Source organism: Sphingomonas sp. SP4, from assembly GCF_058313375.1.
The window spans coordinates 554290-663479 of the sequence record NZ_JBZFLE010000002.1 but is presented as its reverse complement, the minus strand read 5'-3'; the positions used below and the strand labels follow the sequence as shown (position 1 = coordinate 663479).

127 protein-coding genes, 2 tRNA genes and 1 riboswitch (2 of these 130 only partly in view) are annotated in these 109190 nt (G+C 61.3%); of the genes, 70 read left to right on the top strand and 59 right to left on the bottom strand.

The genetic code is table 11. The annotated features are described in order from the left end of the window. The 7 genes in view from AC4GYV_RS12650 to AC4GYV_RS12620 are tightly spaced (at most 41 nt apart) and all read right to left on the bottom strand, a layout consistent with a single transcriptional unit that may run on beyond the window. A protein-coding gene (locus AC4GYV_RS12650; RefSeq protein WP_491101056.1) for a Gfo/Idh/MocA family protein crosses the window boundary here: on the bottom strand, positions 1-254 show its start. Its footprint begins 754 nt before the window's first position; the window shows 254 of its 1008 coding nt (coding positions 1-254); its start codon is at positions 252-254; its stop codon lies beyond the left edge, outside the window. Further along, entirely contained in the window at positions 251-613 is a 363-nt protein-coding gene (locus AC4GYV_RS12645; RefSeq protein WP_491101055.1) for a DUF423 domain-containing protein, read from the bottom strand. Before AC4GYV_RS12645 ends, AC4GYV_RS12650 begins: the two co-directional genes overlap by 4 nt. Then, entirely contained in the window at positions 610-1830 is a 1221-nt protein-coding gene (locus AC4GYV_RS12640; protein WP_491101605.1) for an MgtC/SapB family protein, read from the bottom strand. Before AC4GYV_RS12640 ends, AC4GYV_RS12645 begins: the two co-directional genes overlap by 4 nt. A 41-nt stretch (positions 1831-1871) precedes the next feature. Further along, positions 1872-2711, bottom strand: coding sequence for an S-formylglutathione hydrolase (fghA, locus tag AC4GYV_RS12635; protein ID WP_491101604.1), 840 nt, complete (start codon positions 2709-2711; stop codon positions 1872-1874). Between the two features lie 2 nt (positions 2712-2713). Further along, the gene (locus AC4GYV_RS12630) at positions 2714-3100 is read right to left on the bottom strand and encodes a VOC family protein (protein ID WP_491101054.1); all 387 of its coding nucleotides are present in this window, start codon (positions 3098-3100) and stop codon (positions 2714-2716) included. A gap of 10 nt (positions 3101-3110) precedes the next feature. After that, positions 3111-4223 (bottom strand): S-(hydroxymethyl)glutathione dehydrogenase/class III alcohol dehydrogenase, encoded by a 1113-nt coding sequence (locus AC4GYV_RS12625; protein WP_491101053.1) that lies wholly within the window; start codon positions 4221-4223, stop codon positions 3111-3113. Positions 4224-4252: 29 nt separating this feature from the next. Beyond that, positions 4253-4933, bottom strand: a complete 681-nt coding sequence (locus AC4GYV_RS12620) for a glutamine amidotransferase-related protein (protein ID WP_491101052.1) — start codon at positions 4931-4933, stop codon at positions 4253-4255. 46 nt (positions 4934-4979) lie between these two features. Here AC4GYV_RS12620 and AC4GYV_RS12615 point away from each other — a divergent pair, with 46 nt between their 5' ends. The 8 genes from AC4GYV_RS12615 to AC4GYV_RS12580 are packed head-to-tail and all read left to right on the top strand — an operon-like array spanning position 4980 to position 14087. Then, entirely contained in the window at positions 4980-5744 is a 765-nt protein-coding gene (locus AC4GYV_RS12615) for an SDR family NAD(P)-dependent oxidoreductase (protein WP_491101051.1), read from the top strand. Then, on the top strand, positions 5741-6550 hold the full coding sequence (locus AC4GYV_RS12610) for an enoyl-CoA hydratase family protein (protein WP_491101050.1): 810 nt from the start codon (positions 5741-5743) through the stop codon (positions 6548-6550). Before AC4GYV_RS12615 ends, AC4GYV_RS12610 begins: the two co-directional genes overlap by 4 nt. Further along, entirely contained in the window at positions 6550-7695 is a 1146-nt protein-coding gene (locus AC4GYV_RS12605) for an acyl-CoA dehydrogenase family protein (RefSeq protein WP_491101049.1), read from the top strand. Before AC4GYV_RS12610 ends, AC4GYV_RS12605 begins: the two co-directional genes overlap by 1 nt. 2 nt (positions 7696-7697) lie before the next feature. Further along, the gene (locus AC4GYV_RS12600; RefSeq protein WP_491101048.1) at positions 7698-8090 is read left to right on the top strand and encodes a RidA family protein; all 393 of its coding nucleotides are present in this window, start codon (positions 7698-7700) and stop codon (positions 8088-8090) included. After that, on the top strand, positions 8090-9682 hold the full coding sequence (locus tag AC4GYV_RS12595; RefSeq protein WP_491101047.1) for an AMP-binding protein: 1593 nt from the start codon (positions 8090-8092) through the stop codon (positions 9680-9682). The genes AC4GYV_RS12600 and AC4GYV_RS12595 overlap by 1 nt, the downstream gene beginning before the upstream one ends. A gap of 42 nt (positions 9683-9724) precedes the next feature. Continuing rightward, positions 9725-11863, top strand: coding sequence for a methylmalonyl-CoA mutase (scpA, locus tag AC4GYV_RS12590; RefSeq protein ID WP_491101046.1), 2139 nt, complete (start codon positions 9725-9727; stop codon positions 11861-11863). Further along, positions 11860-12075: a hypothetical protein gene (locus AC4GYV_RS12585; RefSeq protein ID WP_491101045.1), complete on the top strand. Its 216-nt coding sequence runs from the start codon at positions 11860-11862 to the stop codon at positions 12073-12075. The genes scpA and AC4GYV_RS12585 overlap by 4 nt, the downstream gene beginning before the upstream one ends. Next, complete coding sequence (locus AC4GYV_RS12580) at positions 12075-14087, top strand: acetyl-CoA carboxylase biotin carboxylase subunit (protein WP_491101044.1); 2013 nt, start codon at positions 12075-12077, stop codon at positions 14085-14087. The genes AC4GYV_RS12585 and AC4GYV_RS12580 overlap by 1 nt, the downstream gene beginning before the upstream one ends. Here the strand turns inward: AC4GYV_RS12580 and AC4GYV_RS12575 are convergent, their stop codons facing one another. Beyond that, positions 14088-14555 carry an Lrp/AsnC family transcriptional regulator gene (locus AC4GYV_RS12575; RefSeq protein ID WP_491101043.1) on the bottom strand — a complete coding sequence of 156 codons (468 nt, stop codon included), beginning with the start codon at positions 14553-14555 and terminating at the stop codon, positions 14088-14090. It abuts the gene before it with no gap. Positions 14556-14848: 293 nt separating this feature from the next. On the opposite strand from AC4GYV_RS12575, the gene AC4GYV_RS12570 reads away from it, so the two are divergent. Then, a complete protein-coding gene (locus tag AC4GYV_RS12570) occupies positions 14849-15106 on the top strand; it encodes a hypothetical protein (protein WP_491101042.1) in 258 nt (85 codons plus the stop codon). A gap of 76 nt (positions 15107-15182) precedes the next feature. On the opposite strand, the gene AC4GYV_RS12565 is transcribed toward AC4GYV_RS12570, so the two are convergent. Then, a complete protein-coding gene (locus tag AC4GYV_RS12565; protein ID WP_491101041.1) occupies positions 15183-15962 on the bottom strand; it encodes a CsgG/HfaB family protein in 780 nt (259 codons plus the stop codon). A gap of 123 nt (positions 15963-16085) precedes the next feature. On the opposite strand from AC4GYV_RS12565, the gene lepA reads away from it, so the two are divergent. After that, a complete protein-coding gene (gene lepA / locus AC4GYV_RS12560; RefSeq protein WP_491101040.1) occupies positions 16086-17903 on the top strand; it encodes a translation elongation factor 4 in 1818 nt (605 codons plus the stop codon). 144 nt (positions 17904-18047) lie between these two features. Continuing rightward, on the top strand, positions 18048-19604 hold the full coding sequence (locus AC4GYV_RS12555) for a hypothetical protein (RefSeq protein WP_491101039.1): 1557 nt from the start codon (positions 18048-18050) through the stop codon (positions 19602-19604). 44 nt (positions 19605-19648) lie between these two features. Here the strand turns inward: AC4GYV_RS12555 and AC4GYV_RS12550 are convergent, their stop codons facing one another. Further along, the gene (locus AC4GYV_RS12550) at positions 19649-19813 is read right to left on the bottom strand and encodes a Flp family type IVb pilin (RefSeq protein WP_491101038.1); all 165 of its coding nucleotides are present in this window, start codon (positions 19811-19813) and stop codon (positions 19649-19651) included. Positions 19814-20061: 248 nt separating this feature from the next. Here AC4GYV_RS12550 and AC4GYV_RS12545 point away from each other — a divergent pair, with 248 nt between their 5' ends. The 6 genes from AC4GYV_RS12545 to AC4GYV_RS12520 all read left to right on the top strand — a co-directional run bounded on the left by AC4GYV_RS12545 (position 20062) and on the right by AC4GYV_RS12520 (position 23811). Then, on the top strand, positions 20062-20619 hold the full coding sequence (locus AC4GYV_RS12545) for a glycoside hydrolase family 108 protein (RefSeq protein WP_491101037.1): 558 nt from the start codon (positions 20062-20064) through the stop codon (positions 20617-20619). Beyond that, on the top strand, positions 20612-20929 hold the full coding sequence (locus tag AC4GYV_RS12540) for a hypothetical protein (protein WP_491101036.1): 318 nt from the start codon (positions 20612-20614) through the stop codon (positions 20927-20929). Before AC4GYV_RS12545 ends, AC4GYV_RS12540 begins: the two co-directional genes overlap by 8 nt. After that, positions 20926-21486, top strand: coding sequence for a hypothetical protein (locus AC4GYV_RS12535; RefSeq protein ID WP_491101035.1), 561 nt, complete (start codon positions 20926-20928; stop codon positions 21484-21486). The genes AC4GYV_RS12540 and AC4GYV_RS12535 overlap by 4 nt, the downstream gene beginning before the upstream one ends. A 15-nt stretch (positions 21487-21501) precedes the next feature. After that, positions 21502-22086, top strand: coding sequence for a TMEM175 family protein (locus tag AC4GYV_RS12530; RefSeq protein ID WP_491101034.1), 585 nt, complete (start codon positions 21502-21504; stop codon positions 22084-22086). A gap of 71 nt (positions 22087-22157) precedes the next feature. Beyond that, positions 22158-22694: an ATP-dependent protease subunit HslV gene (gene hslV, locus AC4GYV_RS12525; RefSeq protein ID WP_491101033.1), complete on the top strand. Its 537-nt coding sequence runs from the start codon at positions 22158-22160 to the stop codon at positions 22692-22694. 25 nt (positions 22695-22719) lie between these two features. After that, positions 22720-23811, top strand: coding sequence for an FAD-dependent oxidoreductase (locus AC4GYV_RS12520; RefSeq protein WP_491101032.1), 1092 nt, complete (start codon positions 22720-22722; stop codon positions 23809-23811). Position 23812: 1 nt separating this feature from the next. Here the strand turns inward: AC4GYV_RS12520 and AC4GYV_RS12515 are convergent, their stop codons facing one another. Then, on the bottom strand, positions 23813-24160 hold the full coding sequence (locus tag AC4GYV_RS12515; protein WP_491101031.1) for a VOC family protein: 348 nt from the start codon (positions 24158-24160) through the stop codon (positions 23813-23815). A gap of 136 nt (positions 24161-24296) precedes the next feature. On the opposite strand from AC4GYV_RS12515, the gene hslU reads away from it, so the two are divergent. Both hslU and AC4GYV_RS12505 read left to right on the top strand, forming a co-directional pair. Next, the gene (gene hslU, locus AC4GYV_RS12510; protein ID WP_491101603.1) at positions 24297-25589 is read left to right on the top strand and encodes an ATP-dependent protease ATPase subunit HslU; all 1293 of its coding nucleotides are present in this window, start codon (positions 24297-24299) and stop codon (positions 25587-25589) included. Positions 25590-25690: 101 nt separating this feature from the next. Continuing rightward, entirely contained in the window at positions 25691-26233 is a 543-nt protein-coding gene (locus tag AC4GYV_RS12505) for a hypothetical protein (RefSeq protein ID WP_491101030.1), read from the top strand. 3 nt (positions 26234-26236) lie between these two features. Here AC4GYV_RS12505 and AC4GYV_RS12500 read toward each other — a convergent pair whose 3' ends face one another. Then, positions 26237-26932: a TIGR02117 family protein gene (locus AC4GYV_RS12500; protein ID WP_491101029.1), complete on the bottom strand. Its 696-nt coding sequence runs from the start codon at positions 26930-26932 to the stop codon at positions 26237-26239. Positions 26933-26991: 59 nt separating this feature from the next. Between AC4GYV_RS12500 and AC4GYV_RS12495 the strand changes: the two genes are divergently transcribed. The 9 genes from AC4GYV_RS12495 (at position 26992) to ligA (ending at position 35852) form a co-directional block, all read left to right on the top strand. Next, positions 26992-27068 (top strand) — tRNA-Pro (locus AC4GYV_RS12495). 59 nt (positions 27069-27127) lie between these two features. Further along, positions 27128-27466: a preprotein translocase subunit YajC gene (yajC, locus tag AC4GYV_RS12490; RefSeq protein WP_491101028.1), complete on the top strand. Its 339-nt coding sequence runs from the start codon at positions 27128-27130 to the stop codon at positions 27464-27466. Continuing rightward, the gene (gene secD, locus AC4GYV_RS12485) at positions 27466-29058 is read left to right on the top strand and encodes a protein translocase subunit SecD (protein ID WP_491101027.1); all 1593 of its coding nucleotides are present in this window, start codon (positions 27466-27468) and stop codon (positions 29056-29058) included. The genes yajC and secD overlap by 1 nt, the downstream gene beginning before the upstream one ends. 10 nt (positions 29059-29068) lie before the next feature. After that, positions 29069-30022, top strand: coding sequence for a protein translocase subunit SecF (gene secF, locus AC4GYV_RS12480; RefSeq protein WP_491101026.1), 954 nt, complete (start codon positions 29069-29071; stop codon positions 30020-30022). 91 nt (positions 30023-30113) lie between these two features. Then, complete coding sequence (locus AC4GYV_RS12475; protein WP_491101025.1) at positions 30114-30920, top strand: outer membrane protein assembly factor BamD; 807 nt, start codon at positions 30114-30116, stop codon at positions 30918-30920. A 22-nt stretch (positions 30921-30942) separates the two neighbouring features. Further along, positions 30943-32595 (top strand): DNA repair protein RecN, encoded by a 1653-nt coding sequence (recN, locus tag AC4GYV_RS12470; RefSeq protein WP_491101024.1) that lies wholly within the window; start codon positions 30943-30945, stop codon positions 32593-32595. Next, on the top strand, positions 32592-33104 hold the full coding sequence (locus AC4GYV_RS12465; protein ID WP_491101023.1) for a DUF1697 domain-containing protein: 513 nt from the start codon (positions 32592-32594) through the stop codon (positions 33102-33104). The genes recN and AC4GYV_RS12465 overlap by 4 nt, the downstream gene beginning before the upstream one ends. After that, positions 33101-33814 carry a dienelactone hydrolase family protein gene (locus tag AC4GYV_RS12460; protein ID WP_491101022.1) on the top strand — a complete coding sequence of 238 codons (714 nt, stop codon included), beginning with the start codon at positions 33101-33103 and terminating at the stop codon, positions 33812-33814. Before AC4GYV_RS12465 ends, AC4GYV_RS12460 begins: the two co-directional genes overlap by 4 nt. Next, positions 33807-35852, top strand: a complete 2046-nt coding sequence (gene ligA, locus AC4GYV_RS12455) for an NAD-dependent DNA ligase LigA (RefSeq protein WP_491101021.1) — start codon at positions 33807-33809, stop codon at positions 35850-35852. Before AC4GYV_RS12460 ends, ligA begins: the two co-directional genes overlap by 8 nt. On the opposite strand, the gene AC4GYV_RS12450 is transcribed toward ligA, so the two are convergent. The 5 genes from AC4GYV_RS12450 to purT are packed head-to-tail and all read right to left on the bottom strand — an operon-like array spanning position 35849 to position 39957. Continuing rightward, positions 35849-36727, bottom strand: coding sequence for a 50S ribosomal protein L11 methyltransferase (locus AC4GYV_RS12450; protein WP_491101020.1), 879 nt, complete (start codon positions 36725-36727; stop codon positions 35849-35851). The two genes, ligA and AC4GYV_RS12450, sit on opposite strands and share 4 nt — an antisense overlap. Beyond that, positions 36724-37584, bottom strand: a complete 861-nt coding sequence (bla, locus tag AC4GYV_RS12445) for a subclass B3 metallo-beta-lactamase (protein WP_491101019.1) — start codon at positions 37582-37584, stop codon at positions 36724-36726. Before bla ends, AC4GYV_RS12450 begins: the two co-directional genes overlap by 4 nt. Continuing rightward, positions 37574-38275 (bottom strand): SDR family NAD(P)-dependent oxidoreductase, encoded by a 702-nt coding sequence (locus tag AC4GYV_RS12440; protein WP_491101018.1) that lies wholly within the window; start codon positions 38273-38275, stop codon positions 37574-37576. The genes bla and AC4GYV_RS12440 overlap by 11 nt, the downstream gene beginning before the upstream one ends. Before the next feature lie 28 nt (positions 38276-38303). Then, complete coding sequence (locus AC4GYV_RS12435; RefSeq protein WP_491101017.1) at positions 38304-38774, bottom strand: hypothetical protein; 471 nt, start codon at positions 38772-38774, stop codon at positions 38304-38306. A gap of 16 nt (positions 38775-38790) precedes the next feature. Further along, entirely contained in the window at positions 38791-39957 is a 1167-nt protein-coding gene (gene purT, locus AC4GYV_RS12430; RefSeq protein WP_491101016.1) for a formate-dependent phosphoribosylglycinamide formyltransferase, read from the bottom strand. Between the two features lie 63 nt (positions 39958-40020). Here purT and AC4GYV_RS12425 point away from each other — a divergent pair, with 63 nt between their 5' ends. Continuing rightward, entirely contained in the window at positions 40021-40914 is an 894-nt protein-coding gene (locus tag AC4GYV_RS12425; protein ID WP_491101015.1) for a peptidylprolyl isomerase, read from the top strand. 3 nt (positions 40915-40917) lie between these two features. Here the strand turns inward: AC4GYV_RS12425 and AC4GYV_RS12420 are convergent, their stop codons facing one another. The 3 genes from AC4GYV_RS12420 to AC4GYV_RS12410 all read right to left on the bottom strand — a co-directional run bounded on the left by AC4GYV_RS12420 (position 40918) and on the right by AC4GYV_RS12410 (position 41891). Beyond that, on the bottom strand, positions 40918-41160 hold the full coding sequence (locus tag AC4GYV_RS12420) for a hypothetical protein (protein ID WP_491101014.1): 243 nt from the start codon (positions 41158-41160) through the stop codon (positions 40918-40920). A gap of 118 nt (positions 41161-41278) precedes the next feature. After that, the gene (locus AC4GYV_RS12415) at positions 41279-41602 is read right to left on the bottom strand and encodes a PilZ domain-containing protein (protein WP_491101013.1); all 324 of its coding nucleotides are present in this window, start codon (positions 41600-41602) and stop codon (positions 41279-41281) included. A 13-nt stretch (positions 41603-41615) separates the two neighbouring features. Continuing rightward, entirely contained in the window at positions 41616-41891 is a 276-nt protein-coding gene (locus AC4GYV_RS12410) for a PilZ domain-containing protein (protein ID WP_491101012.1), read from the bottom strand. 217 nt (positions 41892-42108) lie between these two features. Here AC4GYV_RS12410 and AC4GYV_RS12405 point away from each other — a divergent pair, with 217 nt between their 5' ends. Further along, positions 42109-43542, top strand: a complete 1434-nt coding sequence (locus AC4GYV_RS12405; protein ID WP_491101011.1) for a L,D-transpeptidase family protein — start codon at positions 42109-42111, stop codon at positions 43540-43542. A 2-nt stretch (positions 43543-43544) separates the two neighbouring features. Here the strand turns inward: AC4GYV_RS12405 and AC4GYV_RS12400 are convergent, their stop codons facing one another. Beyond that, complete coding sequence (locus AC4GYV_RS12400; protein ID WP_491101010.1) at positions 43545-44063, bottom strand: PilZ domain-containing protein; 519 nt, start codon at positions 44061-44063, stop codon at positions 43545-43547. Positions 44064-44277: 214 nt separating this feature from the next. On the opposite strand from AC4GYV_RS12400, the gene AC4GYV_RS12395 reads away from it, so the two are divergent. After that, on the top strand, positions 44278-44553 hold the full coding sequence (locus tag AC4GYV_RS12395; protein ID WP_491101009.1) for a hypothetical protein: 276 nt from the start codon (positions 44278-44280) through the stop codon (positions 44551-44553). A gap of 228 nt (positions 44554-44781) precedes the next feature. After that, positions 44782-44843, top strand: a riboswitch (Fluoride riboswitch). 200 nt (positions 44844-45043) lie between these two features. Continuing rightward, on the top strand, positions 45044-45367 hold the full coding sequence (locus tag AC4GYV_RS12390; protein WP_491101008.1) for a hypothetical protein: 324 nt from the start codon (positions 45044-45046) through the stop codon (positions 45365-45367). Between the two features lie 8 nt (positions 45368-45375). Here the strand turns inward: AC4GYV_RS12390 and AC4GYV_RS12385 are convergent, their stop codons facing one another. Continuing rightward, positions 45376-46062 (bottom strand): murein L,D-transpeptidase catalytic domain family protein, encoded by a 687-nt coding sequence (locus AC4GYV_RS12385; protein WP_491101007.1) that lies wholly within the window; start codon positions 46060-46062, stop codon positions 45376-45378. A gap of 528 nt (positions 46063-46590) precedes the next feature. On the opposite strand from AC4GYV_RS12385, the gene rpsU reads away from it, so the two are divergent. Next, a complete protein-coding gene (gene rpsU, locus AC4GYV_RS12380) occupies positions 46591-46797 on the top strand; it encodes a 30S ribosomal protein S21 (RefSeq protein ID WP_192588663.1) in 207 nt (68 codons plus the stop codon). Positions 46798-46814: 17 nt separating this feature from the next. Further along, the gene (locus tag AC4GYV_RS12375) at positions 46815-47315 is read left to right on the top strand and encodes an FKBP-type peptidyl-prolyl cis-trans isomerase (protein ID WP_491101006.1); all 501 of its coding nucleotides are present in this window, start codon (positions 46815-46817) and stop codon (positions 47313-47315) included. Between the two features lies 1 nt (position 47316). Here AC4GYV_RS12375 and AC4GYV_RS12370 read toward each other — a convergent pair whose 3' ends face one another. From AC4GYV_RS12370 to pyrE, 5 genes are read right to left on the bottom strand one after another with little or no spacing between them, the layout of a single operon-like run. Beyond that, the gene (locus AC4GYV_RS12370; RefSeq protein ID WP_491101005.1) at positions 47317-48408 is read right to left on the bottom strand and encodes an AI-2E family transporter; all 1092 of its coding nucleotides are present in this window, start codon (positions 48406-48408) and stop codon (positions 47317-47319) included. Continuing rightward, positions 48408-49277: a signal peptidase I gene (lepB, locus tag AC4GYV_RS12365; RefSeq protein WP_491101602.1), complete on the bottom strand. Its 870-nt coding sequence runs from the start codon at positions 49275-49277 to the stop codon at positions 48408-48410. Before lepB ends, AC4GYV_RS12370 begins: the two co-directional genes overlap by 1 nt. A gap of 27 nt (positions 49278-49304) precedes the next feature. Then, positions 49305-49712, bottom strand: coding sequence for a holo-ACP synthase (gene acpS, locus AC4GYV_RS12360; protein WP_491101004.1), 408 nt, complete (start codon positions 49710-49712; stop codon positions 49305-49307). Next, on the bottom strand, positions 49709-50437 hold the full coding sequence (locus AC4GYV_RS12355) for a pyridoxine 5'-phosphate synthase (RefSeq protein WP_491101003.1): 729 nt from the start codon (positions 50435-50437) through the stop codon (positions 49709-49711). Before AC4GYV_RS12355 ends, acpS begins: the two co-directional genes overlap by 4 nt. After that, positions 50434-51018: an orotate phosphoribosyltransferase gene (pyrE, locus tag AC4GYV_RS12350; protein WP_491101601.1), complete on the bottom strand. Its 585-nt coding sequence runs from the start codon at positions 51016-51018 to the stop codon at positions 50434-50436. The genes AC4GYV_RS12355 and pyrE overlap by 4 nt, the downstream gene beginning before the upstream one ends. Positions 51019-51161: 143 nt before the next feature. On the opposite strand from pyrE, the gene coxB reads away from it, so the two are divergent. The 4 genes from coxB (at position 51162) to AC4GYV_RS12330 (ending at position 54535) form a co-directional block, all read left to right on the top strand. Further along, complete coding sequence (gene coxB / locus AC4GYV_RS12345; RefSeq protein ID WP_491101600.1) at positions 51162-52295, top strand: cytochrome c oxidase subunit II; 1134 nt, start codon at positions 51162-51164, stop codon at positions 52293-52295. A gap of 21 nt (positions 52296-52316) precedes the next feature. Then, positions 52317-53990, top strand: a complete 1674-nt coding sequence (ctaD, locus tag AC4GYV_RS12340; RefSeq protein ID WP_491101002.1) for a cytochrome c oxidase subunit I — start codon at positions 52317-52319, stop codon at positions 53988-53990. 256 nt (positions 53991-54246) lie between these two features. After that, positions 54247-54384, top strand: a complete 138-nt coding sequence (locus AC4GYV_RS12335) for a hypothetical protein (RefSeq protein ID WP_491101001.1) — start codon at positions 54247-54249, stop codon at positions 54382-54384. Beyond that, the gene (locus AC4GYV_RS12330) at positions 54377-54535 is read left to right on the top strand and encodes a hypothetical protein (protein WP_491101000.1); all 159 of its coding nucleotides are present in this window, start codon (positions 54377-54379) and stop codon (positions 54533-54535) included. The genes AC4GYV_RS12335 and AC4GYV_RS12330 overlap by 8 nt, the downstream gene beginning before the upstream one ends. A 97-nt stretch (positions 54536-54632) precedes the next feature. Here AC4GYV_RS12330 and AC4GYV_RS12325 read toward each other — a convergent pair whose 3' ends face one another. After that, positions 54633-55271, bottom strand: coding sequence for a peptidylprolyl isomerase (locus AC4GYV_RS12325; RefSeq protein ID WP_491100999.1), 639 nt, complete (start codon positions 55269-55271; stop codon positions 54633-54635). Between the two features lie 81 nt (positions 55272-55352). On the opposite strand from AC4GYV_RS12325, the gene AC4GYV_RS12320 reads away from it, so the two are divergent. The 8 genes from AC4GYV_RS12320 to AC4GYV_RS12285 are packed head-to-tail and all read left to right on the top strand — an operon-like array spanning position 55353 to position 60865. Continuing rightward, positions 55353-56264 (top strand): heme o synthase, encoded by a 912-nt coding sequence (locus AC4GYV_RS12320; RefSeq protein WP_491100998.1) that lies wholly within the window; start codon positions 55353-55355, stop codon positions 56262-56264. Beyond that, entirely contained in the window at positions 56261-56413 is a 153-nt protein-coding gene (locus AC4GYV_RS12315; RefSeq protein WP_491100997.1) for a cytochrome c oxidase system small membrane protein, read from the top strand. The genes AC4GYV_RS12320 and AC4GYV_RS12315 overlap by 4 nt, the downstream gene beginning before the upstream one ends. Beyond that, on the top strand, positions 56410-56955 hold the full coding sequence (locus AC4GYV_RS12310; RefSeq protein WP_491100996.1) for a cytochrome c oxidase assembly protein: 546 nt from the start codon (positions 56410-56412) through the stop codon (positions 56953-56955). The genes AC4GYV_RS12315 and AC4GYV_RS12310 overlap by 4 nt, the downstream gene beginning before the upstream one ends. A gap of 38 nt (positions 56956-56993) precedes the next feature. Continuing rightward, positions 56994-57812: a cytochrome c oxidase subunit 3 gene (locus AC4GYV_RS12305; RefSeq protein WP_491100995.1), complete on the top strand. Its 819-nt coding sequence runs from the start codon at positions 56994-56996 to the stop codon at positions 57810-57812. Beyond that, positions 57809-58186: a DUF983 domain-containing protein gene (locus AC4GYV_RS12300; RefSeq protein WP_491100994.1), complete on the top strand. Its 378-nt coding sequence runs from the start codon at positions 57809-57811 to the stop codon at positions 58184-58186. Before AC4GYV_RS12305 ends, AC4GYV_RS12300 begins: the two co-directional genes overlap by 4 nt. Next, positions 58183-58782, top strand: a complete 600-nt coding sequence (locus tag AC4GYV_RS12295) for an SURF1 family protein (RefSeq protein ID WP_491100993.1) — start codon at positions 58183-58185, stop codon at positions 58780-58782. The genes AC4GYV_RS12300 and AC4GYV_RS12295 overlap by 4 nt, the downstream gene beginning before the upstream one ends. Next, a complete protein-coding gene (locus AC4GYV_RS12290; RefSeq protein ID WP_491100992.1) occupies positions 58779-60005 on the top strand; it encodes a M16 family metallopeptidase in 1227 nt (408 codons plus the stop codon). Before AC4GYV_RS12295 ends, AC4GYV_RS12290 begins: the two co-directional genes overlap by 4 nt. Next, positions 60002-60865 carry a class I SAM-dependent methyltransferase gene (locus AC4GYV_RS12285; RefSeq protein WP_491100991.1) on the top strand — a complete coding sequence of 288 codons (864 nt, stop codon included), beginning with the start codon at positions 60002-60004 and terminating at the stop codon, positions 60863-60865. Before AC4GYV_RS12290 ends, AC4GYV_RS12285 begins: the two co-directional genes overlap by 4 nt. On the opposite strand, the gene AC4GYV_RS12280 is transcribed toward AC4GYV_RS12285, so the two are convergent. Genes AC4GYV_RS12280 through AC4GYV_RS12270 form a run of 3 tightly spaced genes read right to left on the bottom strand, consistent with a single transcriptional unit; the run spans position 60855 to position 62436 of the window. Then, positions 60855-61493 (bottom strand): heme exporter protein CcmB, encoded by a 639-nt coding sequence (locus AC4GYV_RS12280; protein WP_491100990.1) that lies wholly within the window; start codon positions 61491-61493, stop codon positions 60855-60857. The genes AC4GYV_RS12285 and AC4GYV_RS12280 overlap by 11 nt on opposite strands. Further along, positions 61490-62041 (bottom strand): heme ABC exporter ATP-binding protein CcmA, encoded by a 552-nt coding sequence (ccmA, locus tag AC4GYV_RS12275; protein ID WP_491100989.1) that lies wholly within the window; start codon positions 62039-62041, stop codon positions 61490-61492. The genes AC4GYV_RS12280 and ccmA overlap by 4 nt, the downstream gene beginning before the upstream one ends. Beyond that, the gene (locus tag AC4GYV_RS12270; RefSeq protein ID WP_491100988.1) at positions 62038-62436 is read right to left on the bottom strand and encodes a metallopeptidase family protein; all 399 of its coding nucleotides are present in this window, start codon (positions 62434-62436) and stop codon (positions 62038-62040) included. The genes ccmA and AC4GYV_RS12270 overlap by 4 nt, the downstream gene beginning before the upstream one ends. Before the next feature lie 90 nt (positions 62437-62526). Between AC4GYV_RS12270 and AC4GYV_RS12265 the strand changes: the two genes are divergently transcribed. Continuing rightward, a tRNA-Ser gene (locus tag AC4GYV_RS12265) sits at positions 62527-62617 on the top strand. 18 nt (positions 62618-62635) lie between these two features. Here the strand turns inward: AC4GYV_RS12265 and AC4GYV_RS12260 are convergent. Both AC4GYV_RS12260 and AC4GYV_RS12255 read right to left on the bottom strand, forming a co-directional pair. After that, positions 62636-63865, bottom strand: a complete 1230-nt coding sequence (locus AC4GYV_RS12260; RefSeq protein WP_491100987.1) for an acetate/propionate family kinase — start codon at positions 63863-63865, stop codon at positions 62636-62638. 10 nt (positions 63866-63875) lie between these two features. Further along, positions 63876-64847: a phosphate acetyltransferase gene (locus AC4GYV_RS12255; RefSeq protein ID WP_491100986.1), complete on the bottom strand. Its 972-nt coding sequence runs from the start codon at positions 64845-64847 to the stop codon at positions 63876-63878. 330 nt (positions 64848-65177) lie between these two features. On the opposite strand from AC4GYV_RS12255, the gene AC4GYV_RS12250 reads away from it, so the two are divergent. From AC4GYV_RS12250 to AC4GYV_RS12225, 6 genes are all read left to right on the top strand, one after another. Then, the gene (locus AC4GYV_RS12250; RefSeq protein ID WP_491100985.1) at positions 65178-66767 is read left to right on the top strand and encodes an L-serine ammonia-lyase; all 1590 of its coding nucleotides are present in this window, start codon (positions 65178-65180) and stop codon (positions 66765-66767) included. A 13-nt stretch (positions 66768-66780) separates the two neighbouring features. Next, positions 66781-68073: an MFS transporter gene (locus AC4GYV_RS12245; protein ID WP_491100984.1), complete on the top strand. Its 1293-nt coding sequence runs from the start codon at positions 66781-66783 to the stop codon at positions 68071-68073. Positions 68074-68091: 18 nt separating this feature from the next. Beyond that, positions 68092-70353, top strand: coding sequence for a formate C-acetyltransferase (gene pflB, locus AC4GYV_RS12240; protein WP_491100983.1), 2262 nt, complete (start codon positions 68092-68094; stop codon positions 70351-70353). Between the two features lies 1 nt (position 70354). Beyond that, positions 70355-71215 (top strand): pyruvate formate-lyase-activating protein, encoded by an 861-nt coding sequence (gene pflA / locus AC4GYV_RS12235; protein WP_491100982.1) that lies wholly within the window; start codon positions 70355-70357, stop codon positions 71213-71215. Positions 71216-71310: 95 nt separating this feature from the next. Then, on the top strand, positions 71311-72747 hold the full coding sequence (locus AC4GYV_RS12230) for a DcaP family trimeric outer membrane transporter (RefSeq protein WP_491100981.1): 1437 nt from the start codon (positions 71311-71313) through the stop codon (positions 72745-72747). 64 nt (positions 72748-72811) lie between these two features. Then, positions 72812-73714: a hypothetical protein gene (locus AC4GYV_RS12225; RefSeq protein WP_491100980.1), complete on the top strand. Its 903-nt coding sequence runs from the start codon at positions 72812-72814 to the stop codon at positions 73712-73714. Here AC4GYV_RS12225 and AC4GYV_RS12220 read toward each other — a convergent pair. Then, positions 73653-74705, bottom strand: coding sequence for an ELM1/GtrOC1 family putative glycosyltransferase (locus tag AC4GYV_RS12220; protein ID WP_491100979.1), 1053 nt, complete (start codon positions 74703-74705; stop codon positions 73653-73655). The two genes, AC4GYV_RS12225 and AC4GYV_RS12220, sit on opposite strands and share 62 nt — an antisense overlap. Positions 74706-74808: 103 nt before the next feature. Between AC4GYV_RS12220 and asnB the strand changes: the two genes are divergently transcribed. Together asnB and AC4GYV_RS12210 are read left to right on the top strand one after the other, a co-directional pair. Further along, positions 74809-76737 carry an asparagine synthase (glutamine-hydrolyzing) gene (gene asnB / locus AC4GYV_RS12215; protein WP_491100978.1) on the top strand — a complete coding sequence of 643 codons (1929 nt, stop codon included), beginning with the start codon at positions 74809-74811 and terminating at the stop codon, positions 76735-76737. 2 nt (positions 76738-76739) lie between these two features. Beyond that, positions 76740-77633 (top strand): glycosyltransferase family 2 protein, encoded by an 894-nt coding sequence (locus AC4GYV_RS12210; protein ID WP_491100977.1) that lies wholly within the window; start codon positions 76740-76742, stop codon positions 77631-77633. Here AC4GYV_RS12210 and AC4GYV_RS12205 read toward each other — a convergent pair. Continuing rightward, the gene (locus AC4GYV_RS12205) at positions 77618-78451 is read right to left on the bottom strand and encodes a sulfotransferase domain-containing protein (RefSeq protein ID WP_491100976.1); all 834 of its coding nucleotides are present in this window, start codon (positions 78449-78451) and stop codon (positions 77618-77620) included. The two genes, AC4GYV_RS12210 and AC4GYV_RS12205, sit on opposite strands and share 16 nt — an antisense overlap. Positions 78452-78613: 162 nt before the next feature. Here AC4GYV_RS12205 and AC4GYV_RS12200 point away from each other — a divergent pair, with 162 nt between their 5' ends. Both AC4GYV_RS12200 and msrB read left to right on the top strand, forming a co-directional pair. Continuing rightward, positions 78614-79660, top strand: a complete 1047-nt coding sequence (locus AC4GYV_RS12200) for a glycosyltransferase (RefSeq protein ID WP_491100975.1) — start codon at positions 78614-78616, stop codon at positions 79658-79660. Further along, positions 79644-80153, top strand: coding sequence for a peptide-methionine (R)-S-oxide reductase MsrB (gene msrB, locus AC4GYV_RS12195; protein WP_491100974.1), 510 nt, complete (start codon positions 79644-79646; stop codon positions 80151-80153). Before AC4GYV_RS12200 ends, msrB begins: the two co-directional genes overlap by 17 nt. An 8-nt stretch (positions 80154-80161) precedes the next feature. On the opposite strand, the gene AC4GYV_RS12190 is transcribed toward msrB, so the two are convergent. Further along, entirely contained in the window at positions 80162-80485 is a 324-nt protein-coding gene (locus tag AC4GYV_RS12190) for a hypothetical protein (protein WP_491100973.1), read from the bottom strand. A gap of 126 nt (positions 80486-80611) precedes the next feature. Here AC4GYV_RS12190 and AC4GYV_RS12185 point away from each other — a divergent pair, with 126 nt between their 5' ends. Next, positions 80612-81499 (top strand): aldose 1-epimerase, encoded by an 888-nt coding sequence (locus AC4GYV_RS12185; RefSeq protein WP_491100972.1) that lies wholly within the window; start codon positions 80612-80614, stop codon positions 81497-81499. A 150-nt stretch (positions 81500-81649) separates the two neighbouring features. On the opposite strand, the gene AC4GYV_RS12180 is transcribed toward AC4GYV_RS12185, so the two are convergent. Beyond that, entirely contained in the window at positions 81650-82519 is an 870-nt protein-coding gene (locus AC4GYV_RS12180; RefSeq protein ID WP_491100971.1) for an FkbM family methyltransferase, read from the bottom strand. 525 nt (positions 82520-83044) lie between these two features. Here AC4GYV_RS12180 and AC4GYV_RS12175 point away from each other — a divergent pair. Next, a complete protein-coding gene (locus AC4GYV_RS12175) occupies positions 83045-84682 on the top strand; it encodes a hypothetical protein (protein ID WP_491100970.1) in 1638 nt (545 codons plus the stop codon). Here AC4GYV_RS12175 and AC4GYV_RS12170 read toward each other — a convergent pair. From AC4GYV_RS12170 to AC4GYV_RS12160, 3 genes are all read right to left on the bottom strand, one after another. After that, complete coding sequence (locus AC4GYV_RS12170; RefSeq protein WP_491100969.1) at positions 84618-85598, bottom strand: EpsG family protein; 981 nt, start codon at positions 85596-85598, stop codon at positions 84618-84620. The genes AC4GYV_RS12175 and AC4GYV_RS12170 overlap by 65 nt on opposite strands. Before the next feature lie 840 nt (positions 85599-86438). Next, positions 86439-87398, bottom strand: a complete 960-nt coding sequence (locus AC4GYV_RS12165; RefSeq protein WP_491100968.1) for an acyltransferase family protein — start codon at positions 87396-87398, stop codon at positions 86439-86441. A gap of 196 nt (positions 87399-87594) precedes the next feature. Next, the gene (locus tag AC4GYV_RS12160; protein WP_491100967.1) at positions 87595-87909 is read right to left on the bottom strand and encodes an excalibur calcium-binding domain-containing protein; all 315 of its coding nucleotides are present in this window, start codon (positions 87907-87909) and stop codon (positions 87595-87597) included. A gap of 382 nt (positions 87910-88291) precedes the next feature. On the opposite strand from AC4GYV_RS12160, the gene AC4GYV_RS12155 reads away from it, so the two are divergent. Continuing rightward, on the top strand, positions 88292-88696 hold the full coding sequence (locus tag AC4GYV_RS12155; RefSeq protein WP_491100966.1) for a hypothetical protein: 405 nt from the start codon (positions 88292-88294) through the stop codon (positions 88694-88696). Between the two features lie 38 nt (positions 88697-88734). On the opposite strand, the gene AC4GYV_RS12150 is transcribed toward AC4GYV_RS12155, so the two are convergent. From AC4GYV_RS12150 to AC4GYV_RS12135, 4 genes are all read right to left on the bottom strand, one after another. Then, on the bottom strand, positions 88735-89106 hold the full coding sequence (locus tag AC4GYV_RS12150; protein WP_491100965.1) for a Rap1a/Tai family immunity protein: 372 nt from the start codon (positions 89104-89106) through the stop codon (positions 88735-88737). A 90-nt stretch (positions 89107-89196) separates the two neighbouring features. Further along, positions 89197-89406, bottom strand: coding sequence for a DUF6980 family protein (locus AC4GYV_RS12145; protein WP_491100964.1), 210 nt, complete (start codon positions 89404-89406; stop codon positions 89197-89199). Positions 89407-89476: 70 nt separating this feature from the next. Beyond that, the gene (locus AC4GYV_RS12140) at positions 89477-90307 is read right to left on the bottom strand and encodes a PEPxxWA-CTERM sorting domain-containing protein (RefSeq protein ID WP_491100963.1); all 831 of its coding nucleotides are present in this window, start codon (positions 90305-90307) and stop codon (positions 89477-89479) included. A gap of 21 nt (positions 90308-90328) precedes the next feature. After that, the gene (locus tag AC4GYV_RS12135; RefSeq protein ID WP_491100962.1) at positions 90329-91267 is read right to left on the bottom strand and encodes a PEP-CTERM sorting domain-containing protein; all 939 of its coding nucleotides are present in this window, start codon (positions 91265-91267) and stop codon (positions 90329-90331) included. A 166-nt stretch (positions 91268-91433) separates the two neighbouring features. Here AC4GYV_RS12135 and AC4GYV_RS12130 point away from each other — a divergent pair, with 166 nt between their 5' ends. Further along, a complete protein-coding gene (locus tag AC4GYV_RS12130; protein ID WP_491100961.1) occupies positions 91434-91799 on the top strand; it encodes a Rap1a/Tai family immunity protein in 366 nt (121 codons plus the stop codon). A gap of 57 nt (positions 91800-91856) precedes the next feature. On the opposite strand, the gene AC4GYV_RS12125 is transcribed toward AC4GYV_RS12130, so the two are convergent. Further along, positions 91857-92168, bottom strand: coding sequence for an excalibur calcium-binding domain-containing protein (locus tag AC4GYV_RS12125; RefSeq protein ID WP_491100960.1), 312 nt, complete (start codon positions 92166-92168; stop codon positions 91857-91859). A 114-nt stretch (positions 92169-92282) separates the two neighbouring features. Continuing rightward, positions 92283-92609, bottom strand: a complete 327-nt coding sequence (locus tag AC4GYV_RS12120) for a hypothetical protein (RefSeq protein ID WP_491100959.1) — start codon at positions 92607-92609, stop codon at positions 92283-92285. Between the two features lie 336 nt (positions 92610-92945). Between AC4GYV_RS12120 and AC4GYV_RS12115 the strand changes: the two genes are divergently transcribed. The 3 genes from AC4GYV_RS12115 (at position 92946) to AC4GYV_RS12105 (ending at position 95580) form a co-directional block, all read left to right on the top strand. Beyond that, positions 92946-94328 (top strand): trypsin-like peptidase domain-containing protein, encoded by a 1383-nt coding sequence (locus AC4GYV_RS12115; RefSeq protein ID WP_491100958.1) that lies wholly within the window; start codon positions 92946-92948, stop codon positions 94326-94328. Then, on the top strand, positions 94318-94746 hold the full coding sequence (locus tag AC4GYV_RS12110) for a surface-adhesin E family protein (RefSeq protein WP_491100957.1): 429 nt from the start codon (positions 94318-94320) through the stop codon (positions 94744-94746). Before AC4GYV_RS12115 ends, AC4GYV_RS12110 begins: the two co-directional genes overlap by 11 nt. Before the next feature lie 69 nt (positions 94747-94815). Continuing rightward, complete coding sequence (locus AC4GYV_RS12105; RefSeq protein WP_491100956.1) at positions 94816-95580, top strand: hypothetical protein; 765 nt, start codon at positions 94816-94818, stop codon at positions 95578-95580. Here the strand turns inward: AC4GYV_RS12105 and AC4GYV_RS12100 are convergent, their stop codons facing one another. Further along, positions 95581-95838, bottom strand: coding sequence for a hypothetical protein (locus AC4GYV_RS12100; RefSeq protein ID WP_491100955.1), 258 nt, complete (start codon positions 95836-95838; stop codon positions 95581-95583). Then, positions 95832-96416, bottom strand: a complete 585-nt coding sequence (locus AC4GYV_RS12095) for a tyrosine-type recombinase/integrase (protein ID WP_491100954.1) — start codon at positions 96414-96416, stop codon at positions 95832-95834. The genes AC4GYV_RS12100 and AC4GYV_RS12095 overlap by 7 nt, the downstream gene beginning before the upstream one ends. Before the next feature lie 167 nt (positions 96417-96583). On the opposite strand from AC4GYV_RS12095, the gene AC4GYV_RS12090 reads away from it, so the two are divergent. Beyond that, positions 96584-97102 (top strand): hypothetical protein, encoded by a 519-nt coding sequence (locus tag AC4GYV_RS12090; RefSeq protein ID WP_491100953.1) that lies wholly within the window; start codon positions 96584-96586, stop codon positions 97100-97102. Positions 97103-97477: 375 nt separating this feature from the next. Here the strand turns inward: AC4GYV_RS12090 and AC4GYV_RS12085 are convergent, their stop codons facing one another. Further along, positions 97478-98548, bottom strand: coding sequence for a hypothetical protein (locus AC4GYV_RS12085; protein WP_491100952.1), 1071 nt, complete (start codon positions 98546-98548; stop codon positions 97478-97480). Positions 98549-98711: 163 nt separating this feature from the next. Next, positions 98712-99263 carry a thermonuclease family protein gene (locus AC4GYV_RS12080; protein WP_491100951.1) on the bottom strand — a complete coding sequence of 184 codons (552 nt, stop codon included), beginning with the start codon at positions 99261-99263 and terminating at the stop codon, positions 98712-98714. 240 nt (positions 99264-99503) lie between these two features. On the opposite strand from AC4GYV_RS12080, the gene AC4GYV_RS12075 reads away from it, so the two are divergent. Next, positions 99504-99725, top strand: a complete 222-nt coding sequence (locus tag AC4GYV_RS12075) for a hypothetical protein (protein WP_491100950.1) — start codon at positions 99504-99506, stop codon at positions 99723-99725. Positions 99726-100685: 960 nt separating this feature from the next. On the opposite strand, the gene AC4GYV_RS12070 is transcribed toward AC4GYV_RS12075, so the two are convergent. The 5 genes from AC4GYV_RS12070 to AC4GYV_RS12050 all read right to left on the bottom strand — a co-directional run bounded on the left by AC4GYV_RS12070 (position 100686) and on the right by AC4GYV_RS12050 (position 104751). Continuing rightward, entirely contained in the window at positions 100686-101318 is a 633-nt protein-coding gene (locus tag AC4GYV_RS12070) for a hypothetical protein (RefSeq protein ID WP_491100949.1), read from the bottom strand. A 116-nt stretch (positions 101319-101434) separates the two neighbouring features. Then, positions 101435-101644, bottom strand: coding sequence for a cold-shock protein (locus AC4GYV_RS12065; protein WP_491100948.1), 210 nt, complete (start codon positions 101642-101644; stop codon positions 101435-101437). Positions 101645-102117: 473 nt separating this feature from the next. Beyond that, positions 102118-102663 carry a hypothetical protein gene (locus tag AC4GYV_RS12060; protein ID WP_491100947.1) on the bottom strand — a complete coding sequence of 182 codons (546 nt, stop codon included), beginning with the start codon at positions 102661-102663 and terminating at the stop codon, positions 102118-102120. A 1287-nt stretch (positions 102664-103950) separates the two neighbouring features. Next, positions 103951-104151, bottom strand: coding sequence for a KOW motif-containing protein (locus AC4GYV_RS12055; protein WP_491100946.1), 201 nt, complete (start codon positions 104149-104151; stop codon positions 103951-103953). A gap of 174 nt (positions 104152-104325) precedes the next feature. Beyond that, a complete protein-coding gene (locus tag AC4GYV_RS12050; protein ID WP_491100945.1) occupies positions 104326-104751 on the bottom strand; it encodes a UrcA family protein in 426 nt (141 codons plus the stop codon). A gap of 293 nt (positions 104752-105044) precedes the next feature. Between AC4GYV_RS12050 and AC4GYV_RS12045 the strand changes: the two genes are divergently transcribed. Further along, on the top strand, positions 105045-105296 hold the full coding sequence (locus AC4GYV_RS12045) for a hypothetical protein (protein ID WP_491100944.1): 252 nt from the start codon (positions 105045-105047) through the stop codon (positions 105294-105296). Between the two features lie 74 nt (positions 105297-105370). Here AC4GYV_RS12045 and AC4GYV_RS12040 read toward each other — a convergent pair whose 3' ends face one another. The 3 genes from AC4GYV_RS12040 to AC4GYV_RS12030 form a co-directional block, all read right to left on the bottom strand. Next, positions 105371-105628, bottom strand: coding sequence for a hypothetical protein (locus AC4GYV_RS12040; protein WP_491100943.1), 258 nt, complete (start codon positions 105626-105628; stop codon positions 105371-105373). Between the two features lie 222 nt (positions 105629-105850). Beyond that, on the bottom strand, positions 105851-106549 hold the full coding sequence (locus tag AC4GYV_RS12035; protein ID WP_491100942.1) for a PEPxxWA-CTERM sorting domain-containing protein: 699 nt from the start codon (positions 106547-106549) through the stop codon (positions 105851-105853). A gap of 263 nt (positions 106550-106812) precedes the next feature. After that, a complete protein-coding gene (locus tag AC4GYV_RS12030; protein ID WP_491100941.1) occupies positions 106813-107136 on the bottom strand; it encodes a YMGG-like glycine zipper-containing protein in 324 nt (107 codons plus the stop codon). 593 nt (positions 107137-107729) lie between these two features. On the opposite strand from AC4GYV_RS12030, the gene AC4GYV_RS12025 reads away from it, so the two are divergent. The 3 genes from AC4GYV_RS12025 (at position 107730) to AC4GYV_RS12015 (ending at position 108442) form a co-directional block, all read left to right on the top strand. Then, on the top strand, positions 107730-107921 hold the full coding sequence (locus AC4GYV_RS12025; protein WP_491100571.1) for a hypothetical protein: 192 nt from the start codon (positions 107730-107732) through the stop codon (positions 107919-107921). 111 nt (positions 107922-108032) lie between these two features. Continuing rightward, positions 108033-108206 (top strand): hypothetical protein, encoded by a 174-nt coding sequence (locus tag AC4GYV_RS12020; RefSeq protein ID WP_491100940.1) that lies wholly within the window; start codon positions 108033-108035, stop codon positions 108204-108206. An 89-nt stretch (positions 108207-108295) separates the two neighbouring features. Then, a complete protein-coding gene (locus AC4GYV_RS12015; protein WP_491100569.1) occupies positions 108296-108442 on the top strand; it encodes a hypothetical protein in 147 nt (48 codons plus the stop codon). A 420-nt stretch (positions 108443-108862) separates the two neighbouring features. Here the strand turns inward: AC4GYV_RS12015 and AC4GYV_RS12010 are convergent, their stop codons facing one another. After that, on the bottom strand, positions 108863-109190 hold the 3' end of the coding sequence (locus AC4GYV_RS12010) for a tyrosine-type recombinase/integrase (RefSeq protein WP_491100939.1). Its footprint extends 977 nt past the window's final position; the window shows 328 of its 1305 coding nt (coding positions 978-1305); its start codon lies beyond the right edge, outside the window; the stop codon is at positions 108863-108865.

Genomic DNA, 109190 nt, shown 5'->3' with positions numbered 1-109190 from the left:
CCGTGCTGTGACGCCTTGATCGCCCATTCAGCGTGAAAGGGATGCGGCGTGGCGATGTAGATCGCATCGACATCCGGATCCGAAAGCAGCCCTTCGTAGCTTCCGTGAATCCGCGCGCCCGGGAAGGTCGCGGCAAGCTCACGACGTGGATCGCGCGTACCGAGCGCGATGACCTGACCAGTGCTCGACTGCTGCGCGGCCGCGAAGAACTTCCGAGCAATTCCGCCCGGGCCAAGGATGCCCCAGCGGATCATTCTAGGTTAGCTGCCCGCCAGCAGACGAGCATCCATCCGGCGATCATGAACAATCCGCCCACCGGAGTGACGGCGCCCAACCACCGCGGCGCGCCAAGCGCCATTGCGTAAAGCGTCACGCTGAAGATCGCGGCGCCCGCAATCATCAGCCAGGCCGGCAGCCGCGCCCAAGGCCTATCCGATACTCCAAGCGCGAGTACCGCCAGCCCGTGCCACATCTGATATTCGACGCCGGTATGCCACCAGCCAAGCGCTTCAGGTCCGATGTGCGTGCGAAGGGCATGCACACCGAACGCTCCGAAAATGACGGCCAGCCCTGCCAGCAGGGCCCCTGCCGCGACGAGATCGCGGTTCTTCACGCGTGCAGCCTCAGTAAAGCGAGGAGGATCATGAGGGCGAGAACGACCACACTCGCGGTCATCGCCACGACAGCCGAATATCCCCGACGCCCCGCATAGGCCAAGGTGATGCCGATCTTGACGGCCATATTGACGATGATGGTCCCGGCGATCGCGATTGCGGCCAGCAAAGGTGAGATCGCCGCGGCCGACAACCCGCCCAAGGTGATGATCGCCGTATCCACATCCGTCGATCCGACGATCAGCAGCAGCACCGCGATGCCTTGCTCGCCGAACCGTCCGGCCGCCCATTTGGCAGCGACGGCAGCGAACGCCACGAAGACCACGAACCCCAGCGCCGGCAGGATGGCGATGGGATTGCCCGGCGGCGCGGGCGCGTCGCACTTGGGCGCCTTGCGATAGAGCCAGAATCCCGCGCCCCATGCGACGACGATCGCCGGCGCAAGGATGATCGCGAAGGGCACCAGCACCCGCGTTGCGAGGATGCCGATCAGCAGGAGCACGCGCAGGTACATGACCGCCGTCGCGAGGGCGATCCCGGCCGGCTCTGCGCCGCCCTGCTGCTCGCTTCCGAGCCGTTGCGCCAGCGACTGCGTGACTGCCGTAGAGCTGTAGGCGCCGCCGATCAGCGCCGTCGCGATGGTCCCGTGACGCGCGCCGAAGATGCGGTTCGCGACGTAACCGAGAAAGGAGAAGCCGGTGACGAGAACCACCACCAGCCACAGTTTCTGCGGGTTCCACGCGCCGAAGGGCCCGTATTGACCGCTCGGCAGGAACGGCAGGACGGCGCCGGCTATGACCGCATATCGTGCGAGGGCTTTGACGTCGTCTTCATCGAGCTTGTCGAGGAACCCGTGCAGCTCTGCCTTCAACGCCAGGATCAACGTGACGATCGTCGCGCCAGCTATTCCGAAGCCAGGCTCGCCGAACCCCGCGATGAAGCCGAGCCCAACCGTCGCAAGTGCGGCGATGGGAGTGGTTGCGTCGGGCTTCTTCGTCAGCTCGGGCCGATGCGCATAGCCAATCGCAAGGACGGCGACCGCGCCTGCAACCATCGCGCCGGCTGCGAACGGCTGACCAACTCGGCCGGCAAGACCTGCCAGGCCGGAAACCAGACCGACCAGGGTGAACGTTCGAACGCCCGCAATGCGAGTGCCCGACCGAAGCTCGCGAAGGTCGAACCCGCGTTCGATGCCGATCAGCAATCCGCAGGCCAGCGCCGTTCCGACGCAGACAGCCTCCCAATACCACTCGCCGATCAGCGCAGGCGCTCCGCATGCCAGCGCAGATGGTCGGCCATGAAGGTCGAGATGAAGTAATAGCTGTGGTCGTAGCCGGGTTGCAGCCGCAGCGTCAGCGCAATCCCTGCATCCGCGCACGCACGCTCGAGCAAGTCCGGCCGCAATTCCTTCTCGAGGAATGGGTCCGCATCGCCGACGTCGACCAGCAGCTCGGGGATCCGCGCGCCATCTTCGATCAGTGCAACCGCGTCATGCTTACGCCACGCACCGCGATCCTCGCCAAGATAACCTGCGAGCGCTTTTTGGCCCCAAGGCACCTGGCTCGGCGCGACGATCGGCGCAAATGCGGACACGCTTCGAAACGCATCGGGATTGTTCAGGGCGACTGTCAGCGCGCCGTGCCCGCCCATGGAATGGCCGGTGATTGCCTGTCGGTAGCCGTCAACCGGGAACTCACCCGCGATCAGCGCAGGCAGCTCCTCCGTGACATAGGTCCACATGCGATAGTTCCTGGCCCAAGGGTCCTGCGTCGCATCGACGTAGAAGCCTGCGCCAAGACCGAAGTCGTAAGCCGCAGCAGGATCGTCCGGAACGCCTTCGCCGCGCGGACTCGTGTCCGGTGCCACGAAGATCACGCCAAGCTCCGCACACGCGGCGCGATATTCGCCCTTCTCCGTCACGTTAGCGTGCGTGCAGGTGAGCCCGGACAGGTACCAGACGACCGGGAGCCTGCCGCCCTGTTCGGCCTGCGGCGGCAGATAGATCGAGAAGGTCATGTCGGTGCCGGTCGCACTCGATCCATGCTTCACGACGAGCTGACGCCCGCCGTGAGCCTTGTTCTCGCTGACGATCTCCAGCGTCACGCGTCCGCCGGGATCCGGTAATAGCCGCACAGCTTGTTGCCATCCGGGTCGCGCAAATAAGCGAGGTACATCTTGCCGAAGCCCGCATCGCGGATTCCGGGCGGGTCTTCGATCGACGTTCCGCCGTTGGCGACGCCGGCTGCATGCCAAGCATCGACCGCTTCAGGACTCGGCGCCTTGAAGCCAATGGTCGAGCCGTTGCCGTGGCTGCAGGCATTGCCGTCGAGAGGCGCACCGATGCCCAAAGCACCCTCGCGCGTCATCCACCAATCGGACTTGCCCATGTCCGTACCGGGCCTGATCCCAAGAGCGCCCAGCGTCGCATTGTAGAACTGCCGCGATTTCTCGCGGTCGCTGCATCCCAGCATCACATGGCTGAACATCCGGTCCTCCCTAGTAAACGACGACGCTGCGGATGCTCTCGCCCACATGCATCAGGTCGAAACCCTTGTTGATCTCGTCGAGCGTCAGGACGTGCGTGATCATCGGGTCGATCGCGATCTTCCCGTCCATGTACCAGTCGACGATCTTGGGAACGTCCGTCCGGCCCTTGGCCCCACCAAACGCCGTGCCGCGCCAGTTGCGCCCGGTGACGAGCTGGAACGGGCGCGTAGCGATTTCCTTGCCGGCCTCTGCAACGCCGATGATGATGCTGGTGCCCCAGCCGCGATGGCAGGCCTCGAGCGCTGTGCGCATCACTTCCGTGTTGCCCGTCGCGTCGAACGTATAGTCCGCACCGCCGTCGGTGATCTCGACGATCTTCGCGACGATGTCCTCGCGGCTCATGCCCTTCGTGTTGAGGAAGTCGGTCATGCCGAACTTGCGGCCCCATTCCTCGCGGTCGGGGTTGATGTCGACGCCGACGATCTTGTTCGCGCCGACCAGCTTCGCGCCCTGGATGACGTTGAGGCCGATGCCGCCAAGACCGAAAACGACGACGTTGGCGCCAGGTTCGACCTTCGCGGTCTTGACCACCGCGCCGACGCCCGTGGTCACGCCGCACCCTATGTAGCAGCTGGTCTTGAACGGCGCGTCCTCGCGGATCTTCGCGACCGCGATCTCCGGCAGCACCGTGAAGTTCGAGAAGGTCGAGCAGCCCATGTAATGGAAGATCTGCTGACCCTTGTAGCTGAACCGGCTCGTGCCGTCGGGCATCAGGCCCTTGCCCTGCGTTGCGCGGATCGCGGTGCAGAGGTTCGTCTTGCCGCTGAGGCACGACTTACACTGGCGACATTCCGGCGTGTACAAAGGGATCACGTGGTCGCCGACCTTCACGCTGGTCACGCCCGGCCCGACCTCGCGCACCACTCCAGCGCCTTCGTGACCCAAAATCGAGGGGAAAATGCCTTCGCTGTCAAACCCATCAAGCGTGTAGGCGTCGGTGTGGCAGATGCCGGTCGCCATGATCTCGACCAGCACTTCGCCCTGCTTCGGCCCTTCCAGGTCCACCTCGACGATCTCGAGCGGCTTCTTGGCTTCGAACGCGACGGCGGCGCGGGTCTTCATGCTTCAGTCTCCAATCTGATTTGCGGCGCCTATGCCTGTAGAAAGCATCTGATCCAACCGGCAACGCGCGCATTGTCGTTGGGAGCGTCGAGCGTTGCGATCGCCGCATCCGGGTTGGGCACGACATCGTAACGCTTCTCGATCAGCGCTTGGGCGAAGGCCGGCGAGAATTCCGGGTGGAACTGGAATGAGATCGCCTGACGGTCGGTCCAGTTGAGCGCGGCATAGGGGGTGAACGCGGACTTGGCGACGACCTCCGTATTCGGCGGCTGAACAACGACCTGATCCTGATGCGATGCTGGAACAGCGATCTCCTGCGCATCATCCATCCAGGGCGCTCGCCGGATAACGTCGTAGTGGTGCAGCCCCGCGCCCCAGCCCTTGTCGGATTTTTCGACCCGGCCGCCGAGCGCCTCTGCCATCAGCTGATGGCCGAAACAGACTCCGACCATCCGGCTGTTCTTCGCTTCGCGGACGAAGCTGCACAGCGGATCGATCCAAGGCAGCAACTCGTACACGCCGGCGGGTGAGCCGGTGATGAGATAAGCTGGGAAGTCATCCGCGTCCGCCGGAAGATCGCCGCCTTGAACGTCGAAGCTTTCGATCGCGAATCCCGGGCCGAGCATCCGCCCGAACATCGTCGGATAATCGCCATGTTCTGCGGCGAGTTTGCCGGGGGGACGCCCCGTCTCAAGGATCGCGAGCTTCATGCGCGGACGCCTTGCCACTCCGAAGCGCTTCGGCCAAGACGCAGCAATGGAAAGCGCCCTCCAAGGACGCCACGCGCTGATCACCGGTGGGGGCACCGGCATTGGTGCCGCCGCCGCCGAGCATCTCAATGCCGCCGGCGCCAGGCTCTCGTTACTCGGCCGCCGTCTCGAACCCCTGAAAGCCGTGGCCGAAAGCGTCGGCGGAACGGCGATTCAGTGCGATGTGACCGACTCAGACCGCATTCGCGCCGCCTTCGATGAAGCTCGCGCCGCCAACGGCCCGGTCGAGCTGCTGATCGTCAATGCCGGGATTGCGGAGAGCGCGCCTTTCCACAAGATGACGCGCGAAAGCTGGGATCGGATCATCGGCGTCAACCTGACGGCGGCGTTCGAATGTTCACGCGCTGCGATCGGCGACCTGCTCGACAGCCAGAACGGCCGCCTCGTCTTCATCGCGTCCGTCGCCTCGCTGCGCGGCGTTCCGTACGCAGCCCACTACGCGGCATCGAAGCACGGCCTCCTCGGCCTGATGCGCAGCCTCGCTGCGGAATATGCAAAGACCAATCTCACCGTGAACGCGATCTGCCCCGGCTATGTCGACACGCCGATGACCGATCAGTCGGTCGCGCGCGTGTCGGAGATCACTGGGCGCAGCCAGGAGCAGTCCCGCTCTGCGATCACCGACATGAACGCTAGCGGCCGGCTGGTAGACCCACAGGCGATCGGCAGTCTCGTCGCCACGATCTGCCTGCCGCTCAGCCGCGACATCAACGGCGCGGCGATTACGATCGACGGAGGGACCAGCGCGTGACCTGGGACGCCGCGAACTTCCAGCCGAAGCATTTCCTGTGGGAGTTCCAAGACGGTGTCGCGACCATCACGCTCAACCGGCCCGAGAAAAAGAATCCGCTGACGTTCGATAGCTACGACGAGCTTCGCGACACCTTCTACGACCTGCGCCAGAAGCGCGCCGTGAAAGTCGTCGTATTGCGTGGCGCTGGCGGCAATTTCTGCTCGGGCGGCGACGTGCATGAGATCATCGGTCCGCTGACCAAGATGGACCATGCCGGCCTGCTGAAGTTCACGCGGATGACTGGTGATCTGGTGCGCGCCATCCGGGCATGCCCGCAGCCTGTCCTCGCCGCAGTCCAAGGGGTCTGCGCCGGAGCAGGCGCGATCATAGCCATGGCGAGCGACATGCGCTTCGCCCAGCCCGGCGCGAAGACGGCCTTCCTGTTCACGCGCGTGGGCTTGTCCGGAGCCGACATGGGCGCATGCGCAATCTTGCCGCGCCTGATCGGTCATGGCCGGGCCGCCGAGCTGCTCTTCACCGGCCGCACGATGACGACGGACGAGGGCCTGCTTTGGGGCTTCTACAATCGCGTGGTCGAAGACGTGCTGGCCGAGACCTACGCGCTTGCGGACGAACTGGCGAAGGGCCCGAGCATCGCTCACTGCATCACCAAGAAGCAGCTCGACGCCGAGTGGAACGTGACCATCAACGAGGCGCTGGAAATGGAAGCGCAGGCGCAGGCGCGCTGCATGGATACCAACGACTTCCGCCGTGCCTACGAAGCCTTTGCCAACAAGCAGAAGCCGGTTTTCCAGGGCAATTGATGGCCGATCGCAGCTTCCTCTCCTGGCCCTTCTTCGAGCCGCGGCATCGGGAGCTGGCGGACAGTCTGCGGAACTGGTGCGAAGCGCAGCTCGACGAGCACGGCAATGATCTCGACATCTACTGCCGCCACTTAGTCGAGGAACTTGGCAGCGCCGGTTTCCTTAAGCTCTGCGTCTCGGACGCAGACAGCAGGCCCGACGTGCGCAGCCTCGCGATCGGGCGCGAGACGCTGGCTTATCATTCCGGCCTGGCCGATTTCGCATTCGCCATGCAGGGGCTCGGCTCTGGCGCGATCTCGCTGTTCGGCACGGTCGAGCAAAAGCTTCAATGGTTGCCGAAGGTCGCAAGTGGCGAGGCAATCGCAGCCTTCGCCATGACCGAACCGGAATGCGGTTCGGACGCGGCCAACATGGCGACCTCCGCCCTCCTCGACGGCAACGAATGGGTGCTGGTCGGCGAGAAGACCTACATCTCGAACGGTGGCGTCGCGGATTTCTATGTGACCTTCGCACGCACCGGCGAGGGAGAAGGTGCGCGCGGCCTCTCGGCTTTCATCGTTCCCGCCGACTCAGGCGGCTTGAGCATTGCCGAACGGATCGAAGTCATCGCGCCGCACCCGCTTGCTCGGCTGCGGTACGAAAATGTCCGCATCCCCGCCGACGCGATCATCGGCGAACCCGGCGAAGGTTTTCGCATCGGCATGGAGACGCTGAATCTTTTCCGCGTGACGGTCGGCGCCGCGGCCCTTGGGTTCGCTCGACGGGCACTCGACGAGGGACTCAACTGGGCGAAGGAGCGCCGGCTCGGCTCGGCCACGCTCGCCGAAAATGCAGTGACCCAGGCCAAGCTCGGCGACATGGCACTTGCGATCGATGCATCGGCACTCCTGATCTATCGCGCCGCCTGGCAGCAGGACGAGGGTGGGACCGACAACCGCCGCGCCGCGGCCATGGCCAAGCTCCACGCGACCGAAAGCGCGCAGAAAGTCATCGACGCGGCGGTGCAGATGCACGGCGGCGCAGGCGTTACGCGCGGGGTGAAGGTCGAAGAGCTCTACCGCGACATCCGCGCGCTCCGCATCTATGAAGGTGCGAGCGAAGTGCAGCGACAAATCATCGCGCGAGACCTGCTCAAAGGGGGATGAGCATGAAGATACTTCAACCGCCGGCATGGCCTCGGCCAAGGGGCTATTCGAACGGCATCAGCGCACGCGGGCGCATGATCTTCACCGCCGGCGTGATCGGCTGGGACGAGAAAGAGACCTTCCCGGAATACACGCTGCACGGCCAGTTCGCGCGCGCGCTGATGAATACGCTGGAAATCCTCGCTCAAGACGGCGCTGGTCCCGAGCATATCGTCCGAATGACCTGCTACGTCATCGACCGCCACGAATATATGGTCTCGCGGGACGAGATCGGCGCGGCGTGGCGCCAGATCATGGGCCCGAATTATCCGGCGATGGCGCTGGTCGAGGTGAAGGGCCTCGTCGAAAGCGCCGCCAAGGTCGAAATTGAAACGACGGCGGTCGTCCCGGACTGATGCGCGACACGTTCGTTGAAGACCGATTGCCATCGCCCGATGAGCTTCCGGAATTCCGCTTCGACCTGCCCGAGCTGCAATATCCGGAGCGGCTGAACGCTGCCGCCGAGCTGTTGAAAGGCGGCGTCCCGGACGCGCTGGCAATCGTCAACGATCACGGCCGCTGGACCTATCGCGATCTGGACGATTTCAGCGGGCGCATCGCGCGCCTCCTGGTCGATGAGCACGCCCTCATCGCGGGCAATCGCGTGCTGCTGCGCGGTCCGAACAGCTACACGATGTTCGCGGCATGGCTCGGTGTGCTGAAGGCCGGCGGCGTCGTGGTCGCCACCATGCCGCTGCTTCGCCCAGGCGAGATCGCGACCGTGATCGACCGCGCCCAAATCAGCCACGCGATCGTCGACAGCCGCTTCATCGGCGACTTCCGCGAGGCGGTCGAGCAGACGCACAGCATCAAGCACATCATCAAATACGACGGCGACTATGGACGAGGCGAATTGGAGACGCGCACCGCGTCCCTGGAACCGCTGCAAGCTGCCGACACAGATCGCGACGACCCCTGTATTATCGCTTTCACCAGTGGCACGACCGGCGTGCCGAAGGGCTGCGTCCAGTTCCATCGGGACGTGCTCGCGCCCTGCGACACGTTCGCCAAGCATCTGGTCGATCCGAAGCCTGGCGACGTCTTCCTGACCAGCGCGCCCATGGCCTTTACCTTCGGCCTCGGCATCACCCCGATGTTCCCGCTCCGCTTCGGCGCGGCTGCAGCGACGATGGAACAGGCCAGCCCCCCCGCTTTGCTCGATGCCATCGCGAAGTTTGGCGTCACCCACCTCGGCACCGCGCCGACAGCGTATAAGGCGATGTTGTCGCAGCCGAAGCTCGACGAGGCGCTCAAGACCTTGCGCTACTGCATCTCGGCGGGCGAGCATCTTCCGGAAGCCACCTGGCGCGTGTGGAAGGATCGCACCGGCATCGCGATCACCGATGGCATCGGCTCGACCGAGATGATGCATATATTCGTCTCCGCCGCGGGAGACGACGTGCGTCCCGGCTCAACGGGAAGAGCCGTGCCCGGCTACACGGCCACAATCCTGGACGCCGAGGGCAACGAAATTGACGAAGGTGTCGGCCGGCTCGCCATCAAGGGTCCGACGGGCTGCCGCTACCTCGATGACCCTCGCCAGCGCGACTATGTGCAGAACGGCTGGAACGTCACCGGTGACACCTACCGCCGCGATGCTGACGGCTACTTCTGGTACCTCGCCCGCAGCGACGACATGATCGTCAGCTCCGGCTATAACATCGGCGCTCCGGAAGTGGAGAATGCGCTGCTGTCGCATCCCGCGGTCGCGGAGTGTGCCGTGATCGGCGCGCCCTGCCCGGAGCGCGGACAAAAGGTGAAGGCCTTTATAGTGCTGGCGCCTGGTGCGACCCCTTCAGACGATTTGGTCTCCGAGCTGCAGACCCACGTGAAACAGGCGATCGCGCCGTATAAATATCCACGCGAGATCGAGTTCGTCGAAGCCGTGCCGAAAACCGCGACGGGCAAGCTTCGTCGGAGCGAGTTGCGGCAAGCACGAACAGAATAAGCGAAGCTGGAGATTGCGCGCGGGCGGCGCTAGTGCGCTCGCGTGACTGACAAAGTGTCGAAATCTGACTGGGCAACGCTCGCCGCGAAAGAATCGCGGGGCAAGGACCTGACGCGCGAGACCGTCGAGGGCATTCGCCTCGACAACGTTTACGGGCCGGACGAAGCGGCAGGCATCGACAGCGGCTACCCTGGCGTCGCGCCGTTCACGCGCGGGCCCTACGCGACGATGTATGCCGGCCGCCCTTGGACCATTCGCCAGTACGCAGGCTTCTCGACCGCCGAGGAATCCAACGCTTTCTACCGTCGCAACCTCGCCGCCGGTCAGAAGGGGCTTAGCGTCGCCTTCGACCTCGCTACCCACCGCGGCTACGACAGCGACAATCCCCGCGTCGCCGGCGACGTCGGCATGGCCGGTGTCGCGATCGACACGGTCGAGGACATGAAGCTGCTGTTCGACGGCATCCCGCTGGGCGAGATGTCCGTCAGCATGACCATGAACGGGGCGGTGCTTCCGGTCATGGCCTTCTTCATCGTCGCGGGCGAGGAGCAGGGCGTCCCGCACGACAAGCTCACCGGCACGATCCAGAACGACATCCTGAAAGAGTTCGCGGTCCGCAACACGTACATCTACCCACCCGAACCCTCGATGCGGATCGTGTCGGACATCATCGCTTACTGCGCGGCCGAGATGCCGAAGTTCAACTCGATCTCGATCTCCGGCTATCACATGCACGAAGCGGGGGCCACGGCGGTGCAGGAGCTCGCCTACACGCTCGCCGACGGCATGGAATATGTGCGCTGCGCGAAGGCCGACGGGCTCGACATCGACGATTTCGCGCCCCGCCTGTCCTTCTTCTTCGGCATCGGCATGAACCTGTTCATGGAGATCGCGAAGCTCCGTGCGGCGCGCACGCTCTGGCATCGGATCATGACCGATCTGGGTGCGAAGAACGACCGGTCGAAGGTGCTGCGCACCCACTGCCAGACGTCGGGTGTCAGCCTCACCGAGCAGGATCCGTACAACAACATCATCCGCACCACGATCGAGGCGCTGGCGGCGGTGCTCGGCGGCACGCAGTCGCTGCACACCAACAGCTTCGACGAGGCCATCGCGCTGCCGACCGATTTCAGCGCGCGCATCGCCCGCAACACGCAGCTGATCCTCGCGGAAGAGAGCGGCGTGACGGCCGTAGCAGACCCGCTCGGCGGGAGCTTCTACGTCGAGAAATTGACCCGCGAGCTGGAGGAGAAAGCCTGGGCGCTGATCGAGGAAGTCGAGGCGCATGGCGGCATGACCAAGGCGGTTGCCGAGGGCCTGCCCAAGCATCGCATCGAGGAGGCCGCGGCGGCGCGCGCGGCGAAGGTCGATACGGGCGAGACGACCATCGTCGGCGTCAACCGCTATCGCCTCGAGAATGAGCCCGAGGTTGAGATCCTTGAAGTCGATAATGCGAAGGTGCGTGCTTCGCAGATCGCGAAGATCGAGAAGGTTCGGGCTGGCCGCGACGAGGCCAAGGTGCGCGCCGCGCTGGATGCATTGGAGCAGGGCGCACGTGGCGACGAAAACCTTTTGCGCCTTAGTGTAGAAGCGGCGCGGGTTCGCTGCACGCTCGGCGAAATTTCAGATGCCCTCGAACGGGCGTTCGGTCGCTACGGCACCAAGCCCGAACCGGTGCGGGGCATCTACGGCAAGGCGCGGGCGGACGGTCGCTGGAAGGCTGCCGAGGAAGGCACCCGCTCGGTCGCCGACCGTCTCGGGCGCAAGCCGCGCATCATGGTCGCAAAGATGGGCCAGGACGGGCATGATCGAGGCGCGAACCTGGTGTCCTCGGCCTTCACCGACCTCGGCTTCGAAGTCGTTCCCGGCCCCTTGTTCCAGACGCCGCGTGAGACCGCGCAGATGGCGATCGAGAATGACGTCGACGTGGTCGGCGCAAGCTCGCTCGCCGCGGGCCATCGGACACTCATTCCGGAGATGATCGAGGCGTTGAAGGACATGGGCCGCGCCGACATCAAAGTGGTCGCGGGCGGGGTCATCCCGCCGCAGGATTATGCGATGCTTCGGGCCGCGGGCGTTCAGGCGATCTTCGGACCCGGTACGAACCTCGCAGACGCGGCAGACGAAGTGCTGCGCCTGCTCGGCCACAACCGCCCGCCGCTCGACGAGGCGGCGGAGTGAACGAGCGGATTGGGAAGCTAGCTTTCGGTATCGCGAGCTTCGCGTGGCTGTCGCTGACCCTGATCGCGTGGATCGGCTCGATGATGGGCGATTGTGCCGAAGGAAATAGCTTCTGCTTCAGTGTGCACGAACATGCACAATGGATTCTTCTGGGGGGGTTAAGCGTGCAAGGCGTCGCGACTGCTATTTACGCGTGGGTTTGGCTCCGCTGATGTTCAAGAAAATCCTGATCGCCAATCGCGGTGAGATTGCGTGCCGGGTGATCCGCACGGCGCAGCGCATGGGTATCAAGACCGTCGCGGTCTATTCCGATGCAGACGCTCGCGCACCGCACGTGAAGATGGCGGACGAGTCCGTGCGCCTCGGGCCGCCGCCCGCGTCCGAATCCTACCTGAAAGCCGATCTGATCATTGCGGCCTGCAAGGAGACCGGCGCCGAGGCTGTGCACCCCGGCTACGGCTTCCTTTCGGAACGCGAGAGCTTTGCCAAGGCGCTCAAGGACGCCGGCATCGCCTTCATCGGCCCGCCGCCGAACGCCATCGCCGCGATGGGCGACAAGATCGAGTCCAAGAAGCTCGCCAAGGAGGCGGGCGTCAACGTCGTCCCCGGCTATCTCGGCGACATCGCGACCACGGACGATGCCGTCAAGATCGCAGGCGACATCGGCTATCCGGTGATGATGAAGGCCTCCGCGGGCGGCGGCGGCAAAGGGATGCGCCTCGCCTGGTCCGAGAAGGACGTGCGCGAGGGCTTCGAGAGCGTGAAGCGGGAGGGCCTGAACAGCTTCGGCGACGATCGCGTCTTCATCGAGAAATTCATCGAGCAGCCGCGCCACATCGAGATCCAGGTGCTGGGCGACCAGCACGGCAACATTCTTTACCTGGGCGAGCGCGAATGCTCGATCCAGCGCCGCCACCAGAAGGTCGTCGAGGAAGCGCCCTCGCCCTTCGTCACGCCCGAGATGCGCAAGGCGATGGGCGAGCAGGCCGTCGCGCTTGCACAGGCGGTCGGCTACTACTCGGCGGGCACGGTCGAGCTGATCGTCTCCGGCGCCGACACCACCGGCAAGAGCTTCTACTTCCTCGAGATGAACACCCGGCTGCAGGTCGAGCATCCGGTGACCGAGGAAGTGACCGGCCTCGACCTCGTCGAGCAGATGATCCGCGTCGCGGCTGGTGAGAAGCTGGCGTTCACGCAGGACGACGTGAAGCTCAACGGCTGGGCAGTAGAAACGCGCGTCTATGCCGAGGACCCGTACCGCAGCTTCCTACCGTCGACAGGCCGCCTGATCCGTTACTGGCCATCCGTGCAGAAGCGCGACGACGACCTCGTCGTCCGCGTCGATGACGGCGTGGCCGACGGCGGCGAGGTCAGCATGTTCTACGACCCGATGATCGCCAAGCTGATCACCCATGCGCCGACCCGGCTCGAAGCCATCGACGCGCAGGTCGCGGCGCTCGACCAGTTTGTGATCGACGGCATCAACGACAATGTCGATTTCCTGTCCGCGCTGATGCAGCACCCGCGCTTCCGCGAGGGCAACATCACGACCAACTTTATCGCCGAGGAATATCCCGAAGGCTTCGAAGGTGCTCCGGCGGACGAGCAGTTGATCGAGGATCTGACGGCCATTGCTGGGATGGTCGCCGTCATCACTGACGAGCGTGCGGTCGAGATCAGCGACCAGCTAGGCGGAAAGCCGCACTTCCCGTGCGAGCGCATCGTCAAGATCGACGGCGGCGTGAGCCACCGCGTTCGCATCAAACCCTACAAGGGCGGCACCATCGCGGTGACGGACGACGGCGATCTCGTCGATATCGTTGGGCGCTGGGTGCCCGGGCAGCGGCTGCTGACGGTGGTCATCGACGGACGGCTGCGCATTGTCCAGGTCCGCCGCGTCGGCCGAAATTGGGAGCTCCAGACGCGGGGCGCGAGCCACAAGGTTCAGGTCCTTTCGCCGCACGTCGCAGACCTCTCCAAGTTCATGATCGAGAAGCCCGCGCCCGACCTCTCGCGGCTTCTCCTCGCGCCAATGCCCGGACTGCTCACCAAGCTGGACGTCGCCGTCGGCGACAAGGTCGAGCCCGGCCAACCAGTCGCAGTGATGGAAGCAATGAAGATGGAAAACATCCTCCGCGCCCCAAAGGCGGCCACGGTCAAGGCGACGCCGGCCAAGGCGGGCGACAGCCTCGCGGTCGATCAGGTCATCGTGGAGTTTGAGTAGCTACTCGACTGTCACCGGATAGGCGGTGGTCTGCTTCACTCGCTCCATCGCAAAATGTGATGAGACATTCTTGAGGGGCACGGCTTCGATCAGATCTCGATAGAAGTGATCGAAGGCCGCCATGTCCTGGACCGCGACGCGAAGCAGGTAATCGATGTCACCTGCCATGCGGTGAACTTCGAGAACCTCCGGTCTCGCAACCACGGCTCGGGTGAACTGATCGAGCCATTCAGGGGAATGATCGCGAGCTTCGACAGCCATGAACACGGTGAGCCCGAAGCCCACCGCTTCGGGCTTAACCAGCGCGACCGTCGCTTCGATGATGCCATCGGTGCGCAGCCGCTGGATGCGGCGCCAACACGGAGTTTGAGAGAGTCCAACGCGCGAGGCGACTTCAGCTACGGCGAGCGAAGCATCCTCCTGGAGGATGGCCAGGATTTTCCGATCGACACGATCCAGCTTTTTCATCGCCGCAAATTAGAAGAAACTTGCATGATCGCCAAGAGCGAGGGCAAGGACTGCGCTTTCTTCCGACCCCCTCTTGCGCAGGAAGCAAGCAAATGGGACTTCAGCACCGTGTTCGGCGGAATTGCTTGGGTACCGATTTGGAATTTTCTTCTAAGTTGGCAAGCCAGTTAAGCCGGGCGCATTCAACTCCCTAAGAACGGACGCGGCTCCGGCAGCGATGCCGGGGCCGCGGATCGGTCGGGAAGGGCGCCGCAGAGTGCCTGGGGGCAGTCACTATTCGGAGGAAAGCAAAAATGAAATCGATCAGGATTCTCGCTGTCGCGGCCGGGCTCGCGACGCTTGCCGCGTGCGGCGGCAACAAGGCGGCCGACAATGTCGACGCCAATGCATCTCTCGAAACTGAGAACCTCGACGCAGGGCTGAACACGACGGACGTGAACGCGGCCGACGTCAACGCGGCGACGGATCTCAATGCTGCAACGGACGTGAACGCCTCCAACGCTGTTGATGCAAACGCGGCCGCTAACGTGGCAGCCAACAACAGCCTTTAATCGCCTCCGCACGGGCGATGGGCGGGCACCGGAAAGGGCGCCCGCCCTCTAGCTAGCTATTACCTGTTGCAAATATTCAGCGACGGTGCGCAGGCGCCGGTGCAGCAGCCGGAATGGGCGATACGCCGCCGAGCTGCGTGACCATCTTCTTGTAAGCGTCGAGGTAGGCGAGAACGATGATCTGGCCGATCTCCGTATTCTGATAGCCGTAGCCGCCGGCCGCCCCGAAGCCGCCCCACCAGCCGCCGCCTCCGCCGAGGCCCCAGCTTAGGTCGCTCTTGCGGAAGTAGCCTTGAGTCATCGCTTCTTCCTCGGTCGTCCGGGCGTTGACCAGCGACAGAGTCACGTTCGCTTCGCCCTTCTTGACGTTAATCCCGCCAGCGATCGCGCCGACCGTGCTGCCCCAGCCGCCGAAGTGGCCGAGGATGCCGCCGATTGCGGCGCCTGCGCCGCCGCCGCCAGAATTGCGGTTGGCGGTCACGACATCAGGCTGGAGGAAGTAGTCCGCCGCCTTCACCTGGCCGCCACCCATGTTCGATCCGCGCTGCAGCTCGCCGTTCTCGGCCAGCGCCCGCTCCATTGCTCGGCTCTGCATCGCGCTTCCGCGATTGACCAGGCTGAAGCAGCCCGACTGCTGGACAAACACCTTGATGATCGCCTCGGGGCTGCCGAGGTTATATTGCTTCCACCATTCATTGTCCGAAGGGACGATGGCCAACGTGCCGATGCGGTGAGTGCACACCGGAATCTCGGCCTGGCCGCGCTGCTGGTCCTTGTAGCCGGAGCTCTGGTCGGCAAGCGCCGGAGTGGGAACGAGCGCCAGCGCTGCGCCGGCGAGGAACGCGTACTTGGTCATGTCAATGCCCCCATTGATTAAGCGACCGACGCTTAGCAAAAATTGAATCGAGGCGGAAGTTAAACAGGTCAGTTTTTGCGCATTGCTGACAGCCGCACGCCACCCTGCTAGCGCGCCCCGCAAATGCAGAAAATTGAGCGGATACGGAATTTCTCGATCATTGCGCACATTGATCACGGGAAAAGCACGCTGGCGGACCGGCTGATCCAGAAGACGGGCGGCCTGACGGAGCGCGAGATGTCGGCGCAGGTGCTCGACAATATGGACATCGAGCGCGAGCGCGGGATCACCATCAAGGCGCAGACGGTGCGGCTCGAATGGAAGGGCTATGAGCTCAACCTGATGGACACGCCCGGGCACGTCGACTTCGCCTACGAAGTCAGCCGCAGCCTGGCCGCGTGCGAAGGCGCGCTCCTGGTGGTCGACGCAGCCCAAGGCGTCGAAGCCCAGACGCTGGCGAACGTTTATCAGAGCATCGAGCACGACCACGAGATCGTGCCGGTGATCAACAAGATCGACCTGCCCGCGGCGGACCCGGAGGGGGTGCGGCAGGAGATTGAGGAGATCATCGGGCTCGACGCCTCCGAGGCGGTCCTCGCCAGCGCGAAGACCGGGATCGGGATCGAGGAGATCCTGGACGCGATCGTGGCGAAGATCCCGCCGCCCAAGGGCGACCCTGACGCGCCGCTGAAGGCGATGCTCGTCGACAGCTGGTACGACCCGTACCTCGGCGTCGTCATCCTGGTGCGGGTGATGGAGGGCGTCCTCAAGAAGGGCCAGCAGGTCAAGTTCATGGCCGCCGGCACCACGCACCTGGTCGACCGCGTCGGCTGCTTCCGCCCGAAGATCGAGCAGCTCAGCGAGCTCGGCCCGGGCGAGATCGGCTTCATCACCGCGCAGATCAAGGAAGTGGCGGAAACGCGCGTCGGCGACACGATCACCGATGCCAAAAGGCCGGCCGCACAGGCTCTTCCCGGTTTCAAGGAAGTCCAGCCGGTCGTCTTCTGCGGCCTGTTCCCGGTCGACGCCAACGACTTCGAGAAGCTCCGCGACAGCCTCTACAAGCTGCGGCTCAACGATGCCTCGTTTTCGTTCGAGATGGAGAGCAGCGCCGCCTTGGGCTTCGGCTTCCGCTGCGGATTCCTCGGCTTGCTGCACCTCGAGATCATCCAGGAGCGGCTGACCCGTGAATACGACCTGGAGCTCATCACCACCGCGCCGAGCGTCGTCTACCAGATCCATCTGTCGCATTCGAAGAACGAGGCCGCGAAGACGATCGAGCTGCATAACCCGGCCGACATGCCCGACCCCAACCGGATCGAGATGATCGAGGAGCCGTGGATCGATGCGACCATCTACGTCCCTGACGAATATCTCGGATCCATCCTGAAGCTGTGCCAGGACCGCCGCGGCATCCAGAAGGACCTGACCTATGTCGGGACCGGCAGCCACGCCCGCGCGATGCTCCGCTATGAGCTTCCGCTCAACGAAGTGGTGTTCGACTTCTACGACCGCCTGAAATCGATCAGCCGCGGCTATGCGTCCTTCGACTATCACCAGATCGGCCATCGCGAGGGCGACCTCGTCAAGATGAGCATCCTGGTCAACGGCGAGCCGGTCGACGCCTTAAGCATGATCGTCCACCGCGCCAACGCCGAAGCCCGCGGCCGCGGCATGTGCGAGCGCCTGAAGGACCTGATCCCGAGGCACATGTTCAAGATCCCGATCCAGGCCGCGATCGGCGGCAAGGTCATCGCGCGCGAGACGATCGCAGCCCTGCGCAAGGACGTGACCGCCAAATGCTACGGCGGCGACGCGACGCGTAAGCGCAAGCTGCTGGAGAAGCAGAAAGAGGGCAAGAAGCGCATGCGGGAATATGGCTCCGTGAGCATTCCGCAGGAGGCGTTTATTGCTGCGTTGCGTATGGGGGATGACGCGTAAGGCGTTGTCCGCAGGGGCCGTGGGTGAATTGCTATAACTCACAGATTAATGTAGATTATTCTTGCTCGGTGAGTCTTAGGCAAATCGAGTTTCACCTAAGACTGTTCAAAATCTGACTGCACGTGTTCTTCACGGAGGCAGGCGATGAATGTTGACCTTGGTGATGCAGACGCCGCGCTTGGCATCGCGCTAGACGTCGTTTCCGATTTTCTGGGCGAACTGATGCGCATTGGCGCCCTGTCAAATCGGCGGGAATTCGACCGTGACATCGGCGGACAGCTGTTTCACGTCACGATCTTGCTCGACCCGCCTAAGTTCGAGATGGTGACGACCGGCCCCGATGCGCCTCGTACGCGCTTGCATCTGCTTGGCACGATAGAGGCTCGTCCAGCCGCAGACCCCAATGCGACACCTTTGACCGTGCCGCTGGACGCTTTTGCTAAATTGGCCGTCGTGCTGGTGCCAGCCCAGCCCGTTGCAGAAGTGGGCTTCCGTTACGACGGGGTGGATGGAACTCCAACTGCGCCCGTCACCGCTGCAGATGTCGACGATTTCATGACGAGCCCCGAGATTCAGAACTTCCTGATGAGCACTCAACTGCCGCTTGCCGAGCCCTTGGTTGATGGGCTGAACCAATCGCGCTTTCAAGGTGATGCCAACCCACCGGCGCTTTCGGATTGGTCGGTTCAGCTGGTCTTGACCCCTGCGGCGTCTGACAGTGTCGATGCCTTCGCCATCGTCGCAGGGCCGCCGGGCTCCTCTGCGCAACCGGTGGTCACTGAGAGCTTCGTAGCCAAACTAACTGGTCTGGCGATCGCTTACGACAGGCAGTTTCTCGACATGGTGCTGAAACGCGGTGCGGACGCCAAGGTCGCATCAGGCGAGAAGATCGATGGCGCGGAGATCACATCACTCGAGATGCACATGGCCGACAGCGGCATCGATATCACGGGGCATGTCGTGCGAGCGATCGACACACCGCTCATCGATATCGCTCCCGACGTAGACATCGACTTCAACGGAATTGCGATCCCGCGCCTGGTTCGCGGCACGACTGGCATGTGGATGGACACGTCAGGCATCAATGTGGACGTCGATGACTCGGACGAGATTTTCTACGGCGCCCTGCAATGGATCCTGACCATCGGCGCCGCTGCACTTCTGTTCACGGGCGTCGGGTTTCTTGCCGCCATTGGTGTTGGCCTGTGGGTGACGCTTGTCCCATTCGTCTGGAACAAGGCGGCCCAGCTGGACAATGCACCGGGTATATTGCGCGATAATCTGTCGGCGTCGCTTGGCATGGCCCTGGGCCAGCTTTCCGAAGCATTAGGCCAAGATACGAACGTCGGTCAGCTCACTGTAGACGGCACGCCGGATTCGGTGATCGTCGTGGACGGAAACATGGTCTTCTTCGCACAGGTCATCATCGTTCCCATGATGATGATGCGCCTTCGGTCCGCAGAATATTCACACCGGCTTCGGCGGTTCGTGATCTTCGAACTTGAAGACCGCCGGAAATTCCGCGCCCAGGAACTCGCACGGCTCATCAAGGCAGGAAAGATATCCGTTTCCGGCTTCCACCAGGTAGCCGGGAAATACATCCGGTCCGACCATGACAATAGCGCGGCAAACAACCTGCTGCAGTCGTTCAAGAGCAACGAAACGCGCGAATTCGTCGTGAGGAATATGCCTGCACACTGAGCGGCGCTTCCAAATGAAACCGTCGCCCAGATAGGACGCTCCGTTCACCCATGCATGCTCGTGCTGATCGTCGTGAAAATGTCGACCAGGTTCAGCCCCAGCGTCTGGAACGCAATGATGCACGCCATGGCAATGAGGGCGGCGATGAGGCCGTACTCGATAGCCGTCGCGCCGCGTTCGTCGGAAATGATCTTGAGAATACGCACCATTCGCCTGCTTGTCGGAGGATTCGGCGAGGTGGGCGGTAGGCGGTTGGGGTTGATTGGGGGTTAAGCTGTGATCGGCGGTTGGATTTTTGTAGAGACTTAGGTTTCCACTTCCACGGGAGTCGCAGTGGCCAGTGAAACGGACGCCTCTATCTATGAAGGGGAGGCGTGGGCTAAATTTCCGGTTCGCGAACCTTTCCTACAGATAACCTATCTGGTTATCGAGCAACGACTCGGGATGGAGGTTGCTGATGAATGAGGTAGAGAGTTTGATCGACGCTTTGATCGATCGTGAGGGTGGCTATGTGAACCACCCGGCCGACAAAGGCGGGCCGACGTGCTTCGGAATCACCGAGGCGGTTGCCCGGGCCCACGGCTATGCGGGGCCGATGCGCCAGTTGCCGCGCGCGGAGGCGGTCGCAATCTACAAGCGGCTCTACTGGTACCGGCCTGCTTTCGATCGCGTGGGCACCCGGAGCGCCGCGGTCGCCGCCGAGCTGTTCGACGCGGGCGTGAACATGGGGCCTGCCGTCGCGGCGACCTTCCTGCAGCGAGCGCTCACCGCCCTGAACCGCGGCGGGAGGGACTATCCCGATCTCGTGCCGGATGGCCGTGTCGGTACTCAGACGCTCGCCGCGCTGGACGCGTTCCTGAAGGTTCGTGGCGGATGTGGCGAGACGGTCCTGCTCCGCGCGCTAGAGGCGCTTCAGGGTGAGCGCTACCTGCGCCTCGCCGAACGCCGACCAGCCAATGAGGCATTCCTCTACGGCTGGCTCGCGAACCGCATTGGTGAGGCAAGCAATGCTTGAGCGGTCGCTGATGGAACTCCCGCCACCCGCGACCTTCGCCGAGGGTCAGCGCTACGTCTATGGGCTGCTCGCGTCCGCCGCGGGGATTTTCTGCGGCGCATGCGCCGTCGCCATGATTGCACTGCTCATGTGGGGCCGCTGGTCCGCCGGCGAAGAGCATACGATCGTCACGATCTTTGGCTGGTCGCTTGGGGGATTCATTGTCGCGATGATGGCGGTGATCGTCGGCCTGCTCGCCGGGGGGCCGGTGGGCCGTTTCAAAGTCTCCGCCAGCCGCGATGGCGCCTCGCTAGAAGCGGATGCAGCGTGAGTTTCCTCCGCTTCCTCAACGCGCAGGGGATCGCAGGAATCGCCGTGTCGCTGTGCCTGTCGATTCTGCTTGGCTTCCAGAAGGTCGAGACCGGCCGCTGGAAGAAGCAGAGCATCGAGTTCGAGCAGCGTTACCGGGCCGCGCAGGCAAACAGCACCGCCACCGTCGCGAACTATCGTGCGGCCGCGGAGGCGGCGCGTGCGACCGACCTCGCGAACGTCCAGCGAGCCGCTGCCGAGCAGCAGGCCATCAATCAAAGGAGTGAGAATGCGCTTGAATCTCGTCTTGCCGACGCTCGCAATCGCGCTGAGCAGCTGCGCGTCCAGGCAGCAGCCACCGCAGCCAATTCCGGCGGTCGCGCAGGAGCGTCAGTGTCCCGGCTACCCAATGCCGCCAGCGGGACTGCTCAAGCCGCCGGCGAAGACGGATTTCCTGCCGCCGATGCCCTCACCGCAACCGAACAAGCCATCCAGCTCGACGAGCTGATCAAATGGGTGAAGGCGCAGGCCAAGGTTGACAACAACGGTTCAGCAGTAGCCAGTCCTGCAGGCGACTAGACCCCGGGGGAATGGATGAGTCCGAGCCGTCTCAATGCGCTGACCGACGGGGTCGTCGCCATCGTGATGACGATCATGGTTCTGGAGCTGAAGTTTCCGGCCCAGCCAACGCTTCAGGCGGTGCTGGAAGTGCTTCCGCTCCTCGCGGCTTACCTGCTCGCTTTCGTCAACGTCGCCATCTTCTGGAACAACCATCACCACATGATGCAGTCCGCACGAAGAGTGACCGGCAGCGTGTTGTGGGCCAATCACGCATTGCTGTTTTGCCTGACGTTGTTTCCGTTGATGATCCGCTGGATCGACGAAGCGGGCATCACGCCCTGGCCGGTAGCATCCTTCGGGGTGGTGCTCGTCGGCTCAGCCATTTCGTATCAAATACTCGAGCGGATGCTCATTCGCGCTGAAGGCGATGCCTCGGAAGTCAAACGCGCCGTCGGCGTGGGCGCCAAGGAGCTGATCAGCTTCGCTCTCTATGTCGCGTCGATCCCACTCGCGTTCGTGTCACCGTACATATCGATCACCATCTTCGTCGGTGTTTCGATCCTCTGGTTCGTCCCTGATCGCAGGTTCATTCCAAAGCCCGAGGGCGGCGAAGCGTGACGCGCTCACGCTGCCATCGCTGCTTGCAAGGCTGATCCCTGCCTCCCACCTCCTCTTCAAAGGAGACAGTTTTGGAAAGCTGGCACGGAACAACCATCATTGGAGTGAAGAAGGGCGAGAAGACCGTGATCGCGGGCGACGGACAAGTCAGCCTCGGCAATACGGTGATCAAGCCCAATGCGAAGAAGGTGCGTAGAATCGGCGACGGCAAGGTGATCGGCGGGTTTGCCGGGGCGACCGCCGATGCGTTCACCCTGTTCGAGCGGCTTGAGCGCAAGCTCGAGCAATATAATGGCCAACTGCTGCGGTCGGCGGTCGAGCTCGCCAAGGATTGGCGGACGGATAAATATCTCCGCAATCTCGAGGCGCTGATGATCGTCGCGGATGCGGAGCAACTGTTGATCCTCACCGGCAACGGCGACGTGCTGGAGCCGGAGGGCGGGATCGCGGCTATCGGCTCTGGCGGGAATTATGCATTATCGGCGGCCAAGGCGCTGGTCGATTATGAGCAGGATCCCGAGAAGCTGGCGCGCAAGGCGATGCAGATTGCCTCAGAGGTCTGCGTCTTCACCAACGACCAGGTGACCGTCGAGACGATTGAAGCCTGACGACAACCGCGGCTAGGTTCGGCGGGTGCTACTCGACCGCCGAACCTTTGCCGCCGGATCTGCCGCACTGCTGTCCGGCTGCGCGACGGTTGGCGGACGTCCGAAGACGCTCGGGACCTGCACGCCTCTGGTGCCGGTACAGGTCGACGCCAGCCGCGTGATCCGGACGATTGCGGGACTGCGGCCATACCGCCGCTCGGGCTTCGTGGTCCGGGCCGAACAGCTCGGCACGAAGCGCCTGGTGCACAATTACGGTCACGGCGGCAGCGGCATCACGATGAGCTGGGGTACTTCCAAGCTCGCCATCGATCTCGGTCTGCAGGGGCATAGTGGACCCGTCGCCGTCATCGGCTCGGGCGTGGTTGGCCTGTCGACGGCGCGGCTCGTGCAGGAAGCGGGCTTCCCGGTGACGATCTACGCCGCGGCGTTGCCGCCCGATACGACGTCGAACGTTGCCGGCGGCCAGTTCCATCCCTTCGGCTTATTTCGCGAAGACGCGGTCACGCCTGAGTTCAAGGCCCAGTTCGCACGTGCGCTCGAATACAGCTGGCGGCGCTACCAGATCATGGTCGGTGACGATTACGGCATCCGTTGGCTGCCGACCTACGTCGAGGCCAATGCGCCAGAAGCGCAAACGATCGCCAACTTCCCGCCGATCAATCGCGTGCTCACACTTGCCGAGCACCCGTTCCCGCTCGACAACGTCGTCCTGTACGACACCATGTACATCGAGACCGGCCGCTATCTCCGCCAGATGATACGCGACGTGCAGATCGCGGCCGGCAAGATCGAGGTTCGGAAGTTCGCCACGCCCGCGGACATTGCGGCTCTGCCGGAGGCGCTCGTGTTCAACTGCACGGGCCTCGGCTCGCGCGACCTTTTCAGCGATCAGGAGCTTCAGCCCATTCGGGGCCAGCTAGCGATCCTGGAGCCTCAACCAGCTGTACGGTATGCGATCACCGGCGGACCCGGTTACATGTTCCCTCGAGCTGACGGCATCCTGCTTGGCGGCACTTTCGAAAGGGACGTTTGGGATACGACGCCTCAGCCTGCGACGATCCAGCGCATCGTCAATGCACACAAGCGTTTCTTCGAAAGCTTCCGCTGCACCGGGTAGTTCAGATCTGCGCGACCCAGATGACGTAGCCATCGGGGTCGACGATCCGAAACTCGCCGCCCGGATTGTAGAAAGGCCTGGTGACCGGTCCGACGTCCAGCCCCGCAGCGGCAAGTTCGGTTCGGGTCGCTTCGATGTCGTCGCAATAAGCGTAGAAAAGCACGCCTTGTTGATCGGCGATAATAGGCTTTTCTGCTTTGCCGAGCATCAGCTCACCGCGCTCCGAGCTGAGCCAGCACCAGCTCGGCACCTCGGCGCCCTCCGGAGCGAAGCTATTCGAAAGCGTGAAGCCGAGCATCTCGTAGAATGCGATCGAGGCTCGCATGTCCTGCACGAAAAGATGCGGCATGAACGATCGGATTTGACCTGGCATCACTTGCCTTCAGATGAGCGGCTTGAACCGGCAGTCGCGGCGTCCAACATAGCCTTGCGAAATGAACTATCACACATCCATTCCCCAGAGCGGCGGGGACTCACCTGAAATGTTGAAGGACAGGCTCACTCCAAAGGCGATCGTCGCCGCGCTGAACGAGCATATCGTCGGTCAGGACGACGCGAAGCGTGCCGTTGCGGTGGCGCTCCGCAATCGCTGGCGGCGGCAACAGCTGGCGCCTGAGCTGCGCGATGAGGTCACGCCGAAGAACATCCTGATGATCGGTCCCACGGGTTGCGGAAAGACCGAGATCAGCCGCCGACTCGCGAAGCTCGCGGACGCTCCTTTCGTGAAGGTCGAAGCGACCAAATTCACGGAAGTGGGCTATGTCGGCCGCGACGTGGAGCAGATTGCTCGCGACCTCGTCGAGGAAGCGGTGCGGCTGGAGCGCGACCGGCGCCGCGCGAAGGTGCGCACGGCTGCCGAGGAAGCCGCGATGGACCGCTTGCTCGATGCGCTCACTGGCAAGGGTTCGAGCGAGGCGACGCGCCAGAGCTTCAAGCAGCGCTTCTCCGACGGCAGCCTGGACCAGGCCGAAGTCGAGATCGAAGTCGATGACGCTCAGGCGATGCCGTTCGAGATCCCGGGAATGGGCGCCCAGGTGTTCGACCTCAAGTCGATCATGGGCAAGATGGGTCAGGGCAACCGCAAGCGGCGCAAGCTCAAAGTGCCCGAGGCCTTTGCCCGCCTGACGGAAGAGGAAGCGGACAAGCGCGTCGATCCCGACGACATCAACCGCGTTGCGCTTGCCGATGCCGAAGCCAATGGCATCGTGTTTCTCGACGAGATCGACAAGATCGCGGTCAGCGACGTGCGCGGCGGATCAGTCAGTCGTGAAGGCGTGCAGCGTGATCTGCTGCCGTTGATCGAAGGCACGACGGTGGCGACCAAATATGGACCGCTGAAGACGGACCACATCCTGTTCATCGCGTCCGGCGCTTTTCACATTGCCAAGCCCGCCGACTTGCTGCCGGAGCTGCAGGGCCGACTGCCGATCCGGGTCGAACTGAAGGCGCTCACGCAGGAAGACTTCGTCCGGATCCTGTCCGCCACGCGCGCCAGCCTGACGGAACAATATCAGGCGCTGCTCGGTACCGAAGGCGTCAGCATCGAGTTTGCGGACGACGGCATTGGAGCGCTCGCACGCATCGCGGCCGAGGTGAACGAATCGGTCGAGAATATCGGCGCCCGGCGGCTTCAGACGGTGATGGAGAAATTGCTCGAGGATGTGAGCTTCGATGCGGAGGATCGCCGCGGCGAGACTCTGATCGTCAACGCGGCATTCGTCGAACAGCAATTGAGCGGAATCGCCAAGAACGCCGATCTCAGTAGGTACGTTCTCTAACAGCAGTACGCCCCATCCGGACTCCCGAACGACTGGGCGTTTCGGATGCATCTCGATTTGCCCGGCTTCGTTATCTCCCCGCTACAAGCGGGAGATACTCTATGCGACTGATTTTGAACGGATTTATGGCCACAGCTGCGATTGCGATCTCGGCTGCGGCGGTTGCCCAGACTACCACGACCACGAACTCGCCGGCGCGTCCGACTGCACCGGTGCAGCCAAATACGGCGGGGACGACCCAGACGAATCCGGGTGACGCAAGCCAGACGGCGCCCGGTCAAATGGGGACCACGCCTGGCCAGATGCAGACCACGCCGGGCGCGGCTAGCCAGACCACGCCTGCGGTGACCGGTACCACCCCCTCGGGCCAGACGACTGGGACTGCCGCGACGACCGGAACGACATCGGCTCAGCTGGAGGCGCCAGAGGAATCAGACTTCAAGAATGGCGCCACGGTCTACGACCAGAGTGGCGCCGTAGTGGGCCGTATCCAGTCATATAGTTCGAGCGGTGTGGTGGTGAGCACCGGCAAGGCTCGTGCCGAAATTCCGATGGCCAGCTTTGGAAAGGGCAGCAAGGGCCTCGTCATCGGCATGACCAAGTCCGAGTTCGAAGCCCAGGCCGGAGCCGCCAAGAAGAAGTAACGCCTAGGCGTCGACCTTGCGATAGCGCCAGACCAGCCCCTGGACGAATGGCGGCCAGAGGCTGGTCCGGACGCCCGCCAACCTGAGCCATTGCGCCACCCACGTGTTGCACGTGCGAAAGGCGCTTTCCTTTCCCTGGGCCCGATAGAAAGCGTCGCAGCACCCATAGCCGCGATGCGCGATGCGCTTCGGGCGTCCTTCCGCATTCAGCACAAAGTCGGCTCGGATCGCCGACCACAAGCGGCGATATTCCTCCGGCCTCAGCCGAATCTGGCGCACCGCATAGCTGGGGTCCGGCACGTATTCGACGTGCATCACACGCTTGCCGCCGGTAAGCGCCGACCAGATCGTGCGCGGCGTGATATCCCACCACGTGGGGGTTTCGAGATAGACGCGCTGCTCGCCCGAGCCGAAGGCTATCCACTGCGCATTGACGGGAACTGCGGCAAAGTCGGTCTTGGGCACGAATGGCGCCCAATCGAGACCGAGCGTCCGTACCGGCATGATGATGTCGGCGTGAATGCCGTTCTCGGCGATATAGACGGTCGTGCCTTCGGTCGGCTCGGTCCACGCTCGATTGACCGGGATCAGCGACCCGACCAGCGCAGCAAGAAGGTACAGCGCAGGGACGGCCAGAATCGACGCAGCGATCCGGCCAACCCACTTGCCAGCTTTGCCTTTTCTTCGCCGACGCGCCACTCGCCCTCCCGCCGCACCTTGCCCAAACTGCAGCGCCTGCCTAGATGCGCCAGCGAGGTCGGGGCGTAGCGCAGCCTGGTAGCGCATCACACTGGGGGTGTGGAGGTCGCTGGTTCGAATCCAGTCGCCCCGACCATCTTGCCGTAGAGGGACGGCAAGGAATTTCACCAAATCACGGAAAGTCGTCAGTCCTAGATGTCCAACGAACCGATGTTGATGATGATGCAGACGGCCCCTGCGGCCGACGGCACCGCGAGCATCCTGATGGGCGTCGCCCCCTGGCTGCTGATTTTCGTCATTTTCTACATCCTGATGATTCGCCCGCAGCAGCGCCGCGTGAAGGAGCATCAGGCGGCCATCGCTGCTGTGAAGAAGGGCGATGAAATCGTGACCGCCGGCGGCATTCGCGGCAAGGTGACCAAGGTCAGCGACGATGAGGCCGAAGTCGAGATCGCGCAGGGTGTGAAGGTCCGCGTGATCAAGTCGACGATCAGCCAAGTGCTGACCCCGAATACGAAGCCGGCGAACGACTGATGCTCGAATTTCCGCGTTGGAAGGTCTGGCTGATCGGGATCGTCATCGCGATCGGCGTCCTGCTGTCCATCCCGAGCCTGATCGCAGGCACGCAGCTCGCGGGCAGCTGGCCGAAGTGGCTCCCGCAGTACCGCATTAGCCTCGGCCTCGACCTTGCGGGCGGAAGCCACCTGCTGCTGGAAGCCGACGCGCGCGACGCCCTGAAGCAGCGGTTGCAGGCCAAGGAAGATGAGGTGGCGACCGAGCTTCGCCGAGATCCAAGCATCGACATCGGAGACATTTCGACGGCCGGAGGACGGCTGTCCTTCATGGTGCGCAATCCGGCGCAGGTAGATGCGGCTGTCGAGCGGCTTCGCAGGCTTTCGCAGCCGCTGGGACTGACCGGTAACCGCGATTGGGACGTCTCGGTCGTCAATTCGACCACGGTGCAGCTCACCCCGACGGCTGACGGCACTGCGCGGGCGCTCAAAGACGCGATGGGCGTTGCGCGCGATGTCGTGCGGCGCCGCATCGATCCGGGCGGCACTAAGGAAATCACCGTCATTACAGAAGGCGGGAACCGAATCCTCGTGCAGGTTCCCGGTGTCGAAGACCCGGAGGCACTGAAGAAGCTCATCGGCCAGACGGCGCGTCTTGAGTTCAAGCTGGTCGACCAGTCCGCAAGTCCGGCTGATGTTCAGGCGGGTCGCGCGCCCCCAGGCAGTCAGGTGCTGCCGATGGCGGACGGGTCTGGATACATCGCGGTCAAGCGGCGCGTGATGGTCTCGGGCGATCAGCTCACCGATGCCCAGCAAGGCTTCGATCAGGACGGCCGGCCGGACATCAACATCAAGTTCAACACTGCCGGTGCGCGCCGTTTCGCGCGCGCGACGCAGGAAAATGTCGGCAAGCCGTTTGCGATCATTCTCGACGACAAGGTGCTGTCGGCGCCGAACATCAACGAACCGATCCTGGGCGGCAGCGCCCAGATTACGGGTAGTTTCACGGTTCAGAGCGCACACGACCTCGCAGTCTCGCTCGCGTCCGGCAAGCTGCCCGTGAAGCTGAACGTGATCGAAGAGCGCACCGTCGGTCCCGACCTCGGCAAGGATTCGATCCACAAGGGGGTCATCGCCAGCGCCATCGCCATGGTCGGCATCATGATCTTCATGCTCGTCACCTATGGGCGGTTCGGCGTCTATGCGAACATCGCGCTGATCGTGAACGCCTTCCTGATCCTCGGGATCATGGCTGTGTTCAACGCGACTCTCACTCTTCCGGGCATCGCCGGCTTCATCCTGACGATCGGCGCCGCCGTGGACGCGAACGTCCTGATCAACGAACGCATCCGCGAGGAGATGAGACGTGGGCGAAGGCTGATCGATGCCGTTGAAACGGGCTATCACGAAGCCTTCCGGGCCATTTTCGACGCCAACGTCACGCACGTCGTCTCGGCCGCGATCATGGCCTATTTCGGCTCGGGTCCGGTCCGCGGCTTCGCGGTCGTCCTGCTGATCGGCGTCGTCACGTCCGTGTTCACCGCCGTCTACTTCACCCGCATGCTGGTTGCGCTCTGGATTCGCCGCGCCCGCCCGCGGACGCTGCACATCTGAGGCTCATATCATGAAGCTGCTCAAGCTCGTTCCCGATCACACCAACATCGACTTCATGCGGTGGCGCAACGTCGCCGTGATCCTGTCGACGCTGGCAACGATCGCCTGCCTCGCCTTCACCGCCTATCGCGGCCTTAATCTCGGCGTCGATTTCGTCGGCGGTCAGCTGGTCCGCGTCACCTTCGCCCAGCCGATCGAAGTGGAGAAGCTGCGTGGAGAGGTCCTCGGCCTTCATCTCGGTGAAGCGAGCATCCAGGAATTCGGGGGCCCGAAGACCTACCAGATCCGTCTTCCCAAGCCTGAAGGCGGCGATGCAGCCGCCAATGTCGCGGCGACGAAGGTCAAGGATCTGATCACGCGCGATTACCCCGGTGCGCGGATCGATTCGGTCGATACCGTGTCGGGCAAGGTCAGCGGCGAGCTGGCGAAGGACAGCGCCAAGGCGATCATCTTCGCGATGGTCGGCATCGCGCTCTACATCTGGTTCCGGTTCGAATGGCAGTTCGGCGTCGGCGCCTTGCTGACGCTGGCCCACGACATTGCCATGACGCTGGGCTTCTTCGCCTTCACCCGGCTGCAGGTCGACTTGAACGTCGTCGCGGCCTTCCTGACGATCGTTGGCTATTCGTTGAACGACACCGTCGTCATCTACGACCGCATCCGCGAGAATCTGAAAAAGTATCGCAAGATGGCGATCATCCCGCTGCTGAACCTGTCGCTCAACGAGACGCTGGCGCGTACCGTTGTCACATCGCTGACCGTCCTGATCGCGATGGGCGTGATGATGCTGGTCGGTCCGGAAGTGATCTTCGGGCTCTCGCTGGCGATCTTCCTCGGCGTCGTGATTGGCACTTATTCGTCGATCTACGTGTCGACGCCGGTGCTGGTCTGGCTCGGGGTTCAGCCCGACAGCTTCCTCAAGTCGGACGACAAGGAAGACGCGACCGAGGCTCAGCCGGCCTGATCCGTTCAGCCACGGCCAAGGTTTGCTGCCCCAAGCTCAAGCGTTCCATCGCGCCTTGGCCTCCCTTTGAGGCCACGCTAATGAGGTCCCCATGCTGAAGATTTCCCGTTCCGCGTTGCTTCTGGTCGCTTGTGCCGCCGCTGTTCCTCTGGCGGGCTGCGCCCATGGCAAAGGCGGCAAGGGTGATACCCAGTATGTCGCTCGCGATGTCAGCACGCTCTACACCACCGCCAAAGGCATGATGGACGACGGCGACTATGAGCAGGCCGCCAAGATGTTCGACGAAGTCGAGCGCCAGCACCCCTACTCGGTCTGGGCCCGCCGCGCGCAGCTCATGAGCGCCTTCAACTATTATATCGCCGGCAAGTATACGGATGCGATCAACTCGGCCCGCCGGTTCGTGACGATCCACCCAGGCAATGCCGAGGCGCCGTACGCGCAGTATCTCATCGCGATGAGCTATTATCAGCAGATCCCGGACGTGAACCGCGATCAGTCGACGACCGCGTCCGCTCAGGAAGCGTTCGGCGAGCTGATCCGCCGTTACCCGGACACCCGCTACGCCGCTGATGCGCGGCTGAAGCTCGACCTCATCACCGACCACCTTGCAGGCAAGGAAATGGAAGTCGGCCGTTTCTATCAGCGGTCGGGCCAATGGCTTGCTTCGACGTACCGTTTCCGCGAGGTCGTCGATAAGTATCAGACGTCCAGCCACACGCCGGAAGCGCTGGAGCGGCTGGTCGAATCCTATCTAGCGCTCGGCGTTCCCGAAGAAGCGCACAAGTCCGCCGCCGTGCTCGGTCGCAATTATCCGGAGAGCTACTGGTACAAGCAGTCGCTGAAGCTGCTCGACGAAGAGCAGCGGCACACGCAGCCCCGGACGGCCTCGCGGAAGTGAGCGAACAGCGGGCGGTCCTCACATGCTGAGGCAGCTCGCGATCCACAATGTCGTGCTCGTCGAGCGGCTCGAGCTGGAGTTCGAGCCGGGCCTTGGCGTGCTCACCGGCGAGACGGGCGCAGGTAAATCGATATTGCTCGACGCGCTTGGTCTCGCGCTTGGAGCGCGGGCGGACACTGGCCTTGTCCGGTCCGGACAGGAGAGTGCGTCGGTTTCGGCGGAGCTGGAGCTTGAGCCGGCGCATCCGGCGCATCAGCTTCTCCGCGAGCAAGGGATTGAGCCGGAGCCGGGCGAGGCCCTGATTATCCGCCGTACGCTGAAGAGCGATGGCGGCAGCCGTGCGTTCGTGGCGGGGGGTTCGGTTCCCGCTGGCTTGCTTCGGGATGTCGGTTCCCTGGCCGTCGAGATCCACGGGCAGCACGATGAGCGCGGTCTGCTTAATCCGAAGGGCCACCGCACGCTGCTCGATGCCTTTGGCGGCCTCGATACGCGAACCATTGCGGCGGCATGGGCCGAGGTCACGCGGATCGAAGCTGAGCTCGGCCAGGCGCGCGCCGAGGCGGCGGCGGCCGAACGCGACCGCGAATATCTCGAACATGCGAGCGGCGAGATTGAGAGCCTGGCGCCGGCGGAGGGTGAGGAAACCAGGCTCGCCGAAGAGCGCGCGGCGATGCAGGCCGGCGTGAAGGCCGGTGAATCGCTCATCGGCCTCGACGAGTTGCTCGGGGGTTCCGACGGAGCACTCGCACAGCTGCGCCAGGCAGCGCGGCGGATCGAACGTGGCGCGGCGGATCACCCGTTGCTGGGCGAAGCGCTTGCATCGCTTGACCGGGCCGTGATCGAGACAAGCGAAGCAGAGGAGCGCATCGCGCGCGCGGCCAATGAGCTGGCGTTCGATCCTGCCCGCCTCGAGCAGACGGAAGCTCGGTTGTTCGACATTCGCGCTCTCGCTCGGAAGCACCGGGTCGAGCCTGATGCGCTTGCCGCGTTAGGTGCGCAAATGCGTGAGCAGCTTGCGGCAATCGAAGCTGGCGGAGAGCATATTGCCGAACTTGATCGCCAGCTGGTCGCCGCGCGTGAAGCTTACGCCGCCGCAGCGGACGAACTCAGTCGCCGGCGTCATGAAGCCGCCGCGAAGCTCGACGCCGCCGTGGCTTCCGAGCTCGTTCCGCTGAAGCTCGATGCGGCGCGGTTCCGGACCAGCATCGGCCCGGCCGAACCCGGGCCCGGTGGAACTGACCGCGTCGAGTTCGAAGTCTCGACCAATCCCGGAGCGCCCTTCGGCGCCCTCACGCGAATTGCTTCGGGCGGAGAGATGTCACGCTTCATCCTCGCCTTGAAGGTCGCCCTTGCAGAGGCGGGGACGGCGGCAACGATGATCTTCGACGAGATCGACCGAGGTGTCGGCGGCGCCGTCGCGAGCGCGATCGGTGAACGGCTGGCGCGACTGGCAGAAACGTCGCAGGTGCTGGTCGTGACCCACTCGCCGCAGGTCGCTGCGCGCGCCTCCCACCATTACCGCATCGAGAAGAGCCACGGGTCCGACGGCACCCGCACCAGCGTCCGCAAGCTCAGCACCGAGGAACGCCGTGAGGAAATTGCGCGGATGTTGTCGGGTGCGTCGGTGACCGAAGAGGCGCGAGCGCAGGCGTCGCGGCTTCTGGACGCGGCATGACCGCTTATGTCGCTTTGCTGCGCGGCGTGAATCTTGGAAAGCGCCAGCTGAAGATGGAGGATTTGCGGCGGGTCGCCACCGAACTCGGGCTGGAGGGAGCAAAGACTTACATCGCCAGCGGCAATTTGCTCTTCCGGAGCGGCAAGAGCGAGGCGGCGCTGAAGAAGGAACTGGAGGCGGCGCTCGCTGACCACATGGGCGCCAAGGTCGGCGTGATGCTTCGTACCGGCGCGGAACTGGCAGACGTCGCAAACTCCAGCCCTTTCAACGCCGAGCCGCAGAATTATGTCGTGGCCATCTTTCTCGATGAGAAGCCGCCCGAGGATGCGCCGGATGGCGCGAAGAATGTCGAGGGCGAACGGATGGCGCTTGGGATGCGCGAGATCTACGTGCATTACCCGCGCGGCCAAGGGCAGTCGCGGCTGGCCATTCCGGCCGCTGCAACCGGCACCGCGCGCAACATGAACACGGTTCGAAAGCTGGCTGAGCTGGCAAGGGAGTTGGCATGAGTAAGGATCGGGCAGTCCCCCATGAATTCGAGGGCGAGCAGCTGGAAAGCGTCTTCGTCGGCCGCCGCGACGGGCAGGCACGTCCGACTGTCATTCTCATCCCCACGGTAATGGGCGTTTCCGACCTGGAGATCGGCTTCGGCCGCCAGCTAGTGGAGCTTGGCTACAATGCCTTCGTCGCCGACCTGTTCGGCAAGGAGTTCCGCGGTGCTCCGCGCGACACGATGTTCGGCGAGATGAACCGTCTCAAGAGTGACCGCGACGCGCTCCGCCGCCGGATGCTGCATGTGCTCGACATCGTGCAGGCACTCGACGAGGTCGAGGAGAACAACATCGTCGTTGCCGGCTATTGCTTCGGCGGTTTGTGCGCGCTCGATCTTGCGCGGAGCGGCGTCGATATTGCTGCGGCGGTCTCCTTCCACGGCTTGTTCGATCCGCCGGGGCTGCCTGCAGAGAAGATCAAGGCGAAGGTCGTGGCGTTCCACGGCTGGGATGATCCCATGGTGCCGCCGGAAAAGGTTGTCGAATTGGGGCAGGAGCTGACCGAGGCCGGATCAGACTGGCAAATCCACGCTTACGGCCATGTAGGCCATGGCTTCACCAACCCGCACGCGAGCACGCTGCAGATCGAAGGCGTCGCTTACAATCAGCTGGCCGCCGAGCGGTCCTGGACGAGCTTCATCAACCTGCTTGAGGAACTGTTTGGCTGAGACACTAAACAAGCTCGAGAAGCGCAAGCTGTTCGAGGAGCTTGAGCGACTTCGCAATGAAGTCGTTCACCACCGCTATTTGTACGACGTCAGAAGCAAGCCAGAAATCACCGATGCTGAATACGATGAGCTGAAGCGTCGGGTCGATCAACTAGAAGAGAAGCTGAATGCTGCGGAAGAGCTGTTCAACGTTTCCAATCTTGTAGGCTCGAGGCCGAGCGGCGCGTTTCGCAAAGTTTCACATCGCGTGCCGATGTTGAGCCTTGATAACGCGTTTTCCGACGAAGAAGTCGCACGATTTTATGATCGCGTGAGGAGCTTCCTTAATGTCAAAGGCGACATAGATCTCATAGTCGAGCCAAAGATCGACGGGCTTTCGCTTGGCGTGACGTACGTGAACGGGGAGCTTTCACAGGCCGTCACACGTGGTGACGGCCGGGTCGGCGAAGACGTCACTCGGAACGTTGCCTATGTGCACGGCGTCCCGCGCCAATTACGAGCCAACCGTCCACCTGAAGTCTTTGAAGTCCGAGGAGAGGTTTACTTAGGCAAGGATGAGTTCCTTCTATTGAACGAGCGAATGGTCAGGCAAAAAAAGAAGCCATACGCCAACCCTAGAAACGCCGCTTCAGGTTCCCTTCGGCAGAAAGACGCGTCAGTCACTCGAGATCGGAATCTCCGCTTTTTCGCCTATGGCGTTGGTTATGTCTCGGAACCGCTTACGAATAGCCAGTCAGAGAACCTGCAACTCATGCAAGGTTGGGGCGTAGAAACAAACTCTGACGTCCGTCTTGCAAAAAGCCTCATCGAAGCACTTGCGGCATACCACTATTTGGAGACTCGGCGCTCATCTCTTCCTTATGATATCGATGGGGCGGTCTATAAGGTCGATCGTCTCGATTTTCAAAAGCGTCTCGGCCAGATCGCGCGAGCGCCACGCTGGGCGATCGCTCATAAATTTGCAGCAGAACAAGCACAAACGACCCTCCTCGGCATCGACATCCAAGTCGGCCGCACGGGCAAGCTGACACCAGTCGGGAGGCTCGAACCTGTAAGCGTAGGCGGAGTCACTGTATCAAACGTGACGCTTCACAACCGCGACGAAATCGAACGTCTGGGCCTGCGCATCGGCGACCGCGTCCGCATCCAGCGCGCCGGCGACGTGATCCCGCAGGTGGTCGAGAACCTCACTCGAGACGAGCCGCGGCCTGCCTACACCTTCCCCACCCGCTGCCCGATGTGCGATTCCGAAGCCGTCGCCGAAGAAGGCGAGGTCGACGTCCGCTGCACCGGCGGGCTGATCTGCCCCGCTCAGCGCTTCGAGCGGCTGCGCCATTTCGTCTCCCGCGGTGCGCTCGACATCGAAGGGCTGGGCGAGAAGTCGATCGCCGAGTTCATCGACCTCGGCTGGCTCCACTCGCCCGCCGACATCTTCCGCCTGCGCGATCACCGGCAGGACCTGCTCGGCCGCGAAGGCTGGAAGGAGAAATCGGTCGACAATCTCCTCGCCGCGATCGAAACGAAGCGCGAGCCGGACGGACCGCGTTTCCTCTTCGGCCTCGGCATTCGCCACGTTGGAATCGTTACGGCCAGAGACCTGCTCAAATGCTTCGGCACGGTCGAAGAGCTGCGGCGTGCGGCCCTCTCGGAAGGCGGAGAGGCGGAGCTGTCGTCGGTTCAGGGCGTCGGTCTCGTCGTCGCGGAGGCGCTGGTCGACTTCTTCCATGAGGCGCATAACCGTGAGGCGCTCGACGATCTGCTATCGGAGGTCACTCCAAAGCCTTACGTCAGCGACGCCAAGCAGACCGAATGGAGCGGCAAGACCATCGTCTTCACCGGCAGCCTCGAAACCATGAGCCGCGATGAAGCCAAGGCGCAGGCGGAACGGCTCGGCGCGCGCGCCGCGGGATCGGTTAGTGCGAAGACTGACCTCGTGGTTGCAGGTCCTGGGGCGGGGTCGAAGCTGAAGAAGGCGGGAGAGCTCGGCGTTCGCGTGATCGACGAAGCCGAGTGGGCCGAGATTGTAGCGGCCGCTTAAGACCGAAGGACGAGCACAGGCCATTCCCCTCGGCCAGTACCCACGAGCTTCAGTCCCAGAGTCCCGTAGGCTTGAGCCACGCCTTCCGCCTGGCTGTCGAGCAGCCCCGCCAGCACAACCGTTCCGCCAGGCGCCAGCGCTTTTGCAAAATCGGGTGCCAGCTCGATCAATGGGCCGGCGAGAATATTGGCGATGATCAGGTCGAAGGGCGCTCGCGCGGCGAGAAGAGGCGAGTCCATTCCGTCCGCAACGCCGAGCAGGAGTTCGCCCGCGCCGTGGCCGAGCTTCACCTGATTGATCGCCGCATTGTCGCAGGCAACGTCGACGGCGATGGGGTCGATGTCCGTCGCGATGCATTTCGCATTTGGCCACAGAGCTAAAGCGGCGAAGGCGAGGAGGCCGGTGCCGGTGCCGATGTCGGCTACATTATTGAACGTCGCGCCGTCGCGTTGAAGGTTATCAAGCGCTTCGAGACATCCGGCCGTGGTCGCGTGCTGGCCAGTGCCGAAAGCGAGGCTCGCATCGATCTCGAACGGAATCGTTCCCGGCGGCGCTGACCGGTACATCGGCGTGTGGACGTAGAAGCGGCCGGCCCGGATCGGCTGGAGGCCGGCCTGGCTCATTGTCACCCAGTCCGCCTCGCCGAGCTGTTCCAGCCTCGGTTCGCCGCCGCCCAGGCTGGCAAGGAGTTGCAAGTCTTCGGTGCCCGGCTGGTGATCGAAATAGGCGTGGATCAGCCATTCATCGGGCTTCGATTCGTCCGGCTCATCCGCGACGAGGACGGGCGGATTCTCCGTACCTGGAAATAGGTCGGCGCCTTCCGCCATGGCTTCGCCTTGCGCCCGTGAGCAGGGAATGGTGACGCGCCAGCTCATTTCCCGCCCTGCTCCTCGGCCAAACGTGCGTCGAGGTTGCGACGCCCCTCGGCAGCATAGTTTGCGCATTGGCCCGCTGAGATCAGCGGTTCCTTGCCCTCGAGCCGCTCGATGAAACGGCTGGCGCTCGGGTGGGGGGTGATCAGCAGGTCGCAGCGAAGCTTTGCGATGCGATCGAGGCTCTTGCGGAACGAAGCGACATATTTCGGGTGGTCCGAGAAGCGGTAGGACGGCGCCGACACCGCGGTGACGCTGTCGCCATAGACGACGGTCACGCAGCGCTTCCCCTCGCACGACCGCCACGACCAGCTGGTGCTTCCCGGCGCGTGGCCCGGCGTCGCCCAGGCCCAGAGGCGGAAAGGGGATTGCAGGATTTCCCAGCCGTTCGTCAGGATGATACCCACGTTGGCAGGCGGCGGAGGTTTGATCAGTCCCCGCTGCGGGTCTTCATCGGCGACCGCGCCGGTTTGGAGTTGCACATAGGCGCCAGGCATCGCCATCACGGTCGCGCCTGTGAGCCGCTGCAGCTCGGCGACGCCGCCGACATGATCGAGATGTTCGTGGCTGGTGCCGATCAGCTTCACGTCCTTCAGTCGGACGCCGAGCCTCTGGAGATTTGCAGCGATCGAAGGTGCTGCTTCAACCGTGGCGGCGTCGAGGAGGACATGGCCCTTGGGAGAAGTAATAAGCAGCACCGTGATCCCGCACGTGCCGACGTCATAGACGTTGCCAAAAACGTGAAGCGGAGGTGCCGGATCGCTCCAGCCATCCTTTCCCGCGCAGGCCGCCTTCCAGTCGACGATCGTGGCCGGTCCGGTCGCGGCGAAAGTCGCCGCGACCATTGCGCTAGCGAACATAGCTGGCGCCGTTAACGTCGATTACGCTGCCGGTTGCTGAGGCTGGTGCATCGATCGCCAGCCAGCGGATCACCTCGGCGACCTCGTCTGTGCTGGCGACGCGGCCCAGCGGGATATCGGCGACGATCTGCGCCCCGCCACGGCCCTGCAGATATTCCTCGGTCATCTCCGAAACGGTAAAGCCCGGCGTGACTGCGAAGGCGAGGATGCCCTGTGAGGCGTAGCCGCGTGCGATGGTCTTGGTCATGCCAATCATCGCCGCCTTGGACGCGGCATAGTGCCAATGTTGCGGTGAGTCCCCACGATAGGCAGCGCGGCTGGCAATGTTGACGATCCGCCCCGAACCGTTCTCGCGGAAGTGGCTGACGGCGAGCCGGCACAGGTCCGCCGAAGCCTGGAGGTTGATCGTCATCGTCCGTTCCCACGCGGCGTGCCAATCCTCGTCGGACACATAATCGCCGACGCTTTCGTAAATACCCGCATTGTTGACGAGGACGTCGATCTTGCCGCCGAGGCGGCCGAGCGCCGCCTCCCAAATACGTCTCGGAGCCGTCGCTTCCGCCAGGTCGCCGGCGATCAGTTCGTCGCTACCGCGGGTGGAGTGGCCTGCGACATTGTGCCCCGCGGACTTCAGCAAGGCGTACGCAGCGCCGCCGATGCCGCGGCTTGCTCCGGTGATCAGTATGTTCATGACCGGGCGAACTAGTGCAGCTTGCCGCTTATGGCGAGGGCTTCTCCTCCGCCCATGTCTGAGTGGCTTTCGGGTCCTGCGTCCCCGCCGTCTTGATGTCGGTGAATGATCCCTGCGGGCGCTTCGTAATCTTGCAGTCCGGGAGCCCCGAGCCCGGGATGTCCTTGCAGTCGCGGACTTGCGCGCTGCCGTCCGGGCCGATGAAGATCGCCCAGTCGCGTGCCGGTCCCTTTTCGTACTCGCAATGGGCCGTCCACATATCGAGGTTCTTCCACTGCCCCACGAAACCGCCGTCGGCGACGCGCTTGCAGGTGTAGCCGGCGTCATAGATCGCGCGCTTCAGGGCGATGCCGAGGTTAAGCGCGGTCAGCTCATGCATCTGGTTCTGTTCCGAGCCGCGGACCTGGATCGGCCTGTTGGGTTGCTGTTGCGCCTGATTATTGTCGCAGGCTGTAAGGCCGAGGCCGATGAGAAGAGCGATGGAAAGCTTCCGGGGCATGGTTCCTCCTTCGCGTTCAATAACGGATTTTGACCTTCGCGGCTGCAGCCTTGGCGCGGTCGACTGCATCTTCCGCATTTTCGTTGCGCGCGAGCGCGATCCCCATGCGGCGGTTTTTGAGCGACTTCGGCTTGGCGAAGATGCGGAGATCGACGGGGCGGCGCGGCGATCCAACGGCAAGTGCCTCGGCTATCCCCTCGTAGGAAATGTCGTCGCTCTCCTGCGAAGCGAGGATCACGGCAGACGCTGATGGGCCGATCAGTTCGATCGACGGGATCGGCAGGCCGAGGATGGCGCGGAGGTGAAGCTCGAACTGGTTCGGGACCTGGCTGATCAACGTGACCATGCCGGTGTCGTGCGGCCGCGGGCTCAGCTCGGAGAAGATCGCCTGGTCGCCGCGCACGAAGAACTCGACGCCAAAAATGCCGTGTCCACCGAGAGCCTCAACGACTTTTCGGGCCTGGAAGCGTGCTGACTGCAGTGCTTCCTGCGGAATGCCTGCCGGCTGCCAGCTTTCGCGATAATCGCCAGCTTCCTGCCGGTGCCCGATCGGAGCGCAAAACAGCACGCCGTCCTTCGTCGCGATGGTCAACAGCGTAATCTCGCTGTCGAACTTGATGAATTCCTCGACGATCACGCGCGGACGGTCGCCGCGCATATTCTCGACGGCGTAGTCCCAGGCCTTGCCGACGTCCTCGCGCTCCTTGGCCGTGCTTTGGCCTTTGCCGGAGCTCGACATCACTGGCTTCACTACGCAGGGTAGGCCAACTTCGTTTGCGGCTGCGATGGCTTCGTCGCGGCTTTCGGCGAATTTGTACTTGGAGGTGACCAGCCCCAGCTCGCGCGACGCGAAGTCGCGAATGCCGTCGCGGTTCATGGTGAGCTGCACGGCTCTCGCGGACGGCGCTATGCGCCAGCCTTCCTGCTCGAGCTGGCCGAGCGCCACAGTATCGATCGCCTCGATCTCAGGCACGATGACGTCGGGCTTGTGCTTTTCGACGGCGGCTCGGATTTTGTCGCCGTCGAGCATCGGAAAGACCTCAAACGCATCGGAGACCTGCATGGCAGGCGCGTTCTCGTAACGGTCGCAGGCGATCACGCGGCAGCCGAGACGTTTGGCGGCGATCGCGAATTCGCGGCCAAGCTCGCCGGAACCCAAAAGCATCAACGTGGCAGTGTACATGGCTAGGCGATAGCGGCGCTGCCTTTGCTCGGCTAGACCGGGGAAAATCCGGGGGAGAAGGGCATGCGTTCATTCCTATTGTTGGCGGTTGCGGCGATCGCGATGGGTGCGGTGCCAGCGCCGGCGCCGAAGAAACTGCCGACGCCGGGAGATATCGTCTCTGCTGCGCCCGCGAGCGACTGGCGGACGATTTCCCCCGACGATTTGCTGGTGATGGACCTGGCGAACGGCGGCCGCGTCGTGGTGCAGCTCGCTCCCGAATTCGCTCCGGTTCACGTCGCAAACATCCGGGCGCTTGCGCGTGGCAATTATTGGGATGGCGCTACAATCTACCGGCTGCAGGACAATTATGTCGCTCAGTGGGGTTTGAACGAGAGCGACCGCCCTTGGCCTAAGGGCGTCGCCGCCAAGCCCCCGGCGGAATATACCCGCCCGCTCACGGGTCTGCAGATCAAGCCGCTCGGCTATCCCGATGCCTATGCTCCAGGCGTGGGCTTCTGGCAGGGATGGCCGGTCGCTTACGACAGGAAGGCTGGATGGGCGACGCTGACCCATTGCTACGCTAGCGTCGGCGTGGGTCGCGACCTCGCACCAGACACGGGCACGGGCGGGGAGCTCTATGCGGTTATCGGCCAGGCACCGCGCCAGCTGGATCGCAATATCGCACTCGTCGGCCGGGTCATCGAGGGCATCGACCGCATGAGCTCACTGCCGCGCGGACCGGCGCCGATGGGCTTCTATCCCGAAAAATCGCAATTCGTCGGCATCGCAAAGCTGCGCCTGGCGAGCGACATACCGGCGGCAGAACGCCCGACCTACGAGTATCTCGACACCGACAGCGCGAGCTTTGCCAAGTTCCTGCAGGTGAAGGCGAACCGGCACGACGACTTCTATCAGGTGCCAGCGGGCGGCGTGGACCTCTGCAACGTCAACGTGCCGGTGCGGAACAAGAAGTAGGCTTTAGGCCGGCCAGGCGTGACCTTCGCGGTTCTTGTGCTGGATGATCACCGGCGCATTATGTGAGCGCATGCTCGCTTCCGCGAGCGGAAGCGCCGTGGCGCAAAATGCGCACTCTGCAGACAGTCGGCCAATGATCCAATGGGTGCGGCCGCAGCCGGGGCAGTGGTTGACCTCATGCTCGCGATAAACGGCGTGATAGCCCCGCTCATAGGGCTTCCAGGCTTCGCTGGAAGTGATCGGCATGACAGACCTTCCTTTCAGGAAAGCCCCAACGACCGACGGGGCAGCCGGTTGCGAAGGATTATCTAGGTTGCTGTCAGGATGTGAGGGGAGGGCGCGGCGAGCCGGTTGGCAACAGCGGTTAGTTGCTCGCGGGAGATAGTCCGAAATCGGTGAGCGATATGGGCGCTGCGAACTCCGCGCCGAGCTTGTCGCCGGCCGTCCATTTCACGACCGCGTTGGCCCGTTCGCGACCCGGGAGCATGAGCCAAACGCGCGAACCAACCTCGAACTGCGCGTCCGATGCAGCCATGAAGCCGCTCTCGGAAATATTCAGGATCTTGGCTTCCACGCCCTCGGCGCCGAGCTCCCGCATTTTGGCTTCTAGCTCGATCGGCAGGCGCGCGAGGCGCCGCCGCTCGGTCACGTCCTCGGCGATGCGAGCCTTGATCATTGCGAAACTCATCTCCATCCGCCGCCTACTCCAGCGGGGACGCGAACGACAGGCCGATCCGCCCATCCTTCACCCAGCGCACCTGTGACCAGACGAAACCATGGTCAAGCAGTTGCAACGGTAACCGCTCACCTATGTTAGGAACATGCGGGAAAACGACCATGGCTCCGGACTTCGATACGTTGATGAGTTGGACCACATGCTTGCGGCCGCGGAATTCGAGAACGCCTGTGCTGGAGAGTGCGGCGTGGCGCGTTTCATTGCGCTCGTCGATCGTGCGCCGCTCGTGGCGCGGAATCATGGATCCTTCTAGGGCAAAACTGGACGCCAACGCACTGCCTCCCCATCTCGGGCAACAGTGGGTTGTAGCCAGCGTCGCTTAAGGATTGGTTTGCAAAACAGGAGCTTGCGAATCCGGCCGCTACTGTTGCTGCTGTACGACTGGCGGGGGCTTTGCATCGCGTGTATGGATTCAACAGGGTCGCGGAGTTTCGTTTAAAATGAACGGGTTGGTGCCGATGAACGGGGGGTTCTCGAAACTGTTGGTCTTCACTGCAGCGGCTGCGCTCGCCGCCGGCTCCGCAGGGGCACAGGTGAAGACGGGGCTGGCAACGCAGGTAAAGGCCGCGCCGGCTGCCAAGCCGCCGGTGGCTCAGCCGAAGGCAACGCAGCCGACGGCGACACCAGAGGCTCCGGTGCCTGGAAATCCCGACTACGCACCTGCTCAGGCGACTGGCGTGGTTCCGCCGCCCGTTGCGCCGCCTCCGCCCCTTCCGCCCGCGATCTGGGACGTCGTGAGCGCGCAGGACTTGCTCTATTACATTCAGCAGGTCGGTAAGGAGGGGTTGAACCCCGCTGACTATGAGCCGGCTGAGCTCGCTGCCGCGATTCAGACCGGCAATCCCGCGCTGATTTCACCGGTCGCGACTGACCGGTTCAACCGCCTGTCCAACGATCTTGCGCTAGGTCACGTGAGGAAGGCCGGCCGCATCGATTGGTGGGTGGTCGACAAGGATCTGGACCCGGCCAAGCAGGATGCGCTGCTGCGCAATGCGCTTGCGACGCACAGCATGCGCGCCTCGCTCGAGGGGCTTCTTCCGACCCACCCGCAATATGCGGCGCTGAAGAATGCGCTGGCGATGACTCCGGCCGATCAGACCGCGAAGATCAACCGCATCCGCCTGAACATGGACCGCTGGCGCTGGCTGCCGCGCGACCTCGGCAACAAATATATCATCGTCAATGTGCCCGGCTTCCATGCGACGCTGGTGGAAAATGGCGTGAACCGCTGGAAGCAGCGTGCCATCGCCGGCAAGCTCTCCACGCCGACGCCTCAGCTCAATGCGACCGCCGTTGGGGTGGTGCTCAATCCTGCCTGGAACGTCCCCAAGAGCATCGAACGCGAAGCTGCAGGCAAGAAGGGCTTCATCCCGATCAAGGGGCCGGGCGGCAAGGTCATGTATTGGCAGCAGCCGCCGGGACCCACCAACGCGCTGGGCCAGGTCAAGTTCGTGATGCCGAATTCCAAGGCGATCTACCTTCACGACACCAACGCGCGGAGCCGTTTCAACGATTCGACGCGCGCGCTCAGTCATGGCTGCGTCCGTACCCAGCACATCCTCGATCTCGCGACCGAACTTCTGGGAGACGACAACGGTCCTTGGACGGCGGACAAGATCCAGGCGGCGCTCGACAGCAAGAAGACCGTGCAGGCGAACTTCGTGAAGCCGCTTCCGGTCTACATCGTCTACTTCAGCTCGGCAGCGCTCGTTGACGGCACCATCGTTGACTACAAGGATCTGTACGGCCGCGATTCAAAGGCGATGGCCGCGCTCCAGATGAGGGATGGCGGTGCGAGCCTGACGGTACCGAAGGCGAAGCCTGAGGAGCAAGCTGCGGGTCAACAGCCTAAGCCCAAGCCGAAACCGGCCGGTCAAGTCGCGACCCGCTAAGGCTAGTTCCGGGGCTGGCTGGACCGATCGAGGATGATCGGGTCGATGAAGGCCAAGCCCACCATTCCGTCCTCGGTCCAACGCACGACCGCGGGCACGAGGATCCCGCCCTCGAAGCGGACATGGACCTTCGAGCCGGGAACGAGGTTGGCAACATGATCGCCCTTCACGCCGCCCTCGGAGATGTCGTGGATGGCGAAATTCGCGGGCGAACCGTCGACCAGAAGCTTCAGCTTCCGGTTCTTCGCAGGCATGCGGGGAAAGCGCCGCTGATCCGCCGTGCCGACGTTGCGCGGCCGCGGCCCCGACGTAACAGCTTCCTGAACGCCCGTTTCGGCTAGGGGCACGGCGGTTCCACAGAAGCCGCACTCTGCACTCATCCGCCCGATATACCATTGCGACCGCCCGCACCCGGGACAGTGGTTGGACTCGTTCACGCGGTAGACGATGTGATGGCCACGCTTAGCGAGCCCAGCAGCGAAGGATGGCGTCGCTCGCTCATAGACGAGAACGTCGGGCATGGTCGCGCTACTCCTCCTGCGGAGGTCATTGGCGACCTCGACAAGAAGCCTATGCTCGACACCTTGCCGAGTGGTTACCAAGTGAGTTGCCTTGTCTGTTTCGCTGATTCCGGCGGCGCGAGCGATTCGTCTCGCCTTGGTACATGCGCCGCAAGGAAGCTTGTGTGCCGATCACACGCGTGCAGCGTATCTCCTGACATCGAGGAGTTGGGCTGTGTCAGTTTTCGGTAAGCGCAAGGACGGTCCTGGTGGACGCCGATGGATTCAACGGAAGCGGGTCGGGATATCTGCCTCCGTCATCTTCGCAGGCGATGCAAAACCTGCGCTCATTGAGGATCTCTCGATTTCGGGAGCGAAGTTGCTCGGGCGGGACCTTCCAGAGGCCGGCACGGATGTGACCCTAAAGGTTGGCGCTCGCTCGCTTGCTGGCCGGATCGCCTGGGAGGCAGGAGACCATCGCGGAGTGCGCCTCGAGTTCGGCCGGGTCTGATCGCCTCGATCTAGCAGCGAATGCAACGGCCCACGGGGCGACCATGGGACCGTTGCACCAAAAGGGCACTCGGTTGATCGCCCTTCCTGAACTCTCCGGATTTGCTTTGGGGGCCAAAAGCCGGCGAGCCTTCAACTACACTAGACTCTCGATGCGCGACGAACGGGTCGCAACTGCACAAATTGTGCAATAACCCAGCCTTGATCCCTTCGTGCGCAGCTCTAAGTGCCAATTATAGGGAATGGGGTTATCCCTTTAACCGCCGAACGGCTGATCACTCCTACTTGCGCATTCGTGCGTCAGGCGGAGAATATTACTCAAAGTGCCTGCTTCATCTCTTAGCATTCAAAAACGGGAAGTATCAGCGAAGTCCAGACCGGCAGGGCTGCGTCTGGCGTTGATGACATTACGCCTTTTGGAGAATTGGCGCTCGCACCTTGGGCTCGATCATGATTCCGCACTAATCATCCTTGCGACCGCGGCGATCACCATGGAAAAGTTCACCAGGCTGGACTTCGATAAGGCGCATCAGGACGTGCGAAACCCCATGCCGCCCAAGCTACTCACCAAATGCAACGTGAGTTCGATCGCTGCGGCCACCGGCCTTAATCGGGAAACGACCCGCAGGAAGGTTCAAGCGCTACTCAATGCAGGGATGCTGCTTGCCGACGAGAAGGGGTCGATCCGGCTAAGCCCCGACTACACCTGTGCCATTCAGACGAGCCAAATGATGAGCTCGCAATTGCAAACGCTCGTGCACGCAGCGAACGGGCTGCTGAAGGATGACATCCTTCAAACCACCACCGAATCCTAGACGAGTGTTTAGGCGAGCTTTTCCGCGTAGATCATGCGGCCGCCCGCGAGCTTGCGCATCACATCGTACTGGCTCTTGCGCGACATGGCGAAGCAGCCTTCGGAGCGTCCGAGCTTGCCGTGAATCGGGATCATGTCGTCTTCGGCGTACCACGCATTGTGAATGACGATCGCGCGCGGTTCGGCATTGTAGTTCGACCAGTCGAGACCGCGGACTTTCATGGAGAGGCCGTACTTGCCGTCGTAATAGTCGCCTGTCGTGTAGGCGCCGTTTGAGCTCGCATAGGAGCCGAAATTGTTCGAGAAGCGCTCGACGAAACCGCTGTGATCGGGATCGGAACCGCGGCCGTGCGCAACGCGGTGCGATTCAACCGAACCGTCCACCAGGTTCACGACGTAGAAGCGCGGCTCGCTGGAAGGCCGCGAGAAGTCGACGATGCCGACCGAATCACGAGCCCAGATCTTGTGCTGGTCGAGCGCGGCCTTGGCCTTCGCGAAAAGCTGCGGATCGATGCCGCCCGGAGCGGTCGGGACGACCGGCTGCTGCGGCACGGTAGCGTATGGATTAGGCGCGGCAGGGTTCGGCTGCGTCGGTGCCAGAATGGGCAGAACGCTCGAACTTGCTGAAGAAGAAATGATTGCCCCGGCTGCCCCCATGGCCCCCAGACGCAATATTTCACGCCGATTCAACGTCACTACTACCCTCCCGAAACGAACGATGGTTGTAACATTCAATGAGTTAACGGTGGATAACCCATATCCCTGGTTTTCGCGTTCCACCGCGTCCCTTGGGCGTTTCATCGCAGTGCATAGACCCTCGAAGTGTCTCAGCGTCAAAATGGCTGACTTTGACACGCCCAGATTGGTCGCACTCAATGACGGACCCAATGTGCATAGCGTTAAGTATCGCGCTGATTGGCTTCGATGCCCCGCTCTAGCTGGCTAGATATGGTAAATGTACTATGTTTTTCAATGGTTTGGGCGCGAAGTGCAAACTATGTGGCGCGGAAGGTCATATTCGGAAAGGTCCACTGGAAGAGGAGTGGGCGGCCGAGAGACGAGTGGTCTTCTTCGATGGGTTGAACGGGTTTCGAACCACTGCTAAGGGGCGCCTCGCCGCCGCAGGTTGATCCTCCGGAGGCCGCTGGCGTGCCGCTAGGAAAACCTCCGCGTTTTCAGCGATTTGGGGCGGCGCGAACAAATACTAGGAGTTGACGGGACTTTATGCAGATCATCGTTCGCGACAATAATGTCGAGCAGGCGCTGCGCGCGCTCAAGAAGAAGCTGCAGCGCGAGGGCGTCTACCGCGAGATGAAGCTGCGCCGCCATTATGAGAAGCCGTCGGAGAAGCGTGCCCGTGAGCGTGCCGCTGCAATCCGCCGCGCCCGCAAGCTCGAGCGCAAGCGCGCCGAGCGCGAAGGCTCACGCTAAGCCTTAGCGACACAAAAGTGTCCGTCGCCGAAGCCGCTCACCGTCCCGCCAACTCCGGCCGGGCCGTTGCGCTTTGGCTGGCGTTCATCGTCATCATCGCCGCCGGCATCGGACTTGCCTGGCTAGGCGCTGGCTCCCTTCGTCCCGAGGTGACCGCCAGCGGCCTGCAATTCCGGACTCTGCGAGCCGGCACCGGCGAGCCGATCCAAGCCGGCGACGCTGCAATGCTCGACTATGTCGGCACATTCGATGACGGCACGGTATTCGATGCCAGCCAGAACCACGGCGGCCCGCAGCCATTCACGATGGCGGGCGTCTTCCCGGGCTTCGCCGAGGCGATGACCAAGATGCAGGAAGGCGGCCAGTACCGCTTCACCATGCCGCAGAAGCTGGCTTTCCCGAACGGACAGCGTCCCCAGGGCTTCCCGCCGAACAGCAACCTCACCTTCGAAGTGCAGGTGCAGAAGATCGTTCGTGGCGGTGCTCAGCTCATGCAGCAGATGCCCCAGCAGCGCTGACCTAAGTCGGCTCGACCACCTCCGGTCCTTCGCCTTCCTTCGCTGCCTGCTGGCGACTGAGGTCAATCAGAACGACCTTCAACGTTGCGAGGATCGGGTCGGCGAAGAGTACGCCGAGGATGCCGAACAGCGCGCCCATGAGCAGCTGCATCGCAAGTACCACCGCGGGTGCGAGATCGACCGTACGGCGGGCGATGTATGGCACGACGAAATAGCCGTCGATGTTCTGGACGAAGAAATAGACGAAGATCGCGTAGACACCCTGATGCGGCCCCGCGCTGAATCCAACGGCGACCATCAGCACGCCCGACGTGATGGCGCCGATATTCGGAATGAACGCGAGGACGCCGGTCACGAGGCCGAGCAACGCCGCCATGGGGACTCCGCCGATCGTCAGCATCGCCCAGGTAAAGAAGCCTTCGAAGATCATTCCGACGAGCCGCCCGAACAACAAGCGACGGAGCGTGAAGCCGACGTGCGCCGCAACACGGTAGAAGCCGGCGCGATGTCGAACCGGGAGCATCCATGCGATCCCACGGTCGTAGATGCGCGGCTCGGCGGCGAGGAAGATGCCGATCACGATCATCGCGATGACGCTGGTGACTGCGCCGATCGCGCTCCCGACCGCGCTGGTGAGCCGGCCAACCGATCCGAGGAGCTCTGAGCCGATGTTGCCCGGCGGGCCTTGAGGAACCAGGCCAAGCGACTCTGCGAAAACCATCAGCTTGTCGAACTGCGCGGTTACCACTTGGCGCAGGTCCTCGAACTGCGCGGCTATTGTCGTGCCCGCGAAATAAAAGACCCAACCGAGGAAGCCGAAGCCGAGGAGGCAAGTAAGGACCAGCCGCCAGGGCCGCGGGATCGGAAGGACCCGCCCGAGCAAGCGCGTGCCGCCGTCGAGAAACACGGCAAAGATCGCCCCGCCAATGATCAGCAGAAGCGGCTGCGCGAGAACGACCACGCCGACGATGAGCAGGGCCATGCCGAACCACACGGCGGCCTTCGCCATTTCTCGGCGAACGAGAGGATCGCGGAACTCCGCCGGACCCGGGCGCTCGATGTGAGGCTCAGTGGTCGGCGGACGATCCGGCATCAGCTATTTCGCAGCGAAGTCCCGGCGCGGCCGTGGCGGAGCGCCTCGAACCAGGTGAGCGGGTTCCACCACACCGTTGAGCCGTCGAGGGAGAAAGTGATGAATTCCGCGCGGCCGCCGATATTCTCCCACGGCACGGGTCCGCCGAGGCCGCCCTGCCATTCCGGCACTCGGCTGTCGGCGCTGTCATCGCGGTTGTCGCCCATCAGCCAGACATGGTTGGCCGGCACGGTGATCGGACCGAAATTGTCCTCGGTCGACTTGCCGAGCTCCACAGTCTCATAGGTCCGGCCGCTCGGAAGCGTTTCGCGCACCACAGGCACCTTGCAGTACATCTTGCCGTCCGCGCCCTTAACCCGGAAATTGTAGAGCGCTGGATCATGCTCCGATCCGCACGGCGAATTGACGTCGACCGGGAACAGGCGCTGCGTTTCCTCGCCGCGCTTCACGGCCTGACCGTTGATGTATAGCTGGCCGTCCACCATTCGGATCACGTCGCCCGGAAGGCCGATCACCCGCTTGATATAGTCTGTCCGCGTGCCCGGAGGCGTCACGATGACGATGTCGCCGCGCTCCGGCAGACGGCCGAGAAAGCGCCCCGACGTCGGCGGCAGCACGTGGAAGCTTGGGGACACCCACGACCAACCGTAAGGATATTTCGTCACCACAAGGCGATCGCCGGTGAGAAGCCCCGGCATCATAGATTCGGAGGGAATGTAGAATGGCTTGGCGACGAAGCTGTGGAAGGCGAGTACCGCAAGCAGCACCCAGGCGAGGCCGCGGATCTCTCGCCATAAAGCGGACCCCTTCTTTTCCTTGCTTTCGACGGATGGGTTTTCGTCGGCAGGAGGTGTGGCCTGTTCGTCCATGGTCACCTCCGGAATAGTATCGCTCACTCAGGGCTCCAACTTGCGGGCGGTCAGGATCACGAAAGCCTGCGCCCAGGGATGATCGTCGGTCATCGTCAAATGTATGTCGATGGCGTGGCCTTCCGGCGCAAGAGCGTCAAGCCGCGCCTTCGCGCCACCGGTGACATGTAACGTAGGTGCGCCAGACGGAAGATTAACGACGCCGATGTCCTTCATGAAAACGCCGCGCTTGAAGCCGGTACCGACGGCTTTTGAGAAAGCTTCCTTCGCAGCGAAGCGCTTGGCGAGCGTTCCGGCGATCGTGTGCGGACGCGACGCAGCTTTTTTGCGTTCAATGTCGGTGAAGACGCGATTGAGGAAGCGGTCACCGAACCGGTCGAGCGAATTCTGAATCCGCTCGATGTTGCAGAGGTCGGAGCCGAGACCGATGATCATCGCGCCGAATCCATCAGTTCGCGCATGCGACGAACGGCCACGTCCAGGCCGGTGAAAATGGCCTCCCCGATCAGGAAATGTCCGATGTTGAGCTCGGCGATCTGCGGGATCGCGGCGACTGGTACGACATTGTCGAAGGTAAGACCGTGGCCGGCGTGCGGTTCGATACCGTTCTTGATAGCCAGCGCCGCGCAGTCGCTGATCCGTTTCAACTCGGCCGCGCGCTCCTCCCCTGCCGCGTGGGCATAGCGGCCGGTGTGAAACTCAACGACTGGCGCCTCGAGCCGAACGGCTGCCGCGACTTGCTCCTCCGTCGGTTCGATGAACAGGCTGACCCGGATGTTCGCGGAGCCGAGCTTGTCGACGTAGTAAGCAAGGTGATTGTGCTGCCCAGCAGCATCCAGCCCGCCCTCAGTCGTGCGTTCCTCGCGGCGCTCCGGGACGATGCAGGCGGCGTGCGGTTTGTGGCGCAGCGCAATGTCCAGCATTTCCTCGGTCGCAGCCATTTCAAGGTTCAGCGGCAGCGCGATCTCAGCCATCAACCGATCGATGTCATCATCCGTGATGTGCCTGCGGTCTTCGCGCAGATGCGCGGTGATCCCGTGAGCGCCCGCCTCGGCAGCGATCAGTGCGGCGCGCACCGGATCCGGATGATCGCCGCCGCGCGCGTTCCGGATCGTCGCGACGTGGTCGATATTGACGCCGAGGCGGAGCTTGCCGGTCACGCGGCAGCGCGGCTCCCCGGCTTGATCGCTGGGATAGCGGCGAGCTCCGGCGGAACGGCATCGGCCTCATAGGTTGGTACGTCGATGCGGATCAGCGGGAAAAAGGGGATGCCGAGGTCAGCAGTTCCGGACGAGCGGTCGACGAGCGCAGCTTCGGCAATAACGTCGCCGCCGGACTGCCGGACGGCTTCGATCGCTTCCCGGGACGACAGGCCGGTGGTCACGACGTCTTCGACCATCAACACCTTGGTGCCCGGGTCGAGGTGGAAGCCGCGGCGCAGCTCGAAGACGCCTTGCGGCCGCTCAACGAACATTGCGGGCTTGCCTAGCGCGCGGCCCATTTCATGGCCGATGATGACGCCGCCCATCGCTGGTGAAACGACGGCTTCGATGCTCTCACGCAGCTTCGTTGGGATCATCGCGGCGAGGGCCTGCGCCAACCTTTCGGCGCGCGCAGGGTCCATCAGCACCCGCGCGCATTGCAGGTAGCGGGGGCTCCTCAGACCCGATGAAAGAATGAAGTGGCCTTCGAGCAGCGCATCGGCGGCGCGGAACTCGGCGAGGATTTCGTCGTCGGTCATCATTGGGACCGTGCCATTAAGCCGCTTCGACAAGTGTTCCAAGTGCCGCTTGAGGGTCTGGAAAGCCTTGCCTATAGAGCGGCCAAATCACAGGACGCGATCCTTGCGTCTTTGGTCCCAAACGCATGCCAACCGGGGTGAAGATGAGATTGATTGGATGGGCGATTGCCCTGGCCGCGGCCGGGCTTACACCTGCAGCCGCGCAAGCGCAGGCGAGTTCGCCCCCTCCGGCTGAAGCCACGCACGACCATGCCGCAATGGCGACCCCGCCCGCCGGCACAGCTCAGAATCCGGGCCAGCCCGACGCGGCCCAGCCCGAAACTGTCGTCCCCGGCACCGTCGGCCACATGATCCCGACGCCGGGCATCGGCGAGCCGGACGGCCGCAAGGGCATTCAGATGCAGGTCACGCCAATCGGCGAGGAAGCTGCATCCTTCCACAATAACTGGCTGCTTCCGCTCTGCGCGGTCATCAGCATCCTCGTCCTTGTGCTGCTGGTATGGGCCATCCTGAAGTTTCGCCGTGGGGCTAATCCGACGCCATCGCGCAATTCGCACAACACGTTGATCGAGGTGATCTGGACGCTCGTCCCGGTCCTCGTCCTGGTCGCGATCGCTATCCCGTCGATCCGCCTGCTCCGCCACCAGTACACCCCGCCGCCTGCGGACGTGACAGTGAAGGTGACCGGCCACCAGTGGTACTGGTCCTACGAACTGCCTGATTATGGTGTGACGTTCGACAGCTACATGCTGAAGGAAAAGAACGATCCGACGCGCCAGGCCAACCAGCGCGCTCGTACCGACAATGACGGTCCGCCGCTGCTCGCGGTCGACAACCGCCTCGTGATCCCCGCCGGCAAGGTCGTTAAGTTCATCATCACCGCCGACGACGTGATCCACAGCTTCGCCGTCCCGGCATTCTGGATCAAGCAGGACGCCAACCCCGGTCAGCTTCACGAGACGTGGGTGAAGGTCGACCGTCCGGGCGTATACTTCGGCCAGTGTTCCGAACTTTGCGGCGCCCGCCACGGCTTCATGCCGATCGCCGTCGAAGTCGTGCCCGCCGCGCAGTTCGCGCAGTGGGTCGGCCAGAAGGGCGGCACGATGCCAGGCGCGAAGAAGCCCACCGCCGCCGAGACGCCCCCAGCCGCTGCTCCCAATACGCAGACCAACGCAGGTGGGAATGCTACACCTGCTCCAGCGGTTGCCGGAACAGCGACCAGCAATCCGGCACCCGCACCGCAGAACCCGAACGTTGCCAACCGCGCGAACCAATAAGTCGATCGGACGAGTAGACTCATGAGCACCACTGCTGACGCACTTCATCTCCGCTCTCATGAAGCGCATGACGCGCATCACGATGCGGACCACAAGCCGAGCTTCTTCGTCCGCTGGTTCATGTCGACGAACCACAAGGACATCGGCACGCTCTATTTGATCTTCGCGATCATCGCGGGAGTGATCGGCGGCGGCATCTCCGGCATCATGCGCTGGGAGTTGATGGAGCCGGGCATCCAGGTCCTCAACCGCGCCTGGCCGATCGGTGCCGGCACTGCGAACTTCGACGAATGGACCCACCACTGGAACGTGCTGATCACCGCGCACGGCCTGATCATGGTCTTCTTCATGGTCATGCCGGCGATGATCGGTGGCTTCGGAAACTGGTTCGTCCCGCTCATGATCGGTGCGCCGGACATGGCGTTCCCGCGGATGAACAACATCAGCTTCTGGCTGCTGATCCCGGCCTTCACCCTGCTGCTTGGGTCAACCTTCGTCAGCGGCGGAACGGGCCTCGGCGCCGGCACCGGCTGGACGGTGTACGCGCCGCTATCGACATCGGGGTCCGCAGGTCCCGCGGTCGATATGGCGATCTTCTCGCTCCACCTGGCGGGCGCCAGCTCGATCCTGGGCGCGATCAACTTCATCACGACCATCTTCAACATGCGCGCGCCGGGCATGACCCTGCACAAGATGCCGCTGTTCGTCTGGTCGGTGCTCGTTACCGCCTTCCTTCTGCTCCTGTCGCTTCCGGTTCTGGCCGGCGCGATCACCATGCTGCTGACCGACCGTAACTTCGGCACGACCTTCTTCGACGCGTCTGGCGGCGGCAACGTGGTGCTGTACCAGCACCTCTTCTGGTTCTTCGGTCACCCCGAAGTGTACATCATGATCCTGCCGGGCTTCGGCATCGTCAGCCAGATTGTCGCGACGTTCAGCCGCAAGCCGGTGTTCGGTTATCTCGGCATGGCGTACGCCATGGTTTCGATCGGCGTCATCGGCTTCGTCGTCTGGGCGCACCACATGTTCACCACGGGCATGAGCGTCGACGAGAAGATGTACTTCACCGCCGCGACGATGATCATCGCGGTGCCGACGGGCGTGAAGATCTTCAGCTGGATCGCCACGATGTGGGGAGGCTCGCTGACGTTCGAGACGCCGATGCTGTGGGCGATCGGCTTCATCTTCCTGTTCACGGTCGGTGGCGTCACCGGCGTCGTGCTGGCGAACGGCGGCGTCGATAACTACATGCACGACACCTACTACGTGGTGGCGCACTTCCACTACGTGCTAAGCCTGGGCGCGGTCTTCGCCCTCTTCGGCGGCTTCTACTACTGGTTCCCGAAGATGAGTGGGAAGATGTACAACGAGTTCCTCGGGAAGGTTCACTTCTTCCTGATGTTCATCGGCGTGAATGTGATCTTCTTCCCGATGCACTTCCTGGGCCTCGATGGCATGCCGCGGCGCATCCCGGACTACACGCCGGCCTTCGCCGGGTGGAACTATGTCGCTACCGTTGGCTACATGATCACGGTGGCGGGTGTCGCTGTGTTCTTCGTCAACCTCTTCCTGTCGCTCGCGGCGGGCAAGAAGGCGCCGGCCAACCCATGGGGTGAGGGCGCAACGACGCTGGAATGGACGCTTTCCAGTCCGCCGCCGTTCCACCAATTCTCGACCCTGCCAAAGATCGACTAGTTCGACGCGGATTCAGACGAGAAGGGCTCCGTGTGACCGGAGCCCTTTTTGTTTGCAGGACGGGGCCCTCGGGGGCGCGAGACGCTTTCCCAACTTCTCGCATCGAACGTGGGAGGATTCACCCATCGTTGGTGCAATCTCGCCCGTCGTTCCGCAAACTCCAGGCTGGAAATGGCAGATTTCCGGCATTGGCACGTTGTTTGAATAGTTTCGACCGAGGCCGCGAACTGCGCGGACCACAAAAGGGAGAAACAAGATGTTCGTAAATTCCTCATTGAAGCGCACACTCGTCGCCATCTCAGCCGCAATCGCCATGAGCACCGTAGCGGTCGGCGCAGCCGTGGGTCCGGCACAGGCCGCCCACGCACCTTCGCGCGTGGTCGCCAATGCGTAAGGCGTCTCATAAGGAAGAGCCCGCCGCCGTACGTCAATCGGCCAAGATGACGGCCAAGGTTTACGGGATCATGGCGCTGACCACCACGCTGACCTTTGCAACGCTGACCACCGGCTATCAGCTACTCTTCGTCCCCCACGTGTTCGCTTGAAGCACCCGCTTGCAAGCATCAGGCTGCTGCGGCCTCGGTGATGTCGGCTACGCCACGTAAGGCGTGATAGCTCCCCCTTAAGGAAGCGCCGAATTCCCTACTTTACCCGCGTCGCCTTGATGATCTTCACCGGCGGTTCGAGCATCTGGCCCTTCATCACGCCTTCGCCCTTCGTCGGTGACGTGGGCGCGGCGAAGATCTTGTTCACGACGTCCATGCCCTCGGTGACGTGGCCGAAGGCGGCGAAGCCGTTGGCATCCGCCGCATTGCCGCCTGCGTCGAAGCCGGGCGTGTCACTGAGCAAGATGAAGAAATCGGCGCGGGCGCTGTTGGGCTCGTTGCGGGCCATGGAGATGGCGCCGGCGACATGCTTGATGCCTGTCTTCGTGCTCGGCTCATCGGCGATCGGCGGGAAGAGCTTGCGCGTGTCGCTGCGCACACCGAACTGGACCAGGCCGCCGGCGGCTCCGTTCGCGGCAGGCATGTGCATCGCGCGGTAGAAGGTCTCGCCATCGAGCCGGTGCGCGTCGACGTAGCGCAGGAAGTTGCCCGCCGTGATCGGCGCACGGCCGCGGTCCACAGAAATGACGATCCTTCCGAGGTTCGTGTCGATTGCGACAGGAACCAGATCTTCCTTGGCTGCCGGAGCTTCCGACGGAGCGCTCGGCGCAGCTTGGGCGAACAATGGGGCGGAACAGGCCGCAAGCAGCGCGGCAGCGAGGATTCGGTGCTTCATGACCATCCGCATAGCAGCCCAGCATGAACTCTCGATAGCTGAGGCTTTTCCTCTGCGGACCGAGCACTTATAGGCGCGGCCATGCCCGCCATGGACATGACGAATCCAGCCGCGCTTCCCGCCGACTGGCGCGATTTCCTCGCGCTTACGAAGCCGCGCGTCATGAGCCTGGTCGTGTTCAGCGGCCTCGCCGGTCTGCTTGCCGCGCCGGATCTGCCGCCGCTGGCGCTGGGCTTCACGGCGATCCTGTGCATCGCGCTGGGAGCGGGAGCATGCGGTGCGCTCAACCAGTGGTACGAGGTGGACGTCGACGCAAAGATGCGGCGCACGTCGAAGCGACCGCTTCCAGATGGACGGATGGACCGTCAGTCCGCGCTTCACTTCGGTGTCGGGCTCGCGGGCTTCTCCGTCCTGCTGATGGGTCTCGCGACCAACTGGCTCGCTGCCGCGCTCCTTTTGGCGTCGATCCTCTTCTACGTCTTCATCTATACGATCTGGCTGAAGCCGCGGACGCCACAGAATATCGTCATCGGTGGCGCCGCTGGCGCTTTCCCGCCCCTGATCGGATGGGTGGCCGCGACGGGGCATTTCGCGCCGCTGCCACTGCTGCTGTTCGCGATCGTCTTCCTGTGGACGCCCCCGCATTTCTGGGCGCTGTCGCTGTTCGTCCGCTCGGATTATGCCGCGGCTGGAATCCCCATGCTTCCGGTCGTGTCGGGCACCGAGACCACGCGCCGCCAGATCTTCTACTACAGCCTGCCGATGGCCGCTGCTGCGATCGCGCCTTGGCCGCTAGGTTTGACGGGTCCGGTCTACGGCGTCTGCGCTATCATTCTCAATTTCGTGTTCGTCGCGCTGGCCGCGCGGGTGCTCACCAACCGCGCGGCCGAGCCGGCCGGGATGGGGCCTGAGAAGCATCTCTTCGCTTTCTCGGTCTTTTACCTCTTCGCCTTGTTCACTGTGCTGGTTGCCGATCGGTGGATCGCCGGGTGACCAACGAAGTGCCGAAGCTCAGGGATGGCGAAGTCGAGCTGATCCGTAAGCGGCAGCGCGAGCGCGCCCGGGTCATGGCCTGGCTGTTGGGCGCTTTCGTCATCCTTCTTTTCTTCATCACCCTAGCCAAGACAGGGATCAATTGGTGACTGCCGTAGCGCAGAAAAATGCTCGCACAGCGATGTGGATGGGCCTGATCGTCGCGGCCATGATCGGCCTCGCCTTCGCATCGCCTGCCCTATACCGGACCTTCTGCTCCATCACCGGCTTTGGTGGGACGCCGCTGCGGGCAGAGCGCGCTCCCGGGGCAGTTGCCGGGCAGGTCAGCGTTCGCTTCGACGCCAACACCCATCCAGGGCTGCCGTGGCGCTTCGAGCCGGAGCAAACGACCGTGAATGTCGCGCCGGGTGCGCAGACGAAGATTTTCTACCGAGCGCAGAACCTCTCGGCCCGCGCGATCACAGGCCAGGCAGCGTACAACGTAAGCCCCGACCAGGTCGGCAAATATTTCAAGAAGATCCAATGCTTCTGCTTCAACGAGCAGACGCTGCAGCCCGGGCAAACGGTCGATATGCCCGTGCTGTTTTTCGTCGATCCGGCGATCAAGAAGGACCCTGACACGAAGGACATCGACCAGATTACGCTCAGCTATACATTTTATCCGGTGGAAACCGTCACCGCGGCTCGCTAGAGCCTTCGCAAAATCAAAGAGGGAAAGCGTCTACAAACATGGCGGCGACGAAGAACCATGATTACCATTTGGTGGAACCGGATCCCTGGCCACTGATCGGCGCCATTTCTGGCGGCGTGCTGTTCAGCGGTCTGGTGATGTGGTGGCATGCGAACCCGTACGGCAAGTTCGTGTTCGCGCTCGGCCTGCTCGGCGTGCTGGTCACCATGTACAATTGGTGGTCGAACACCATCAAGGAAGCGCACGAGGGCTATCACACGCCGGTGGTGCAGCTGCACCTGCGCTACGGCATGATCCTGTTCATCGCCTCGGAGGTGATGTTCTTCCTCGCCTGGTTCTGGGCCTTTTTCGACAGCTCGCTGTTCCCGTCCCCCGTCGAGGCGGTCGGCGGACACTGGCCGCCGAAGGGTATCGAGGTGCTGAACCCGTGGGGCTTCCCGCTGCTCAACACCATGATCCTGCTCTGCTCGGGCACGACGGTTACCTACGCGCACCACTCGCTGATTCACGGCGACCGTAATGGCTTGAAGCTCGGCCTATGGCTGACGATCCTGCTGGGCCTGACCTTCACTTTCGTGCAGGGCTGGGAATATGCCCATGCGCCTTTCGCGTTTAAGGGCAGCATCTACGGTTCGACCTTCTTCATGGCGACGGGCTTCCACGGCTTCCACGTGATCGTCGGCACCATCTTCCTGATCGTCTGCCTGATCCGGTCCTACAAGGGCGACTTCACGCCGAAGCAGCACTTCGGCTTCGAAGCTGCCGCCTGGTACTGGCACTTCGTCGACGTCGTCTGGCTGTTCCTGTTCACGACGATCTACGTCTGGGGCGGCTGGGGCGCGCCGCACGCGGGGTGAGCTCTCTACCGCCGGCGGCCGCCGAGCCTTCAGCGTTGAAGGCTGCGTTCGCCGGCGACTGCCCTAAGTGCGGAGCGCATACGCTCTTTCGCGGCTGGGTGAGCTTCGCTGACAAGTGCCCGGCCTGCGGCCTGGACTTCGACAGTTTCAACGTCGGTGACGGACCGGCCGCCTTCCTGATCTTCTTCGTCGGAACGATCGTGGTCGTATGCGCGCTGGTCGTCGACGGCGCTTTCTCTCCGCCTTGGTGGGTGCACCTCGTCTGGATCCCGGTCGCGACTGCGCTGACGATCGGAAGTCTGCGCGTGTCGAAGGCCTGGCTGCTCGGCCAGGAATACCGGCACCGCGCGCGAGAGGGGCGCATTGCCAAATGATCCGTCGTCTTCCCATCATCCCGACGCTGATCGTGTTGGTTGCGGTCGGCATTATGATCGGCCTCGGTATCTGGCAGCTGAAGCGTGCGCAGTGGAAGGAAGCTCTGATCGCGCAATATGCCGCGGCCGACCGGCTCCCGCCGATCACTTGGCCGACTGAGCCATTGCGTGCCGACCACCTGCCCCTGTTTCGGCATGCGACGGGGATGTGCATGCGGCCCGTCACGCAGCGTGCCGTCGCCGGCGAGAACCGCGCGGGCGAGCCCGGATATGTGCACATCATCGATTGCTCGACCGGTGCCGAAGGACCGGGCATGAGCGTTGAAGTGGGCTGGTCGAAGGACCCCAATGCGAAGGTGAATTGGAAAGGTGGGCTGGTCAGCGGCATCATCGGGCCTGATCGCAAGACGCAGATGCGACTGGTTGCGGCCGGCGCTCCCCCGGGACTGGAGCCGAGCGCTGCGCCGTCCGTCCGTTCCATCCCGAATAATCATCGATCCTATGCGATCCAGTGGTTCAGCTTTGCCGCCATCGCCTTCGTGATTTACGCGCTGGCCCTTCGGAAGCGGCTGGGGCAGGAAGCGTCCGCGCCATGATGACGCTGACCACCTTGTCCAACGGCCTCCGCGTTGCGAGCCGTCCAATGCAAAGCGTGGAGACGATCGCGGTCGGCCTCTATGCGGCGACTGGCTCACGACACGAGCAACGGCCCCTGAACGGCATCGCGCACCTGTTCGAGCATATGGTGTTCAAGGGCGCCGGCGGCCGGTCGGCGCGGGAAATTAGTGATTTGGTCGAAAGTGTCGGCGGAGACCTCAATGCCTCGACCGATCGCGAGCTGACGGCTTTCTATGCCAGCTTGTTGGCGCCCGATTTGGCGCTCGGGGTGCGTTTGCTCGCTGACATGATCCGGCGCCCACATTTCGAAGAGCGTCATCTCGAGCTTGAGAAGAAGGTCGTCTTGCAAGAGTTGGCCGAGGCTTTGGACACGCCCTCTGACGTGGTGTTCGAGCAACTGCAGGAAGCGGCATTCCCCGACCAGGCACTGGGTTGCTCGGTCCTCGGTGTCGAAGAGACGATCCGCGCCATCACCGTCGCAGACCTGCACGATTGGCTGCGAACGCAATATGCGCCTTCGGACCTGCTTCTGGTTGGCGCGGGCAAATTGCATCATCAGGAGCTGGTGGATCTCGCCGAGGAAACGCTCGGCGACATGAAGCCATCGCTGCATGAGAAGCCTGAGGCGGCCCATTTCGTCGGCGGTCGCCGCTTCGGGAAGCGGAAGAGCGACCAGGCGCATATCGCGATTGCGATGGGCGCGCCTGAGTGGGCTGCACCCGACGCCTATGCCTCCCAATTGTTCGCGGATGTGGTCGGGGCTGGCTCCTCATCGCGCTTGTTCCAGGAGCTGCGCGAGGAGCAGGGCCTGGCTTATTCCGTATCTGCCGGTGCGCAGAACTTTGCCGATGCGGGCCTGTTCTGGACCTATGTGGCCGCCGACCGCGCTGATGCAGAACTCGTGCACCGCGAGATCGAACGCGTGCTCTCAGAAGCGGCAATGGGCTTGGAGAAGCGGGAGCTCGAACGGGCGCGAGCGCTCGCCAAGGCGGGCATGATGATGAGTCTCGAAAGCTGCTGGGGCCAGGCGAGCTACCTCGCCACGCGGCTGCTGCGTGACGGCCGCTTGGTCGAACCGCATGAAATCGTGGAGCGGCTCGACGCCGTCACGCTCGACGAGGTGCGGGAGGTGGGTACGCGTATGCTCGCGGGGCCACGAGCAGTGGCGTCGGTGGGCGCGAAGCTCGCGCTCGCGGCGTGAGCGCCCTCGAGACGATCGTCGCAGAGCCCTGGGAGGACTGGGGCCTGATCGACAGCGGCGGTGGTCAGAAGCTTGAGCGCTACGGCAAATATCGCGTGGTCCGGCCGGAGCCACAGGCGATGTGGCACCCAGCTCGAAACGACTGGGACCCGGATGCGACCTTCGTTCCCGGATCGAACGAAGAGGGTGGAGGGCGCTGGGTCCAGCATCGTCCTGTACCGCGAAGCTGGGAGCTGTCGCGTGGCGCGGTGCGGTTCGATGCCTCGCTGACGCCGTTCCGCCATCTCGGCTTTTTCCCCGACATGGCGCCTCAATGGGATTGGATGCGTGGGCGTTCCGCCGAAGCAGATGTGCTCAACCTTTTCGGCTACACCGGCGTCGGCAGTCTTCTACTGAGCGACGCCGGGGCGCGGCTGGTACATGTCGACGCGTCGAAGAAGTCGGTCGAGCAGGGCAAGGAGAATGCCGATCTATCCGGGCTTGCCAACCGCCCGATCCGCTGGATCGTTGACGACGCCAGCAAGTTCACTGCGCGCGAGGTGCGGCGCGGAAGACGCTACGATGGCATCCTGCTCGACCCGCCGAAGTTCGGACGGGGGCCCGATGGAGAGGTGTGGCGGCTAGAGGAGAACCTCGCTCCGCTGCTCGCCGACTGTCGGAAGCTGCTGGACGAGAACAGTCGCTTCCTCGTCCTGACGGTCTACGCAGTCCGCATGTCGGCGCTCGCAATTGGCGAGCTCGTGAAGCAGACGCTGAGCGACCTCGGAGGCACAGTTGAAATGGGAGAGATGTCGGTGCGCGAGGAAGCCCGCGGGCTCTTGCTCCCAACGGCGATCTTCGCGCGCTGGTCTAAGTCCTAGCGGCTCGAATGGCGGCCCCGGCGACGAACGGCGCGCCGGCCATCAGCATCATTGAGATCGCCGCTTCGAGCAGGAGCGCCCCTGATCCATCGTCTCCGCTCGCTGCTGCGCCGAAGATGAGCAGCGGAACCGCCAGCGGAAGGAGGAGAAGCCCTGCCAGGGCTCCCGCCCGCGGCAGTCCCGCTGTGACGGCGGCAACAGCCACGGAAAGCGCCGCGAGGCCCGGCGTGCCGACCGCCAACGCGAGCTCGGTCCTGAGCAGCGACGAGCCATCCATGGCCAGAAGCGGAGCAGCGAAGACACCCGCCAACAGCAGGAGCGGCGCGAAGGTGAGCCAATGCGCAACCATCTTGGCAATGGCCGAGCTCTCTTCTGCGACCCCGTGAACGGCCAACTGGTCGAGAACGCCATCCGCACGGTCGGGCTCGATCAGCCGCTCGATGGGCAGCAGAGCCGCGGTCAATGCGGCGATCCATAGTACGCCGGACCCTACACGAGCGAGCAGCTGGGCATCAGGGCCAATCGCGAAAGGCATCAGCGTCGCGACGAGCAGGAAGAATGCGATTGGCAGCCAAGCCGCACCGGTGAAACCTCGCCGGACATCGCGAACGATGAGCGCGCCGATCACCGGGAAAGCTCCAGCCGCGACCAATTGCCGGGCAATGGCTGATGCGACGCGGCGAGTAGCGCTCCTCCGGACGAACGGTGATTTTCGATCAGTTCGCCAAGCCGCCGCACGCCATCGGCATCGAGCGCATTCAGCGGCTCATCGAGCAGCCACAGGCGCGCGCCCGATGCCGCGACGCGAGCGAGCGTGGCGCGCTTCGCCTGGCCGGATGAGAGCAGACGGACGGGAACATCGGCGAGGTGATCGATGCTGAGCACCCGCATGGCTTCATCGACTGAACCGCGCCAGAACTGAAGGGCGCGGCGCAGCGTCAGCTCGCGATCGAGGGCGAGCGCATCATCGGCAAGGGCGAGTGGCGTGCGCTCAACCCTGCCGCCGTCCTGGCGAAGCAAGCCGGCCGCAAGCCGGATCAAGCTCGATTTGCCAATCCCATTGGGTCCGGCAACCTGGAGCGCCTGTCCGGCCTCCAGCTCCAGGTCGAGCTCCTCGAACAGCAATCGCCCGCCGCGCCGCAGCGTGACGCCCTCGAAGCGCAGCAACGATGTCACGCTACGCTGTCTTCCAGCGCGTGCATGTCTTCGTCGCTGAGTCCGAAATGGTGTCCTATCTCATGGACCAGCACGTGGGCGACGAGATGTTCGAGCGTGTCGTCGCTTGCTGCCCATTCATCAAGGATCGGGCGGCGGAACAAGCGGACACGCTCGGGCAGGGTGCCCGACTGATCGACGCTGCGCTCGGTCAGGGGAACGCCTTCATAGACGCCGCTCAGCTCGAACGGATCCTCGATGCCGAATGTGCCGAGCGTTGCGTCGTCGGCGAATTCCTCGACCAGCAGGACTATGTCGCCGATGCTCTCGCTGAAAGGCTTCGGCAGTCCGTTCAGGGCGCGCCTTGCGAGTGCCTCAATCTCTTCTGCGGAAGGCGGCGGTCCAAAGCTGCGCATGGCGTCATCGCATAGGGGCTGCCGGGCACAAGCCGCAACCTTGCCCGAACGGGAGTCGCCGCTTAAGGGAGCCGCTTTCCAGCGATATGCGGAGCGGTGGCCGAGTGGTCGAAGGCGCTCGCCTGGAAAGTGAGTATACGGCAAAACCGTATCGAGGGTTCGAATCCCTCCCGCTCCGCCACCTTCTGATGTTGCGACTTCAGCCTTGAACCGGCGGCATTGCGGGTTCGATTACCTGCGTGGAACGGTCGCTCACCTGATCAATAGCTTCGGCCGTATGACGGGCGATGACTCGCTCTTCGTCGGTAGCCAGAACCCAGATGGGCAGGCTGGACGAGGACGCATCGATGCGCCCTTCGCCGAGCGTGTTCGCCTGCTCGTCGATCTCGGCGCCGAGCCATTTACAACCGGCTATGACTTCACGTCTCGTCTTGGCGTCGCGTTGGCCGATGCCTCCGGTGAAGACGATGCCATCCAGCCCTCCAAGCGCGGCGGCCAGCGAGCCGATTTCGCGGACGATGCGATAGACGAAGAGGTCGATCGCCTCTTTGGCCGACGGTTTCTCGGATAGTCGCAACTCGCGCATGTCGGATGTGATGCCTGAGACGCCCAGCAGGCCCGACCGTTTGTAGATGAGATTCTCGAGCTCGCGGGCGTTCAGCTTCTGCTCGTCCATCAAGTAGATCAGCACCCCTGGATCGATCGAGCCGCAGCGGGTTCCCATCATGAGGCCTTCGACGGCAGTGAATCCCATGGTCGTGGCTACACTCTTGCCTTGGTCCAGCGCGCAGAGGCTTGCCCCATTCCCGAGGTGCGCGATGATGATCTTCTTGTCGGCATAGTCGGGAGCCGCCTCGCGCAATTTCCCGCTGACATATTCGTATGAAAGTCCGTGAAAGCCGTAGCGGCGCACCCCTGCGTCCGTGATCTCGCGGGGGAGCGCGAACGCTTGAGCGAGATGCGGTTGGCTTTGGTGGAAAGCGGTATCGAAGCAGGCAACCTGGGGAATGTGCGGCGCTTCCGACATGATCGCTTCGATCGGCGCCAGATTGTGGGGCTGATGCAGCGGCGCCAGAGGTATGAGCGCCTTCAACTCCTCGACTACGGACCTGGTCACAGGCGTCGGCTCGGTGAACTTCGTTCCGCCGTGCACAACTCGATGACCGATACCTTCGACAGCCTCCCCGCCCAGAAGCGCGATGGCCGTTTGCAGGATGATCTTGGTGGCGGAGCGATGGTCCAGATCTTTGGCGCCCCACTCATTCTCGGCTAATGTTTCGCCTTCCCGCCCCTCGACGCTCAGGCGCGGAGCCACCCCGATCTTTTCCACCTGCCCGCGAAAGCGGAGCGACTGCTCCCGGTCGACGTCGAAGACCGCGAACTTGATGCTGGATGAGCCGGCGTTGATGACCGCGATCTGCCGAGCCATGTCGCGCTCCCTACCTGATCGCCGCAGAAGCATTCGCCTTACGGGCGGCTACCAGCAGCTGCGCCACCGCGCACGACGCAATTCGGGCAATCTCCTCGTCGGCCCGGCTCGTCAGGATGATGGGCACCTTCGCACCCAGGACGATACCCGCCGCATCTGCGCCGGCAAGGAACGAGAGGCTCTTCGCGAGCATGTTGCCGGCTTCGAGGTCGGGCACCACGAGGACATTGGCGCGACCCGCGACTGGCGAATTGATCTTCTTGATCGCCGCCGCCTCGGTGCTGATTGCGTTATCGAGTGCGAGCGGGCCGTCGAGGATCCCGCCGGTGATTTGGCCCCGGTCCGCCATCTTGCACAGAGCAGCAGCTTCGAGCGTGGACGGAACGTCGGGATTGACGCTCTCCATCGCGCTCAGGATCGCCACGCGAACGTCTTTGGTGCCGAGCGCGTGCACCAGGTCAATCGCATTCTGCACAATGTCGACCTTGCATTTCAGATCAGGTGCGATGTTGACTGCCGCATCGGTAATCACGAGCGGCTGATCGTGATGTGGGACGTCCATCACGAAGCAGTGGCTAATGCGGCGCGACGTTCTCAGCCCCGTATCGCGCTTGACGACGGCGCCCATCAATTCGTCGGTATGGAGGCTGCCTTTCATCAAGGCATCGGCACGGCCGTCGCGGACGAGCGCTACCGCTTTAGCCGCAGAATCTTCACTGTACTCGGCGTTGACGATCTCGAAGCCATTGATGTCGAGATCATATTCCTTGGCGACGGCCCGGATGCGTTCCTCTGGCCCGACAAGGATCGGTTCGATCAACCGTAGTCTAGCCGCCTCGACGACGCTTTCGAGCGAGACGCGATCGCAAGGGTGGGCGACGGCCGTAATGGCCGGGGGGTGCTTAAGCGCGGTTGCAACCAGCCTGTGGAACTTATCGTGATCGTGAGTTTCGGCTCTTGCCGGTGCCTCCAGCACGGACATCCCTGCCCTCCTTTTGATCGCTCACATCTGAGTGACGCAGACGATCTCACAGCGAGCCAAGACTTGCCCCCTCCCGGCCGCGTCGAGATCGGCAGGTGCAGAATAGGAGAGGTCCCGAATCCTCCAATCCGCAAATATCCTGACGCAGGGGCCGAATTACCTGCGCAGATCGGGCAAGGGTTTCTCAGCAATTCTATGGGCGACCGGTCCGGGTTGGTCCCGATACCCGGGGGTCGCCGCCAGCGTATCCTCCCACCAAATACCTAAGGGGGTTTCGCCTTCGAAGAGGCGGAGAGTGCGCGTCGGCTGTGAAGTCCGGGAGGGCACGAGATGGACAACTCAGATCATAGCGAATTCGCGATACCGCAGCTCGATTTCACCGAGCCGCCCATTGGATCCGATCGTCGATCATTCATGATGCGAAGTGCGATGGCCGCGGCGGTCGTTGCCCTTGGCGGCCGCGTCAATCCGTTATGGGCGCAAACGCCTGCTGGGCCGCCGCTCGGGTCTCAGCCGCTCGATCCGAACCTTCAGGTCGTCAAGGACAGCAAAGGGCCGGTGATGACCTTGGTCGACGAATTCTACAAAGTCGGACCGGGGCCTTCCTCGTCGCACACGATCGGGCCGATGCGGATCACCTATGATTTCTACCAGCGCGCGTCGAAGCTGCCGGCAGATCAGCTCGCGCAGGCAACGGCGCTTCGCGTGAACTTGTACGGCAGCCTTAGTGCGACCGGCAAAGGACACGGGACGGAGCGCGCGGCCCTGGCGGGCCTAGCGGGCTACGAGCCCGCGACAATCGATACCAAGATTCTCGACGAAATGGCCGCGAATCCGAACAAGACGTTCCCGGTCAAGCTCGGCAACAAGACGATCAACGTCAGCCTGAAGGACATCATATACGACGCCACTAAGGGCGACTTCCACCACCCGAACACGATGAAGGTCTCGTTGCTCGCAGGCGACAAGGTGCTGCTGGAGCAGGAATATTATTCGGTCGGCGGCGGCTTCATCGAATGGAAGGGCTACACACCGCCCAAGAAGAACCCGCCCAAATATCCTTATTCGACCATGGCGGAGGTGCTCGCGCATACGAAGCGCGACAACATCACGCTGGCGCAACTCGCTTACGCGAACGAGCTTGCGATTTCGGGCAGGGATCAGGCGGAGATAAACGCCTTCCTCGATAAGATCCTCGGTGCGATGCGAGCAACCGTGAAGACAGGGCTCAACGCGCCGACTGGCACGCTCCCCGGACCGATCAAGCTTAAGACCAAGGCGGGCGATGTCTACAAGAACGCCCAGAACATCCAGGAGCCCGCGCGGAAGGGCATCGGCCTCGTGGCGGCGGCAGCGCTAGCTGGCTCCGAAGAGAATGCCCGGGGTCACCTGGTGATTACCGCACCCACCGGCGGATCGGCGGGTGTGATGCCGGCGATCATCTATTCGCTGGGACCGGAAGGCGCGAAGATGTCGGATCAGCAGCAGCGGGAAGCGCTCCTTGCGGGCGCGATCATCGGATACCTCTGCAAGCACAACGCGACGTTGTCGGCCGCTGAAGGGGGATGTCAGGCTGAGATCGGCGTTGCGTCGGCAATGGGCGCGTCGGCTATCGCGGCCGCGCATGGAGCTCCGCCACAGGTTTCGGCGAACGGGGCAGGGGCCGCGCTCGAGCACCATCTTGGGATGACATGCGACCCGGTTGCCGGCTTCGTACAGGTCCCCTGCATTGAGCGTTGCGCGTTCGGCGCGGTGAAGGCCTGGACCGGCTATCTCATCGCGAACAACGAGATCCCGGCCAACCGGCGCGTCGACGTCGACACAGTGATCGTGGCTATGGCGCAGACCGCCAAGGACATGAACCCGAAGTATAAGGAGACGTCGGAAGCGGGTCTCGCGCAGTCCCTCGTCCTCTGCTGAGAGGCGGGCACTTGTGACGGCGCCGGTTCAGCGGTCGGAAGCGGCGATATCGACACGAATCGTTATCGCCGCCTGGCTGCTGACCTCGATCTTCTATTTCTACCAATATTCTATGCGTTCGGCGCCGGCCGTGATGGTGCCGGAACTGACGAGCGCGTTCGGCCTGACAGCCGTCGGCATCGCATCGCTAGTCGGACTCTTCTACTACGGATACGCTCCCTTCAGCCTCGTGGCCGGTGTGGCGATGGACCAGGTCGGGCCACGCAAGGTCGTGCCGCTCGGCGCCGCATCCGTTGCGATCGGCGCAATTCTCTTTTCGACGGGCGATCCGCTAATCGCGAGCATTGGCCGCTTCCTGCAGGGAGCTGGCGGCGTGTTCGCGCTGATTGGCGCGGCTTACCTCGTCACCAGCTATATGCCCGCATCCCGTGCCGCGACGATGATTGGCGCGACGCAGATGTTCGGAATGGCGGGCGGCTCTGCGGGACAGTTCGCCGTCGGTCCGTTGATTGCCGGTGGCTTGCCCTGGGATCGATATTGGTTGCTGATGGGAATTGTCGGCATCCCGATTGCCGCGCTGCTGCTCTTCCTCATCCCACGGCGCGATAAGTCTTCGGCGGCAGCAGCTGGGCTCGGACCGGCCGCGCGAGCGATGGCCGCGGTCTTCACCAACCCCCAGTCAATCCTCTGCGGTTTGATCGCCGGACTATTGTTCGTGCCGACGACCATCTTCGACATGGTGTGGGGCGTCCGTTACCTCCAGGAAGCGCACGACATGCCCTACTCGGTCGCGGTCCTTCGCTCCGCCTCTGTGCCATTTGGGTGGATCATCGGCTGTCCGCTGCTCGGCTGGCTCACGGATCGCATCGGGCTTCGCCGGCCGGTCATCATCGGCGCGGCATTGGTTCTGCTGGGCGTGCTCGCGCTCATCCTGTTTGGTCCGAGCGGCTTGTTCCCACCCTTTACCCTGGGCCTTCTCGCGGGCGTCGCGTCGGGCGCAGCCATGATCCCGTACACCGTGATCAAGGAGGCCAATCGTCCGGAGCATGCCGGGACCGCGACTGGCGTGGTCAACTTCCTCAACTTCGCGCTCACAGCGCTCCTCGGACCGATTTTCGCCAGCCGGCTCACTGCGGCAAGTGGCGGCGGGGAGCGAGAGATCGCGCATTATCAGACGACGTTCCTGCCCCTGCTGTACGGGGTCGCACTCGCGATTCTTCTGACGCTCCTGCTGCGGGAAACCGGACCGAAAGCACGCAATGCCGTCGAAGCTCGCCCGCGGGGAACTGGGCTTCCGGCCGAATGAAATCTAACGGAGGACGTGATGTCGACGACCCTGATCATGGAGCCGGAATATCAGCAGGCCGCTGAGAGGAAGGACGGGTTCAAGCCGGGCCTGTGGACGAAGGAAATCAACGTCCGGAATTTCATCCAGCACAATTACGAGCCCTATTACGGCGACGAGAGCTTCCTCGCCGGCGTGACGAAGCGGACGGTCGGCATCTGGAAGAAGCTGACCGACCTGTTCGTGGTCGAACGTGAGAAGGGCGTGCTCGACGTCTCGCAGATCCCGAGCTCGATCACCGCGCATGATGCCGGGTACATCGACAAAGCGAATGAAGTGATCGTCGGGCTTCAGACAGACGCGCCGCTCAAGCGTGCGATCATGCCGAATGGCGGTCTGAAGATGGTGACCAACGGCCTTGAGGCCTACGGCTACAAGCCGGATCCCAAGGTCGTCGAGATCTTCACGAAGTACCGTAAAACGCACAACGAAGGTGTATTCGACGCCTACACGCAAGATGTGCGGCGATGCCGCAGTTCACACGTTCTGACCGGCCTTCCGGACGCTTACGGGCGCGGACGCATCATCGGCGATTATCGGCGGGTGGCCCTTTACGGCGTCGACCGCCTGATCGAAGCCAAGAAGGCCGAAAAGCTTTCGCTCGATGACGAATGGTCGACGGACGCAATTATCCGCGATCGCGAGGAACTCAGCGAACAGATTCGCGCCCTTGGCGAGCTCAAGGAAATGGCGGCCAAATACGGGTTCGACATTTCGGGTCCCGCTTCGACCGCCAAGGAAGCCGTGCAGTGGCTGTACTTCAGCTATCTCGCCGCGGTGAAGGAGCAGAACGGCGCGGCCATGTCGCTCGGGCGCGTATCCACGTTCCTCGACATCTATTTCGAGCGCGACTTGGCGAATGGAACGCTGAGCGAGGAGCAGGCGCAAGAGATCATCGACGATTTCGTCATCAAGCTCCGCATCGTTCGCTTCCTGCGGACGCCGGAATATGATGACCTGTTCGCGGGCGACCCGACCTGGGTAACGGAATCCATCGCGGGCATGGCCGACGACGGTCGTCCGTTGGTGACCAAGACCAGCTTTCGCTTCCTGCAGACGCTCTACAATCTGGGGCCGGCGCCCGAACCGAACCTGACCATCTGGTACACGCCGCTGCTTCCCGAAGGGTTCCGCCGTTTCGCTGCCAAGGTCGCGATCGACACGAGTTCGATCCAGTTCGAGAGCGACGAGATCATGCGCATGGCATGGGGCGACGATGGCGCGATCGCCTGCTGCGTCTCGCCGATGGCGATGGGCAAGCAGATGCAGTTCTTCGGTGCGCGGGCCAACCTCGCCAAGGCCATGCTGTACGCCATCAACGGCGGCCGCGACGAAGTCAGCGGCAAGCAAATCGCGCCGGCGAGCGAGCCGGTGCAGGGCGATTATCTCGACTTCGACGATGTCGTGGATCGCTTCGACAAGATGATGGATTGGCTCGCGGGGACCTATGCCAGCGCGATGAACGTCATCCACTATATGCACGACAAATATTCCTATGAACGCATTGAGATGGCGCTGCACGATTATGCGCCGCTCCGCACGATGGCGTTCGGGATTGCGGGCATGTCGGTGGTCGCCGACAGCCTGTCAGCAATCAAATATGCGAAGGTGAAGGTCGTTCGCGACGAGACCGGCCTCATCACCGATTACGTGACCGAAGGCGAATTCCCGCTGTTCGGGAATAACGACAATCGCGTCGACGGAATGGCGGCCTGGCTGGTCAGCACATTCATGTCCAAGCTGCGGAAATATCCGCTCTACCGGAATGCGCTTCACACCCAGTCGGTTCTGACGATTACGTCCAACGTGGTCTACGGCAAGGCCACGGGAAACACGCCGGATGGACGTCGCAAGGGCGAGCCCTTCGCGCCGGGTGCCAACCCGATGCACGGACGCGACAGCCACGGCATTCACGCTTCGGCTGCATCGGTCGCGAAGATCCCGTACCGCGATGCGCAGGACGGTATTTCACTGACCACTACCCTGGTGCCGACGGGGCTTGGGCGCACCGAAGATGAGAGGATCACGAACCTGACTTCGATCCTGGACGGTTTCTTCGGAACGACCGGCTATCACATGAACATCAACGTCCTGAACCGCGACACCTTGTTGGACGCGATGGATCATCCGGAGAAGTATCCGAGCCTGACCATCCGTGTGTCCGGATATGCAGTGAACTTCGTGCGGCTGACACGCGAGCAGCAGATGGATGTGATCAACCGCACGTTCCACGGAGAGTAAGATGGAGACTCAGCCGACTCCGGCGGTTGCGCCCGAGAAGGTCTCGCTCGAAGCGAAATCGCCGTTCGAGATGCGGGTTCATTTGGGAGACGGCGTGCCCGAGACGGACGTCCGTACCGCGCTCAAGACCGGTGACATGGGGTTCCTTCATTCGTTCACGACTGGGTCTGCAGTGGATGGGCCCGGCATCCGCCTCGTGGCCTGGACGACGGCGTGCATGTTCCGTTGCCAATATTGCCATAACCCCGACACCTGGACGCTCAGCAACGGTATCCCGGTGACGCTCGAAAGGGCGATCGAAGAGGTTCGCAAATACGCCAATGGCCTCAAGATGATGCATGGCGGCTTCACGCTTTCGGGCGGTGAGCCGCTGATGCAGGACCGCTTTGCCGCGAGGCTCTTCGAAGCCGTGAAGAAGATGGGCGTTCATACGGCCATCGAGACGAATGGCTATTTCGGAGAGCGGCTGTCGGACGACGAGGTCCGGAATATCGACCTGGTCATCCTCGACATGAAGGCTTTCACCCGTACCCAGCACGAGCTCGTCACCGGCGGAATGCACAATGAAGACGTGCTCGAATTCGCCAACCGGTTGTCTGAGCTCAAGCGTCCAGTGTGGCTGCGGTATGTGCTCGTACCGGGGCTGACCGACATTCCGGAGGAGATGGAAGCGATGGCCGAGTTTGGAGCCTCGCTGGGTGTCGTCGAGCGCGTCGAGATTCTGCCGTTCCACCAAATGGGCAAGTACAAATGGGAGCGGCTTGGACTGAGGTATCAGCTCGCCGACATAGACCCCCCATCGCGCGAGCGAGTCGCCACAGCCGTTGCGATTTTCCGGGGCGCGGGCCTCGACGCATCCTGAGGCTGGCCAACAACGGCAACTAAGGTTTTTCCTGAGCCCCAAACGCGCCGAATCACTCATACTCGCTGAGGAATCATCTCGGCGGGGGCTGGGTCATGATACGCAAAAACCTGATGGCCGCGTCGGCAGCGTTGATCGCTTCCCCGGCATTGGCCGGCACGGTTCCTGACACGATTCCGGCTCCGGGCGCTGCGGTTCAAACAGCTGCTGCATCGAGCGCTGGCGTGCAACAGAATGCACCGCTTACGGAGGCAGAGCGCGCGCAGGCCCTCAAGGAGCTGGAAGACTTGAGAGCGCGCCTCAATGCTCTTGAAAGCCGGCTGGGCGTGGCTCCCCCTCAAGGCGTGCAAGTGACGCCGGCAGCGGAAAAGCCGAAAAAGGATCGGAACCTCGAACTCTACGGCTTCGTCCAGCTCGACGCGATCCAGGACTTCAAACGAGTCGCGCCCGATTGGGAAGCAACTCTTAGGCCGTCGCGTATTCCGACTCAGGACGGAGAGTTCGGCAAGAACGGCGATTCAGTGTTCAGCGTGCGCCAATCGCGGCTCGGGGTGAAGGCGACCGGCGATCTTGGGGGCAAACCCTACGAGGCGAAGTTCGAGTTCGACCTGTTCGGAACCGGTGTCGATGCGGGGCAGACGACATTCCGCGTAAGACACATCTACGCGAAGTGGGGGCCGTTTCTTGCCGGCCAGACGAACACGTTATTCATGGACGGCGACATTTTCCCGAACGTGGTCGACTATTGGGGTCCGAACGGAATGGTCTTCGTCCGGAATCCGCAAATCCGATGGACCTTCGTCGACCGTGACGGTTGGACCGCGGCGGTGGCGCTCGAGCATCCAAGTGACGACATCGATCCGGGGCGCATCCGACTGATCGATCCTGATGTCGCCGCCAACATCCAGCCGCACGAGACGCTGCCTGATCTCACCGCCGCCGTCGGCTACTATGGCAAATGGGGACACGTTCGACTTGCAGGCCTGCTGCGCAAAATCGGGTACGAGACCCGCGACCCCGCAACGAATAACGAGCCCGCGGGCCACAATACCGGCTGGGGCGTCAACGCGACGGGATCCGCAAAACTCGGCCCGGCAACGCTTCGGCTCGGCGCCGTCTACGGCCGCGGAATCGCGACTTACATGAACGACGGCGGCATGGACCTGGCGCCGGCAGTTCGCACCATTATTGGCCCGGATGGCTTCATAATCGTGCCTCGCGCCGAAGCAGTGAAGCTGTTCGGCCTATCGGCCTACGTCGATATCAACTGGTCGAAGAAATTGAGCACGGCGATCGGCTACAGCTTCGATAAGGTCCACAATACCAACTTCCAGGAACCCGAAGCATTTCACCGGGGCGATTATGCATCCACAAACCTGCTGTGGGCGCCGTTCGACAATGTCCTGACGGGGGCCGAGCTGCTGTGGGGCAAGCGGATCGACAACGACGGCGACAGGGGAACCGACATCCGGCTTCAAGGAACCTTCAAATGGTCCTTCACGAGCAACAATATCTGGGATTGGTTCGACTAAGCTTAGGCTCGGCACTCACCGGACGGCTTTGCGCGAGAGAGCGTCCCGTCTTACATGTGGGATCATGAAGCCCGTCGTCATTATCCACACCAACGACAAGCAGATGCTCGGCGCTTTGGTGTCGGCGCACAGTTATCGGCGAAACAGTCGCGATCCTGAGGCATTCGAGGTGCGCGTCCTCCGGGCCGAGGATGAGCCCGAACTGCAGCAAAGAGGCCGTACGCTGATGCGCGGCGGGATCGAGCGCGCCTGGGACCCGGATGACCTTCAGTCCTTCACTCCGCTGCGCTTTGCTGTGCCTGACTTGATGGATCATCAGGGCCTCGCCGTCGTGACCGATCCCGATGTTTTCGCGGTCGGTGATGTCGGCGAACTGTTCACGCGCGATTTGCAGGGCAAGGCGATCTGGTGCCGCCCGCGACCCGGGTACGACAAGATCACCGACCCGCTCGCGACTTCAGTCATGCTGCTGGACTGTTCGAAGCTGCCGCATTGGCGCTTCAAGGAGGACATCCAGGCGCTTTGGGGCCATCGGATCGACTACCTCGACTGGATCAACCTCAAGCGCGAGGACCTTGGAACGATCGGAATCCTGGAGCCGGAGTGGAACGACTTCGATCATCTGACCCCGCAGACGAAGCTGCTTCACAACACCAAGCGCCGGACGCAGCCGTGGAAGACGGGACTGCCGATCGACTTTACCTTCCGCGAGCGGAAGGGGCTGCTCAACCTCGCGCTACCGATCGTGCGAATGGTTGCGCCGAATTACACTCGGCATCCGGACCGTAACCAGGAGACCTACTTCTACGCGCTGCTGGCGGAAGGCCTCGACACCGGCTCCATCGCCGAGGAGCAGGTCGAAAAGGAAGTGCGGCTAGGCCATGTCAGGCCGGACTCGCTCGCGCTTATCGACCGTTATCGCGGCCATCTTTGGCCGGCGGAGCAGGCTGCGCCAAAAGCTGCCTGACGCGCTCCGCGACGATCTCGGCATAGTCGGGCGGGTTGCTCGACTTTGGTGAGGCAAGCGCTCCACCGAAGCCGTTCTGGTCCAGAGCCTTCCAGAAGAAGCGTAGGTCGCGCGGATAAAGGCGCTTCCCCGGCCGCAGCCGGTCCATTGCCCACATAACAGCCTCGCCTAGGCGGCTCTTTGAAATCGGGATGATGGCGACCGGTTTCCCTGTCGTGACCGCGTCGGCGGTCATGGCTACGCTGTCTGCGGTGACGAATATTTGGTCCGCGGCCTCGATGACTGCCGGGTAGGCCGGTGGACCGTCGCCTGGCTCGAACAGGAATGGCACCGACGAGCTTTCCAGCGTCTCGCGAATGGCGCCGAGCAACTCCACCGGCGTTCGCGGGCTGCCGAGTGCGAGCAACGATCCACCATCGCGTTTCGACGCGTCAAGCAGCTGCGATAGCGCTGCCGTCATCTCGGCGATGGGCAGCTGCCAGTAGAGCGTAGGACCGCCGATCAGGAACAGCCGCCGCGGCCTCGGATAGGCTTCGAGCATTTGGCGATCAGACTGATCGATCTCGCGGGCTCCGTGCGGTGTAAGCGCGAAGGGGATTCGCAGGACGTTGGGCGCATCCGGCACCGGATATTCGGGAGTCGGAACGACGAGGTCGAAGTAGTTCGGCGAGATTCTTGGAAAGCCAAGATGTACCGAGCGCGTCCGCCCACCCGAACGGCGCCGGAGCTCACGAACCACGGGGACGCTGCGCAGGCCGGTCGAGATGGTCAGGTCGGGCGGGTCACCTTCAAGTTGCGCCCGTGATTTTCGATCAACGCTTCGAAAGGTTGCACCGAGCCAAGCGGGCTGGAGCCGCCGCCACTGATTGTAGCTGAGCTTCTTTTGTTCGAACGGGAAACCCAGCGCCTCCGAGAGGGCAAGCACCTGATTGTTGTCCCCGCGATGAGGACCGAGAAGCGCCCAAACGCGCGGGGTGGGCTCGGACGGCATTGTGGCTTCGGTCCCCGGTTCCCAAATCGGCTGCCGATCATGTAATCGGAAATGCGGCGGCGTCGAGACAAGCCCGACTAAGCCGAGGTTTGAGGAGCTTCCCATGTGCGGAATTGCCGGCTGGTACAGGCGCGGAGGGCGTCCCGTCGCGCTCGACGCGGTCGCCAGTCAGTGCGACCGCCTGATCAGCCGCGGCCCGGACGACGCAGGTTATTTGGTCGAGGGCGACTTCGGCTTTGGCATGCGGCGGCTCAGCATCATCGACATCGAAGGCGGTCACCAGCCGATCCATAGCCCGGACGGCCGCTATGCGATCGTCTTCAACGGCGAGATCATGAACCATCCGGCGCTCAGGCGTGAGCTTGAGGGCGGCTACCGGTTCCAGACCGACCATAGCGATACCGAGACCATTCTCGCGGCGTACATCAGGTGGGGCGACGATGCCTGGCTGCGTCTCGAAGGCATGTATGCGGTGGCGATCTGGGACAAGCACGCCAAGAGCCTGACGCTCGCGCGCGATCCGATCGGCATCAAGCCGCTCTTCTTCACCGAGCAGGCTGGGGGCCTGGCGTTTGCGTCCGAGATCACGGCGCTGCGAACGCTGCCGGGCTTCGAGTTCGATCTCGACGAGGACGGGGTCGACGACTTCTTCTGCTTCGGTCACACGCTCCCGCCGCGCACCATCTTCAAGCAGGTTCGGCCGCTCGAGCCCGGCCATGTGCTGCATATCGGAGCGGTCGGCGAGCCGGTGATCCGCCGTTTCTGGCAAGCGCGGCTGAAGGTCGAGGACGGCATCTCTGAAGCCGATTGGGTCGAGCGCACACGCGCTGAGCTGCTGCGGACGGTTAAGGAACATCAGCTTTCGGACGTACCCGTCGGGGCTTTCGTGTCGGGCGGCGTCGATTCTGGCGCAATCGCGGCGGCAATGGCTCGAACGTCGTCCGAGCCATTCAAGATGTTCACGGCCGGCTTTCCGGGCTCGCCGCGCGACGAGACCGAGGCGGCCGCGCGGATCGCGAAGCATCTCGGCTGCGAGCATGTCGTGTTGCCGATGCAGCCTCAAACGGCTGCGGACGTGCTGCCTTCAGTGCAGGCTAGCTTCGACGAGCCGACTGCGGCGAACAGCGCGATTCCGCTCTGGTATTTGTCGCGCGCCGCCGCAGAGCATGTGAAGGTCGTATTGTGTGGCGAGGGCGGGGACGAGCTGTTCCTTGGCTACAATCGTCAGCGTTGGGCGAAGCGGATGGCGAAATGGAATGCGCTGGCCGGTCCGGCCGGCGTGCTCGAACGCCTGCCGGAGCTTCCGATCCGCAAATGGAACTATGTTCGCCAACTTGCTGGCCGGTTCCGTCAGGGGGCACGGCTCGAAGATGGGTACGAGCGCTTCTTCTCGGCGGTGTCGATCAGCACGCCCGAATTGCGCTCGCGCATCTACCGTCCCGACTTCTTCCAGCGCGAGGCCCAGCGGAGCAGCGTCGAGGCGCGCGCGGAAGCATTCTTCCCACAAGCTGACCGGCAGAAGCTGTCGGACATCGAAGAATTCATGATGGGCGACCTGACCGTCCACATGCCGGCATCGATGTGCCAGCGGCTGGACCGCGCGAGCATGGCGCATTCGCTCGAGGCACGCGTGCCGTTCCTCTCGCATCGCTTCGTGGAGTTTGCCCTGACCGTTCCCACAGACCTCAAGCTCAAGGGGAACACTGGCAAGTATGTGCTGAGGCAAGCCGTCGAGCCATGGCTTCCGCCGGGCCAGCTAAACCAGCGAAAGATCGGTTTCCAACTGCCGCTGGCAGATTGGTTCATGGGCGGCTTCAACGATTTCGCGAGACAGGCCTGGACCTCCTCCGGCGCAGCTGAACTCGGAATTCTGGACAAGGCCAGCGTTGATCGTCTGTTCGAAGAGCATCGCAGCGGTGCCGCCGACCATGGACGCATGCTCTACGCGATCGCGATGTTCAGCTGCTGGTGGAAAGATCAGCGGCCCGCTGCTTCCGCCAAGCGCAGGGCGCCTGCGCGAGTACTCGCCTAGATATGAGCCCGGCAATCTCGGTCGTCCTGCCGGTGCACAACCGCGCTGACGTTCTTCCTCGTGCAATTCAAAGCGTGCTCGATCAGCGTCTGAAAGACTTCGAATTGATCATCGTCGACGACGGCTCGACCGATGACAGTGTCGCGGTGGCCAAGGCCTTCGAGGATGCCCGGATCAACGTGATCGAGCTGGGCCAGAACCGCGGTGGCAACGCCGCCCGGAACGCGGGTGTACGCGCTGCAAAGGCGCCGCTGATCGCATTCCTCGACAGTGACGACACCTACTTTCCCGAAAAGCTCGAGTGGGTCGTCGCGGAATTTGCTCGGCGGCCCGACCTGGAACTGCTCGTCGACAGCTTCGTGAAAATGCCTGCGCCCGGCTCAGCTAAGCCGCGGATCGTGCGGAAGAATCCGGTGATCAACGATAGTGAGTTGTTACGGAAGGCGCTCTTCACGCGAGTCCTCTGGAAGGCGACGCCGTCGATTTCCGTGCGCCGCGACACCATGCTCAAGGTGATGTTCGACGAGACGCTTCGACGACTGCAGGACTTCGACTTCCTGATCCGCGCGTCGGAGGTCGCGAACTGTGCTTCGACCGACCAAGTCCTGTGGGACAAATATTGGGACGCGAACGCGATTTCGATTCAGGACAACATGATTCCCGCGAATGTCGAGCTTGTTCGACGCCATCCCGAATATCTCAGCGTGCGCGAGTATCGTCCCGGGCTCGCTTATATCCTGCGGCTGTCGCTCTGGCGGAGATTGAAGAAAGCCGATCTTTCAGGAGCGGTCAGCGACGTGAAACAGTTAGGGCGGGCATTCGGCTCTAAGGAAGCGAGCCGCTTGTTGTTCGAGGCGCTCTTTCCGCGCCCTTCGATCAGTCAGTCGGCTGAATAACCGAACACCGGATCGAGGTGCTCCGCGAGATAGGCGTCGACCTTCTTCGCCTCGCGTGCTTCCAGACGCTTGCGATAGCCGCCGCTGCCTCCGGCACGCACCTTGGATGAGCGGCTATCCGTCTTCTTGGCGGGCTGCAGGCGCGCCGAGCTGAAATAGCCTTCCTTCTCGCGTTCCTTCAGGTTGCCGAAATTGGCGAACTCGACGGCATCGTCGATGTCCGACTTCGTCGACTTCAGGCCGACCTGTTTCGCAAGGCTTCGAAGAGTAGCGTGCGGATCGGTGAGGAAGTCCTCGTAACGGACGATGCCGACATCGTTCCGCTCGCGGGCCAGCTCGGCCCACAGGTTCAAGAACCGGACAATCGATGGGATACCGCCATGCTCATCCCAAATGAAAAGCTCGAGTGGCTGCTCAGCCAGCTTGCGACGCGCGCGGCCGCGGCTTCGGTGCTTCAGGTGATGGTGGCGCGAAACGGCGACGTCACCAGGGTGCCGCGCCAATAAAACGACGCGTGCATGCGCATAATCTTTCTTGTCCAGATGGATCTGGTCAGGACGGCGCATCGCATCGCCGGCGTGGGTGAACAGCAGGCGCGGGACTTCGGGTGCCGCTCTTTGCAGTTGCGGAAATTCCAGCAGATGCCGCTCATCAATTCCGAATTGTCGCTGGAACAGGCGACTCAACATGGCCCGGACGAACGTTCGTCCTGACTTAGGGAAGGAAATCACCACCGCGTCCGAGTGACGAAGCCACGCCGAATCACGCAGGTCGCGGCGGATGCGGAGGGCAGGAGCGCCCGGGATCAACCTCAACATTTGTACGCCCGCGCGAGCGGCAGCATCGCGTAGCCTGCGGCGAGGTTTTGGCGAGATCGATTGTTTCGGCACGGGCAAGCGCCTTAGCCCTCTGCAGCCACTCGTCAAACCATGGTTGCCAATGGGTGGCAGAGGGCCGCCTTGGACCCTATGTTAGCAGCCATGGCCAGAGCAAAGACACCTGCTGCGAAGGCGGCGACGAAAGCGGCGAAGCTGCCCCCGGTTACGATCGTGATCGAGTGGGAAAATGCGATCGACGTCGAGGACAAATGGACCAAGGTCGCAATGGCGGCGCTCGAGAATGAACTCACGTCCGTTGCACCGAAGATGAGCGCCAAGCCCCGCGTCACCTATCTTTACGACAAGAATGCCGTTGCCGCGGGAACGATCGAGGAAGCGCTTGAATCGACCGCGCCCAAGCTGCGTCAGCTGGCCAATGTCGAGATCGTGCCGACGGACGGCCTGACCTATTACAAGCTCAAGAATTTCGGGATCGGCCGTGCGAAGACCGAGCTGTCGATCATGCTCGACAGTGACGCGGCCCCGCAGCCGGGCTGGCTCGAGAATCTGATCAAGCCCTTCTCAGATCCGGAGATCATGGCGGTCGGCGGCTTCACCGTGCTGGGCTATGACGATTTCCTGTCGAAGACCTTCGCGCTGAGCTGGATCTTCGACCTCGCGACAGAGCGCTCGAAGACGGTGAAGCGTGAGAAGATCCACGCCAACAATTGCGCGGTGCGCACTGACTTCTTCCGCCAGAATCCGTTCCCCGACCTGCCGGCGTTCAAGAAGCAGTGCGGCTTCTGGTTGCGGGACCTTTCCGCGCGCGGCTTCAAATACACGCGCACCGCCGATGCGATGACGGTTCACGCTCCGCACCCTGGTTACAAGTTCCTCGCCTGGCGCGCTTGGACCATGGGCCTCGATCGGGATTATCAAGCATTTCAGACGGGTACGAGATCGCGGATCGGTCGCTTCGGCTACGCCTTCGAATTCTTCGGCGGCAAGGTTGGCAAATCCTGGGGCCGGATCATCGCCAAGGGCGGAGATGTCGATCTGCCCGTCTGGCAGCGCCCGGCAGCCATGCTGGTGACCTTCGGCTTCTATGGCGTCAGCCTAGTTGCCGAGATTGGGAGCTCCCTGACGCGCCGCTACGAGCCTGTCGTCGATGAGAAGCAGCGAGTGCTCAAACATGCGACCGCAAGCTGACGCGACGAACCTAATTGATCGGAGGGCGCTGCTTGGGCTGGGGGGTGCAGCAGTAGCAACGCTGCTGCTGTTCGGCCGGTCCGGCGGTGCGGACGCGAGCATTCGCTTCACCGTCAATCACTCACCGGCGCAATGGCGCCAGATCCTCGGGCCGCAACGCTATCACATCCTCCGGGAGGCCGGGACCGAGTATGCGTTCACCAGCCCGCTGCTCAACGAGCATCGCAAGGGCGTGTTCACCTGCGCGGGTTGCGCATTGCCGCTGTTCAACGCCGCAACGAAGTTCGAGAGCGGGACAGGCTGGCCGAGCTTCTGGCGCGCGCTGCCGCATGCGGTCGTGACGCGTGCGGATCACAGCTTGCTCATGGAGCGAACCGAGGTTCTGTGCGCACGCTGCGGCGGGCATCTTGGGCACGTGTTTGACGACGGGCCGAAGCCGACCGGCCTGCGGTATTGCATGAACGGACTGGCGCTCCAGTTCAGGACCGCCTGAACCGAACCTCAGGCGACGATGCGCAGCGTTCCACGCTTTCCGGGCGCGGCGTAGCATACGACGCCGAGCTCTTCCTGAAGCCGCCGAAGCTCTCGCTCCTTGGCTTCCTTCGTCTGCTCAGCGTAGCGCCGCTCGCACTCGATTTCTTCCGCGGTTTGCTCGCGGAGATAGGAAATCGTGATTCGCCGGCCGAACACTTCGTCGCCGCGCAACTTCAGCTCGGCCTCCGAATCTTCCGGAAGGCCGTCGCGCACTTCCACGAGCTTTGCGATGAGCTCATCCAACGAGGCATGCTCGCCGATTTCGACGAACTCCTTGACGCGTCTACCCATTCGTGACCCTCCCCGGCCCCAAGGGGTTAAATACCGCAGCGCGGATTCCGCACGCAACGTCGAATATCGGTTTATCCCCAAGGAAGTTGTCGGCCTGTGAATTGGTTTGACCTCGAAGGTGCAGAAATGGCTTCAGAAACACTGATCACTCTCTCCTGCGGCAAGTTGCGCCTGGAGCTAAGCCCTTCTGTTGGCGGCGCAATTTCTGCCTTCGAGTGGATCGGTGATGGCTCGCCACGACCGATATTGCGCAAGAGCAACAATCCGCTCGAAAACGCCCTGCAGGGTTCGAGCTTCCCGCTAGTCCCCTACGTCAACCGAATCCGGGGCGGCGCCTTCACCTTCGGCGGGCGCGAGGTGCGGATCGCTCCGAACATGGTCGGCGACATCAGTCCGCTGCATGGGCAGGGATGGCTCAACCCTTGGACAGTGGAGGAATCTAGCGAGACCGCGGCGTTGCTCAGTTATCGCCATGAGTTCGGAGAATGGCCTTGGTCCTACGACGCCCGGCAGGAATTCTCGCTCGATGAAAGCGGGCTCAGCGCTCGCCTGACGTGCCGGAACACGTCCGAAGATCTAATGCCCTGCGGCCTCGGCCAGCATCCCTATTTTCCCTGCGGTCCGGAAACGCAGATCGATACGCGGGCGACTCATGCGTGGACGACCGACGAGAATGTTCTCCCGGTCGAAAAGGTAGTCGCCGACGGCCGCTACGACCTTCGCGAGCGGCTAATTTGTGGACAGGAGCTAGACCATGGCTGGGGCGGCTGGGACGGCTCGGCGCGGATGACGGATCCGGAATGGCCATACTCGGTCGAGCTATCCTCACCGCAGGCTCGCTTCTTCCAGGTCTATTCACCGCCAATCGGCGCCATCTTCGTTGCGGAACCGGTGACCCACGCCAATGCCGCGCTGAACGCCCCCGAAGACCAGTGGCAGGAGCTTGGCATGCGGGTGCTCGCGCCGGGCGAAACCATGAGCCTCGACATGCGCCTTGAAGTTATCGCGAAATAGCTGCCCTTCAGGTTGAAGGTTCGAAATCCGGCCTATATAGCCCGCGGCTCTGCCGCATCCGGAGACGTGGGTGAGTGGCTGAAACCAGCGGTTTGCTAATTGTCTGGACGCTTTGATTTCAAAGCAAAATCTGGGCGTCTATAGAGCATTTTATAATGATCGGGCTGGCTTTTCGCTGTTGGCTTCAGCCATCGCGTTATGGTCGGCCCTAGTGGCGTGAATGTCATACCAACCGATGTTCGGATACGTGCCCGTCAAGCGCTCCACAAACCTACAATAATAATCGTACAGAACGATCCGCCTGTGCAGCAGGGCGGGAAACCAAGCTCGTCGAGCGATTGATCGGCATGCTCGTTGAGCATCTAGAATAGACATCCAGCGTCCCGGAGCTTCATCCCCAAACAATCCACTGGATCCCGGTTCGAACCGATGTTGCACGTATTTGCCCACCAAAGGCGGATGCGGCGCTGACTGATTTTCGACGTAATGCTGCGGAACGATCTTGAACCTGTCGTAACCCAGCTCCACCAAAGTCTGTAGCTCCGCTTCCATGGATCTAAGAGATGGATTTCGGGGAAATGCGGATTCGATCGATAGAAACGGTGGCCGCAGATGACCGTGACGAAGGGAATCCAGGGCCCGCGAGTCCATGCCTTCGATGTCGATCTTAACGTAGAACGCATCGCCGTATTTCTTGATGAGCTGAGCGAGGGTTACCGCTGCGAGCTTGAATTCTGTTGAGGGGAAACCTCGTGCAGCGTTCTGGTCACGCCAACCCGGGACCAGGGTGCTCCACTGCGTATTTCCGTTCTTGTAGAATGTCACCGGACCAGCACGGTCCGCTATGGCTACGTTAACGATCTCGAGCTGGCCACTCTCGACATAATCCCTGAGCCGCTCGGCTGCTGCCCGACACATGTCTCGGTCAGCATCCACGCCAATTACGCGGAAGCCCTTCCGCAGATAGAACTCGCTGTCCTCACCGGCGTGGAGCCCGATGTCATAGATTAAACCGAGCACTGCTGCTGTTTGTAGGTAACAACGAGGCAAGAAAGCAACGTTGAGCGCATGTGCAATCTCGCTGATTACACTCCGGACTTGTTTGACCGGACACGCACTGCCGGACTGAAGGCCTCTGACCCATTGCGGACATGAGGCAGTCGCGTAATCTCCTTTGGTGGGATCGATCTTTCACGTAACGGGCGCTTGTAGCTTGGCGCTGCTGCTAGTCGCATGTGCAGACGACAGCAGCAGAAACGTCATTCACGATGGGCAACCGTATTTCCAACAGACGATCGTCTACAAGTCAGCTGAGTCTAACCGCCTTGTGAGCTCCGTAGGTCAGTTCGCTAACGCCCACGGGATGGACTTCGTAGTTTCGCGTGATGAGCCTCGCCTAGGCGACTTCAATGCATGGGCTGCAGGTCGCGACGTCAATTTCGTCGCAGTCCACCTCGCAAATGATCGGTCCAATTCCGTGCACATTCTCGGGATAGCGAAGGGCGTGCCGACCGAGCGAGACAAAGCCAAGGCCGCAGAATTTGCATGCTATGTCGCCCGACTCTGTGGCTCCACAACTTCAGCGAGCTTCGGCTGACACCGCTTCCTCACAGTCACGAACAAGTCGAATGGGGTCGGTGGACGTGGCCATGGCTCATTGCCTCACTGGTCGCTTCAGCCTGCCTCCTGACCTACTTCATTCTCCACTCAATCCTGGGCCCCCTCGGCGTCGATGAGATTTACTTCTCACACGTCCTTTGGCTGACCTTGCAAGGCAAGGTCCAATATGTGGATTTCTACAGCCACCACTTTCCGACGTACTTCAAGCTGTACGAAGCCATTATTCCAGCCAGCGAAGCTTTCGGTCTTCAATTCGTTTGGTTCGTGCGACTCTCGAACCTTATTGTGCTAGCGGGCTACGTCGGATTGCTCCTTTGGGTCGTTCCCAACCGAGCGCTACTTCTGCTTCCGCTGCTCCTCACATTCATCATCACAAGTCGTATGATCGAGGTACGCACCGACACGCTTGGGCTTCTGCTTTTCAATGGGGCGTGGGCGTCCTTGCTCCATCGCTATTCCCTTCGATCAATCCTAATTGCGGCAGTTCTAGCTACGCTGGGCGCGATATTCTCAGCGCGCGGCCTCGTTATGGGAATTGGGTTCACGGCGGCCGTTGCTGTTCTCGTGATTAGCCGTCGCGATCTCCGGACAAGCTTAGTCCTGATGGCGTTCGGCTTAGCGCTCTGCGCCGCAACTGCGTTGGCTTACGTAGCGTTTCCACAATACAGCCAAACGCTAGTCCAATCCGCTCTGCTGGATAACACTACCGATCAGCTGGCGCCCCTTAGCTTCGTGCGTCGAATTGTGGGCTTCGATCGCTCACCGCAGATCTTAATGACCATCGTTGCCTTGGCGCTTGCGGTGAGCTCCGCGATGCAGGGAAGGCAAAAGCAGCAAGCCATAGTGGTTGCATCCGCTACGGTTTCGCAGTTGGCCCTGATCTTCCTCGACCCCTCTCCGTTCCCTTACGTTTACGCATGGGCTGCAATTCCGACTCTCGTCGGGCTCACTTTAGTTAGAGAGGATCTGGATCGCCGCTTTACGAAGGCTGTGGTCGCAGCCGGAACGGTATTCGCGGGGTCACTGACGCTCGCCACGTTCGGTTACCCATTGGTCGCAGGCCATCAACCGCCCGTTGGCTCGAACTATCGCGTGTTCCTCGATCGACCATTCAGGCCCGACGAGGTGCGCGGACTGTCCAACGAGAAGCTCGTCGCAGCCATGATAAGTGGTCGAAATCAACAGTCGCTCAGCAACCAGCTCATGATCCGGGAGGAAGTTTGCAAGCGCATCCAGGGGACGACTCTTGCGGTCTGGCAGGCACATCCGATCTGCATGCCCGATGCACATTACTACTGGTATGAAATGAGATGGCCTAGCGTGTGGGCAGGGGGTCCAGAGCCACGCCATGAGCGCTGGTTTGAACAAATCTTCGAAGCGAACCCTCCAGCGCTCTTCGTCTGGGCTGTGCCTGGTAATTCGGCGCCTCTGAATGCCTGGGCCAAAGGTCTACTTCATGGCTACTCGAATTATGACGGCTTCTCATTCAACGAGCGCATCATCCCCAAGCAGACAGGTACGTCCGATAAGGCATCCAGCCAGCAGCGTAGTGACCAAAGTTGAGCCAAACGAAGAGGACTGCGGCAGAGTAGCCAATCACCATGGCCTGCCATGCCACCCTCGAATCGGCGCTTCGAGTGAAGACGTAGGGGATCCTGCTGAAGGCGAACAATTGGATCGGGATGAGGTACATTCCGAGGCGGTCAACGATGACCGAGGACGAGACCAGGAACAGTGCTGCTCCTGTTGCGAGGCTCAGGATCGCAAAGGTCTTCCACACGATTTTCTCTTCGCGAGATCGATAGAAACGATCCTTTCCGAGCAATAGAATAAGGGCTGGCAGAACGTTCATCGCCACCCGAACGGCAGCGCCGGCGGCGTCGTAGCGCCCCTGCATATATCCTTGGCTGTATTGCTCCACGCTCCCGGAAAAGATTGTGAAATATGCGATTACGCATGCCAACAAGGTAAGCGAGGCCGTGACGAATTTGTTGCGACCTCCGGCAATCATCATGACTGGAGCGAAGACCAATACGGATCGGTGGAAGAGCCCGCCGAGGATGGTGAAAAGCACGAATTTTCTGAGGGACCTGGTCTCAATATAGTCGGCCAACCCCAGCATCAGAAAACCAATGGCTGCAGCCTGGCGCGTGAAACCCATGCCCACAACGATGATGAGGAACGGCGTCGCAACAAGCATCGCCAACCATCGGTTTGGCTGCAACTTGCAGAGTCGCATGAGACCCCAGCAGAACGGAATTGCGCAGGCTAGGTTGACCGGCCAAACGCCGGTTCCGAGCTGGGCCGAAGCCCAATTTAGAATTAAATAACCGGGCTCGTATCGCGAATGCCCAAATGCGTAGATCAGCGACCAGCGAGAGGCTTCCTCATAACCGACCTCATAATTGTGCCAGTCGCCGCCTACGTGATACCTGAATCCGATTATCAGGATCAGCATCAGAGCTGCCAATAATGGCATTGCGGATCGTGTTGCCGGAAACTCCCGACGGCCTCCGAGGGCAATATGCGCGGGAGCTGCTTGGGGTTGGTAAAAGATCGCTGCGAAGGCGAACACGCCGAACAGAACCCAATAGAAAATCACAGAAGGGTTCGCTCCGCCTAATAGGTGATTTCGATCACGGACCCTGAAGGAAGTCCGGCGTCTTTCGCTTTGAATACTTCGTTCACAGCTCGTTGAGCGCTTATTGGACGGCTAAAGGTGTAAACGTTGCCTGTTGCGGGGTCAGTTGCCGAAGTGACCCATTGAGCACGTTTCCAGCCCACCGGCCGAAATTCGCGCTCACTGCGTCTGAACCACCACATTCTAGGTGCCTAGCAGATGGTCGATGCAACTGGACAGAGGGCTCTCATTGAAGTGCTCCTTACGCCTGCCATCTGACTGATTGCCACGCAGCACGGCAGTCGTTTGGTGAAACTTTGCAACTGGTGATTGTCGAGGCGGTTGCATCGTCATGCAGTGCGACGAACCAATCTCCAGTTTCGAGGCATTTTACCCGCCAGTAGTCGATGCCGTCGAAGCCCCCTTTCAGAACAGCTTCAGTTACGAGCGGACACTGTTTGCCAGCTCGCACGAGTAGCGCCATGAAGAATGTGCGGCGACTTTGAGCATCCTTCATCAACTCGAAGGACTCACTTGTAGTTGGGACGGGGTTCTCTCCCGGATCATGGGTCGCGTCCGACAATCCACTACCCAAGTTGCGGCTATCAGACTGTGAGGGGCCGCAGCCCATCAGCGAAACGACCATCACGGCGACGCTCAAACCTCTGAGCAGCTGGGATGTCCGGATGTTCGAGGTCCTCATTTCGAAGTCTGAATCCTTGCGGACGAGTCGACGGGAAAGAGACGCACCTTTTCAATTCGTGGGCCAACCAAGGCAGCCAAACCAAGGATCAGGAAGGGGATGAGCCAGTTCACTCCAATGCTTCCGTAAGCGAACAGCAGGAGTGGGAAATGGATGACGTAGAGTGTGTATGACCAAGCAGCGCTGGGATGGATCCAAAGTCGCGCTGGCGCTTCCGGTAGGTTCGATATGTGCGCAGCAAACGCAATGCCGACTGAGAGTTGCCACAACATCAGTAGCTTTCCGATTTCGGGCCAAATCATGTAGGCCGCGAATGCGGGAAGGGGGATGATAATTAGCCATTTCGGAAGCCTCGGTAGGAGAAATCCGAGTGCCCAGACCGTTCCGAGAATTGGAAAATATCCGTGATTTCCGATGAGCAGGATGCCGGCCAGAACGATGCCAAGGGCACGCCATCTGGGAAGAGCAAGAAGTAGAGCGAGAACGTAATACCAAATCTCGCAGCTTAGTGACCAAAGCGGTCCATTTGCTGAAATCGTTGGGAGTCCGAAGAAGCCGTTCAGCAAAAGGATGGTTGGCAGAATTCCAGCGATTGAGAAGTCGGTTCTTGCGGTGGGCAACGCAAATGACCGATCGCCGGTCTGGAAGGTGTACGGCGCAACGACCCAAAGCGCCGCGGTTAGGGTAATCGAAAACGCAAAGACCAATGCCAGGCGGTTCACCCTCGCGGCAACGAATGAAGCGGGACTGCCGAGTGCCAAGCAACGGTCGAGCGACCTTCGAATGAAGAATCCGCTGAGTACAAAGAAGACCATCACCGCACCATTGGCGAGCGCTGCCCAAATGGGAGACGGATTGGTCTCGAATATCTGAAAGGAATGGCCGACTAGGACGGCGATTGCAGAACCGCCGCGCCAAGCATCCAGATACTGGGACTGTCGTTCAGGCAGCCGCACTTTGCTGGCCTAGCGGCTTTCGGGAGGGGTTCCAATCGAGTTGATATGAAGCGGCCATAATGGGGTCAGCAGTTCGCTAGGGGCCAATCCCCAACCCGTACAGAAGTATAAGGAGCCTCAGGGCCGGTATGGTTGTCTGAGGCACCAAAGCCCAAAGGACAATCATCATGAAGGTCAGTAGTTGGACAAACATGCCCTACTCGCAGCCCACTCCGTCACCATCACGATCGAGCCGGCGACTATAGCCCGGGTCACCCTGCCGAACGGGAGCTGCTCCAGCAGCCCGTGCAGCTGCACAATTGGGGAATGGGCTCCCGCTAAAGCTTCCCAAGGTACGCGCCGTCGTCGAACGAGGAGCCGAGCTGCTGCTCCCTCGATGACAGTGATACTCACCTGTGTTGCGGTTGTTGTGACACCCTTGGGCGTTCAATCCGCCCGGATGTGCTGCTGAGGCACTCGCCGTCAGTGAGAGGAGCGCGCCGAATAGCGCTCCCACAATGTAGCTACGCATGAACTTCCCCCTGACTCGGCAATACCGACATTACCGCGGAAGCTTACAAAGTCGATTGCAAAGGATTGTCAGTGCGCCTTCGACGTTTTGCCTTCGTAGAAAGCATCCAAATAGACGAGGCAGGGGCGCTGAGGCCCCGATAGGATGCCCCAATCTTGTCCGCAGACGAAGATCAACCGCAGCAAAGGGCTCTTGCGAACCAGCTGGGGGAAGTGGCGAACCAGCCAACGCCAACCCTAGTGGTTAACATTCGATCGAAACCGACATTTAGCTGCCAGGGCCCATGTGGTACTGTCGTAATAGCCGACCCTTAAGATGCATCCAGATGCACGTCGTTAGAACCGGGTCCTCCGAGATAGTTATGCCGGGAAGGAGGAACAGAATGCCAAATGATCACACAATCACTCTGACAGCCAAGATCGTAACCGGAACGAACGAGATCAGCGTCACTGGTCCTTCTGGTCCCACGAAATTGGATAAAGGCAGCGGTACGCATCACTTCAGGTTTGAGCTCGACGATCAAACCGGCAAGAGCGTGGAGTTCTTATACTACATTGCGGCCGACAATTGCTCCACCTGTCCGCCTGATAAGACGCAACCGAACACGCAGGTTCGAAAGTGGAAGGTCGACAATGACCCGACCCACGGGAAACCTTCGGCTGAATTCAAGAACAGGAACGACAACAAATCGCCGATGGACGTAAGCTACAGCCTGATTTTCACATGCGATGACCCGAACATGAGCGTCCGTCCTTATGACCCAATCATGCGAAACGGCGGCCGTTAATTGTCTGAACCCGTGAAGCCGCTCAGGGGCCGCGCGATCTACTTCTTGCAAAGGTTCCCAGACGCGACGCTCATGAACGCTATCCAATCGCCCCCGTCTTTGTTCGTGGACGGCTTCCGACCGGTCGTTGCGTTGATCAATTGAAGTACACGGACCCGGGCTTCCTCCGGCGTCATTTTCGGCAAGCAGACCGGCATTCCCTGCTCTTGCATCGATCTCGCTGTATTCAACCCATATAGCAGACCCTGAAGGTACAGGTCGCACTTGGCTCTTGAGACCGCGTCGTTCTCGGAGCACATTGTATACAGAGCTTCGGTCGTAAACGGACCAGCGTAGTCCGTCGGGCTCTCCGCGTGAACGCCTGACGCCGCTGCAACGCAAACAGCGATACCGAGAAGTAAGTTACGCACCACGCTACTCTCCCAAGTGCAGTCTCCATGCCGTGAGGGTACCGCCACTGCGAATGTCTGCAACGGGTGGAAAGCAGACGTTCGCCAGTCTTACTGGAGTCGCTCGGGCAGCTTGGTGCCGCACCATGGGCAATGCGAAATGGCGATTATGGATTCGCCGCCGTCGTGGATGATGAGCCCATAGGTTCGGGACGTCGGCCAGTAATCCACGAGACAGTCAGGACAGTCGTAGCGGTTCGGATGCTCCTCGCACGTCGAGTTGACGTTTGCCGACATCATTTCGCAGCAGTGGTCACTCATGCGACGACCGTGCCAGTAGCTGGTTAGGTCTGCAATCGGTGGAAAGCGGACCCTCCAGCGTGGAGGTGTGTCAGCCTTGGGCAGGAGCCTTGGCAAGAGGCGAGCGTTTGTTTGTTCTGAACAAGGCCCCAATCGCGCCGAAACCAATTAACAGCATCAACCAAGAGCCAGGCTCCGGCACCGCATTCGGCACGCCTGCCTGGCTCAAAAACACTCCCGATTCAGAAGTGTATGTCAGCCCGTCGGGTAACAACATACCAAGATGAGCGGTTTGCCCAAAATCGACAGATGAGTAACCGACTGCACCAGCCCACGTCGACAATTGAGCAGTAAGATCGAATGCGGGGCTTTGCTCCGTTAGAGCCACCCAAATTGTCAGACTTGCCATGATGTCAGTTGGATCAAGCGAAATCACTTCGACGGAATAGTTGCCCGCAGAATAGGGACCAAGCAGGCCCAATTCGCCATTGCCTGGCGCATAACCATCCAGTCGTGCGATGTCGACGCCGTCATTGATCTGCGCCAAGAATAGTTGTGCCGACGCCTCAGCGAGATTGGCGGACACAGTGCCATGAACGGACATCGTGATTGGGATCTGAATAGTCCCGATCCAGTCACCCACGATCGTGATATGATCCTTCAGCACGACAGACATGGCTGGATGCCCAGCTACGTCGTCACCCTCCACTGCAGAACGTAAAACTCCAGTTGCGAGATTGCCTTCACCAAACGTCGACATCGTATGCGAACCGACCGACTGCGACTCTGAACATGTCGCGTACGTTGCTGCTTGAACGAGCCCGGAATTCAAACAGGAATCTAACCGGACCTGTGAAATAGCTGGCGTTCCGACGAACACACTCGCTGCAATGGCGAGCATCGATGCGCTTCGAATCGACATCCTTCAGCTCCTCCGTGAGGCTTATTCCGTGCTCCGCTGGTTAAAACCTGCCGATTTGAGGGGGCGGCGAAAAGCGAACCCGAGCGCGCCGAAACCAAGTAGCATCTCGGTCCACGTGGAGGGCTCTGGAACGCCTCCCGGGTTTGTCGGAGCCGTGAGGAACACGCCCGATGCCGAGGTGTAAGTGAGGCCGTTCGGAAGCAGCAAGCTCAGATGAGCGGTGTGAGCGAAGTCAGCGAACAGTCCCCCGCCGTTGAGCTCACTTTGAATTTCGAGCCATGGGTTCGCCGCTGATACTGTTACGTCACCTGTAAAGACGTTCGGTCCGACAGTGCTCCAATCACCTGCCTGCGCGGTGATTTGCCAAGCTGCAGGCGATGCGATGTCCTGCACCTGGCTATTACCTTGTCCACTATACAACGTACTCACGACCAAAGTGTCGGTCAGGCTCTGAGCTTGAAAAAGATAGGCGAGGTTCGCGTCCTGATATGTTCCGTCGAGCGTAAGCGTGAACTGAACCGTCGCACTATCGCCGGAGAACGACGCCGGGTCGAAATAGAGCACATCTGAGTAGCGAGCAGCTGCTGTATGACCACCAGGGCCGCTGAAATCCATATGCAGCTCGCCGTTTGCCAAGTCAGTTGAAGCTGCGGCGCGCTCGTGCCTTAAGATGATGCCGCCAGTAGCCGGGAAGGGGTAATCGCCTTCGAGCAACGCCGAAGCGGCGGTCCCGTCGCCCGATAGCGCCGGGTTTTGCAGGATTACGCAGGGGTTGAAGGTCCCACCATTACCGACACAGGTTTCGTCGTTGAAATTACCTGAGGGAAGGATGAGGTTGACGGACGCCGCAGCGCCGTAAGCCGGAGGAAGGTTTTGCGCCATCGCTGGGTAGGCTGCGAGTGAAAGAGCAGCAAAAGCTGTCCACGCGATTCCCGTCGTCGCTAGTGCGATTCGCCCCATGGCTTACCCCCGTTTCTGCTTGTGCTTCCCCATCAATCCGAGTCGAAACAATGCTTATTAATCTTATATTTACCGTCATACAATTAACTAATGTTGGACCTGCGTGGCGTCCGTAAGCTTCTAGGGCTTTCCGGCGAATGGAGTGAGCGCAGCCGAGGGGGCGTGTATGAAGTGTGCGGTCGTGTTGCTCGGTGTGTTTGGACTGGCACTAAATGTTCCGGCGCCAGCTGTGGCGGGATTCAAATCGGGTAATGATATGCTCCCCGAGTGCACTTCAGAGCGAGGCAGTGCCACCTACTACCAAAACGAAGCATATTGCGTCGGCTATGTGGTCGGTGCGGTCGATGGCGAAACGCTCTTCACTGAGGCCTTTAAGAAGCCGCTTTACTGCTTGCCGGGCGGTGCCACATCGGGGCAGCTCAAGGATGTTTTCGTCGCATATCTCCAGCGCCACGCGGAGAAACGTCACCTGTCTGCATCGGCTCTCGTGGCTGACTCATTTATCGAGGCGTTTCCCTGCACCGAGAAGTAGCAACTCGAAAGACTCAGTGCTTCGATCGAGAGCGCTTAGAGTCGAGCCTGCAACCGCTCACTCACAACCCACTCCGTCACCATCTCGGTCGAGCCGACGACTGTAGCCCGGATCGCCTTGTCGAACGGGAGCTGCTCCCGCAGCCCGTGCAGCTGCACAATTGGGGAAAGGGCCCCCGCTAAAGCTTCCCAAGGTACGCACCGTCGTGGAACGAGGAGCCGAACTGCTGCTTCCTCGATGACAGTGATACTCACCTGTTTTCCGATTGTTGTGACACCCTTGGGCGTTCAATCCGCCTGGGTGTGCTGAGGCACTTGCCGTGAGTGAGAGGAGGGCGCCGAATAGCCCTCCCACGATGTAGCTACGCATGAACTTCCCCCTGACTCGGCAATGCGACATTACCGCGGAAGCTTACAAAGTCGATTGCATCGGGACGGTGCCTCGGCTGCCAGGAGCCAGCGGAGGCATAACCGACAATCCGTGTCAGTGCGTCTTTGACGTTTTGCCTTCGTAGAAAGCATCCAAATAGACGAGGCACATGCTGGCGACCAAAACCTTCTCCGTCGTTTTGTAGGTTCGTGCAGTAGTCTCGCGGTCTAGAACCTCACCGATACGGTCGCTTGTTTCCAACGCCATAGGACAAATGACTTTGGCGTCCTCTGTGATCTGCGACAGCCGACTTGTTGTTACGAGCAGTGGAAGGTCTTCATCAGGTGTCGCGGCCCTGACACTTGTGGCTGACGAGGCTAGCGCGAGCGCCACGATTTTGAGGATCAATTTGTCCGCACGAACGCCAACACTCTTACGCATACTGTTCCCTTCAGATGACCCGGCGACCACAAGAACAAGTGCTCCGGATGGAGCGACTTTGGTTGCCGTGAGCGCTCGATAGTCGCCATCGGTAAATGGAGCGTTGAGCCGCTTCCGATTTACCGAGCATTGACAAACGGAAGCTAATTTCGTCGGACTGTTTGCGCTCGGTGCAGGTCGAACGGGGGGATAATGTTCGGCGCGTTTATTGCGTTTCCAGGGCGGCGTTTTGCCGCCAGGTTCTTGCTTGTCGTCGTTGCGGCGACAGTTGCGATACTGCCAACTGCACAAGCGCAGGCGGACGATGTCTCTGCGGCTGCACGGGGCGTTGTTCGGGTGATCGCGGTGGCGAAGAACTATGAAGATAGTTCAGTTACGTTCGGCACCGGCTTCGCAATTAGCCCGCACCGCATCATCACCAATGCCCACGTGCTTGAAGCCGCCACAAATCCATTGGCGGACTCGTTTGTTGCAATTGTTCCCGCTGAAGGAACCAAGGCAATCGAAGGTCGCATCGTTGCTGTCAACGAAAGCCGCGACCTGGCGCTAATTGAAGTGGAGCCCAGACTGGAGCCGTTGGCCATTTACTCTGGTCCGGTGGAATCCGGGGCGCACATGTCAGCCCTCGGCTATCCAGGGAATGTCGACATGGCGACTGTCCGGTCGATGTATGACCTCATCACGCCGACCTCTCCGGTACGGTCAGAGGGCAGTGTTTCAAGTGAGCGCCAGGTCAACGGATTGCCGGCCCTCTTACATACAGCTGCCATTGCTCGCGGAAACAGCGGTGGACCGCTTGTCGATGAGTGTGGTCGGGTAGTTGGCGTAAATACGTACACCACGAATTCTGAGTCAGGCGACGCACCTTTTGGTTTTGCCGTCGTGAGTCAGGAACTGATGTCTTTCCTTCGTGACCACGCCGAAACCTTTCAGCAGGTCGGTACCGCATGCATCTCAATGGCCGCGCAACAGCAGAAGGAAGAGCAGGCGTCAGAAGCTGCTCGTCGAGCGGACGCCCTTGCTCAGCAGCGGCAGGATGAAGAGGTGCGCCAGCGGACGGAAGCCGAGACTGCACGCCTGAATGATGAGCGCGCAAATCACGCTGTTGGAGCGGGATTGCTAGCACTGTTGACGCTAGTTGCTGGCGCGTTCGCGACGGCATTGTTCCTGAAGGATCGCGTGAAACCCGCAGGTGTTGCTGGGGCCGTCGCAGCTCTTGGCTTGATGGGTGCGGGCTATGAATTCTTCAGCAGGCCCAGCCTGCAGATCAAGGTGCCATCCCTAACCACCAAAGCTGCAGCAGATACGGTCGACGTTCACGGAAAGCTCCTCTGCCAAGTTCAACTTGATCGCAGTCGGGTGACGGTATCCTCGACGGATGACCTCCCGATCGAATGGACGACCACTGGGTGCATGAATGGTCGCACTCAATATGTGCAAGATGGTGAGGTTTGGCGGAAGGTTCTCGTGCCTAACGGAAGCGAGACCGTTTCCGTCCAAGAATTCATTCCAGCGAAGGCCGAGTATCGGTCGACCCGATACCACCTTCCGCAAGCCGACATGGAGCGCCTTAGGGCAGTTCGGGGAGCGGCCTCTGGCAACAGCTGTGCGTCAGACGCTGCAGCGATCGATCAATTGTCCGGGACGATGCAGCAATTGATTGGCTCGCTGCCAGGCACACCGAACGAGAAGCTCATCTACAAATGCAATGCTCAGTGAGCATGTGGTTTGTAAGCGTAAAGGGGAGATAAATTCGGTGCGTTTTGCAATCATAGGGATGTTTCTGCTCGCTGCTGTTCCGAGTGAGGCGCTAGCGGCAAATTGGCAACTGGCTTCAACATCAATCGAGGGCGACGAGAACTATATCGACACGAGCAGTATCATCGCGAACGGCAATCTTCGGACAATCTGGCAGAAGATCGTGCTCGCGAAGGTTGGCCGGAATGGAAGTTCATATACCTTGGCGCATGCGCGCTATGATTGTGGCAGCCGAACCTACACATTCCTCAACTCAATTTCCTATCGAGCGGACGGGGTCGTTGTGAGCTCCTCTCAAATTCCGACTTATAGTCAGGAGTCGAGAGATATTGCCCCTGACTCAGTCGCTGAACGCATCTTAACAGTGGCGTGTGGATAGGTGTCGCAGCTGGACGAGACCGATTATGACGAAAATCGGTTGATGCCGTCATTTGATCTCGGGCCACTGATGCGGGCGCTGTTGCGCCGTAAGCAAGCCTTGGCCGTTGCGGCTGGCAACGCCTTGAAGGAGCTTAAAGACGCCCGATCCGCGCTGCACGATTTGGCTTGGGTCTCGGAACTTTTGGACTTTCTAGCAAGTGAAGATCCCCGGAAGAACGAAGCTCGCGTGCTTCCGCCATCGGCTCGCGGAGCATTCTTGCAGAACGCCATTCTTATGTACGCTCGCGCTACTCAGCCAAGTCCACAACGGCGAGGGGAGGGGCGTAAGCACCTTAACGTAAAGAAGTACCTCTCGCCAAAGCAGCAGGAACTGCATGATCAGCTCGACACATTGCGAAACAAATCGATCGCTCATCTGGATCAGAACCGACCCTTCGGCGACAAACAATTCGCCGAGGAGACGCTAGTTCTGGTCATTGAAAAGGGAGGCGGCAACCGCTTTGATTTTGCTGACAGGCGGATCATTTTCCAGGCGCATCTCGAGAGGGACATGCGTGAGCTGGTGAAGGAGGTACTGCCGATCGCGCAGAGGCTCGTCGCCGAGCGCAGCGACAAGGCCTCGCGACTATTGGCCGACGTTATGCGGGCTGAGCCGGACCTCAATCGATTGATCACAAATCACCCGTTCAATCCCGTCGCATTCTTTGGGAGCGAGGAGTCTGCGCGCAACTTCTTGGACAAAGGAGCCCCGACAGATCATCCGCTGAAGATCGACGACGAGATAATATTCGAGGACTGGCCCGACCCCGTCGTTGCTCGAGACCAGCAGTGATTATTCACTGGCATCGGACAGAGCACGGGCGATAACATGATCAGTCGTGTTTCTTAGGTAGACAATGAATTCATCGTCTCGCCAGGCGGCATCGTCCAGCGGAGTCGTCATCGCGTCGTGAATTCCGTTCAGCTGCTCGGGCTCCAAGAACCCATTTTGGGCAAGCGCAGCAATCACCCGGCAAACGCCATTGAAGGTCGCTATTGCGAGAAGCTGCATAGCGTCGTTGTGGACCTCCTCTTGGTTGTCAATCACCAACCGTCCACCACGAGCTGCATCGCCCTGCTGTCGATCTCAATGTAGCGCTGAGTCATCGCCAACGATCGATGTCGAGCTAGCGCTTGCACATCCCTTAGGCTTCCGCCGAAGCGACCGATGTGCCTGGCCGACATTGTGATAAAGGTTCTTCGGCCCGAATGGCTGGAGCAGCCTTCGAAGCCCAGCGCCGTGAACCACTCCTTGAACATGTTGACGATCACCTGAGGTGAGGTGCGGGGTGATCGTTCTGTACGGATCACATGATTTTGCCCGATTGGCTCTGACGAAAATTGTTGCAGTGTTAAGAGGGCTTGCCGCAATTCCTTCGCCATCGGGACCACGCCGCCACTGCTGCCCTTGGCTGCTCCGTTCGTCAGCCTGATCGTGTCGGTGAGCTGACCTTCGGCATCGGTGACCATTCCCCAGGTCAGTCCGGCGATCTCCTTCGCACGAAGACCTGCCCTAACGGACAGGAGGAAGATCACTCGATTTCGGTGCGGGTGTCTCGTCCCTCGAAGGTGGGTTTCAACGGCACGCACCTGTGCACTCGAAAGGATCTTCGCCTGCTTTTGCAGCATCCGAAAATGTCCATTGAACTAATAGCAGAATGTGGCAAATATTATATATTCCAATGAGTTCTGGGCCAAGGTTTCGGGCCGCAAGATATTTCCCGTTGTTCTTCAACGGGAACGACGAGCTCATGTGGAAATCATAATTCCATAATGAATTACTTCCGGCGGCCGTCGTGCTGCTGGAAACCATAAATAGAACGATGACAGAATTCGATTGTTATGGTCGGCGACGGAACGTCGTGGCCTCCGAGGAAACAGCAAACTGGTTACGAAGTGAGGTCCGGCCCAACGTGGCCGCTACATTCTCGCTGCTGCCGTGGCGGACTGTTCACGATGGTGGTGTCCGTCATTGGCTGAAGGGCGACCCGAACGAGTATCGCTGGACCTTTGATAACCTCATCCATGATCTAAGCGGTCGCTACCTTGGTCGGGCCTATCGCCGATACCGGAAACTCGTACCTTATTTCGCCACCCTCGAAGGCGATGGCGACGTGAAACGTCATCACATTCATGCTGCATTTCGTTGCCCCGAACACGTTGAGGTCGACGCTTTCATTCGGGCGATCGGTTTCCACTGGATGAAGTCGCCCTGGCGGATGAAGGACAACAAGATTGAGCCGATCACCGATAATTGGTCCGGCTATATTCTAAAGGAAGGTTCTGAAGCACTGCTATCAGCAGGGGGCTTCTGAGACTGCTGGGCGAAGGAACGCCCCGTTCAACAAACTGAACCCGACAACACTCTTCGGTACCGGCCACGTTCGGCACGGGCCTTAGCTACGCTATTACCTGAAAGAGAATGAGAACTTGAATATGAAGAACCAAGCACAACGAAACAATCAGAACCGAAGCAGAGTCGATTGGACCAAGATGGAAAGCTACTTAAGCTTTGACCAGTTCCCTTACGTCCATGAAGACCCCAAGGACGACAGGAGCATGTTCCCCTTAAGGCGGTTTGGCCGACCGTAGGGAGGCAAACGGCGAAGCCGTTTCACGTATTAATTCAGGCAAAAAGAAAGGCCCCCGACCGTGAGGAAGGGGGCCTAATTGTATCAATGCTCCAGCCGTTATCGGGTTCTAGGTGGGCTGGCTTTCCACAGGCGATACCCGGGCACCGCCTTCAATGCTTCTGCCGACACGACGGTATCCTGCTTCAGACTAAACGGCACCAGAGCGAACGGCTTAGCATTCCTGATGTAACGACCCGGATCCAGCTCGTGGAATTCGCCGTTCAGAACCTCCAACTCCATCTCACCAGCATTGTGGGCCTTGCGGAGGACCACCTCTGGTTTGCCATTGAATAGCTTCGCGAGAAGATCTGGCTGCCTAGCGAGGTCGTCGACGGCGCTTTGGAACTCGTCGACCGTCGCTTTCCTATTGGGATCGGTCGCGTCTCGCCGAATCTTTGCCCTGATCTGGACGAAGCGGTTTAGGTCCCACAACGCTAAGCGCTTAATCCGATCGACCTTGGCATCCGAAAGTTTCGGGCTCACGACCTCGATCACCGAAGCAATTACCTTCGGCGACGTTACCGTTTCCAAGATCTCCGATGTCGTATCACCGGTCTTTCGCACAAGGAGCAACACGAGGTCCTCGGCGTCGGCCTCTGGCGATACTCCCATCGGAAGCGCCTCTGCTTCCGATGCCCCGCTGTCATCTTCACGTCGCTTCAGGAAGCTCTTGATCACTTTCGCTGGCGTATCGCCTCCAGTTCTTGTCGAAGGTACCGGCTTATAGAGTCTCGATAGGCCTCCACTGTCCTCGACGAATTTCACGAACTCTGGGGCCGTCTTCTTGCCGGCCTCCTTCGCTTTTTCGCAGGCGAGATTGTAATAGTATCGCTTCGCCAACGTCTTCTTGTAGCCGAGCGCCAGGACCAGGATGTTTTCGAAGACCGTTTTGCCTTCGGCAATCCATGCGACGTTATTGTCTTTGATTTCCGATAGGGCCTCCGCCTGCCTTCGCAATTCAGACTCAGCTTCTGGATCGGCTTCGATCTCGACGCCTGCTTGAAATACCTGCCCGATCAACTCATAATATAGACGACGGCCTTTTGTGATGGCGGCATCGTTACTGGTATTGAACGTCCTGACGGTTTCGATGATTCCGTCGACGAACTCTTTGGCACTTGCAGTCATATTCAGTCTCACTTCTAGTTTGTAGTCATACGCAGCACCTCCTTCATCCGATTGTGAAAATGGAAATCAGACCGACCGGATTCAATAGCTAGGCCGGTGGATATTCTATTCGTTATTTGTTCGTTTCAAATATTGAAAGCGCCATCGTTCTGGCGCTTCGGTGTCAGCACCATGGTCGGCGACCACCAGCATACCATCGGGCTAGTCCCTCGGTTACGAGCATGTCACCGACACTTCGTCCGTTGATCAAGACTATTCTCAGCTCTCGTCCGTAGACATCGCGATCACGGTCAATCGACTGAAGCGTTATTGTCCCGGCATCGAGTAGCTCCTGAAGCCGGAGCGTGGCTCGGTCGCCCAGCTCCTTCTCGCTCGAACATCGGGGATCGTGGGTCTCCGGTGCATCGATATCAGCAATCCTGACCTTCTCACCTTGGAGCCAGATCGTGTCTCCATCGACGACACAATTGTATCCGCCGCCGGTGAAGCAGAGCGAGAATTGCGTCCGTATGCCTTCTGCTTGTGAGCCGGTCTCGGCCTTCGCTATCGTAGGCAGCACAATCCATCCGGCCCCGTAGGCCGTGCCTATTAGTGCGGCCGTGATCCAGACCGCTCCGAATCCCAGCACGCTCTTAAGGCGCTTTCTGCGCCATCGTTTTTCTAGAAGCTGCTGGTGGTCGTGTCCCCAGAAGCTGATCCGCTCTCGATCAGGCATTTCAATTCATCCCCCGCTCAGCGGAAGGCTAACGAGCCACGGGCAGGTCCTGCAAGGCCCGCTCAGGTCCGAATTTGCGGACGACGGCTAATGTCTGGTTTCGACCCATTGCGGACATTAGGCGCCCCTCATGCACGGTTCACATTGGAATGTGCTACAAGGGCTCATCACCTGAGATCGCAAACCGAGCGCCCTGTGACAGAGAGACACTCCAGTGCTCTCGCTCGCGGGAGATCGATCATGGAAAAAGCATACTGGCTGAGCCGCAAGAGGGCCTCGCTGAAGCTGGCTCAAGGAGCGTCCAGTTCTCGAGCCCGATTGGTCCACTACGATCTTGCCGGGCGCTATAGCTTGAAAGCCGTGTCTGCGGAGACGCAGGCCATCGACCTCGCCGGTTCCTTGCCTGCGCCGATCCTCGCGAACCGCAGGAGCGGCACTCTTGGGTGCGATTACAATGGTTGAGGCCTCGAATGTGCTCGGGGTGTTCGCAGCCGTTCTGCTCCTCGGAGCTCTCATCGCATGGCGGAGCTTTCTCCGGGGTCCGTTGATGCAAGGAACCGATGGTCGCGCTCGGAGGGATTCGGCTCAAGGCGAGTTTGCCTCTGAGCTACTTTTTTGGGCTGCCGGGTTAAGCAGCACTGCGGCACTACTGGCCGTGGGCGGGTGGATCTTCCTGTAAGTCCGCACTTGGCGACATCGGTCAGTTTTCGACTCATTCGGACATCAGTGAAAGAGTGGATGGCACTCGCTTGGCGTCGAGCGTTCGGCCTTACGCAGTGAGGAACGTCAATCGTTGGCGGGCACGGCGGTCGCGTAACGACGTTGGAGCATCTTTTCCATTCGCGCCAAGCGCTCGCGACATCGCTGAAGCAGCACACGATTGATCTGGGTGACGGGTTTCATGGCATTAGAAACCTTTGCCGAAAGGTCTATGTTCCTAAGCTATTGGCATTTCTCACGTGCACCGACGTGCCGCGGCCACGCACTTTTGACTAAAACGGCTCGGCCACAACGGAACTCCACGCCGTTGGCGGGTTCGGCACTCGCGTCGGAACTTCCCCCCTTGATCGGCGCTTAGCGGAAAAGAGCAGCCAGTCTCCGGGGCCTAATGGCGACAGAGTTGCTACTCCTTTTACAGTGGCGCGCATCTGAGTGACGTTCGAGATGGCAAAGCCGACTGGAAGTTGACGGTCGCGGCTGACGAACCGAGTGTATCGACCGGCCTGAGCACGGCTCCTCGTTGCTGCCTTGGCTAAGCAGCAGAAAGCTCAGGTTTCAGAAACCTCGTCGAACAAGGGCATGGCTGTCGCGGTGACGAAAGCGACCTTCGAGTCCCGCTTGCCTAAGGTAGCGTAGGCAGTCGCAACCCAAAAAAGACGCCCAGCCGAAACCGAGCGCCTTTTCGCGTAACAAGCCCTTTTGTCAGCGCGCCAAGTCGAGCAGCGCCAGGATCATCTGTGACTGTCGGTCGATCTGGTAGACCCGACCATTGTCATAACCGTAGTAGACCCGCGCATCATCGACATACTGGCCGCGATACTCCGCTGGCAGGCTCACGATGCGAGACGTAGCGAACTGGCCAATCCTCGCGTCCCCGTTGAAACGATCGCCGGGATGCAACCCAGCAAACCGAGCGTCTGGCACCCAATGGCCATTGACACTCCCACTTTCCCAAGTCGCCCTGCTGTTGCCGCGTCTGCTATATGACTGGCTCGCATCACGGATGTCCTTGTCGAGGACCGTGCTGCGCCGCAGCAGCTCGGCGTGCTCGCGGCCGCTTATCCCATTCGGGCTGAATCGTCGTTCGAGGCTGACCAAGCGGCTGAGATCCTCGCGAAGGCCGATGCTTTCACGCCTTGAGATCGTGCCCTGGCGGACGCCAGCATCGATCTGAAGCTGCAGCTGTTGACTGTATGTCCGGCTATGGCTCCACTGCGTAGGTTCAGGCGCGGCCGTTGTATTGCTGTACGTAGGTTCATGGGCCCACTGTGCGGAGGCAGGCGCGGCCACAGAAAGGCCGGCGACGGCTGCCATTGTGGTGTAAATCGGACGCATTGAATTTCTCCTTATGTCCCTGGTTGGGGACGCTACGGGCAGCAAATGGACCTGCCGCAGCAATCGGAATTGAAGAGGTAGAGCGGAAGCCATGTTCGCCTCCGCCCCAAACCATATTAGATCGTCTGCAGGTTCAACGCGCAGGGCTGTCGCTCGCTGTTGGTGCCTACATCGTAGGAGATTCGCTGACCGACCGTCGGGGCGGCCCTATTCTCAGAGGGGAAGGCGCCGCGCTCAAAGCGGAGCATGTCGCTACCGGTTTCCGGCTTGATCTCGCCGTGGCCCTTGCTTGTGTCGAACGAACTGACGGTTCCAAAATACTTCATGGTGAGTTCCTTTGTTGGCATGCGCCGGAATGGCGCTCTGCCGCTAGGAGACGTCAAAGATGGAGAGAGGTGCGGCTTAGCGCCCAAAACCGTCGATTGCGACTGGTAGCAACGAAGAGATAGGCGTTGGCGATCATTTAAACAAGCTGTGCCATGAAATATAAGTACGCGGCGTCGGCAATAGTCGATAATAATAGTCTCCGATCGCCCAGTGGTTTTATCACCGCCCTTGCGCCGTATCATAGTGGCTTCTTATCGCGGAGAAAGACGACGTTCGGCTTTACTAACGCCGATAGCGCAGAAACCATCGTCCGAAATCAGGGTATATGGCCCACGCGCGGGCGCGCGGGTCCTTCCTCACCCGCTTCCATGCATCGCCCATCACGAACGAGCGCCAGCTCGCGACAATGGTAAAAGAGCGCTGTTCCTTGCCGCAGTGGGACGCGGGAAAGGAAGACATCCACATGCAAATTTCAATTATCGCTCTTCCCGTCGAGTTCGTCGAGGATGCGCTCCGTCTCAGCGACCAGCCTCAGACGTTCTTGTTCATTGATGCCTGCCCTTGCTAGGCCACCAGCCAGCACAGATGCCGCGTCCTCTGTCGAGATCTGACGCAACCGCCTGTCAATGACTTTTAGCCGCGCGAGAATGTTCTCATCACTCAGGGTGCTGTTCGTTTCGGTCGGCGTTGTTGCGGAGGGCGGCCGGTCATAGGTTGTGGCAAGGACGGCGCCTGGCACTGGTGTGTTCCGCTTGATGAACGCCTCGGCCTCTCGCATCGTCGCGAAAGCGTGTTCGCTGCTTTCGCTTTCGGGATGCTCCAAGATAACGACATACGGCAGGTCGGTCCGGTGGGCGCGCGTTACCCGGCCGGTGGTCGAGCTCATGTGGCCACCTTCATTGTCCCAGGATTGCTCTTGCCGTTTAATTGCGTCGTTCTCGCGCTTCGTGTCGGCCTCCTCGGCCGCTGACCGAAAAGCAGTGAAGCTCTTGTCTTTGGCACCGGCGGGATCATGCATGAGACTTCTCCTAAGCTCAGGTCACCATATGGGGTTGCGAGTGACTAGTTGCGAGCTGCTCCCCGTGTGGGCTCGGGTGCATTTCTCCGCACATGTGGAGCGGCGACCGGCTTATCAAACTCTCGGGGTTTGCTTCTGCGGGTCTTGCCGCCGCAGCTCTAGTAATGATCGGTCTCGGCGTATCGCAGCGAGCGGTCGCCCCCACAGTTTTGGTCGCATTTGGGGCAGCCGTCCCAAGGTTGCTGCTAGCTCTCCGTGAAGCATTCCGGAGGACCAGCTAAGCAAGTCGATCCGCGCCAGCGAAATGTCTGCTTCCCACCCAAAGCAGACCTAACCATTCCAATCGCTGTGCTGTCTTATGATCGCCAAGAGCGCGGCAACTGATGCGCAAAACAGGAACGCTGCGAGCACGAATGAGGCTGTCGACCCATGTCCGATCAGAGGCGGACCAACGGCGGCGACGGTGGCCACCACAATGAAGATGCCTGCCGTTGCCCAACCTTCACGGCTCGCAACAGTGTATCCCTGACCTTCGTCGGCTCGTCGCCAACGGAACCATGGTTCAGCCATACGAACTCCACGTAGCCGAGCAGAGCCTGTGCTAAATCACGAAAGGTCCGCTTTCCACCCAAATGCGACCTAAGCTGCGAACGTCCGAGTTCGACCCATTGCGGACGTTTGACAGTCGGCTACTAAACTCTCGTCGGAACCCATGAGACAATGAGACGGACGCTTACAACGTTGGCGCTGCTAATAGTGCGACTGGCACCCATTTACGGTGTGCTGGGTATTGTGCTTGGCATCGCAGGCGTGTCGGGCTGGATCGTGCTGATGCCCATCTTCCTGCTAGCGGCGCCAGCGGGAGCCTATCTCGCATCGCAACGCTGCGGTCAGTGCAAAAAGGCCGTGTATGCCGGTGATACCTTCGTGGATGTTCCTCGATCGAGCGGATTGCTCTTTCCGTTCGATGAGTGCCCCCGCTGCAACCAACCTCTTTGACGCAAGCCGGTAAGCGCAGCCCGAAGTGTCCGCTTTCCACCCAAATGCGACCTTAGGAGCTTAGGTCAGGTTCGACCCATTGCAGACCCTAACTCCGGAGTATTCCGGACTGGACGTCCCACCGGCGCCTTTGATCATCACGAGCGCGGGAACTCTGCACTGAGCCTTCTGTTTAGATCCGCATGTGTGGGCCTATTGCCCCGACCTAGGGCACCAACCACGCGCGAAGCGGCCGGGCTTTAGGTCTCCCGGTCGCTTTTGCGCTTCTCATCCAAGGCCGGACCGCGGCTACGCGGGAGAGATGGAGACGTTCCGAGCAAGCGTCTTGAACCTGACTCCGTCAGCTTGTTCGACGGTGATGGTGACGTGACCGGTCGGGCTGGTTTTGCGATCCCTGACTACCCCAGACTTCCCAGCGTGCGTGCCACTTACGACGACGCACTGATCGCCATTCAGAACATTTGCAGAAGGGTTTGATCCGCCACGCATCGCAGCCTCGCTTTCCCGTGTCCCTCTAGCACATCACTGTCTTCATTCGACCCTAAACGGACATTCGATGAACTGCATTGTGCGCGGTAAGGATCGCCTCGCCCTCGATACGACACTAAGGAAGCTAGTGGCCCCCGTTTCAGGGGGCCACCGTAGCGCGGCTGGGGAGGGGCGCTACTTCGCGAGAGTGATTGTGATCACTCCCGCGGCAATTGAAGAGTTGCTTGCCGACGCAATTTCGTGCGCTCGCTGAACGGCTTGTGCGACCTGCGGATCGGCCTGGCTCCATGCGGAGGCCTGGCACTTGCGGGTCTCTACATTCGGTAGAAAGCTAAAGGTGCCGCCACCAGTCGTTTCCAAACAAAGGCTATTGATTGCACCGCCGAGACGTCGATTGAGAGCCGACTTGCCGGTCAACGAAGCTAGGTCGAGATCTGCGTAGTTGATGTGCCTCGTCACCGTGTCCGCGTTTGCAACGACAAGCACTGGACCTTCTCTGGCTACACCAGGCATCGAGAGGGAAAGGCCGCCGAGCACCACAGGAACAGCAGCGCATTTTAATAATAGTGTTCCAACACCATTTAATGAAAATCGTCTCATGATAAGTCCTTATTGCCGAGAAAGCCATGATTGGCTCTCTTTTTGGCTAAAAGGCGCTAATGATGGATGAAAGCGGTTGCTGATCGCTGGGACCGTCACTACCGTCAGGCAGCAAAGCGTCTATATGCTGATAATTTTTCATTTACAATCACTGACAGCAGTACCATCACGTAACTTACTGGTTTATTGAGTTTGTTTATTTTCCTCGCTTCGCAATCAAATGCCACGCGACCTCGCCCAGCGTCCGATTTCCGCCCATTGCGGACATTCCACCGTGCCTGCACAACACGCGCATGAAGTGGAAGACTGCGTCTAAGTGGGGATTACTCGTCTGGTTCGTTATGATGACCGGCACCGGCGCGCTGATGATCTACACGGATTTTGCTGCGCAGTTGGGCAAGGTGGAGGCGCTGAAGCGCTTCGCGATCGTCGCAATCGCAGCATTGCCGCTCATCACATGGCTGATCAAGAAAAGCAGTGATGACTACACGGCTTTCCGAGCGGCATGGCCAACGAAGGCAACAAGGAAGAAGAGCGGCTCTTAGGTCCGCTTTCCACCCATCGGAGACATTCGGAAGCAGCCCGGCCGAGCATAGCCAGGCAAAGGTTCTGGCTAATCTTACAGGCGGTGCTCCGCAGCATCGGCATAAGCATGAAAGACCTTAGGCTCTACGCCAATGATGTACACATCTCTCAGTGCATCACCGCCCGCGCTTCGGCAGTCGTAAATGCAAACGTCGAGCGTCTTGAGGATCTCGCCACCGTCGTGACGTACATGTAACTCGGCCCGCTCGACCAGCGGTCTAGACTTGCCGTCGATGTCAGCCGCGTCGCGTTGTGGAACATACTCCGCGGTCGGAATGAACTTCCCAATCATCGTAAATGCGGCAGGATCGAATCGATCGGGTCGCGCCCTTCCAATCACTATCTCCCCAAATAGAACGTGGAATTGGGCATCCTTCAGCAGCCTCGTCCCCCTGGCTTGAGCAACCATAAATCTCCTAGCTTAGACCAGCAGCTCGCGTGCCCGACGATGGGAATGGCAAGGCGGTCACAATATTGTGCGACCGCCTTGTCGTAGCGTGCTCCGCTAGGGGCTTTAGGAGCTACGCATCGGTGCGAGGTTGAAGCGCTTGCGGCTCCTGCGCAGCGCGACGCCAAGCGAACCAAACCCGAGCAACATCATTGCCCAACTTGCCGGCTCTGGGACGCCCGCCGGCGTAAGGCTGACTGCATCGATGTAGGCTGTGTTGTCGCCGCCGGTAAAGTTCAAACCGTGGAATGAAAGAGAATAGAGTTGGCCCGCCACAAGCGAGAACGGATTAGTCGTTCGCGCAGTAAACGGCTGTCCGGTTACGGTTGCGTCCGTGAAGATCGGATTACCGTCGAGCAAGACTTCGTAGGCTTCGTTGCCCGGTTCGACGGTACCATCGCGCCCCGCGACTAGAAAATCGATCGCGAACATACCTGTCGCGGAGGCTATGAACTGTTGGTTCACGGATCCGCCGTTCTGGATGAACGCGTAATAAGACCCGTCAGGAGTGGGCGTTCCCGGCCACGCGGTGTTGGTCTCAAGTTGGTAGCCACCGCCGGAAGCAGCGAACCAGGGTGAGTTGCCATTGGTGCATTCGAATGACCCGCCGCCGCCGCCATTGCCATAACAATAGCCCGGATTTGAGCCTATCTCGGCGGGCGCCTGGGTTTCAAAACTGCCATCCGCAATCTGAGCGAACGCACCAGTCGCGGGAATGAGCGCTGCCGAGCTTGCGATGCCAAAAAGTGCAAGGACTTGCTTCACGTCCGGTACTCCTTTGCAGAGTGGCCCCCCGGAATCGTTAAACCGCTGTTAAATGAAATGAGTGGCTAAATCCAGCAGCGTTTCTTCAAATCCGCCATAAAATCAGCGTTTTAGTTTGCCACCGATTCAGAAGGGGGTGGCACTTCTGTCCACTTCCGACCCGTTGCAGACATCGTGGAAGCGCGGCCAATGGTTAGATGAAGGCGGCCGCAACAGTTGCTGCGACCGCCTGGATCCGCGGCTTTGCGACGCCTGTCGCAGTCTCAGCATTTAACCTTTTGCTTGTAGTGGTGATTGCCGTCCTTATCGATGTAATAGCAGTATCCGCGAGAATCCCGGTAATACCTGCGACCATGCGAGGTCGAACCAGGAACCAGCGCGCCGACCGTTCCTCCAGCCACTGCTCCTAGACCCGCTCCGCTAAACGGATCTCCCATCGTTGCCCCGGCGAGGCCGCCGGCGGCCGCGCCTATGGCGGCGCCGTACATGGCGCGCGTGCCCGCGCCCGGTGGCGATCCGTACGGGTTGCTTGCGCAGGCAGTGAGAGTCAGTGCGATCGGAAAGGCGATTAGAAGCGTCTGTTTCACCGTACGACTCCTCTATGAGCCCCGGTTGCTCCGGTCGCTGAAGCGTACGTACGGAAGAATTGTTCCCGGTCTAAGCCACTGTGCTTTCAGGAAAATCGGTTGCCTGCGTCTCGAGTTCGACACGAGCGGCGTAATCGTCCGGATCGAACTCCCTGCTGCGAATGAAATCAGAGATGCTTTTCGGAGGTATCGAAGCCCGATGCTCGCGCTGATATAATGCTGCGTTCAGCCCGACCCTTGTATGCGCCCGCCGGTTCGAGTTTGGAACGGACGATGTTTTGTTGGATTATAGGCCATCGCCGGTCGAAAAGCCGGGCATCATACGACGAGCACAGCCGGCAATGGCGGAGCGTTTGTGCCCGGTGCGGTGTTCCCATGCTACGAGAGAAGCCCGGGCGCTGGCGTAGAACAAATCCAAAATGGGCCTTGGCCCGTGCAAGTTCCTCCTTGAGCGACTCTGGCCAGGTCTCCTCGCCGTGAACCTGATGGGCGGCGCGAATGTCCGCTTTCCACCCATTGCGGACATTAGCGCCCGGCTTCGATTTCGATCCAGAAGTGTCGTATAAGCGGTCTCGGCAGCTGGGCCGAAAGCAATGGCAGACTACCGAATCTATTGCTTGGACGCCGACGGAAGTATCGGTCTGGCGGATTGGATCGAGGCGAGCAGCGACGACGAAGCCATCGAAAAGGCCCGCGCGTTGAAGGCAGACGCGCACAAGTGTGAGTTGTGGTTGAAGAACCGACTGATTGGAACGCTCACGCCGGCGGGCTGGCAGGCGCGCTAGGCCGCATTGAGTCGAAAGCAGACATTCGCCCAAGGGCTTAGGTGCTGGAGAGCGCGTTCCTAACCTAGGTGGGATTCCGCAACGAACGTCATCTGAGAGCATTGGTCTCGCATGTTCACGCGCAGGGATCAGTGTACCGCTCTCGCCCGCATATTCCGCAGGCTCGCTGAATCCGAAAGCGACAACGTGATGGTCGCTGTCTGCCTAGACTTAGCACACCAATATGAGGCCGAAGCGCGCCTTTCCGCACCCGTCATCAATAACGATCAAGCGCGGGCGACCTAACGCCCGGTTTGGTCGAAAGTGGACCCTTTGAAGACCGTATGGACTTCATAGTGTACTATTATTATAATACACTAATGAGGAGCACGGCGATGCTTGAAAATCCAGTCCACAAGCGAGCGGCGATCGGTGCAGCAATCGGCGCGGTCGTGGCCATCCCGCTACCATTCGTCGGTCCGATCATTGGAGCACTTGTTGGCGGTGGTATTGGCTATTTCACGGCGGACAAGAAAGCCTGAGCTGATTCCGTCCATCCGGCCATGTCCGCAATGGGTCGCGACCGCCCATTTGGCATCGACGACCTACGAGTAACTGATGCGCACAAAAGCCCAATGTCCGGTTCCAGCCATTGGGGACATTGGGAGCGGTCGCCGACCAACGAGTCGCTTGCCGTGATTACAGGACTGCCCAGCGTTGAAAGAGTATTGAGCCCGTGCTGGCTAGCAACTCTGCTCTATGCGCGCCGCTTCTCTCGAGCGCAGCACACGCCAGGCGCTTAGATTCCTCGAGAGATGCGTCCATCAGCTCGGTGCTGACGAGTTTGCCGTTGGAATAAAGGTTCAGGCGGTAGTCCATGCCCGCACTCTAAGACGAACCGGTTAAGAAGCTAAGCTGCCAATGTCTGCTTTGGGTCGAAAGCAGACATTAGCAATGGGCGCTTAGACGCTCGCTTTTTGGCGCCACTGGAGGAGCGGTCGATCCAGTCCAGGGGTCGATGGTCGCTCTGCTTTGAAGCTCTGCAAATTGGCGATCTTCTGCTCCGCTCGAAGGTGGCTGCAGTAGAAGCGCTCGAGCATTTCCAGCGAGGTGCCCGCGTTCTTCGCAAGGGCGAGGAGGTCCACTCCATCACCTTGCAGCACCCGTAGCATCAGCGCGGTGTGTCTTAGGCTGTAGAGCGTTCGTTTGCGCCCCAATGAGTCGTGCGTGAAGCCGGCCTGCTCTAGGAGGTCCTTAAACCGGTCTGCCATCCGTTCTTTCGCGGTGTTC

Bases quoted from the DNA above. Each gene is read 5' to 3' on its own strand.
- AC4GYV_RS12630 (WP_491101054.1), bottom strand. From the start codon at position 3,100: ATGTTCAGCCATGTGATGCTGGGATGCAGCGACCGCGAGAAATCGCGG.
- AC4GYV_RS12625 (WP_491101053.1), bottom strand. From the start codon at position 4,223: ATGAAGACCCGCGCCGCCGTCGCGTTCGAAGCCAAGAAGCCGCTCGAG.
- AC4GYV_RS12620 (WP_491101052.1), bottom strand. From the start codon at position 4,933: ATGAAGCTCGCGATCCTTGAGACGGGGCGTCCCCCCGGCAAACTCGCC.
- AC4GYV_RS12615 (WP_491101051.1), top strand. From the start codon at position 4,980: ATGGAAAGCGCCCTCCAAGGACGCCACGCGCTGATCACCGGTGGGGGC.
- AC4GYV_RS12605 (WP_491101049.1), top strand. From the start codon at position 6,550: ATGGCCGATCGCAGCTTCCTCTCCTGGCCCTTCTTCGAGCCGCGGCAT.
- AC4GYV_RS12600 (WP_491101048.1), top strand. From the start codon at position 7,698: ATGAAGATACTTCAACCGCCGGCATGGCCTCGGCCAAGGGGCTATTCG.
- AC4GYV_RS12595 (WP_491101047.1), top strand. From the start codon at position 8,090: ATGCGCGACACGTTCGTTGAAGACCGATTGCCATCGCCCGATGAGCTT.
- AC4GYV_RS12580 (WP_491101044.1), top strand. From the start codon at position 12,075: ATGTTCAAGAAAATCCTGATCGCCAATCGCGGTGAGATTGCGTGCCGG.
- AC4GYV_RS12575 (WP_491101043.1), bottom strand. From the start codon at position 14,555: ATGAAAAAGCTGGATCGTGTCGATCGGAAAATCCTGGCCATCCTCCAG.
- AC4GYV_RS12570 (WP_491101042.1), top strand. From the start codon at position 14,849: ATGAAATCGATCAGGATTCTCGCTGTCGCGGCCGGGCTCGCGACGCTT.
- AC4GYV_RS12565 (WP_491101041.1), bottom strand. From the start codon at position 15,962: ATGACCAAGTACGCGTTCCTCGCCGGCGCAGCGCTGGCGCTCGTTCCC.
- lepA (WP_491101040.1), top strand. From the start codon at position 16,086: ATGCAGAAAATTGAGCGGATACGGAATTTCTCGATCATTGCGCACATT.
- AC4GYV_RS12555 (WP_491101039.1), top strand. From the start codon at position 18,048: ATGAATGTTGACCTTGGTGATGCAGACGCCGCGCTTGGCATCGCGCTA.
- AC4GYV_RS12550 (WP_491101038.1), bottom strand. From the start codon at position 19,813: ATGGTGCGTATTCTCAAGATCATTTCCGACGAACGCGGCGCGACGGCT.
- AC4GYV_RS12545 (WP_491101037.1), top strand. From the start codon at position 20,062: ATGAATGAGGTAGAGAGTTTGATCGACGCTTTGATCGATCGTGAGGGT.
- AC4GYV_RS12540 (WP_491101036.1), top strand. From the start codon at position 20,612: ATGCTTGAGCGGTCGCTGATGGAACTCCCGCCACCCGCGACCTTCGCC.
- AC4GYV_RS12530 (WP_491101034.1), top strand. From the start codon at position 21,502: ATGAGTCCGAGCCGTCTCAATGCGCTGACCGACGGGGTCGTCGCCATC.
- AC4GYV_RS12515 (WP_491101031.1), bottom strand. From the start codon at position 24,160: ATGCCGCATCTTTTCGTGCAGGACATGCGAGCCTCGATCGCATTCTAC.
- AC4GYV_RS12505 (WP_491101030.1), top strand. From the start codon at position 25,691: ATGCGACTGATTTTGAACGGATTTATGGCCACAGCTGCGATTGCGATC.
- yajC (WP_491101028.1), top strand. From the start codon at position 27,128: ATGTCCAACGAACCGATGTTGATGATGATGCAGACGGCCCCTGCGGCC.
- secD (WP_491101027.1), top strand. From the start codon at position 27,466: ATGCTCGAATTTCCGCGTTGGAAGGTCTGGCTGATCGGGATCGTCATC.
- secF (WP_491101026.1), top strand. From the start codon at position 29,069: ATGAAGCTGCTCAAGCTCGTTCCCGATCACACCAACATCGACTTCATG.
- AC4GYV_RS12475 (WP_491101025.1), top strand. From the start codon at position 30,114: ATGCTGAAGATTTCCCGTTCCGCGTTGCTTCTGGTCGCTTGTGCCGCC.
- recN (WP_491101024.1), top strand. From the start codon at position 30,943: ATGCTGAGGCAGCTCGCGATCCACAATGTCGTGCTCGTCGAGCGGCTC.
- AC4GYV_RS12465 (WP_491101023.1), top strand. From the start codon at position 32,592: ATGACCGCTTATGTCGCTTTGCTGCGCGGCGTGAATCTTGGAAAGCGC.
- AC4GYV_RS12460 (WP_491101022.1), top strand. From the start codon at position 33,101: ATGAGTAAGGATCGGGCAGTCCCCCATGAATTCGAGGGCGAGCAGCTG.
- AC4GYV_RS12450 (WP_491101020.1), bottom strand. From the start codon at position 36,727: ATGAGCTGGCGCGTCACCATTCCCTGCTCACGGGCGCAAGGCGAAGCC.
- bla (WP_491101019.1), bottom strand. From the start codon at position 37,584: ATGTTCGCTAGCGCAATGGTCGCGGCGACTTTCGCCGCGACCGGACCG.
- AC4GYV_RS12440 (WP_491101018.1), bottom strand. From the start codon at position 38,275: ATGAACATACTGATCACCGGAGCAAGCCGCGGCATCGGCGGCGCTGCG.
- AC4GYV_RS12435 (WP_491101017.1), bottom strand. From the start codon at position 38,774: ATGCCCCGGAAGCTTTCCATCGCTCTTCTCATCGGCCTCGGCCTTACA.
- purT (WP_491101016.1), bottom strand. From the start codon at position 39,957: ATGTACACTGCCACGTTGATGCTTTTGGGTTCCGGCGAGCTTGGCCGC.
- AC4GYV_RS12425 (WP_491101015.1), top strand. From the start codon at position 40,021: ATGCGTTCATTCCTATTGTTGGCGGTTGCGGCGATCGCGATGGGTGCG.
- AC4GYV_RS12420 (WP_491101014.1), bottom strand. From the start codon at position 41,160: ATGCCGATCACTTCCAGCGAAGCCTGGAAGCCCTATGAGCGGGGCTAT.
- AC4GYV_RS12415 (WP_491101013.1), bottom strand. From the start codon at position 41,602: ATGAGTTTCGCAATGATCAAGGCTCGCATCGCCGAGGACGTGACCGAG.
- AC4GYV_RS12410 (WP_491101012.1), bottom strand. From the start codon at position 41,891: ATGATTCCGCGCCACGAGCGGCGCACGATCGACGAGCGCAATGAAACG.
- AC4GYV_RS12405 (WP_491101011.1), top strand. From the start codon at position 42,109: ATGAACGGGGGGTTCTCGAAACTGTTGGTCTTCACTGCAGCGGCTGCG.
- AC4GYV_RS12400 (WP_491101010.1), bottom strand. From the start codon at position 44,063: ATGCCCGACGTTCTCGTCTATGAGCGAGCGACGCCATCCTTCGCTGCT.
- AC4GYV_RS12390 (WP_491101008.1), top strand. From the start codon at position 45,044: ATGGAAAAGTTCACCAGGCTGGACTTCGATAAGGCGCATCAGGACGTG.
- rpsU (WP_192588663.1), top strand. From the start codon at position 46,591: ATGCAGATCATCGTTCGCGACAATAATGTCGAGCAGGCGCTGCGCGCG.
- AC4GYV_RS12370 (WP_491101005.1), bottom strand. From the start codon at position 48,408: ATGCCGGATCGTCCGCCGACCACTGAGCCTCACATCGAGCGCCCGGGT.
- lepB (WP_491101602.1), bottom strand. From the start codon at position 49,277: ATGGACGAACAGGCCACACCTCCTGCCGACGAAAACCCATCCGTCGAA.
- acpS (WP_491101004.1), bottom strand. From the start codon at position 49,712: ATGATCATCGGTCTCGGCTCCGACCTCTGCAACATCGAGCGGATTCAG.
- pyrE (WP_491101601.1), bottom strand. From the start codon at position 51,018: ATGACCGACGACGAAATCCTCGCCGAGTTCCGCGCCGCCGATGCGCTG.
- coxB (WP_491101600.1), top strand. From the start codon at position 51,162: ATGAGATTGATTGGATGGGCGATTGCCCTGGCCGCGGCCGGGCTTACA.
- ctaD (WP_491101002.1), top strand. From the start codon at position 52,317: ATGAGCACCACTGCTGACGCACTTCATCTCCGCTCTCATGAAGCGCAT.
- AC4GYV_RS12335 (WP_491101001.1), top strand. From the start codon at position 54,247: ATGTTCGTAAATTCCTCATTGAAGCGCACACTCGTCGCCATCTCAGCC.
- AC4GYV_RS12330 (WP_491101000.1), top strand. From the start codon at position 54,377: ATGCGTAAGGCGTCTCATAAGGAAGAGCCCGCCGCCGTACGTCAATCG.
- AC4GYV_RS12325 (WP_491100999.1), bottom strand. From the start codon at position 55,271: ATGAAGCACCGAATCCTCGCTGCCGCGCTGCTTGCGGCCTGTTCCGCC.
- AC4GYV_RS12320 (WP_491100998.1), top strand. From the start codon at position 55,353: ATGCCCGCCATGGACATGACGAATCCAGCCGCGCTTCCCGCCGACTGG.
- AC4GYV_RS12305 (WP_491100995.1), top strand. From the start codon at position 56,994: ATGGCGGCGACGAAGAACCATGATTACCATTTGGTGGAACCGGATCCC.
- AC4GYV_RS12295 (WP_491100993.1), top strand. From the start codon at position 58,183: ATGATCCGTCGTCTTCCCATCATCCCGACGCTGATCGTGTTGGTTGCG.
- AC4GYV_RS12290 (WP_491100992.1), top strand. From the start codon at position 58,779: ATGATGACGCTGACCACCTTGTCCAACGGCCTCCGCGTTGCGAGCCGT.
- AC4GYV_RS12270 (WP_491100988.1), bottom strand. From the start codon at position 62,436: ATGCGCAGCTTTGGACCGCCGCCTTCCGCAGAAGAGATTGAGGCACTC.
- AC4GYV_RS12260 (WP_491100987.1), bottom strand. From the start codon at position 63,865: ATGGCTCGGCAGATCGCGGTCATCAACGCCGGCTCATCCAGCATCAAG.
- AC4GYV_RS12255 (WP_491100986.1), bottom strand. From the start codon at position 64,847: ATGTCCGTGCTGGAGGCACCGGCAAGAGCCGAAACTCACGATCACGAT.
- AC4GYV_RS12250 (WP_491100985.1), top strand. From the start codon at position 65,178: ATGGACAACTCAGATCATAGCGAATTCGCGATACCGCAGCTCGATTTC.
- pflB (WP_491100983.1), top strand. From the start codon at position 68,092: ATGTCGACGACCCTGATCATGGAGCCGGAATATCAGCAGGCCGCTGAG.
- pflA (WP_491100982.1), top strand. From the start codon at position 70,355: ATGGAGACTCAGCCGACTCCGGCGGTTGCGCCCGAGAAGGTCTCGCTC.
- AC4GYV_RS12230 (WP_491100981.1), top strand. From the start codon at position 71,311: ATGATACGCAAAAACCTGATGGCCGCGTCGGCAGCGTTGATCGCTTCC.
- AC4GYV_RS12225 (WP_491100980.1), top strand. From the start codon at position 72,812: ATGAAGCCCGTCGTCATTATCCACACCAACGACAAGCAGATGCTCGGC.
- AC4GYV_RS12220 (WP_491100979.1), bottom strand. From the start codon at position 74,705: ATGCCGTCCGAGCCCACCCCGCGCGTTTGGGCGCTTCTCGGTCCTCAT.
- asnB (WP_491100978.1), top strand. From the start codon at position 74,809: ATGTGCGGAATTGCCGGCTGGTACAGGCGCGGAGGGCGTCCCGTCGCG.
- AC4GYV_RS12210 (WP_491100977.1), top strand. From the start codon at position 76,740: ATGAGCCCGGCAATCTCGGTCGTCCTGCCGGTGCACAACCGCGCTGAC.
- AC4GYV_RS12205 (WP_491100976.1), bottom strand. From the start codon at position 78,451: ATGTTGAGGTTGATCCCGGGCGCTCCTGCCCTCCGCATCCGCCGCGAC.
- AC4GYV_RS12200 (WP_491100975.1), top strand. From the start codon at position 78,614: ATGGCCAGAGCAAAGACACCTGCTGCGAAGGCGGCGACGAAAGCGGCG.
- msrB (WP_491100974.1), top strand. From the start codon at position 79,644: ATGCGACCGCAAGCTGACGCGACGAACCTAATTGATCGGAGGGCGCTG.
- AC4GYV_RS12190 (WP_491100973.1), bottom strand. From the start codon at position 80,485: ATGGGTAGACGCGTCAAGGAGTTCGTCGAAATCGGCGAGCATGCCTCG.
- AC4GYV_RS12185 (WP_491100972.1), top strand. From the start codon at position 80,612: ATGGCTTCAGAAACACTGATCACTCTCTCCTGCGGCAAGTTGCGCCTG.
- AC4GYV_RS12175 (WP_491100970.1), top strand. From the start codon at position 83,045: ATGCTATGTCGCCCGACTCTGTGGCTCCACAACTTCAGCGAGCTTCGG.
- AC4GYV_RS12170 (WP_491100969.1), bottom strand. From the start codon at position 85,598: ATGCCATTATTGGCAGCTCTGATGCTGATCCTGATAATCGGATTCAGG.
- AC4GYV_RS12160 (WP_491100967.1), bottom strand. From the start codon at position 87,909: ATGCGTAGCTACATTGTGGGAGCGCTATTCGGCGCGCTCCTCTCACTG.
- AC4GYV_RS12155 (WP_491100966.1), top strand. From the start codon at position 88,292: ATGCCAAATGATCACACAATCACTCTGACAGCCAAGATCGTAACCGGA.
- AC4GYV_RS12145 (WP_491100964.1), bottom strand. From the start codon at position 89,406: ATGAGTGACCACTGCTGCGAAATGATGTCGGCAAACGTCAACTCGACG.
- AC4GYV_RS12140 (WP_491100963.1), bottom strand. From the start codon at position 90,307: ATGTCGATTCGAAGCGCATCGATGCTCGCCATTGCAGCGAGTGTGTTC.
- AC4GYV_RS12135 (WP_491100962.1), bottom strand. From the start codon at position 91,267: ATGGGGCGAATCGCACTAGCGACGACGGGAATCGCGTGGACAGCTTTT.
- AC4GYV_RS12130 (WP_491100961.1), top strand. From the start codon at position 91,434: ATGAAGTGTGCGGTCGTGTTGCTCGGTGTGTTTGGACTGGCACTAAAT.
- AC4GYV_RS12125 (WP_491100960.1), bottom strand. From the start codon at position 92,168: ATGCGTAGCTACATCGTGGGAGGGCTATTCGGCGCCCTCCTCTCACTC.
- AC4GYV_RS12120 (WP_491100959.1), bottom strand. From the start codon at position 92,609: ATGCGTAAGAGTGTTGGCGTTCGTGCGGACAAATTGATCCTCAAAATC.
- AC4GYV_RS12110 (WP_491100957.1), top strand. From the start codon at position 94,318: ATGCTCAGTGAGCATGTGGTTTGTAAGCGTAAAGGGGAGATAAATTCG.
- AC4GYV_RS12105 (WP_491100956.1), top strand. From the start codon at position 94,816: ATGCGGGCGCTGTTGCGCCGTAAGCAAGCCTTGGCCGTTGCGGCTGGC.
- AC4GYV_RS12095 (WP_491100954.1), bottom strand. From the start codon at position 96,416: ATGCTGCAAAAGCAGGCGAAGATCCTTTCGAGTGCACAGGTGCGTGCC.
- AC4GYV_RS12085 (WP_491100952.1), bottom strand. From the start codon at position 98,548: ATGACTGCAAGTGCCAAAGAGTTCGTCGACGGAATCATCGAAACCGTC.
- AC4GYV_RS12080 (WP_491100951.1), bottom strand. From the start codon at position 99,263: ATGCCTGATCGAGAGCGGATCAGCTTCTGGGGACACGACCACCAGCAG.
- AC4GYV_RS12075 (WP_491100950.1), top strand. From the start codon at position 99,504: ATGGAAAAAGCATACTGGCTGAGCCGCAAGAGGGCCTCGCTGAAGCTG.
- AC4GYV_RS12070 (WP_491100949.1), bottom strand. From the start codon at position 101,318: ATGCGTCCGATTTACACCACAATGGCAGCCGTCGCCGGCCTTTCTGTG.
- AC4GYV_RS12065 (WP_491100948.1), bottom strand. From the start codon at position 101,644: ATGAAGTATTTTGGAACCGTCAGTTCGTTCGACACAAGCAAGGGCCAC.
- AC4GYV_RS12060 (WP_491100947.1), bottom strand. From the start codon at position 102,663: ATGCATGATCCCGCCGGTGCCAAAGACAAGAGCTTCACTGCTTTTCGG.
- AC4GYV_RS12055 (WP_491100946.1), bottom strand. From the start codon at position 104,151: ATGCGTGGCGGATCAAACCCTTCTGCAAATGTTCTGAATGGCGATCAG.
- AC4GYV_RS12050 (WP_491100945.1), bottom strand. From the start codon at position 104,751: ATGAGACGATTTTCATTAAATGGTGTTGGAACACTATTATTAAAATGC.
- AC4GYV_RS12045 (WP_491100944.1), top strand. From the start codon at position 105,045: ATGAAGTGGAAGACTGCGTCTAAGTGGGGATTACTCGTCTGGTTCGTT.
- AC4GYV_RS12040 (WP_491100943.1), bottom strand. From the start codon at position 105,628: ATGATTGGGAAGTTCATTCCGACCGCGGAGTATGTTCCACAACGCGAC.
- AC4GYV_RS12025 (WP_491100571.1), top strand. From the start codon at position 107,730: ATGGCAGACTACCGAATCTATTGCTTGGACGCCGACGGAAGTATCGGT.
- AC4GYV_RS12020 (WP_491100940.1), top strand. From the start codon at position 108,033: ATGTTCACGCGCAGGGATCAGTGTACCGCTCTCGCCCGCATATTCCGC.
- AC4GYV_RS12015 (WP_491100569.1), top strand. From the start codon at position 108,296: ATGCTTGAAAATCCAGTCCACAAGCGAGCGGCGATCGGTGCAGCAATC.